An 82402-nucleotide genomic window follows, 5' to 3' on the forward strand; every position below is an offset into this window, starting at 1 on the left:
AATCTTTCAACGCAAAAATTAAAGCTTTTAGGGCACAGTTCAGAGGTGTGAGAAACGTAGATTTTTTCCTTTATAGGTTAACCACAGTATTTGCGTAAACACAACAATTGTTCTTGATCCGCTTTTAGGGCACAGTTCAGAGGTGTGAGAAACGTAGATTTTTTCCTTTATAGGTTAACCACAGTATTTGCGTAAACACAACAATTGTTCTTGATCCAGTATTTGCGTAAACACAACAATTGTTCTTGATCCCAAAGATTCGTATGCGGTACTGTATGCGGCTTGCAAGATATCAAAAAAATAACCCATTGACAAAGGTTTTAGATACCTGATTATCAATGGGTTTCTTTGTAGCGGGAACTGGACTCGAACCAGTGACCTTCGGGTTATGAGCCCGACGAGCTACCTACTGCTCTATCCCGCGATATAATTTTAAAATAATTTACTTAGCGATACTCAATCAAGTTGAGAACCTACTTTCGGTTCATAATGCCGACCAAATCATTTCGGACTGCAAATATACAATCCTTTTTAATTTCTACAATAAGAAAATTAGAAAATATTATTGCTCAATGTTAGTCACCTGAAATTCTGATAATTCTGAACTTGAAAATTTTAGTGTTACCTGAATTGGGTTACAGCACACTTCACAATCTTCAATATAAACTTGACTTGACACAGAATTATCTAGTAACATAGAAATTACTTCCCAACAATAGGGACATGTAAAGAAATGTTCGTACATATATAAATATAAAAAATAGGCACACAATTGTGTACCTATTTTACCATTAACTTTTATAAAAAAATTCTTCTTGATTATTCTTTTTCAATATCCATTGTGGCTGTCGCATTTTGTGTGCCTAAACGCATTAAAGCTGGTGGATTTTTACCTGAAACACTTATGTATTCTTTATTCAAATTGTTATCGCTTACCATAATAGTATTTAACTTTGATAAGTTTATAAATTCCATTGGCAAATCTCCAGTAAACTGGTTGCTTGATAATAATAATTCTTCCAAGTTTGTTAATTGTGCAATTTCAACAGGAATTTCCCCATCCATTTTATTATCCATTACACTTAATTTTTTAAGCTTAGATAGAGCATAAATTCCGTTTGGAATGCTACCTGTTAAATAGTTACTTCCAAGTAATAACTCTTCCAGATTGGTTAATCCCATTAATGAAGATGGAATATTACCTGATAATTTATTACTGTACAATTTTAATGATTTTAAGTTTTTTAGGCTCCCTAATACTACAGGTATCTCTCCTTCGAATTTATTCATAAACAATTCAAGGGATTCTAAGTTTGTTAAGCTACTAAGGGCTGTTGGAATTTCTCCTGTTAAACCATTGAAACCAAGGTTTAACTTTTTTAAGTTTAATAAATCACCTATTTGAACAGGTAATTCACCGTTTAGGTTATTAAAAGGCAAGTTAATCTCAGTAACTTGACCATGCTCTACTTTAACACCGTTCCAGGTATCAACTGGGGCTGTAGTATCCCATGTAGTATTCCATTGTGCACCGTTAGTGCTATTATACAAAGCTATTAAAGCATCCTTTTCACTATTAGAAACATTTGCGAAAGCAGATACTGCTACTAAAAAACTAAGAATTGTAAGTTTTATGGTTTTCATCTTTAGGTTGATTTAGGACTAATTACTGTACGAAAGTAGTAATGAAACAGACTAAAAACAATTTTTATCGATGAAATGCATAAAATTTTAACATATCACCAGACCTATAGCTCTATGTTTAGTATTTCGCTACTTAGCTGTTACAACTCTAACCCGGCTGGTATAGTTTAATTTCTAAATATTTGAAACTAGTTTCATCAAGAAAACAGCTAAGCACAGGCTGATTGAAGTTAAAAAACTTAAAGCAACAGATTACTTATTAAGACAACTCTTCTAATTGATATTGAATGTTCTCCCAATCTGTCATAAGTTGTTTCAATTCTTTCTTTTTGGCTTCATATTTACTAAAAAAGGCTTTATCAGCAACAGTCTTATCGTAATTTGAAGCCAATTCAACATCATCAGATTTAATACCTTTTTCAAGTTGACCTATTTTAGATTCAATATTACTCAACTTATTATTTAAAGATTTTAGCTTTTTTTGATCTTGATAAGAATGTTGATTTTTCTCTTTAGGCGTATTTTTTACGACTGTTCGCTTTTCAACTTCTCTTAAATTTTCAACTTGGCGTTGTTCTAAATAATAATCAATATCTCCTAAATATTCTTTTAGCTTATGATCTTTAAACTCATATACAATATTGGTTAAACCTTGTAAAAAATCACGATCGTGAGACACCAATATCAATGTACCTTCAAATCGTTTTAAAGCTTCCTTCAAAACATTCTTAGATTTTATATCTAAGTGATTTGTTGGCTCATCCATTATCAACACATTAAATGGCTGGAGCATCAACTTTGCCAAAGCTAAACGGTTACGCTCACCTCCGGATAATACCCTTACATACTTTTCTACCTCATCGCCTCTAAATAAAAACGAGCCTAAAATATCTCTTACCTTACTTCTGTTGGTTTCATTTGCAGCATCAATCATGGTATCTAAAACGGTTTTACTTCCGTCTAAATATTCTGCTTGATTTTGAGCGAAATAGCCAATTTGCACATTGTGCCCTAGTTTTAAATGCCCTTCATATTTAATATCCCCAACAAAAATTTTGGCCAGAGTAGATTTTCCTTGTCCGTTTTGCCCAACAAATGCTGTTTTACTATCGCGTTCAATTAATAGATCAACAGATTTTAAAACTTGATTATCTCCATAGTTTTTAGATACATTTTCCGCTTCAACAACTACTTTTCCTGGCGTAATAGAAACTGGGAAATTTAACGTCATTACGCTATTATCATCTTCATCTACTTCAATGCGGTCAATTTTATCTAATTTCTTGATAAGCGATTGCGCCATGGTTGCCTTAGATGCTTTGGCTCTAAACTTTTCAATCAGCTTTTCTGTTTGCTCTATCTGCTTCTGCTGATTTTTTTGAGACGCCAACTGCTGCTCTTTCAATTCATTACGCAGTACGAGATATTTGGTATAAGGTTTTGGATAATCGTAAATGCGCCCCAAAGAAATTTCTATAGTTCTGTTGGTCACATTATCCAAAAACATTTTATCGTGAGATACAATCGCAACTGCGCCTGTATAATTTTTCAGGAAATTCTCTAACCAAATGATAGATTCTATATCCAGGTGATTGGTTGGCTCATCTAAAAGTAAAATGTCGTTATCTTGAAGTAATAATTTAGCCAACTCTATTCGCATACGCCATCCTCCAGAAAATGTATCGGTTAAATTATCAAAATCTTCACGTTTAAATCCAAGACCTTGCAAGATCTTTTCGGTGTTACCCTGATAATTATAACCTCCTACGATTTCATACTGATGCTGTAAATCGTTAATATCAATCATTAACTGGTTGTACCCTTCACTTTCATAATCGGTTCGTTCAGCCATTTGGGTGTTAATCACTTCCATTTTAGCTTCTAAGTCTTTAATCTCAGTAAAAGCTTCATAGGCTTCCTCTAAAACAGTTCTCCCAAGTACGAAATCAATATCTTGTTTTAAAAAGCCAATTTTTAATTCTTTATCTCCAGCAATTTGTCCAGAATCTGGTTCCAATTCCTTAGATAAAATTTTGAGCATGGTAGATTTACCGGCTCCGTTTTTTCCAATTAATCCAACACGGTCGCCATTTCCAAGCTTAAACGTAATGTCTTCAAAAAGATATTCTCCTTGAAATGAAATTGATAAATTATGAATGTTAAGCATAGAAATGTGACTTATGTTACAGCCGTTTTAAATTAATACAACTATTTTTGTTTAGCTTTTTACGCGTGCAAAAATACATTAAAATATATGTTTAAAAAAGGAACAAAACTATATAGTATAATTACTGGAAGTTGCCCTAAGTGTCAGCAAGAATCTATGTACACTATAAAAAATCCATATAGACTTACGGACACCTTAAAAATAAATGAACGCTGTTCTAGTTGTAACACCAAATATAGAATTGAACCTTCGTTTTTTTATGGTGCTATGTACGTAAGTTATGCCGTTGGCATTGCTTTTGCGGTTGCCGCATTTGTTATTAGCAAGTTAATTCTTGATGCGGATTTAATAGTTACATTCATTGCTATTGTGGGCACTCTTATTGTCTTTATGCCTATTATCATGCGACTTTCCAGAAACATCTGGATAAATATGTTTCTGAGTTATGATGAAACATTGACTAAGAAATAAAACGTTTGACATTTATTTCGTCATCTAAAGCTCTCCCTTTTTCAATAAAATTATAAAGTTGCTTTGCTACATAGGGTCCAATCATAACGCCTCGTGTTCCTAAACCGTTCAATACATACATATTTTGATGTTCATGATGCTGCCCTACTAAAGGTCTTCTATCTTTTACCGTTGGTCTTATACCTGCGACTTGTTGAATGACTTCAAACGGACAGGATATTAGTGTTTCTAGCTTTTCTAAAAGTGATGTTTTGGCTTTTTCTGTGGTATCATATGTTAAATCCTGCCATTCGTAAGTAGCTCCTACTAGGTATAAATCGTTTCCGATTGGGATTAGGAAGACTGGGCCTTTTAAAACATACTCAATTTTTAAATTAGGAGCGTAAATGGTCAATAATTCACCTTTTGTAGGCACTAAAGGCAAATTCTTGAAAAACGGATTTTTAGTAATACCGAAGCCTTCAGCAAATACAATATGCTTCGCTTTTATATTTTTATAATTAACACCCCTTTCTGAAGTATTTAACGCATCATATTTAAATGGTTCTTCAAGAAAGGAATCATTGTGACCCAAAAAAGATTTATACGATTTTACCAGGGTATTTACGTCTATTCTTCCTGTATGCAATACTTCCCCGAAACCATGATTTGCTATTACCGAAGTGTTTTTATTCGGAATAATTTTATTGGATAGATATTTAGTCAACACTAGTTTATCTGAAGCCGTAAACCAATCGTTTTGCTCTTCAACAGATGCAAACTTTCTATAAACAGGAATTTTATAATCTAATGTAACTTTTAGAAGTTGCTCCAATTTATCATACACATCCAATGCTAAACCTAGTTGTTCTTCACTTTTCCAAACTGGTGTAAAACGTTTTAGAACTACTGGGTTGTACAAGCCTCCCGCTACTGTTGAAGATTTTCCGGAGCTATCATCAAAGACTATAAATGTTTTATGATTTGCTCTTAATTGTTCGCAGAAACTTATTCCTGCCAAACCAAGGCCTACAATGATGTAATCGTAATTTGCTTGCATATAGCGCGAAGATAATTAAAGAAAATTGTATGTTATAAAAAGGTTTTGCTTAAAATAATACTATTTCACCCCTCCTAATTTCAATGAATCGAAATTGTTGGCCCTTGAAAAAGGGGAGGAATTGATGTTTGTTTGTTTTTGAATTTTTGGTTTGATATTTAATATCTTATCGCAGCTTATAACCTGATAGAAAAGAAAAACGCCCACTTTACAAGCAGGCGTTTTAAAATATTATTGTGAGTTTAAATTAGTATGTCCACATATCTAATTCAAAATCTCTAATTTTTGTTTTTATACGTTCTGATTCTAAAAGCTGCATCAAAGAATTTTCAGAAATATATTCGTTGATTTTTCTATCGCCTTGCACATTTTCTTCTTTATAAATATAACCTTGAAAACGTCTCGCGTTAAGAATGTGATCAAACGAATGTGGTATGGCGCTATTGGCATTATTAAATGCTTTTGCTTCGTGCAATACATCTCTAGCATCTGGGAAGAACACCCAAAAAAGTTCTACCAAATCTGGATTGTCATCATCAATAAAATTAACATCAGGAGCTACTGGAGCAATGCCTAATAGTCTGTATTTCATTTCAGACTGACGCTTATCAAAATACCAAAGTCCTTTGATATGATACTCTTCAATCTCAGCTGCGGAAATATCCCTTCTAACAATGTATTCATCAGATAGTTCTTCACCAGCATTTAATTGCTCAATACCATACTCAGTAGTATCTACTTTTCTTAATGCGCCTTCAATATCTTTTAACGTACGTTTTGTAGTAAAATAAGAATCGTCATAAATGTTTTTAATCTTCCCATTTTTTATGTTTTTCATTAAAACATCATATAATGACCTCCTGTTATTACCAATATTATTGGTATCTACAGGGTAGTACAACGGAAAATTGGCACGCTCATCAAGCACAACTTTTTCCCAAACCATTTTTGCAAACAAAATATCCCTATCATCAATATACCCATATTCAAGGGGTTTATCGTTGTCAATAGCCTTTTGTTCTTCTGTTCTAACCCCAATTTCTTGAGGACTTTTAGCATTAAGGATATTTGCCTGTGCAAATGCGCTAGATACTGTTACAACAGCTGTAATGGTTAATAAAACACTTTTTAAATTCATCTTTTTACTTTTTTATAATTATTAGGCTAACGGTTAAGTTAGCCCAATATTTTAATTTGTAAGCTCAATAAATACAGGTGACACCTTTTTAAGTATGACACTTACGCCACTTGCTTTTGCTTCGATATCAAATATTTGAACACCAGAACCACGTTTCGCTTTACGTAAAGCACTTTTCGCTCTACTATCTAACTTATTTCCTCTAACATTTATTGTTGGTTGCCCTGGAACTTTAAATTTAAATCCTGAAACTCGTAAAGGCAATTCAAAATCAAAATCATCAAATTTAGCTCCGATGGTAGATTTTTCCAAACCTTGACGTTGCATTTTTACAGCGCCATCCTCTCCTCTAATTGTTCCTGTTGGTTTTGGTAAATCTTTAATTCTAAAGGTAGCTCTATCACTTACAGTTTGACCATTAATTTTACCCGTAACATTGATAGTCACTTCTCTACCCTTAATAGCCTGAGCATCCATAACATATTTACTACCAGATATCCTTGATAAACCTTGAGCACTAGCACTAACATTATTGTCGGCAATACCTGCAAAAGAAATAGTCATTGGGTTTTTAACACCTCTATAAACCACATTCATTTTATCAGCTGAAATAGTCGCTGAATTTGGTTTAGCTACAGTTGCAAAAGATTGATTCACATCTACTTCAACATCTTTCCCATCCTGCACGAAAATCAACTTTCCTTCAATTTTGTGTTCTCCTACACCTCCCGTATTGATGTTTAATTTCACTTTACCATCTTCAATGGTATATTGATCTTCAGAAAGTTTTCTTCCGTCTAATGTCAACTCTACCCTGTTAGGTCTTGTTGAATTGTCCTTACGTCCTAAAACGATATTCCCATCAAATTTCTCACCATTAAAATACGCCGATTTAGAAGTTTCTAAAAGTGTGGTATAGTTATCCATCGATGCTAATTGGGTCATTTGTCCTTCTAGCATTTTAGACAAAATTTCAGATTCAGTTGTTTTGATATCTGCCTGCATTTGAGTCATCTTAGTTAAAGAAGCCACTAAAGGAAATCCTTTAAAATGATAATCTAACCATTCTTGCGTTCCTGCATCTCTCTTTTTAGGTTCAGTTGCAAATTTCTCATTCACTTCCTCTATTATAGACTCCATTCCTTTTTCACCTTGAAGAATCTTAGTAACGCCTTCTCTAAATGTAACTATTTGATTTAAAAATTCTTGTCCTTCTGGTTTAATCTTATCTCCTTTAAAGAAATTTTCATCTAAATAATCACCCTTATCCATAACCTCATATTCTGTTGGATCATCAATTTTGGCAATCATTTTGCTTTTAAGATCTGTTAAGTAATTATCAAATGTAGTAGCTAAATCATCTATTTGATCTGCTTTAGCCTTTAAAGGCTTGTATTTTTCGGGTTCTCCCGCAGCTTTAATTTCCAAGCTTGCAATGAATTTATCATTACGCGCTTCTGCAGCTTCATTAGATTCCGTAAGCTTTTCATTCATTAATCCGAATGCTGATAATACTTCTTTTGACATATTTAAAGCTAGCATTGCTATAAATATTAAATACATCAAGTTTATCATTTTCTGTCTTGGTGATAAATTTCCTCCTGCCATAATTAATTAGGTTTTTTGGTTGTTAAAATTTGGGTAAAAACCCCTAATTATTTATTCATTGCAGACAACATTCCACCATATACGCCATTAAGTGACGATAAGTTTGAAGCTAAAGATTGCATTTGTTCTTTTAATTTAGCCGCATTTTCTACAGATTCTTCATTGATAGAAGTCTGTTTATTAACACTTTCTAATTGTACTTTGTACAAGCTATTTAATGATTCCATTTGAGCTGCTGCCAATGATAATTCCTCACCATATTTTTTAGTAGCTTGTATAGAATCTACGGTTGGCGTCATGCTTTTCGCCACACCTTCAAAATTCTTGATGCTATCGCCTAAGCTAGCCATAAGCTCTCCGTCTATTTTCGCTTCTTTTAATAATTCATCTAATTTTTTAGATAAAACACCTTTTGGGTTTTCATCTTTTTTAGAAGATGACGCTCCTCCTGCTAATTCAGGATATACTAGAGACCAATCTAAATCGTTATCTACTGGTTCAAATGCTGATATTGCGAAAATAATTGCTTCAGTTACCAGACCTATTGTTAACATTACGTTACCTGTTAAAGGTCCTATTTCGAAGTGAATAATTTTGAATAAAGCTCCGATAATTACAATTGATGCTCCTAATCCGTAGGCCATATTCATGAACCTTTTACTTGCTTTTGACTGTGCCATAATTTTTTGGTTTTAATTCTAAGTAGTCAAGCTACTTAGGTAGGTTAAATTAATATTTACTATAATTGATTTGAAATTATTATTTAGTGTTGTTCGTTACGTTTGTCCCCATGTAATCTTGAACTGTTCTAAAACCTATATAACTTCTTGCAGAATCTGCATATTCATAATCCCTTGAACTCACTTGTAAAAAGTAAGCTACATCTTTCCAAGACCCCCCACGCAAAACTTTACGTTTGTTATCTGCATCGTTAACACTTGGATTAATTGTTGATGAGTACTCGTATGACGCTGGATCATAGGATGCATTCACCCATTCTGAAACATTACCTGCCATATTGTACAGGTTATAATCGTTTGGCTCGTAAGACTTCGCTTCTACTGTATATAATGCTTGATCTGCCGCATAATCACCACGAACCGGTTTAAAGTTTGCCATAAAACAACCTCTATCACTTTTAGTATAAGGCCCTCCCCAAGGATAGGTTGCTGCTTGCAAACCACCTCTTGCGGCATATTCCCATTCTGCTTCTGATGGTAATCTAAACGTATTTACCATAGCCGCACCTTTTCTAGATTTTTGATAAGCATTCTTGTTGATAGTTCTCCACTCACAGAATGCCTTAGCTTGTTTCCAAGTTACACCTACAACTGGATAATCTCCATAAGCCGCATGCCAGAAATAATCATTATGCATTGGCTCATTATATGAATATTGGAAATCTCTAATCCAAACTGTTGTATCTGGATAAATCTCTAGCTCTTCTTTCTTAATTACTTTACTACGCTCAACTCCTCTGTTACGGGCGGCTTCTTGAATGTCCATGTAGCTATACTGGAATTTAAATTTCTTAACATCCCAGGTACGCTGTCCATTGTATGATGCTTCAAGAGGCAAATACATTGTATCCATAACCTCAGCATAAAATTCATCAGGATATTCTGCTGTGTCAAAAATTAAATCTACATCTTTATTTATTTTTCTTCCTTCGTAACCTGTTGGTCCTAAACCTGTATAATTTTCAAACATGTACTTCTCGTAAACAGACATGTTTGCTGTATCTGCATCTTTAAATGCAAACTCACCAATACCACCATCTTCAGGTGTTTTCCCAACCTCATCTGCAAGAACTGCTAACTTCATTCTTAAAATAGAATCTCTTACCCAATGTACAAATTGACGGTATTCGCTATTTGTTATTTCGGTAGCATCCATATAAAAAGCTCTAACTGTAACAGTTTTTCCTGGAGCATCGTTTACCCCAGCAAGATCTTCATCGGCTTTACCCATAATAAATGCTCCTCCTGGAACCAACTCCATACCATAAGGCTTCTCTGGGTGCCATTTTTTTCCTTGAACTCCTACCAGTTCACCTCTATCTTTAGAGCCACAACTGGCTAATAAAGTCAATACCGCGGTTAATAAAAAAAACTTCTTCATATACATAGAAAACTCGAGGTTAATTATTTAAGCTTCAATTTTGAGAGCGTAAACATATTTATATATTTTTTAATAAGCAACTATTTGTCTAAAAAAATAACATTTCATCGTAAAAAGATAGCATCTTGTCGATGATTTTTACCTTTTGACCATATTTTGTCCATTTATACTGAATTCTTTTGAAACGCCTTATACCAACGTTCTGGTATAATATCGTTGCAAGCGTCCAAATAATCTTGGTGCGTGCAAGGTAATAACGTATGTCTTTTTAATTTATTATTCACTTCATCCAAAAAAGGAATCTCGACCCACCAACGCCCTGTTTTGTTGCTTTTATAAAACACGAGTTCGTGCGACTCTACCATGGTGAAAAATTTTTGGTAATTTTTTTCATCTGAAAAATCATCGTCCTTTACACGACAATTTACACCTTCTATGAAATACCAAATAATTTGAGCTATAAGCATTGATGAAATTTCATCATCTTTTGAAGGCTTATATTCATAGATCCCGAATGAACTTACCTTATTACTTATTCCTGCGTATCTTGAAATGGCACAAATAGAAGTTCCATCTAATCCGTTTGGAGAATACTTTTGCTTTAAACTCACCTCAGCACCTTTTAGTGCTTTTAAATCTAAACTCACAATATTCGCATCTCGCAAAACAGGTTCTACTATTGTAATATCTTTATTTACTTTACCCAATCTATAAGACTCGAAATACAAGCGTTCCATTAAATCTATTTCTTCTTGCGAATTGAAATAGGTTTGATAACCAATATTTGAATAATTGAATAAATTATAAGGTTCGTCCAGAATAATTTTACCAACAAAGCTATTGTTTTTAATAGGTTTTGCGGAGTCTCCCAAATCGAACTTACAATCTACATTTACCAAATTAACCATTGGCATAATGGCGTCATAGGCGCGATAATTGGCATATGTCAAATCCTGACTCCCCCCTAATAGTACAGGAATAATATCTTTTTTAATGAGAATCTCAATGATCTCCTTTAAAGCGAAGTAGGTATCTTCTATACTTTCACCTGCATTGATATCTCCTAAATCTGCTATTGTAGTAGTCCAGCTACCTGGGAAAAGCGCATAAAGCGATTTTCTAATTTCATCTAATTGGAAAGTTTCGCCAATGTAATCAACATCATTTCTGTTTTCGATAATTCCTAAAATGACAATATTTACACCTTCTAAATCAGGAATACCTTGTTGATTGGAATGTATGAGCAGTCTTCTTCCAAGTGCTTGCATTGACAGGAGCTCGTTGTGAGCCAGAATAGTGTCTGATACAGGTGAGAGAAAATTAAAATTCATTAGCTATGACTTCTTTTTTGCTGGTGCTTTCTTCTTAGCTGGTGCCTTCTTTTTTGCGGCAGGTTTTCTTTTAGCTGCCTTTTTCTTTGGTGCTTTTGCTTCTATAATAGCTTTTGCTTCATCTAAGGTCATTTCAGAAACATCAACAGTTTTAGGCAATTCAACTTTTATTTTACCCTTTAATACATTGTGCCTTCCCCAACGTGCTTTTTCCACACGGATACCTTCATCTTCCCAATTATGGATCACTTTATCTATTTCCTTTTGAATTTTTGTCTCAATCAATTCAACAATTTCATCATCAGAAAGGTTATCCCAATCGTATTTTTTATTCACATTGATAAACATATTGTTCCATTTTATGAATGGCCCAAAACGCCCTTTGCCTTTTTGTACCGGCAAATCTTTATACATATATATTGGTGCATCTGCTTTTTGCTTTTCTTTGATAACATCGATAGCCTCATCCAGTTCTACACTTAATGGATCTGTTCCTCTTGGCAATGATACAAACGCATCGCCAAACTTAACATAGGGTCCAAAACGCCCATTATTCACTAAAATCTCTTGACCTTCGTACTCTCCTAAATTTTTAGGCAATTGAAATAAATCCATAGCCTCTTCATAAGTTATGGTATTCAATTGTTGATCTTGGCTTAAACTAGCAAACTGTGGTTTTTCCTCATCGTCAACAGTACCTATTTGTACCATTGGCCCAAATTTACCCAAACGCACACTTACTTGCTTTCCTGTTTTAGGGTCTTTTCCAAGAATACGTTCTCCAGACTCCCTATCGGCGTTTTCCTTTACATCTTCTACAACGGGGTGGAATTTTTTGTAAAATGACTTCATCATTTTTTTCCAGTCCTCTTTTCCTTCTGCTATTTCATCAAAATCTTCCTCAACTTTTGCGGTAAAATTATAATCCAAAATAGCTTCGAAATGATTTACTAAAAAGTCGGTTACAATCATTCCAATATCTGTTGGCACCAATTTTCCTTTATCAGAACCCACTTTTTCAGATAATTTTACATCCGTAACTTTTCCGTTTTGAAGTTTTAATTGTGTGTACTCTCGCTCTACGCCATCAACCGTTCCCTTTTCAACATAATTTCTATTTTGAATGGTTGAAATAGTTGGCGCATATGTTGACGGACGACCAATTCCTAATTCTTCTAACTTCTTAACTAGCGAGGCCTCTGTATATCTTGCCGGTGGGCGTGTATAACGTTCGGTTGCCGAAATAAAACTATTTAAAAGTGTTTCATTTACTTTTAACGCTGGTAACATGCCATCTTGTTCTGCATCTTCATCATCAGTACCTTCTAAATATACTTTTAGAAAACCATCAAATTTAATCACTTCTCCGTTTGCTGTAAAGGTTTCCTTATGTGTTGATGCTTCAATTTTAACATTGGTACGCTCTAATTGAGCATCACTCATTTGGGATGCAATGGCACGTTTCCAAATTAAATCATATAAACGCGCTTGGTCTCTATCTATATTTACGGAATGTGTTGCAAAGTTTGTTGGCCGAATAGCCTCATGCGCCTCTTGAGCACCTTTTGCTTTTCCTTTATAATTTCTTGGCTTGCTGTATTTTGAACCGTAGGCATCCTTAATTTCAGCCTCAGCGCCTTTTCGTGCTTCATCTGATAAATTCACACTATCCGTTCTCATATACGTAATCAAACCCGCTTCATACAGGCGTTGCGCCATCGTCATGGTTTTACTTACCGAAAAATAGAGCTTACGTGATGCTTCTTGCTGTAATGTCGAGGTTGTAAATGGTGCTGCGGGTGCTTTTTTTGCTGGTTTCTTTTGTAAATCCCCAACTTTAAAGGTTGCTGTCGCATTTTTTTCTAAGAATTTTTGTGCCTCTGCTTTCGTTGCAAAGTTCTTTAGCAATTTCGCTTTGAAACTTTGCCCGTCCTCGTTAGAGAACTCTGCATCAATTCTATAAGACGCTTCAGGTGTAAACCCTTGAATATCTCTTTCTTTTTCAACAATTAATCGTACTGAAACTGACTGCACACGACCTGCGGAAAGCCCTCCCTTTACTTTTCTCCAAAGTACCGGAGACAATTCGTAACCTACAATTCTATCTAAAACACGACGCGCTTGTTGTGCATCTACTAAATCGTAATCTATACCTCTTGGATTTTCTATAGCCTTTTGAATGGCTGACTTGGTAATCTCATGAAAAACAATACGTTTTGTCTTGTCTTTATCTAATTTTAAGGTTTCTGCCAAATGCCACGCTATGGCTTCACCCTCTCGATCCTCATCACTTGCCAACCAAACCATTTCAGCTTTTTTGGCGAGTGCTTTCAGTTTTTTAACAACTTCCTTTTTATCTTTGGAAACCTCGTATTTGGGGTTGAAATCACCTTCGACATCCACTCCCAACTCCTTTGAGGGGAGGTCGGCAATATGTCCGAAACTGGATTCTACTTTAAAATCTTTTCCTAGAAATTTTTCTATAGTTTTTGCCTTAGCAGGTGACTCAACTATCACTAAATTCTTCGCCATACATCATTTTTTGAAGCTACAAATGTATATCAAAAAAAGTTTATCTGCCTAATTTTACAGATTAACTGTGAATTAAAAAACCGAAAAAGCCCGATTTTATTTACTAAAAACGGGCTTTAAATTTATTTTTTCAGGATTCTATAGTTCTCCTGAACCAATGGTGTCTATTTCGCTTTTATGGCTAAAACCTACCATTTGTTTGTATACTTCATAAAATGGTAAAAGAACAAACTGTTGCGTAAAATATATTCCGATTAAACACATCAATAAACCTATTAAAGAAACAAACCAAGAAACTATAAGTAACAATAGAGTGAAAAACCATTTTTTATTACCTAATGCAAAACCTGCTTTTATAATTTCATTTGGAGTTAAATCTGGATTTACAGCATAAATTACTGGCATATATGCTAAAGGAATCATTACGTAAAAAACTGGCAGTATAAAAAGCAACAATGACAAGACAGTTATTCCAGCAATAGACAAACCTAAAATTATTGTTTTTTTGAAATATTTCTTCTTGAAAAAGAAAAAATAATCATCACTAGTTTTATCGTTAAAGTCCTTGTTTTTACAAATCCTATAAAAAGCTGACCTCATACCAATAGAAACTATAATAACTACCAGAAAAAACAAAGTTACTATTATAACCATAGCAATTATTAAAGCCACACTAGGCATTTCTCCGTTTTCTAAAGTTTCTGGACTGATTAATCCAATTGCCACTAAAGGTATATACATAATAAAATAAAAGGGAACGACTAATAACCCTGTTAGAATCATAGTTACAAACCCTTGCAACCAAACTTTTTTGAAGAGTTCAATATTATTATTAAAAATAGAACCAAAGTCTAACTCTTTAGCGCGTTCAATTTTTTCTAATATAGTTTCAATGGTATTCATTTTAATAATTAGTTAGCATTATATAATTGTGGTAAAAGTATTTGATTTTATAATTTGTGACAAGTATCATTTAAAATTTACTCAATCCCAATTTTTTCAATATCGCTGGTTGCATCAAATCCAAATACATCTTTATACACGAAATATGTTGGAAGATAAACAATAGAAATAGTAAATAACACACCGATAAAACAAGCTATAATGCCTAACATACCTATAATCATTGTAACAAATAAGAGCCCGAAAATGAGAAACCATTTTTTTGAGCCCAATCTAAAACTTAGCACAAAAAAATCGGAACTTTCTAACTGTGGATTAAACGCAAAAAACACCACAAACAAAGCACTATAAACACTAAAAATAACCGATATCCCAGCGTTTAAAAATGAGGCTGACAATTGGGGCAAAAACTTTTCTAAGGTAAAATTAACCAAAGCTAGTAATAAAGCGAATGCAGCTATGGCAAATATTTTTCCTAAATAGTGTTGCTTGAAGAAATAGAATAAATCTGAAAGACTATGCGTTTCGTCGTGGTCTATCTTTTTTACGATCCTGTAAAAACCAGCAACCAAGCCTGTACTTACAAAACTCATAACAAAAGTAAATCCTAATATCATATATCGAAATGAATCTGGCTGCGCCAGCATTAAACTACTAGCATCGTTTGGATCATAATCTCCAGATTGCACCTGTTCCATCACAGAATCAAACATTGGGATATAAATAGCCATAAAAAAAGGAATCATCACGACCATCATTATTAAGAGCAAAATAAAACCTCTTAACCATGTTTTTTTAAAAAGCTCTATTGTTCTACTTATGATATCTCCAAAATCTAATTGTTTTGCGGTGTCAATCTTGTCTAATAAAGTATTTATGGAATTCATTTTCAGCAGTTAGGTTAGCAATTATAAAGACATTTTAAGCCTCTAATTTTGATTATTTCGCTGCAATATTACATAAAAAAATCTGCCCGAAAGCAGATTTTCCCCAACAACGTTTAGTTTAGTTTAGTTGAGTGAATATGAGCTAATAAGCCCAACGTTGTTTTGCATATATCTATACTGATAGAGCGTATTACCACCTATCATTATTAAACTATTTTCCAAAGGAATAACATCTGTAGCTTGTATATTTTTTAAAGTCTTTACGAGTTTTAAATCTTCTGAAGTTTTACGCTCAAACAGTTTTAAGCCTGCAGTTCCATCGCACACATAAAGCATGTTGCCCTTAATTCCCAAACCATACGGGTTTTCTAAAGTATAGCGTTTTGCCAATGTTGGATTCGTTTTATCCTTAATATCAATCACTTCCAAAACACTTTCCAATTGTCCACAAGCATTTCCGCCTCTTAAAGTTAAATACGCGTAATCGCCATCAACCACCACAGGATCACAGCCTTCCCAATGTGTGAATTCTGAAACATATTCTGGAGATGAAGGTGTTTTTAAATCGTAGATATACATGCCGTTTGTGCTCCCCAAATATAAATAATTATCGGCAGCAAACATGGTTTCTATATTCCAACCTGCATTCATAGTAGTGGACAACACAGGGTTTGCTAAATCTTGAATATTAAAAATAGACATGCTATAAGAACCTACCGTATATAAAAAATTATTCACGATTTGAAAGCGCGCCAATGAACCTCCTACTCCAACTGTAGATTCTGCAAACGAAACAAGCGCATCATTTCGAACGCCCCAACCGATCAAAATAGTTTGATCAACATTTTCCCGTTGTTCTTGTTTTAAAGTCCAACCTACTACAATATCCGTTTCATAATTATAAGCGCCCCAATCTGCTGCTTCCGCTTCAATAGGGATTTGATAATTATAGACTTCAAAAACATCTTCTAAACGCTCTGTTTGTTTGATATTGTTAATATCTGAAATATCAAATACTACCAAATCGGTAGCACTATCGGCATATAAAAAGTTATCCTTAACCGAAATATCTTCATTCCCGGGAATTGCAATATACCTGATTGCTTTTGGCAAGTTAGGTTGAGAATTATCAATTACATGAACGCCTTTATTTACATCATTCACAAAAATATAATCGCCATACGCATAAATTTTTCCTGCCTGCTTTATAGGTTGTGGCGCATTAATAGCAACGGCCTTCCTAAAACTAGATTTACTCATCAGTTCTGGTGTAGCCACAGTTACGAGATCAAGATGTTCATCATCGTTATCACAGGAAAACAATGCCAAAAACATAAAAATGCCTAAAATAATTGAGGTTGATTTCATGGTTAATAGTTTTATAAGTTATAGTTTTTTTAATATGAATATGTTACACTCTCTTGCAACCCTTCTATATTGAGAATTATTTTAGTGCTTCCTTGAATTTGAAGCGGTCTCAAATCAAAAGAGATCGTTTTCTGAATAACAGCATCACAAAGCTCTTCGTTAACTAATTGAAACTTTAAATAGCGTTGTTCTGGCGATGATTCTGCGACTGCCCCAGAATCCACTAATTCGAATCCCCATGTGGCGCCATCACATCCCGAAGCACTTATTTTTATATTTAAGCAATCATCGGTTATGGCGACCTCAACAAACTGAAAATCATCTGAAACCAAATTATCATAAATGTCTTTATTTACAACAGTTACCTCATCACATATACTATCAATCACGTCGTCATCATCTTCACATTGTAAATTCATAAAACAAAACGCTATCACACTAAAGAATATTATATTTTTAAGTATTGACTTCATCATTTAAAATTTTAAAATTGGAAAACCGTTTTGACACTCAATTGACTTTGGTGGACTTACAACATCACAGGTAGAAAACACACTCCACTTGATATTATAATCACGTTCTGCTTTAGTATATTCTTCAACTTTTTTCAAGAATGCTACTGTATCTATACTTTTAGGATAGGCTAAAAACCATTGTGGACCTCCACAGGCTTTTGAGCCATAGGGTGTAAATGTCCAATCTTCTGCATTTTCACATGGAATCCCTTTTATAAAGGCTTCAATTTCATCATAAATAGCCATTAATTTCCTATAATCTATTTCGCGTTCCGTTAATTCTTTAGTAACCACTAATTCATTTTCAGTAAGCGAAACAATACGCCATGCATAATTATTCGGAAAATGATCTTGAGTAATTAAAACCACCGCATCATTAAGCTGCCATTTTCCATTGTAATCAAAAAACGACAAAGGCGGTGTACCGCACCAACCCGATGAACGTTCAACAAAATCGCCATTTTTCATAAATGAAATCCCATAACCATCAACAGGTAACTTACTCGCTCTTTCAAAAGTGATGTTAGTATCGTTATATTCTGGGTTTACCCAATTGCCGATTAGTAAATTATCGTTGTCTATAACTATGTCGTCACTAGGCTCACAACGCATGTTTACCATTAAAAATAATACTGTAATTGAAAAGAAAACTTTTTTTATGGATTTCATAGATTCGATTTGTGATTTAATATTAAGATGTAAATAGTCTCAAAAGGTTGCGTTAAACATAAACAAATTTTATCAAAAAGTTAACAGAAATTAAATCTGCCACTTTGTCACAAAAAACAATTTAATTGTATCTTTGCACCACCCCGCCATAGAGGTAGGTACGAAAATTGACCCTTAGTGGTCTCAGTACATTATGGAAAAGATAATAGACGAAAGCAAACAGGGAGAAGCTTTAATTCTCGACAAAAAAGACAGCAACAAACGTAAACTCTTTATAGAAAGTTACGGTTGCCAGATGAATTTTAGCGACAGCGAAATTGTAGCTTCAATTTTAACGGAGCAAGGTTACAACACCACTCAAAACCTAGAAGACGCAGATTTGGTTTTAGTAAACACCTGTTCAATTCGCGATAAGGCAGAACAAACTGTAAGAAAGCGTTTGGAAAAATATAATGCCGTAAAAAAAGAACTGAACCCTAAAATGAAAGTTGGTGTTTTAGGCTGTATGGCAGAACGCTTAAAAAGCAAATTTCTCGAAGAAGAGAAAATTGTGGATTTGGTTGTGGGACCAGATGCTTACAAAGATTTACCAAACCTTTTAGCCGAAGTTGAAGACGGTAGAGATGCCATTAACGTGATACTTTCCAAAGAAGAAACGTATGGCGATATTTCTCCCGTTCGATTAAACACGAATGGTGTTACCGCATTTGTTTCTATAACCCGCGGGTGTGATAATATGTGTACGTTTTGCGTAGTGCCTTTTACGAGAGGTCGCGAACGCAGTAGAGATACACAAAGTATCATAGAAGAAATCAACGAACTTTGGGATAAAGGCTATAAGGAAGTAACGTTGCTGGGTCAAAATGTAGATAGTTACCTATGGTATGGTGGCGGATTGAAAAAAGACTTCGAGAAAGCCAGCGATTTACAAAAAGCCACAGCAGTTAATTTTGCGAAATTGTTAGATTTATGTGCCAAGGCACAACCTAAAATGCGTTTTCGTTTTTCAACGTCCAACCCTCAAGATTTAACGCTTGATGTGATTGAAACCATGGCGAAGCATAGAAATATCTGTAACTATATTCACTTACCTGTCCAAAGTGGCAGCAACCGTATCCTAAAGGCAATGAACCGTTTACATACGCGTGAAGAATATTTTGAATTGATTGACAACATTAAACGATTAATTCCAGATTGTGCTATTAGTCAAGACATGATTACTGGTTTTCCAACAGAAACTGAAGAAGACCATCAAGACACATTGAGTTTAATGGAATATGTAAAATATGACTTTGGATTTATGTTTGCTTACTCTGAAAGACCGGGGACTTTAGCAGAGCGAAAAATGGAAGATGATATTCCTGCGGCTATAAAAAAACGTCGCCTTAACGAAATAATCGCTTTACAACAAAAACATAGTTTATTGCGCACCAAAGAACATGTTGGTAAAGTTGAAGAGGTTTTAATTGAAAAGTCTTCAAAACGTTCCGATGCACATTGGTCTGGGAGAAACACCCAAAATACGGTGGTTGTTTTTCCGAAGGAACATTATAAAGTTGGGGATTTTGTAAATGTAAAGATTACGGATTGTACGAGTGCGACATTGATTGGAATCCCCCTAGCCCCCGAAGAGGGAACTCTCACTCAGGCGTAAAAAAGAGGGGCTTTTAATTAAACAACAAAAAGTTAGATAAAAACAATGAAGACTCAAAATAATATTAACCAAAGTTTTTTAGTTCCCTCTATGGGGGCTAGGGGGCTTTTTTAGGGGCTTTCCTATGGAATCAGTACAAGCAATAAAACAACGTTTTGGGATTATTGGTAATACATTAGCACTTAATCGTGCCATAGAAAAAGCCATTCGTGTAGCTCCTACCGATATTTCGGTTTTGGTAACTGGCGAAAGTGGTGTTGGTAAGGAAAGTATTCCGAAAATTATCCATCAATTGTCACATAGAAAACACAATAAATACATCGCTGTAAACTGTGGCGCCATTCCAGAAGGCACCATTGATAGTGAATTGTTCGGACACGAAAAAGGTGCTTTTACAGGAGCTACGGCAACCCGAAGCGGTTATTTTGAAGTTGCTGATGGCGGCACTATTTTTTTAGATGAAGTTGGAGAATTGCCATTGACCACCCAAGTGCGTTTGTTACGTATTTTAGAAAATGGGGAGTTTTTGAAAGTAGGCTCCAGTAAAGTGCAAAAAACCGATGTTCGAATTGTTGCTGCCACCAACGCCAATATGTTTGAAGCCATTGAAAAAGAGAAATTCAGGGAAGATTTATATTACAGGTTAAGTACCGTTGATATTCATTTACCACCACTTCGCGAACGTCAGGAAGACATCCATTTGTTATTCAGAAAATTTGCCAGTGATTTTGCATTAAAGTATAAAATGCCGACGGTAAAACTTACGGATGATGCCATCCAATTACTTGTGAAACATAGATGGAGCGGTAATATTCGGCAATTACGTAATATTGCCGAACAAATATCGGTATTGGAGCAAAATAGAACGATTTCTGCGGAAGCTTTAAAAAGTTATTTACCATCATCGGCTTCCACAAATTTACCTGCTGTTATTAAGACTTCAAAAAGCGAAAGCGATTTTAGTAGCGAACGTGAGATTCTTTACAAAGTCCTTTTCGACATGAAAAGTGATTTAAATGACTTGAAGAAACTCACTATGGAACTCATGAAGAACGGCAATACAAAGGATGTTGAAAAAGACAATGAGCATCTCATTCAAAAAATTTATGGCGACGATAGCGAAGATAAAGACGACATTGCTTTTGAAGAAGACGTTGAAGATTCGCCTGAATATTTATCGATTCCGGAGCATGTTAATGAACCATCTACTGTAGATAAATATCATTTTGCCGAAGAGATTGAAGAAGAGGAAACCTTATCGCTACATGATAAAGAATTAGAATTGATAAAAAAATCGTTGGAACGCCATCATGGAAAACGTAAATTAGCGGCTGCCGAATTGGGCATTAGCGAACGTACGCTTTACAGGAAAATTAAACAATACGATCTATAAATTTTCGTTACTGAACAAAAAAGATTCCCACCTTCGTGGGAATGACAAAGAATTATAAATGAAACACATAAAACACATAACCTTAATTATAGTCGCCATTTCAGTTCTGGGCTGTGGTGCCTACTCTTTTACAGGGGCATCCATTTCTGCGGATACTAAAACATTTCAGGTGAATCGTTTCGAAAATAATTCGCTTTTAGTGGAGCCTGGTTTAGAGTTAACTTTTAGAAATTCAATGATTCAAATTCTAGAAAATCAAACAAATTTGAATAATGTGAATTCTAACGGAGATATTGTGTACGAAGGTGAAATTACAGAATACCGTATCTCCCCTACTACAGCTACCTCACAAAATACAGCGGCCCAAAACAGATTAACAATTACGATTAAAGTTCACTTTTACGACAAAAATGATCCTGAAGCCGAATTTGAAAGACCTTTTACATTCTTTCATGACTATCCGGGTAGAGAACAATTAACTGGAGCACAAAAAGACACCGCTATCGAAGATATTTTTGAACGCATCACACAAGATATTTTTAATGCCTCTTTGGCAAAATGGTAAAACAGACTATTTCGGTGCTAGTCCCGAAATAGTAATCCCGATAGCTATCGGGAAAAAAAAATCAAAAACAATTGAATAGTCACGATTTCACATCTTTATTACAAAATCCTAAAGAGATCAACCCCCTTAAAACCGAGGCGTTGCAATCTGTTATTCAAGACTATCCCTATTTTCAATCTGCCAAAGCTTTATATTTAAAAGGGCTAAAAAGTCAAGAAAGCACCGATTATAATCAAGCTCTAAAAATCACAGCAGCTTACACCACCGACAGAAGTATCTTATTCGATTTTATAACTTCGGATGTATTCGTTCAGAATGAAATTTCAAAAATCATCAAGAAAAACACGATTTATCTCAATGATATGAATGTGAGTGCTGATGATATTTCAGTCAATAAAAGTTTAACAATTGATGATGCTTTAAAACAACAAATCAATGAGACCTCGGGAGTTTTAGACCCAGAATTATTTCAGCCTAAAGACCCTTCTCAAAAAAAGACCGTTCTTTTTAAACTGGATGAATCTGAAACTATAGAAAACGCCACGGCCGACACAAAAACCCAAGACGCAACCGCTGAGGATATTTTAAGTTTAGGCAAACCGCTTCAATTTGATAAAAGAGAAGCACATTCATTTAATGAGTGGTTGAAATTAACACGCTTCAAACCTATTAAAAGAACTGAGGAACCTGTCGATAAAAAGCCTGATGCGTTAGACACCAAAGCACCTGAAAAACCAGAGACGGCAAAAAAACACGAATTAATAGATAAGTTTATATCACAAAATCCTAAAATTAATCCGACCAAACCTGTATCAAATAAGGGTAATCTTGCCAAAGCCCAAATGATACAACCAGAGGCGTTAATGACAGAGACTTTAGCACGCATTTATGTGGAACAAAAAAACTATAAAAAAGCAATTCAATCGTATAAAATTTTAAGTTTGAAATATCCAGAAAAAAGTAGTTTCTTTGCAAACCAAATTAAGGCAGTAGAACAATTACAAGAACAAAATAATATAGAATAATGAGCACGTTTACAATATTTTTAGCGCTTATAGTAGTTGTAGCATTTTTGCTAGTAGTAGTAATTATGGTGCAAAACCCTAAAGGCGGTGGGTTATCCTCATCTTTCGGTGGCGGTGGCACACAACAATTAGGTGGTGTAAAAAAGACCACAGATTTTTTAGACAAAAGCACATGGACATTAGCAACATTGCTTTTGGTACTAATTTTAGTATCTAATGTTGCAATAAATAGAGGAGAAACTGCGGTAGATTCTAAAGCATTAGATCTTGATGCACCAACTGCGCAACCATTACCTGCGCTTCCGGATACACCAGCACCACTTCCTGCAACAGATAATTCAGGAACAACTACTACTGATCCAGAAGGAGACAACTAGTTTTTATAAAAAATTATACAAAATGCCAACTTTACAAGTTGGCATTTTTTTGTTACTGCAAGTTTGTCAGTTTACAAGCCATGGCACATTTTTAGTACAACGCTTAAGCGTTAATCAATAACTTAATTAATTAAAATATAAAACAAAATGGGATTAAACATTAAACCATTAGCAGATAGAGTTCTTGTAGAACCTGCTGAAGCCGAAACTAAAACAGCATCTGGAATTATTATTCCTGATAACGCTAAGGAAAAACCACAAAAAGGAAAAGTTGTAGCTGCCGGACCCGGCACAAAAGACGAACCTATTACTGTTAAAGTTGGCGACACCGTTTTATATGGAAAATACGCTGGAACAGATTTAAAACTTGAGGGTAATGATTACTTAATCATGCGTGAGAGTGATATATTGGCAATTGTATAAAAGCTTTTTTCATTTCCGCGAAGGCGGAAATCTCATCAAACAAAGTAATATAATAACATTAAACAGTTTCCCGCCTTCGCGGGAATGACAAAAAATAATTATAAAATGGCAAAAGACATAAAATTTGATATTGACGCACGCGACGGATTAAAACGCGGTGTAGATGCATTAGCAAACGCAGTAAAAGTAACTTTAGGTCCTAAAGGACGTAATGTAATTATCAGTAAAAGTTTCGGAGCACCACAAGTAACTAAAGATGGTGTTACTGTAGCTAAAGAAATAGAATTGGACGATGCACACGAAAACATGGGTGCGCAGATGGTAAAAGAAGTGGCTTCTAAAACCAACGATTTGGCTGGTGATGGCACAACAACTGCTACCGTTTTAGCACAAGCCATCGTAAAAGAAGGTTTAAAAAACGTAGCTTCTGGTGCAAACCCGATGGATTTAAAACGTGGTATTGACAAAGCTGTTGAAGCAATTACTGAAGATCTTGAAAAACAAACTCAAAAGGTTGGAAATTCTTCTGAAAAAATAAAACAAGTTGCTGCTATTTCAGCAAATAATGATGATACCATCGGTGATTTAATCGCTACAGCTTTCGGAAAAGTTGGTAAAGAAGGTGTCATTACTGTTGAAGAAGCAAAAGGTATGGAAACATACGTTGATGTTGTTGAAGGTATGCAGTTCGATCGCGGTTATTTATCGCCTTACTTTGTTACTGATGCAGATAAAATGATTGCCGATTTAGAAAATCCATACATTTTATTGTTCGATAAAAAGATTTCTAACTTACAGGAAATTCTTCCAATATTAGAGCCAGTAGCTCAAAATGGTCGCCCATTATTAATCATTGCCGAAGATGTTGATGGACAAGCCTTAGCTACTTTGGTGGTAAACAAATTACGTGGCGGATTAAAAATTGCCGCTGTTAAAGCACCTGGTTTTGGAGACAGACGTAAAGCAATGTTAGAGGATATCGCAATTTTAACTGGTGGAACTGTAATTTCTGAAGAAAGAGGATTCACTTTAGAAAATGCTGATTTATCAATGTTGGGTTCTGCTGAAACAGTAACGGTTGACAAAGACAATACAACTATTGTAAATGGTGCTGGTGATGCCGATGCTATTAAAGCAAGAGTAAACCAAATCAAATCCCAAATTGAAACCACAACTTCAGATTACGATAAGGAAAAACTACAAGAGCGCTTAGCTAAATTGGCTGGCGGTGTTGCTGTACTTTATGTTGGTGCTGCAAGTGAAGTTGAAATGAAAGAAAAGAAAGATCGTGTTGACGATGCTTTACATGCAACTCGTGCTGCCGTGGAAGAAGGTATTGTTGCCGGTGGTGGTGTCGCACTAGTGAGAGCAAAAGCTGTTTTAGCAAAAATCACTACCGATAATTTAGATGAAACTACTGGTGTTCAAATCGTAAATAAAGCGATTGAATCTCCATTGAGAACTATTGTTGAAAATGCAGGCGGAGAAGGTTCTGTAGTTATCAATAAAGTTTTAGAAGGGAAAAAAGACTTTGGTTACGATGCTAAATCTGAACAATATGTTGACATGCTTAAAGCAGGAATTATAGATCCTAAGAAAGTAACACGAATCGCTCTAGAAAATGCCGCATCTGTAGCTGGAATGATTCTTACAACTGAATGTGCTTTAATAGATATTAAAGAAGCTGATGCTGGTCATCCTCCAATGGGTGGCGGTATGCCAGGAATGATGTAGGTCGAGAGCCTCGACACGCAAATTATAACAAGAACGCTTCAATTAATTTTGGAGCGTTTTTTATCTTTTAAAACCAACGCTGTAGTTAATAATGAATTGAACGATGTCATTACTCAAGATTACTCCTTCAACCTGTCTTTTGAAAATTCAAATAAAAGTAAATTTGATGTAAAGACTGTAGCTTCTTACAGCATCAATAACACCACATTTTCTCTAGTTTAAGATTTGGACAGAACGTTTACTGAACAAAACTATTTCGCTTCCTTTGATTTTGAAGCTTCCAAAGCATTAAACCTCAACACCCAACTAGATTATATTATTTTTTCGGATAATAAGTTTACCAATAATCAAGAATTACCCATTTGGAATGCAGCCATTTCTTATGCCTTTTCTGGAAATAAAAAGAATATTTTAAAATTGGTACTGATTGATATTCTGGATAAAAACGTTGATATTTTTAGACGCAGTACCGTAAATTATTTTGAAGAAACTACAACTGCGAGTTTAGGGCGTTATGTTATTTTGAGTTATACTTATAAATTGAATGGAGGGAAGCGGAGGAAACCGAAAAAGGGGAAGAATGGATAATTAAAAAAATTAATCTGTTGGTTTTTGTTGTTACTACGAAGTTACAAACTTCGCAGAGCAGGTTTATCTTTTGTTTGCTTAGTTCTTATTTTTTCACAATATTCAGCTCTCCGAAATCAACATCAAGCAAATTTTCTTGGTCGATGGAGAATCCTAATATTTCTCTTTTTGAATTAAAGTTGAAAGTTAAAAACCCATTGGGAACCCGAATGTCATTCCAGTCTATTTTAAACGTATCAAAATGCCAATGTTCCAATTTTCCTTTGAATACTTGTGAATGAGAAAATGTAATTTCTAACCCACCACTCTTGATGTTATTTATTAAAATATCTCCATACATTTTGTCGTTGTATTTGCCTACGTATTTTTCAAGTTCTAATGAAGGTTTTGTATTTATGGTTTTTGAAATTTGACTTGGGGATTCTTTTCTCCTTTTTAAACTCTTATTCCTATAATCCAATACCCGTGCATAAATGTTATATGACTCATCATTAAACAGCTGTTCTAATATCTTAGCTGTCAATAAAAAGGTTGCAGGCTCTTCAGCTTCATTGGTAAGTATTACAAACCCTAAATTCATGTCCTTTATCATAACTAGATTAGCAGACATACCATCAATCCCTCCACTATGTTCAATGATTTTATGACCATTTTTTGGTGTAAGCCACCAACCAAATCCATAAGATGTGAATTCATTGTAAAAAGGGGCACCACCTATAGGATAAATAATTTGAGGTTTAAAAATTTCATTAATTATTTTTGGACTGACTATAGTGTCGTTACCAATGACTCCATTATTCAGCAAAAGCCTCATATAATTTGACATTTCACTTGACGAAGAATAAATAAAGCCCCCTGGTGCTAGATTATCTCCTATTTCTTGTTTTATTGCAACCTTTTCGTAATCCTCATTCCAAATATGTGGTTGTGCCAGATTGCTACTAGATTCTCTTTCAGCTGAAAGTGATGTGGTGTTATTCATTTTAAGTTTATCAAACACCTTCGTTTTAACGAAATTGTCCCACGACATTCCTGAAACTTCTTTCACTATTTCTGAAGCAACTACATACATTACATTTTGATATGCTGGCTTTTCACGAAAGCCAGATACGGGTTCCAAATATTTAAGACGTTTTATTATTTCTTCTCTTGAATAGTCTGAGTGGTACCAAAGTGTTCCGCCACTAACATCCTTAAGACCACTTCTATGGGTAAGTAAATCTCTAATTGTAAAATTATCCGTTACATAAGGGGTGTACAATTCAAAATAGGGCAGATATGCTTTAACTTTATCATCCCAATCAACTTTCCCCTCATCAACTAATATTCCCAATGTTAAAGCGGTAAATGACTTCGAGATTGAGCCTATCCCAAAAATTGTATTTTCATCAATTTTTCCTTCTTTATGAATTTCCAAGTTTCCATAACCTTTAGAAAATATTATAGAATCATTCCGAATTACACCAATAGAAAGACCTGGTATTTCAAAGTCCTTTATAAGTTGATGAATTTGTGAATCAAGAGAATCTAATTGTATTTGTTGGGCGAATAAATTGGAGAATAAAATTAACCCTGTTACAGTAGAGAAGAATATTTTCATTTTTTTATTAAGTATAATGTTCCTTACGGATATAATTTGTATTGATATTGTTTATATCCAACAACCAACGAAGTTAGCGAAAATTTCTACAAAGCCAAGTGCGTAAACAAAAAAACCGAAGCTTCTAAACCTCGGTTTTATACTTTATTTTTTAATGCTGATGCTCTTCGCCCTCTTTATGCTCATGTTCATGCTCCTCTTTAACCCCTTCATCTCTATACTTACAACACGCATGCACTTGGGCATAAGCCTCATCCGTAGCTTTAACTTCTGCCACATCATGTCCAGCAGCTAAAACCTGCTTTTCTATGGTTTTTACATCTGTTTTGCGTTCGTCGTAAATCAATTTTAATTCGTGGGTCTCTATACTCCATGTGGCAAATTTTACACCTTTGGTATTTAAACATGCTTTTTCTATCCGTGCTTTACACATGCCACAAATACCATCTACTTCCATAGTGGCTTTGGCGTTTTTGTTTTGGGCGAAGGTTGTTGTTCCTATGAGTAATAGTGTTATGATTATTAATTTTTTCATGGTTTTATGTTTTATTTTTTTGTTATGCGAGGAGATACGATGTGCCAATCTAGGATTTGGCTTTTTGTTGTTTAAGATTACTTCGTCCTACGTCCTCGTAATGACGCTTTAATTATTATTCTATTTTATAACGCAATCCCGCATAATACATACTTCCAAAAATTGGACCATACACAAAGGTACTATCAAAATTCGCTCCAAATGGGTCGTCTGCTCCTAAAATTGGGGTGGGCTGTCTCACATTTGTGATGTTTTCGCCTCCTAAATATACTTCAAATTTTTGAGAAAACACTTTGGTGATTTGAGCGTTAAGTGTTGAAACTGTTGGTGTTCGTTCGGGCAATTGATATTGTGTTGGATTACTAGCTGTATTTGCATAGCGTTGATCACTCAACCAATTGAATGTTGTATCAAACTTCCAACGCGCACCGTTCTCCTTTAATTGCGTTTCATAGCCAAGATTGGCAAACAATCGGTGCTTAGGCGTTAAAGGTCTTTCAAATCTTCCTGAATTATAATCGGTTTTTACTTCGTAAAACTTATATGCAGTTCTTAAATCAAAACCTTCAAAAGCATTGTAATTTAATTCTGCTTGAAAACTATTCGCAAAACTTTTTCCTTCTAGGTTGTAAAAACTAATTTCAGTTGGGTTTTCCCAATCTACTACCACTTGGTTTTTAAAATCGGTTTTGTAATAATCTAAAGTAATATCTGCTTTCCTTCCAAAGAGGTTAAATCCTTGCAGGTATGAAACCCCATAATTCCATGCAATTTCTGGATCTAACCCATAGATATTCCCACCAGAATTTATAATATTAATTGCTCTTGATGTTGCGAACAATTGCTGATTTTCAGTAAAAATATTAGCACTTCGTTTGCCTCTTCCAAAAGACGCCCTAAAAGCCGATTTACTCCAAGGCGAATATCTTGCATGAACTCGTGGCGATACAAATGTTCCCAATAAATTATGACGATCTATGCGAACGCCTGCCGTAATATTCAACAGTTCCAGATTATCAAAACTATACTCAAAAAATCCACCTACTGAATTTTCTGTGCGTTCGTAATCTGTGGTGTTTACAAATTCGTCATAATGGTCATAGGTATAACTTATTCCTGTTTTAATTTTATGTCTGGAATCGCTTATAATTGAATTATAAATGGCATTTGCGTACAAGCTATTATGTTTGATGTCATAGGTATTCAAACCAAAATACGACTCTTGTTTATGACTACTATAAGCCGTTTGCACACCCAAACTTTGCCAAGGTATTTCTGGATTAACATAGCCGAATTTGACAGCCAATTCATAACGTTTGGTGTCAATTTCACTGCCCCAGCTATTGGTAGTTAACTTATCGGTTTCAGGATTAAAATCCAATTCACCTGTTTGCTTTTCATCATTTAAAAACTTCAAATTAATAAAACTTACAAAGCCTTTTTGGGTGTCGGTATATTGCCAGCGGTTCATCAAATTAATCTGATTGAACAATGGCATATCCATAAATCCGTCATTATTTACATCGTGCTTTTTGTTGTGGGTATTTCCGTGGATATACAATCCTGTGTGCCACCTATCGCTAACTTTGGTGTTAATATGCGTGTTGAGTTCCAAACGTTCACTAGTTGCACCATATAAATTCACGAACAGCTTATCATCGGTTGAGGGTTTTACCAATTCGGTATTAATCTGGCCCGCAATACTTTCAAAACCATTGACCACACTTCCCGCGCCTTTGGTAATTTGAATACTTTCTACCCAAGTACCGGGGATAAAACTCAATCCATACGCTTGTGATGCTCCTCGAATGGATGGAATATTTTCAGTAGCAATTAAAATATACGGACTTGTCAATCCCAGCATTTTTATTTGACGTGTTCCCGAGATGGCATCGGCGAAATTAACATCGATAGACGGATTGGTCTCAAAACTTTCGGAGAGATTACAACAGGCGGCCTTTAACAACTCATCACTACTTACATTGATGATATTTTGTGCTTGCAAGAAGGATTTGGCCGTGGCTTGTTTTCTGGACGTTACCGTTACGGCATCCAAATCGTCCGTTGGCCGCAACCAATGATGTATCATTTTAGGTTTCGAAACCGCAATTGTATCTGTTTTAAAACCAACGTAACTGATTATTAGCTTTTTGTATTCGGTTTTATATGGAATTGTAAATTTTCCATCAATATTGGTAACCGTTCCTACTTCGGTATTGAGCCAATAGACATTTGCACCAGCTAACCCAATAGGTTTATTTTCGCTATTTGCCTCCATTACCATACCACTAATTTTATCTTGAGACATAGCAAAAACAGGCAGTAGTAATAGTATATATATTATTTTGTTCATTTTTAATATTATTTATCTAAGTGGATTCCCGCCTTACTGAAACAAGTTCAGCACAGGTTGCGGGAATGACAAAACTATTTTATTAACATCACAATCGCCATAACAATCATAATGCTGTTTTCAACAAATGTAGCTTTGGTCATTGGGAGTTTTAACGCTGTTCCTAAACATGCACATTGAATTGATTTCTTATCCAATAATGTTTTTGTGACGCCAATTGTAGTTATTCCTAAAACAATTAAAGTGATTATTAAAGCTATCGGAATTTCAAAACGCATTAAGAACATCAGTCCAAGTGCCACTTCAATAAACGGGTAAATCCAGCCATAAATGGGAACCACTTTAGCTATTGGATCATACATTTTGAATGATTCTGGAAAACCTTTTAAGTCCAGCAATTTGAAAAAACTGAAAACGATGTAAAACAGCCCCATAAAATCGAGCATAAACCCATTGGTATCCCAAGAATTATTATTGAGTAAAACTGAAGCTATGATGATATAACCAAATATTAAAAACAATGGGAATAGCTGTTTTAATTCTGATGTTTCTTCGGTTTGAATTTCTGAAGATGATTTAAATACATTGCGTTCTTTCTTTTCTGAAATAGAATATTTATCAGATAGTGCGCTTTGTAATTTTTCTGTTGAAATGTGTTGAGACATTTCGATGGTAGCTTCGGAAGTTTCTAAATTTACCAAAGCATTTTTTACTTCTGGAAGTGCATTTAGTTTGTCTTCTACAGAAGTTCTGCAGCCGTCACAGGTCATGCCTGTAACATTATATGTATGTTTCATTTTGATTTAAGATTTGATTTAATAATCAGATTGTCATTCCCTTGAAGAAGGGAATCTAAATTATTCCCACCATAAAAAAAATGATGAGATTCCCTTCTTCAAGGGAATGAAAAAAGAACCTATTTATCAAATGATAAAAACTTGGTCTAAAACCTGAATATCGGCGACCAAATTGGGTGGAGAATAATCATTATGGGGAATGGTTTCTTTTGGTAAACTTTCAAAACCAGTAATATAAGAATAAACAAATGCTGTTAAAAATTGCTGCTGCTCAAAATCTAAATCCTCAAATGAAGCTGTTTTTAATTCATCTTGACCTTCAACAACATTTATTTCATCTTTGCAGCAGGTTTTCTTCTGAAGTATTTCAAGTGCTTCCATGGCACATTTTTCACTATCGGTAAAAATAGCAACGTCCACCAAAGTATCTCCGCAAAAGTGTTTTTCAATAGTAAAAGATACTGTTGAAAACAAAACAATTAATGCAAGACTTACTGAAAACGTTTTATGTAACATGGTTTTTATCACGAGACAAAATTACAAAAAATGGAATTAAGCCCTTCTATTTTATTAAATGATTAACACTTATTTTTTAATCTTATGATAATAAAAAGCGGGCAACAATACTATCAAAATTAATGGCTGAATTAAAAACCTTCTAATATTAAAAAACAAATAATAATCCTCTTGTTTTGGGTTTATTACAAAATAGAGGTAGCACATCATTAAGACTACAAATGCTATCACATAAATTAAACCAGAAAATTTAATGATGCTTTTATCTTTAAAAACCAGGAATAAAATGGCCAAGGAAATCAGCGTATTTAAAACAAAGCGCAAGGTTGTAAAACCAACTAATTTTGCGACTTCCCGTCTGGGACTATCAACATATAAATAATCATTTTCAAAGAATGTCAAGTAGGGGTCGTAAAATAAACTGTCCTCAAAAAACCGAATTAGAACCAGCAATCCGACTAATATAAAAATGGCTATATACTTTATAGGTCTAGACATCTTTCTTGTTCAATTTAGAAAATCGATTGACCCAAAATATCCATAATAAAAACACCATGCCATAAATAATTGCAGGAAAAACAACCGAATGCAATACTTCGCCATATTCGGGGTAATGATATAAACCTATACAAAGCAATACAATTCGAATTAAGTTAGCTACATAAATTAAAACACTTCCCGAAAGGATATAGAAAAATGTGGTTTTTAGTGTGCCCGAAAACGCAATAACGAATGAAACAAATAAAACAATCACACTAATAGAATTACAGCCTTCAATGACACGACCTAAATATTTTCCCCTTAATAATAATTTCATGGAAGGTTCAGTTGGATGCGGTAAAATTTCTGTCTGATATCCCAGTGAATTTAAAAGCGTTTCACATTGTACAGCAACTAAATGTGTAAAATAATCTGGATAAAATTTTGAACCATCAGAGAATTGCAAGTAGAATTTGTACGCCACCGACAACACCCCATACACCAACAAAAACGTAAGGATGAATTTTATAACCGACTTGTATTTTATAAAAAGTGCTTTCAAGGATATGAATTGCTAATTTTGTCATTCCCGCGACCTGTGCTGAACTTGTTTCAGTAAGGAGGGAATCTATTAAAACGAACATCGAAATTAAGCCTTTTTAAATACTTTTGCCAAAACTTTTGAAACTATGATTTTTGAACAACTAAAACCACAAGTTGAGACCATCATTTTAAATACTGAAAAAACAGTTAACGAGCGTCTTTTAGAAATCTGTGAATTGCTCGAAAAACATATCGAGCATTACAATTGGGTGGGGTTTTATTTTAGAAATGGTACTAAGGAAGAATTACTTTTAGGCCCTTATGTTGGTGCGCCAACAGACCATACCGTGATTCCGTTTGGAAAAGGCATTTGCGGACAAGTAGCTGTAAGCAATCAAAATTTTGTAGTACCAGATGTTACTACCCAAGATAATTATATCGCGTGTAGCATTACCGTGAAAGCTGAAATTGTGGTTCCTGTTTTTGTGAATGGTAAAAATATTGGTCAGATTGATATAGATTCTAATACACCTGACCCATTTAGTGAGGCTGACGAACGGTTTTTGGAGTTTGTTTGTGAGAAGGTGGCAACAATACTTTAATCTGAAAGTCTGATGCTAAATAAGACCCTTCAGGTTTTAAAAACCTGAAGGGTCTGAAAATCTTAAAAACACTTTTGGTCAGATTGATATTGATTCTAATACGGCCAACCCATTTACTGAGGTTGACGAACGGTTTTTGGAGTTTGTAAACAAGAAAGTTTCTGAAATACTTTCTTGAAAGTTCTAATTTTTAAAATCACAAACCCCAAAAATTCCATAAACTTCAATTTTGGAATTTGGAATCTATTTTTGTTTGGAATTTGGCGCTCTGTTAACAACTTGTCATTTTCGTTAAAAAATCATATCTTTTTTAAGGTTTCTCCAGTTTACTTTTTAAAGGAAATAACTACTTTTGCAAATATTTAAAAACCTAAGCGAGAAACACTTAAATTTCTTTAAAGCAAACAACACAATGAGCAACGAAAAAACAATTAAATCTGCACTAATTTCGGTATTTAGTAAAGACGGTTTAGAGCCAATAGTCAAAGAATTGGACAAGCAAGGTGTAACCATTTATTCTACTGGTGGTACCGAGAAATTTATTAACGATTTAGGCGTAAATGTTGTTCCTGTTGAAGATGTAACCTCGTATCCCTCTATTTTAGGTGGTCGCGTAAAAACATTACACCCTAAAGTATTTGGTGGTATTTTAAACAGACAAAACCACGATGGCGATGTTGCTGAATTGGCAGAATTTGAAATCCCTCAAATTGATGTGGTCATCGTTGATTTATATCCGTTTGAAAAAACTGTTGCTTCGGGTGCAAGCAATCAAGATATTATTGAAAAAATAGATATAGGTGGTATTTCTTTAATTCGTGCGGCAGCTAAAAATTATGCCGATGTAATTTGTGTGTCTTCTGTTGATGATTATGCGGAGTTTTTAGATTTGATTTCTGCTAACAACGGTTCTATTTCAGAAGAAGATAGAAAACGTTTTGCCGGAAAAGCATTCAATGTATCCTCTCATTATGATACTGCTATTTTCAATTATTTCAATAAAGACCATAACGAAGCAGTTTTAAAAATAAGCAAAACTAACGGAAAGGTGTTGCGCTACGGCGAAAACCCACACCAAAAAGGATTTTTCTTTGGAGATTTTGATGAGTTATTCACAAAATTGCACGGAAAAGAATTGAGCTACAACAACCTTTTAGATGTTGATGCGGCCGTAAATTTAATGTTGGAATTTAAAAACGACGCACCAACCTTTGCTGTCCTAAAACATAACAATGCATGTGGTTTAGCACAACGCGACACATTACACCAAGCTTATATCGACGCTTTAGCTGGCGATCCTGTTTCGGCTTTTGGCGGTGTTTTAATCAGTAACAAAGAAATTGACAAAGCTACTGCCGAGGAAATTCACAAACTGTTCTGTGAAGTAGTTATTGCACCTTCTTTTTCTGCGAAAGCGTTAGAAATTCTGAAAGGGAAAAAGAACCGCATTTTATTAGTCATTCACGATATTGAAATGCCTAACACAAACGTAAGAAGTTGTTTAAATGGTGTCTTGGTTCAAGATAGAAATAACATCACTGATACTGCTGAAGGTTTGAAAAACGTAACCAATACGGCACCTACTCCATCTCAAATTGATGATTTAATTTTTGCGTCTAAAATTTGCAAGCACACAAAATCTAATACTATTGTTTTAGCTAAAAACAAACAATTATGTGCTAGCGGAACAGGACAAACCAGTCGTGTTGACGCTTTGGAACAAGCCATACATAAAGCAGGTACATTTAAGTTCGATTTAAACGGAGCGGTTATGGCAAGTGATGCATTTTTCCCGTTTCCAGATTGTGTGGAAATTGCTAAAAACGCAGGAATTGCGGCAGTAATTCAACCAGGTGGTTCTATAAAAGATCAATTGAGTATTGATTATTGTAATGAAAATGGGGTTGCAATGGTCATGACCGGCACGCGTCATTTTAAGCATTAACAGCTAATTCAGTCGTTTAAACACCTAGGCTAAAAGTCTAAAAACCGACGAAAGACGTATAAAGTTCAGTTACATTTGTTTAAATCATTTTTTGAAGCCCTTAATAACTCATATATTTATGAAGTTTTATTACATTTACGGGATTCGTTTTAAACCACTAAAAAATTTTAATAGCCCATGGGATTTTTTGACTTCCTAACCGAGGATATAGCCATAGATTTAGGTACTGCAAATACATTGATTATCCATAACGACAAGGTTGTTGTTGATGCACCGTCCATAGTGGCTCGCGATAGAGTTTCGGGCAAAATTATTGCTGTTGGTCAGGAAGCCAGTTTAATGCAAGGAAAAACCCATGAGAATATCAAAACAATTCGCCCTCTAAAAGATGGTGTAATTGCAGATTTTGATGCGTCTGAGCAAATGATAAGTATGTTTATTAAAAACATACCGGCTTTAAAAAAGAAGTTTTTTACCCCAGCATTACGCATGGTAATTTGTATTCCTTCTGGAATTACAGAAGTAGAAATGCGTGCAGTAAAAGAAAGTGCAGAACGAGTTAATGGTAAAGAAGTGTACTTGATTCACGAACCAATGGCTGCAGCTATTGGTATTGGCGTTGACATTATGCAACCAAAAGGAAACATGGTTGTGGATATAGGTGGTGGTACTACCGAAATTGCGGTAATTGCCCTTGGCGGCATTGTTTGTGACAAATCTGTAAAAATTGCAGGTGATGTATTTACCAATGATATTGTGTATTACATGCGCACACAACACAACCTTTATGTTGGAGAGCGTACTGCGGAAAAAATAAAAATACAGATTGGTGCTGCTACCGAAGATTTAGAATTACCTCCAGAAGATATGAGCGTTCAAGGGCGTGATTTATTGACAGGAAAACCAAAGCAGGTGTCTATCTCCTATCGCGAAATAGCAAAAGCTTTAGATAAATCTATTTTACGTATTGAAGATGCGGTTATGGAAACATTATCCCAAACACCGCCAGAATTGGCTGCCGATATTTATAATACGGGTATTTATTTAGCAGGTGGTGGATCTATGCTGCGTGGTCTAGATAAACGCTTGTCCCTAAAAACAGACTTACCTGTTTATATTGCTGAAGACCCTTTACGTGCTGTAGTTAGAGGTACAGGAATTACACTTAAAAATTTACCTAAATACAAAAGTGTATTGATTAAGTAAAGTACAAATAGGGCTACTTATACCAATTAAACCTCAAAATAATGCATATAAATCGTTTCTTTTTTGCTTATTCTTCGTTTAAAAATGTAATCGTAACTAATGCTATGATTAAATTTTTCGCCTTGACTAATCAAAAAATAATTCAATTTATTTATACATCATTTTAAAATTCAATTGGTATAACCCATGCAACAGATTATTAATTTCATAATAAGGAACAAAAACTTTTTGTTGTTCTTGTTGCTCTTTTGTATTTCGATCTTATTTACAATTCAGTCTCATTCTTATCATAAAAGTAAATTTGTAAACTCTGCTAATTTTTTAAGTGGTGGTGTTTATAATTCGGTGAACAATATCAGTTCCTATTTCAATTTAAAATCTCAAAATCAATTACTTGCTGAAGAGAATAATCGACTCAACGAATTATTACTTAACTATGAAATTGATTCAGATTCGGCATTTAAAGATAGTGTGAACTTCAAGCAACAATATAAGTTTACATCAGCAAATGTGATCAGAAACAGTTATGCTGCAACTAATAATTATTTATTGGTTAACAAAGGCAGAAATGACAGTATTAAAGAAGATCTTGGCGTAAGGTCTCAACGCGGTTTAGTGGGGATTATAGATAAGACTTCAGCCAATTACGCTACTGTTATTTCAATTTTAAACACGAGTAGCAAAATAAGTGCACTATTAAAAAGAACCAATCATTTTGGAACACTAAAATGGGATGGGAATTCGCCTCAAATTGTGCAACTGACAGATGTTGAAAAAATAGCAGGTGTCATGCAAGGAGACACCATTATTACTTCAGGGCGTTCGTCAATTTTTCCTAAGGGCATTCAAATTGGTATCGTTGAAGATTTTAAACTGGATGCTGCCGAAAATTTCTATGACATAAATGTGAGATTGTTTAACGATATGACGAATTTAGAACATGTCTATATCATCGAAAACACCGATAAAGAAGAGATTGAATCCTTACTAGAAAGCACCAATGAATAGTTTAGCAACAGGACATATTTTTCGGTTTATTGCCCTTGTATTCTTTCAGGTGATACTATTCAACCATATCAACTTTTTGGGTAATATCAATCCTTATGTCTATATTTTATTCATCTTGTTTTATCCGGTAAAAAACGATCGGATAGTATTCATTTTCATAAGTTTTATTTTAGGTTTAACTGTAGATATGTTTTCAGATTCTGGAGGGATACATGCTGCGGCATCAGTATTAATAGCCTATATAAGACCTGTATTTTTAAAGTTTGCTTTTGGCACCATGTACGAGCACAATCACGTAAAATTTGATAACACCGATTTTGGAGCAAAATTAGTGTACGTAGCGTTATTAACCTTCATTCATCATTTCATTCTGTTTTCTTTAGAAATTTTTAATATTTCTGGAATACTATCTATACTCCAAAAAACGTTATTCTCAGGAATATTTACTATCTTAATGATAACGTTACTATCAATTATTTTTAGTCGGAAAACTAAATGAGACAATTTCTTCTTTTCCTAATAGTTATCCTATGCGGTTTCACTTTTATAGGCAGGCTGTTTTACCTTCAAATCTATAAAGGAAGCTCAGATAATTTATACGAAGATAATGCACTTCGAAAAGTATTCGATTTACCAAAAAGAGGTTTTATTTACGACAGAAACGGACAACTTTTAGTATCCAATCAGCCTTCTTATGATGTGATGATAATTCCCCGTGAAGTAGAACCCCTAGACACTTTGGAGTTTTGCAATCTTCTAAAAATAGATAAAGAAGATTTCATAAAAAAATATGAAAGAGCCAGACATTATTCCCCACGTTTAGAGTCGGTTTTCGTTTCACATTTATCCAAAGAGGATTATGCAGTTTTGCAAGAAAAAATGCGAAAATTTAAGGGGTTTTACATCCAGAAACGCTCTTTACGAAATTATAATACGACTATTGGCGCTAATGTTTTAGGTGATATTGGAGAAGTAAACAACAGAATTATACAGAGAAACCCATCCTACAGAATGGGTGATTTAATTGGAAATCAAGGTGTTGAAGCTTCCTATGAAAAAACCTTGCGCGGTGTAAAAGGCATAAAGTTTATCCAGAAAGATAGGTTCAATCGAGATATTGGTCCTTACAAGGGTGGCATTTTCGATACCATACCAGAGCAAGGAAAGGATATTACAATTACTATAGATGCGCAACTTCAGGCATATGGCGAATTATTGATGAAAAATAAACGTGGTGGTATCATCGCTATTGAACCTAGTACTGGAGAAATATTAACTATGGTTTCCGCCCCTTCATACAATCCTAATTTACTGGTTGGGAGAGCGCGGTCTAGAAATTTCACAAAACTATATTACGACACGATTGCAAAACCTCTTTTTGACCGGGGTTTAAAAGCGCAATACCCTCCTGGATCTCCTTTTAAAGTTTTGAATGCACTAATTGGTCTGCAAGAAAATGTAGTGACCACCGAAGAGAAATTTGGGTGTAGAATGGGCTATTACCTTGGTAGCAGGAGATTAACAGGGTGTCACCATCACAGAACACCATTAAACATGAACGATGGGATTGCGCAGTCCTGTAACGCTTATTTTGCCAATGTTTACAGACGCATTATTGAAAAATATGACACCCCACATGAAGGCATGGACGTTTGGAGCGACCACGTAAAGAGTTTTGGATTGGGAAATTATTTGGGCTACGATTTAAAAATAGGCAATAAAGGACGTATTCCTGATGGCGATTTTTACGATAAGTGGTATGGCAAAAATAGATGGGCAGCAACTTATAATATCTCAAATGCCATTGGACAAGGCGAAGTTGAAGCAACACCAATTCAATTGGCTAACATGGTAGCCGCCATCGCAAACAGGGGGCATTATTATACCCCACACATTATTAAAGCTATAGAAGGCGATACTATTGATTCAAATTACACAACCCGAAAATATACCACAATAGATAAAGCCCATTTTGAACCTGCTATTCAAGGTATGTTTGATGTTTTTAACAAAGGAACAGCAGCATCGCTTAAAGTAAAAGGCATCGATATTTGCGGTAAAACAGGAACTGCCGAAAACTTTATAAAAATTGATAGCGTAAAAACACAATTGACAGACCATTCTATTTTTGTGGCATTTGCCCCAAAAGACAATCCTAAAATTGCCTTAGCTATATTTGTTGAAAATGGGTATTGGGGAAGCAGGTTTGCCGGTAAAATGGCAAGTTTAATGATTGAAAAATATATTAGAGGCAGTATTACCAGAACCGATTTAGAAGATTGGATTTTAAGGCACAGTTTAGAAAACGAATATGCAAAACCATACTCTGGAGAATCATTTAGAATTAATGGCGAAACGCAACTACAAGTTGTAGATGAACAGGAATACCACCGTCTTAAAGAACGTGCAAAAAAACTTAACAGACCAATAAACATAGAGTGAGAGAAACGAATAGATATTTTAAATTTGATTGGATAACCATTATCCTTTTTCTACTATTGACGGGATTTGGATGGCTTAATATTTTATCTGCTTCTCATATTGGCACCGATATCAATTACCTTGATTTCTCACAACCTTACGGAAAACAGTTGGCTTTTATTTTTCTCTCTTTTGTTTTAATAGTCCTGCTTTTGTCTATAGATGCTAAGTTTTACGAACGTTTTTCAAGTGTTATTTATATAGTGTCCATGCTGTCTTTGGTAGGATTATTTATCTTCGGAAAAAACGTAAATGGGGCCACCTCTTGGTATGCTATTGGAGGAATGACACTCCAACCCAGCGAGTTTGCCAAAGCCGCTACTGCCCTAGCCGTTGCCAAATATGTGAGCGACCTTAATACTGATATTAATAATCTGGGAGATCAACTGCGCACATTTACCTTAATTGTTATTCCTGCACTTCTTGTATTGCTACAAAATGACACGGGAAGCACCGTAGTTTATGGGGCGTTCTTTTTTGTATTGTACAGAGAAGGCCTGCCTAAAATCTATCTTTATATTGGACTGTCTCTAATTCTAATAGCTGTTTTTTCGTTAAAATTCGGCGCACCTATAATAGCATCCATTGTTGGTGTTATTTGCCTGATCGTATATTTCTTCAATAGGAAGAAAATGCGCCTGCTTCAAATCTTGTTTATTATTGGTATAAGCACAGCACTTTCTTTTGGCGTGAAATTCTTTTATGAAAGCATTTTAAAACCGCACCAACAAGACCGTATCAGTTTATGGTTGAGATTGGAAAAAGACCCACAAAAATTAGAGCAAATGAAACGCACATTTGCCTACAACCTCAATGAATCCGAAAAAGCTATCAGCTCTGGAGGGTTTACCGGAAGAGGCTTTTTACAAGGCACCAGAACAACAGGGAAATTTGTACCAGAACAACATACCGATTATATTTTTAGTACCGTAGGCGAAGAATGGGGCTTTTTGGGAAGCACGTTCGTTGTTGTTTTATTTGTATTGCTTATCATCAGAGTGCTGCATTTGGCAGAATTACAAAAATCGCAGTTTAGTCGGGTATATGGTTATGGCGTCGCAGCTATTATCTTTATGCACTTTTTTATAAATATAGGTATGGTTATGGGCTTAATTCCAACCATTGGTATTCCGCTACCCATGTTTAGTTACGGTGGTTCAGGTCTTTGGGCATTCACGATTTTACTGTTTATTTTCATCAAATTAGATTCCAACAGAATCAACGAATGGTAGGCCTTAATCCTCTTTTGTTGTGGAATTGGTTTTTAATTTCTGACTAATCCATGTCAAACCTAACACCAATTGATATATTATTTTGATCTACAAGTTGATCTTTAAAAATAGGCGACAAATCATATTTAACGTACAAAGCTGTATCACCAAATGCTAAATAAGTACTTAGACCATACACTAAATTACTGGTATTAAAACCGCGCTTCTGTTTATCCTTTATGCGTTCTCCATCTAAATCATACTTTAATTTTTGACGTGTCCCTATATTAAAACCGCCATAACCACCTATTCCGAATTTAAATTTATTTTTAGTTGAATATCTAAAATAAGTGTCTTTTTCTATTTTCTTTGAGGGTCCAAATTCAAAATGCACAGGAAACACAAGATTGGTAATGGATAATTTTGACTTTCTCAAATTTTCAGGAAACTCTTCTAATAGGGTTTGATTACCGCTCTTAACAAAATATTGATTGTCGTCTGGCTTTAGTCCGTTAATATGCAATGAAACACCATGTTTAAATCTCACAAAATTTGAGTTTTTAAATACACGTGTTTTCCAAGCCCAACCCATTTCAAAAAAGCGGGAACCCCCAATTTTATATGGAGAATCATCTAAACTTTGACCTTCTATAACGGCATTGTTTAAGCCAAATGCTAATACAAAATCACTTTTTGTACGTCTATCGTATTTTCTGTGCTTTGGTCTGTCATCCTCTTGTTTTCCAAAATAAACAAAGCTAGTTTCTCCGCCTTCACTTCCTCCAATTCTAAATACCATTTCATTTTCATCAGATGAAGACATCTCTGGATTTCTACCTAATAAGGAAATTTTATTTTCTAAAATAGCAACACGGTTCTCTATATTTAATGCCCGCTTTTTAGCCATAGCCAATTTAAGTTTTTTGGCTTCTTCCAACGTGATTTCCCCCTTATTTAGCCTTAAATCAATAGCTTCTACTTCCGCTTTTAAATGTGCTTTTTCTTCGGCTTCAATTTTAGAAATCGCTATTTTTAATTCTTCTATTTCGCTTTCATTGACCTGTTTTGGGATGCTATCCTGTGCAGCGATCAAGTGCGCATTTAAGCTTAAAATTAATAGCACTAAGTACTTTGTGATTGTTTGCATGACTGTTCGTTTTTTGATTGAAATATGATTGATGATTGCTTTATTTATTTTTATTCGTTACGCTGTGCAATTGCGGTTTTAACAGTACCATAGCTGTCTTTTAAAACTTTAAATACTTTATCTCTAAAAGACGCGTCCAGTTCAAATTCCACTTCTTGCAACAACAAAGCAGCATCTGCCAAAACTTGGTCTTCGCCTTTCATTCTGTGTAACAAAATGTCTCTTTGGGCTTGTTTTAAAAGTGAATCGATGGTAGCATCAGATACGCCCTTTTGATTTTCATTAATTGTGTTGATGATGCTTGCCACTTCTTGAGCTTTTTCTGTTTCAAAAGTTAATTCGACTGTTTTTTTATCCTGTAAAACTTCAATATCTTTTTTAAACTTTGGAAGTACCTTTTCTTCTGCCAATTGAACTGGAGTTTCTTTTAAAAGCGTCTTGGGCTTATTCATATTTGAAGTTGTATTTTTATCAGTCTCAATTTCTTCAAGAGCCACTGTTGTTTCATTGTCTTGTAGTTCTTTCTGATTGATAATTGATTTTTCTTCCGAAGTTTCAACGTTTTCTGGCGCATCAACAACAATTGGCGCATCAGTTAGAGTCTCATTGTTCATAAATTGAGATACAACAAAGAATGCACCTATAATACTGGCGGCAATACCTATCCACCAAAACCTATTAGTGTTCCTGCTATCGTCCACACTATCCAAGCGTTCTGATAATTTTTCCCAAGCTTCGTTTGATGGTGCTATGGTGCGTTTATCTAACTTTTCTTTAAAATCGTCTTCAAATTTAATGGGTGCCATAACTCGTTTTGTTTATTTTTTTTAATTGCTCTTGAAGCATTTTGCGTGCTTTGAAAAGTTGCGACTTTGATGTGCCTTCGCTAACATCTAAAAGTGCTGCAATTTCGCTGTGCCTATAGCCTTCTATGGCATACATGACGAATACCATTCTGTAACCTTCGGGCAAATTGTCAATCAGTTTTTGAATGTCGTTAACTTCTAAATCCGTTTGAATAGTATTAGTATAATCCTTCGAAATACAATCGTCTTCATATAAAAAGTCAACACTTTTTTTTTGCCTTAAGTATGAAATCGATTCCCTAATCATGATGCGCCTTATCCATCCTTCAAAACTCCCTTCACTTTTAAAACTTTTCAAATTTGAAAACACTTTAAAAAAACCGTTCAACATGGCTTCTTCTGCTTGCTGCACATCTTTTATATAATACCTACAAACACTCAACATTTTTGGCGCATGCGTTTCAAACAAGACATGTTGTGCTTCACGATTATTTTTAATCGCTTTTTTTATCAATACTGTTTCGTTTTTATGCAGTTGAACAACTTTCAAAAATGGGTTCATTTTGGCTTCTATCTATAAAGACGCAAATTTTATGCAAATGGTTGTCTGGAATTTATTTTTTTTATAAATTTAGACATACACTAGTTATAAATAAATTATTTACCTCGTACCAAAAGCTTTTTAAAATTTAGTTCCACTCAAAAAATCTGAGTGATTTTTATCAAATTTTGATAAATATTGAATTTTATTCACTTAAATACTTAAACAGCTAAATATCTTTCATCAAATGACTATATTTGGTGATATACTTGTATTTTATGAACAACAATAACTTATTTTCCTCATATGATAAACTTCCCAAAACCTGGGATGAAATGTATAACGATAGTGCAGACTTTAGATCTCAATACCAAGGGTTTATAAAATATTTAGAAAATACATCGCCCGATAAATTGACTAAAAAAGAAGACCTCTCTAAACAATTGTTTATGAGTCAGGGTGTGACTTTTACCGTTTATAGTGATAATGAGGGGATTGAAAAAATATTTCCTTTTGATATTGTTCCAAGAATAATAACTGCCAAGGAATGGGATAAAATTGAAAAAGGTATAAAGCAACGACTTAAAGCGCTCAATCTATTTATTAAAGACATTTATAATGAGCAATTTGTTATAAAAGACGGCATTATTCCGGGCGAATTAATTTACTCCTGCCCTAATTTTTTACGTGAGATGAAAGGCGTAAAAGTACCCCATGATGTTTATGTCCACATTTCTGGAGTAGATTTAATTAGAAACAACGATGGCGAATTTTATGTGCTTGAAGATAATTTAAGAACACCTTCTGGCGTCAGCTATATGCTTGAAAACAGGGAAATTTCCAAGCGCTTATTTCCTGGTATTCTGCCACAGAACAATGTGCGTTCGGTATCCGATTATCCTAATATGCTCCATAAGAAATTAAAAGGGCTATCAGATAAAGCAAACCCAAATATAGTATTGTTAACCCCTGGGATTTACAACTCTGCATATTACGAGCATACAACCCTAGCAAGATTAATGGGTATTGAATTGGTTGAAGGCAGCGATTTGGTTGTTAAAGACCATTTTGTGTTCATGAAAACAACTAACGGCCTAAAACAAGTAGATGTGATTTACAGACGTGTTGATGACGATTTTTTAGATCCGTTGGAATTTAATGCCAAAAGTACTTTAGGTGTTGGAGGCATTATGGCAGCTTACAGAAAAGGCAATGTTAATATTGTAAATGCACCAGGTACTGGAATTGCTGATGATAAGGCCATTTATATTTATGTGCCAGATATGATAAAATATTATTTAGATGAAGAGCCTATTTTAAAAAATATTGAAACTTACCAATTAGGAAGACCGGACGAACTTGATTATGTGACCAAGAACATAAAGGATATGGTCATTAAAAAAACCGATGGTAGTGGTGGCTATGGTATGCTAATGGGGCATGAAGCTTCAGATGAAGACATCAAAGATTATCTTGCTAATGTTAAGAAAAAGCCCGAAAACTTCATAGCCCAACCTATTTTAAGACTCTCAACGGCACCGTGTTATATTGATGGTAAATTATCGCCTAGGTGTATCGATTTAAGACCCTTTGCGCTTTCTGGACGAGATGGCATTGACATCTGCCCAGGCGGATTAACAAGAGTGGCGCTTAAAAAAGGGTCGTTGGTGGTAAACAGTTCGCAAGGCGGTGGGAGTAAAGACACCTGGGTTCTAGAATAAATCTAATAAAACAGTAAATGTATGTTAAGTAGAGTAGCAAATAACCTGATTTGGTTAGATAGATATATGGAACGTGGTAATGGCATTTTGAGTTTACTAAAAGTAAATTTTTATGCCAACCAAGATTCTCCAGAGCTATTTTCATGGTCGCCAATTATAAAAAACTTCACGGCTTATGATAATGAGTTCTATACTGAAGATGCTATAGAATGTATTGAATATATGGTGTTTAGTGACGATAATTCCAATTCTATTTTAAACTTGGTCACAAAGGCAAGGGAAAATGCCCGAAGTGTGCAAGAACATATTTCTAGAGAACTTTGGCTATGTATTAATAATTATTATCTGTACCTTTCAGACAAAGATTTACCAAAAAAACTTAAAGAGGAAGATCCCGTTCAGTTTTTAGAAGACCTCAGAAAGCACCATTTGATATATTATGGTACTGAGGATATTACACAAGAACGAGGCGCTTCATACTATTTTATGAACGTGGGGAAATTTTTAGAACGGGTTATTCTTATTTCTGATTTTACAGCGTTAAAACTCATTGAAATAGATAATACTACTGATAATTTAGAAAAAAGTTTTTATTGGAAAAATCTGTTGCTGTCCGTAGGTGGTTATCAATTGTATTTAAAAACGCATAAATCCACTTTTATTGAAGAGCATGTTATCAGAATGGTTTTTCAAGATGAATTATTTCCGCGTTCAGTTTATTATTGTATCAATAAATTAAGCCGACATATTAACCAATTGATTGAAAGTAATGAGTTAGAATCAAATAATATTAATTTCTTGTTAGGAAAACTCGAAAGCACTATAAAATACACCACTATTGAAAACATAAAGGCACAGGGCTTAAATAATTTTATATATGATATTAAAGAAGATATTAGGAATATCTCTTTAAATATTAATGCAGTTTACTTTTCACAAAACAATTGATACCAAGCTTTATGGCTACTTTTTTTATTAAACATATCACTAAATACACTTACAGCAACCCTGTAATAGACGGTGCCACCTTAACTAGGCTGCACCCCATAAATGATGACCATCAAAAAGTGATTTCACATTTAATATCGATTACAAAAAATCCTTTTTTAGAAACGTTTATCGATTTTTATGGCAATAGGGTGGGTACGTTTATGGTCACAGAACCACATGAAGAATTGATTATTACGTCTGAAATTGAAGTGATTACTAAAGACAAACTATTTCCAGATGATAGTGTTAGTAACGCTGACCAATGGAGCGAATTGAAACGCATAAAAAACACGATTGATTTTATAGATTTTACCAGACATAGACCTTTTAGTGGTAGCGAAGATATTTCTGATTTCATTCTAGACCAGAAGCTTAAAACAAAATCGCCTTATAAAGCTGTGCTTGAACTCTGTGAATATGTGTATAACAATTTTGAATATAAAGCTGGTATTACAGATGTATATACCCCATTGGAAGAGGCTTGGAAACTGAAAGCAGGTGTTTGCCAAGATTTTACAAATGTGTTATTACAGATGGTAAAAATGCTCGGGATTCCAGCGCGATATGTAAGTGGTTATATTTGTCCGAATAATGATATAACACGTGGCGAAGGTGCAACCCATGCTTGGATTGAGGCTTATATTCCGTTTTATGGCTGGCTGGGTATTGACCCAACAAACAATGCCATAGCAAACGAAAACCATGTACGATTGGCAATTGGTAGAAATTACGACGATTGCTCTCCCGTAAAAGGTATTTTTAAAGGTACTGTTGAAGCTGAAATGCAAATTATAGTTTCAGTTAAAACCAGCAAGACCAATAAAGCAATTACATTAGAAACAAACAAAACAACTACAGATGCCAGTAATAGCTACAAGCGTAATATACAAATGATGCAGCAACAGCAGTAATGGTGACTCTATTCATCTAAATTTGTTTAGCTCAGGTTCTGTAAATTAAAATGATTTTTATTAGGGAATTATTAGCTGTAATTTTCGTTAAAAACGTTCTCTATTTTTTTCAAACTATCATTCTCATCAAACTTCAAATGGTTAATTTCATTAACAAAAAACTTTTCGATAAAAAGCTTTATGATATGCATAACTTCAGATCTATTGTTGCTATTTGTTAAAAGCTCCTTAAGTAAATAATTACTTAATTTTAATTTTTGATTTTTATATTGATTTAACATTAAAACCGAATCTGAATTACGATGCAAGTCTATCATTTTATCAACCTTACTGATTTCTTCAATTAGGTCTAAAATACTATATAACTTATTATCTTTCATATAATCAAATTAATATTTAATTTCTAAAAAACCTTTTGCCAATCTATTTCCACGAATTCTTCTTGTCTTAGTAAATCTATCTACCCAATAAGCCCTATCGCTTACATATCTATATCTGAATTCATGGTTTTCTGGATATACCTCTATGACATATGCATCAACACCATAAATCATTTCTGAATTGGGAAATTTAAAATCATCTAATTTTGAACCCAGTTGCTCAATAGTTTTATAATCTAAAAATGTTACCAAATTAATATCGCCTGGATTATCTTTTTTTGTAACATAAGAACCATTAACCCATTGATGTAATTCCTCTAAGTTACAAAGTTTTTAAAATCTTTATTATATTTAACATATGAATCAAAAATTCCTTTCCTTCTAACCGTTGGTATATTTGATACAAATTCGTTTTCTAACTCTTGTATCGTTGAATTGATTTTATTATCGGGAACCAATAATCCAGAACGATTAAATGTTAACATAAATACAAACTTTCAAATTTAAGATTAAATGTACAAAAACTACAGTTAACTCATAGCTGTGCTGAGCTAAAAAAACCTCCAAAAACCACAGATTTACTTCTTTCTCTCAATCACATAATTCACCATAAGTTCTAGTGAATTTTTATATTTAGAATCTGGATACGTTTGCAGTAATTGTAAGGCTTCAGCTTGAAATTGTTTCATTTTACCAATGGCATAATCCAAACCGCCATTATCTTTTACAAAAGCAATCACTTCCTTAACGCGTTTGCTATCCTTATTATGATTTTTAATAGAGTTGATGAGCCATTTCTTTTCCTTTTTATCGGCGTTATTTAAGACATGGATTAAAGGCAAGGTCATCTTTTGTTCTTTAATGTCGATACCTGTTGGTTTACCGATTTTTGTTTCGCCATAATCAAATAAATCATCTTTTATTTGAAATGCCATTCCAATTAATTCACCAAACTTTCGCATGGTGTCCACATGTTGAGATTCTGGTTTTACAGAAGCAGCACCTAGACTACAACAGGCTGCAATTAGTGTTGCTGTTTTTTGACGGATAATTTCGTAATAAACAGCTTCGGTAATGTCCAATTTACGGGCTTTTTCTATTTGAAGTAATTCGCCCTCACTCATTTCGCGTACTGCGATTGAAATGATTTTCAATAAATCAAAATCGTTATTATCAATAGACAACAATAGGCCTTTCGACAACAAATAATCACCAATTAAAACCGCAATTTTATTTTTCCAAAGTGCGTTTACCGAAAAGAATCCTCTACGGCGGTTACTATCATCAACCACATCATCATGAACTAGTGTAGCGGTGTGAATCAATTCTATAACTGATGCGCCTCTATAAGTACGTTCACTCACTTCGCCTTCAGATACCATTTTAGCAACCAAAAACACAAACATTGGCCGCATTTGTTTTCCTTTTCGGTTTACGATGTAATGCGTAATTCTGTTTAACAAAGCCACTTTACTAGACATGGAAAGCAGGAACTTTTGCTCAAAAAGTTCCATTTCATAAGCTATTGGATGCTTTATTTGTTCTACTACTTTCATTCAGAAATTGATAAAATATTTTTACTAGTATTTCACAAAACTACAATCAATATTGGGGATTTCAACATAAATAAGCTCAAAAGAAATTTAAGTTGTTGCTCTGAAAAATATTTGGGATAAGACTTAGCGCATTATTAAAATTTAAAAAAACCATTTTCAGATGAAAATGGTTTTTTTAAATTACAGTATTGTGCTATTAATTTTTTATTAATTTCTGAATATGATAGCTCAATCCGTCAGTAATTTTTAGGATATAAACACCTGTATTAAGATCGGAAATATTATAAGAGTTTTGAACTTTAAATTGTTTCACTAATCTTCCATTAATATCTGATAGTGTAATATCAATGCTTCTTACATCAGCCAAAGAACCAAAATTAATTTGAAATTCATTACTCGTAGGATTTGGCGAAATAGATGTGATAACTTTATTAAAATCTATTAAGCTTAACGATGAAGTTACATTAATTACATCGATAAATGCAGAATTCCCAACAGTAGCCGTAGCTAAAAAAGAAGATTTATCATGTATCCCGAAATAATAATTGCCATTTGTTGTTGGCGCGAAAGTTGCTTGCCTAAGCTGGTAAGCAATATTATCTAAATCATCTAGCGTAAGGATTATATTATCAGTTGTATTATCAGGTGTGGTAGCAACTGACACCTCTAAATCTTTGTTAGGTCTTGTAGAGGAAGAAACACCTAGGTTTCTTTGCTGAAATGTGAAGGTATATTCTTGGCCATTTGATAAATTAAAAGGACCTATATATAACCAAGCATCGGCGTCTGTTGTAGTTGTTGTATTATTTGAAAAAAAGTACCTTAAGCCATCAGATGCAAAATCGTTTGTAGTATCTCCATCTGTTGTATCATCTACTCCATAATTCCAGGCTCCAGTTCCGGCAAAGTTAATACCAAAATTTAAAAGTAAAGCTTGGTTTGCATCTGGCTCAAAACTTTCGTTATATGGAAAGGACGATATGGGAGATGGACTTGTACCTATTATAACTTCTCCCCATGGACCAAAATCACCACCACCGCAATTTTTTCTAACGAACACATTATAAGAAGTCCCACCACTTAAACCTGTTACTGAATAAGAACTACCACCCGTAACTGTTGCTGTACTACCACCGCCTCCTTGAGTGTATGGAAATTCGCCATATTCAATTTCAAAATCCCCTGTATTACCCCATGAGATATTTGCTGATGTATCGTTGAAAGCATCAAAACTTAATCCTGCAACAATAGAGCAACCTTGTGTGACAGTAATATCATCAACACTAAGCAAATTACCATCATTAAAATTATTTACCCAAGCCAGATGAATAGTTTGACCTGCATAAGCACTTAAATCTACAACAGTAGTGGTAACATTAGCAATAATATCATTAGGTGCATTTGCTACTGTTAACAAATCGGTTGACAAGTTTGCTTTGGTAGCTCCCGTAGTTGAAAGCTTGAGTGTGTAACCATCAGCAAAGGCAGCATCATCATGAGATCTTATTTTAAAAGTTAAAGTGGCATCTGCCCCAGATGGAATAGTTATGGCAGGAGTTACCAACCAACGGTCTGCTACACCAGCAGGATTGAACCAAGAAGTGGTAGAAGCAGTAGTATTACCATTTTCTTCAGCCCAACCAAAAATAGCCCATGCATCAGTAAAAATTGTGGCATAAGTACCATTAGGTGTGTTGGAATCGTTATGTAGTGTCCATCCTTCAGTAGGCAAATCTGTTATAGTTTCAAAATCTTCACTAAAAAGGGTTTGTCCGAAAGATAATAGAGGCAAAAACGCTAAAAATAGAAGTAGTTTTTTTTTCATAAGGTTGATTTTTAAATTAACTAATCATTTAAATATAAGAATAATATAATTATTCGAGTGGAAGTGATTTAAAAATCTAAAAAAAATGACGTCTCAACAACTCATCCCAAAATATTTCTAAGAGAAATTTAACTTTTATTTGCCAATTGCCCACAAGCCGCATCTATATCCTTACCTCTACTTCGGCGAATAGTTACAGTTATGTTGTTGGCTTCCAGAACTTTTTGATACATGTCTATGGCTTCAGATTTTGCTTGCTGAAACTCGCCATCGTCTATAGGATTATATTCTATAAGATTGACTTTACTTGGGGCAAATTTGCAAAACTGCACTAAGGCATCCACATCTTTTCGTTGATCGTTTATCCCCTCCCAAACTACATACTCGTAAGTAATTGTGTTTTTTGTTTTGGCGTACCAATATTCCAATGCCTCTCTTAAATCTGCTAAGGGAAAGGTTTCGTTAAACGGCATAATGGAAGTCCGCACCTCATCTATTGCGGAATGTAAGGATACTGCCAGTTTAAATCTTACATTGTCATCTGCCATTTTCTTTATCATTTTTGGCACTCCTGATGTCGAGACTACAATGCGTTTAGGGGACATCCCTAAGCCTTCGGGCGATGTTATTTTGTCTATGGCCTTTAGTACGTTGTTGTAGTTCATTAACGGTTCTCCCATGCCCATAAACACAATATTACTTAATGGGCGATTATGATATAACTTGCTTTCGCTATCTATGGCAACTACTTGATCGTAAATTTCATCTGGATTAAGATTTCGCATACGCTTTAAACGCGCCGTTGCACAAAACCTACAATCTAAACTACAGCCTACTTGACTGGACACACATGCTGTAGTTCGGGATGCCGTTGGGATTAAAACAGATTCCACGATTAGACCATCATGCAGGCGTACTGCGTTTTTAATGGTGCCGTCGTTACTGCGTTGCATGGTATCTACACGAATGTGATTGATCACAAAATTAGCTTCCAGCATTTGTCGGGTTTCTTTTGAGATGTTTGTCATCGCCTCAAAAGTATGCGCTCCTTTTTGCCAGAGCCACTCATAAACTTGATTGCCACGAAAGGCTTTATCTCCCTGACTTTCAAAGAAATCCCTTAACTGTTCTTTAGTTAATGCTCGTATGTCTTTTTTAATAGTATTCATTTGCGATTGCAAAAATAGTGAATCGATTTACGAATTATGCTTTTTGAATTACGAATTATGATTAAATAGACGAAGCCCGCGTTAAGGATTGTCCCGAAATTTCGGGAGCATTCTTTTTTAAACAAATTATAATACATTTAGTTTTCGCCTATAATTTCAAAGATTACCACGTCGCCCACTCCTCGTAATGACGCTTTTAAAAAGAACAGCCTGCAGGCAAGTATAGCGGAAAGCCTGACCCTTTTGGATAACGCCCTAAATACTGAAATAAATTCAGCACAAAAAAAACCTCTTATAAAAGAGGCTTAATTTTAATATTTAGTGCCAATTATTGGCTTATATAATTAACATGGCGTCGCCATAGCTGTAGAATTTGTATTTCTCTTTTATGGCTACTTGATAGGCTTCCATCATAAAATCGTGACCTGCAAAAGCTGAAGCCATCATCATTAAAGTAGATTTTGGCGTGTGGAAATTGGTAATCATACAATTTGCGATACTAAACTCGTATGGAGGGAATATGAATTTATTGGTCCAACCGTCTCTTTCGTTTAATAAACCGCTTGAAGACACCGCACTTTCTATGGTACGCATAGCAGTTGTACCCACTGCACATACGCGCTTTTTTCTTTTGATACCTTCGTTGATGATCTTAACTGCTTCTGCTTCAATTGCAATTTCTTCGCTATCCATTTTGTGTTTGGACAAATCTTCTACCTCGACAGGGTTGAAGGTCCCTAAACCAACGTGAAGTGTAACTTCTGCGAAGTTTACACCTTTAATTTCAAGGCGTTTTAACAAATGTTTTGAAAAGTGCAACCCTGCCGTTGGAGCGGCAACAGCGCCTTCATTTTTGGCAAAAATGGTTTGGTATCTGTGCTCATCTTCGGGCTCTACATCCCTCTTGATGTACTTTGGCAACGGTGTTTGTCCTAATTCATTCAATTTTATTCTGAATTCTTGATAAGAACCATCATATAAAAAACGTAAGGTACGTCCTCTAGAGGTTGTGTTATCAATAACCTCAGCAACTAAATTTTCGTCTTCCCCAAAATAGAGTTTATTACCTATTCTTATCTTTCTTGCTGGATCTACCAACACGTCCCAAAGGCGTTGTTCTGCGTTTAATTCCCTTAACAAAAACACTTCTATTCTTGCGCCTGTTTTCTCTTTGTTACCATACAATCTTGCAGGAAATACCTTGGTGTTATTTAGTATCATAACATCGTCTTCCTCAAAATAATTGATAATATCCTTGAACTGCTTGTGTTCTATGGTTTTGTCTTTTCTATTTAAAACCATTAAGCGAGATTCATCTCTATTTTCTGAAGGATATTCTGCTAACAATTCATCTGGTAACTCAAAACCAAAGTGCGATAATTTCATTTATAAAAGTTTAAAGGTTTATATGTTTAGAGTTTAAAATCACTCTTTCATATTATAAAGGATACAAATATACAATCTGAAGATAGGGGTTGTCAAGTAAATGGGTAATTATTATTGTAATAACTCAATAAACTTTAAAATAATGGATGCTAAATTCAAATTATATTAAGAAGTAATTTTAAAACCAATTGATTTTAAATCTTCCCAAAAAGTTGGATAAGATTTTGAAACGACCATGGCATCTTCTACAACCATTGAAGTTTTTAATGCTAAAGGAGCGAATGCCATAGCCATTCTATGGTCGTGGTAAGTCGCAACAGAAACAGCTTCCCCTAACCCCTCGATGGGAGGGGAACTCTTACGTGAATCAGATTCAAAAAGTGTATTTGATTTTAGGTGTAACGATTTATCTGTAATATCAACTTTACCACCAAATTTTTCGATTTCGGTTTTTAGGGCTACAAGTCTGTCGGTTTCTTTTATTTTTAGGGTGTGAAGCCCTGTTAAATCACATGGAATTCCTAAAGCGAAACAGGTTACTGCTATGGTTTGTGCGATATCTGGTGCGTTTTTTAAATCTAGCGTCAATGGTTTTAATTCTGAAGCTTCTTTTTTTAGTGTGATGCTATTCTGCTTGAATGTTGAAGTTACACCAAAATGCTTATAGATGTCAACTAAACAGGAATCGCCTTGTAACGAGTTTTCTTTATAGGAAGACAATGTGATTTCTGTACCAACTTCGCTAATGGCAGCAATACTGAAATAATAGGATGCTGAAGACCAATCGGACTCTACAGTTAATGTTTTAGGTTTTAGTTTTTCGTTTGAAGGGTACACAGTAATCACGTTATTTTCAAAAGATGTTTTAATACCTATTTCATTTAACAAGCTCAATGTCATGTTGATGTATGGTACAGATGTGATATCGCCTTCTAAAGTTAATTCTATTCCATTTTCTAATTTTGAAGCAATTAATAATAATGCAGAGATATACTGGCTACTTACATTTGCTTTTAAGGACACTTTATTTTTGGTAAGTTTCTTTCCTTTTAATCTTATTGGTGGAAATCCGTTGTTCTCGACATAACTTATTTCTGCACCTAGTTCTCTCAAGGCATCTACTAAAATTTTTATTGGGCGTTCTTTCATGCGTTTAGAACCTGTGAGCATAGTTTCTCGTCCTTCCTGTACCGAAAAATAGGCTGTTAAGAAACGCATTGCCGTTCCTGCATGATAAATATCTACAAGTTCATCATTTGAAGCTAAGGCCTTTGCCATTAACTTACTATCATCTGAATTTGAGACATTTTTTAAATCAAATTCTGGAAATAATGCCTGCAACAATAATAACCTATTCGACTCACTCTTAGAGCCTGTTATTTTAATTTCAGATTTACGATTTACGATTTTTGATTTGTGAAGTGTGATATTCATTGTAAAATTGTCTTGCTCCTTAAAGCTTGCAAATTTACTTTAATTTTTGATTATTGTGGTGTCTATCGTGGTCTCGTTTGGCTTTTTTATCCATGCGTTTATCAAAAGCCTGTTGTAAATCAACTCCTGTTTGGTTTGCAAGACACAATACTACGAACAAAACATCGGCTAGTTCTTCGCCAAGGTCCTTATCTTTATCGCTTTCCTTTTCACTTTGTTCTCCATAACGGCGGGCAATAATTCTGGCAACTTCACCTACTTCTTCTGTAAGCTGTGCCATGTTGGTCAACTCGTTGAAATAACGTACACCATGTTCGTTAATCCAATCGTCAACTATTTTTTGAGCGTTTTTTATATCCATTATTTTCTGGTTAACACTATTTGTTCGTTTTCTGCTTCTATTAAGTCGCTAAAATAAGATTTTAAAGCGTCATAATATATTGGAGATACAATTGGTACATTTATTTTAGAATCTACTACAAGTTGCACGGTATTTCCTATTGCCTTAATTTGATACGAAAAAGACCCCAAATTATCAGGAAGCTTTAGCATTTTACTTTGTGGGGCAGATGCTATTTTATAGCCTTCAGGAAGTGTTATATTAAATCTATAAATATCATCTGAAGGATAGCCAAAATCTACTGGAAACTCTCTGGATTCTAATTTAAAAGGGCTTTCATTCGTCCTGAAGAAAAACAACGGCGAGAAATAGATCTTATCGTTTATGATATCTGCCTGACTTTCCATGGTAAACTTACAATTTTCCATTACGGGCTTATCAAGTTCGGTATTATTTTTCACGCTAAATTCAGCAACCTCAATACCATCATATTTATTTTCTAAATTTTCTATAAATTTATCTTCATCTTCATTGTTATATGAATTGCGATACGTTCTCGCTTTATGACCAGTTTTTACGGCGCGCATTTGCCCTTCAATTGTTCCTGTTTCATCTAATTTAGCAAATAACGATACTGTATTTTTAGATATGTTTTTAGGATACAAATCTATTAAAGCAGAACTACCATGATCTGTAATAATTCTACCTTGCCAATTTAAGGCTCTAAATGGTAATACATTTGGCATACTGTATTTACTTGTGGCATCTAGCAACAAGACTGTATCGGCATATTTCACATAAGTTATGACATAATTATAACCTTCTCTGGTTGGAAATAAGGGAACGCCATTTCGCCTCGTACTTACTAAAACCGGGTATGCTTTTATACCAGCATAACGTAACATTGAGGTCAGCATTAAATTTATTTCGGCAACGTTACCTACCTGCTCTTTATACGCTGTTTTTACGCCATCACTAGTGTAATAACCATAATAACCGTTCCATTTAATTTTTGACTTTACATATTCAAAAATTAGAGCCACTCTTTTTTCTGGATTTGAAACTGTACTTATAAGTGCATCAATATCATCTTCATAGTAGCCTTCTTTATCTAATTCACCACCAAAATTGGAGCTCTCATAAATATTTTTTACAACGTCCTCCCAAGTGGTAGAATAATATTTAACCGGAGATTGCGGAAAATTGGTGTAAGACAGTTCATAACTTATTGCCGACCTATAATTATTTATACTGTTAACATGGGGCTCTTCTTTTAGCGCTGGTATATTAGTTAAGTTATATTCATAACACTCTTTAGTGAAATCAATTTTAGTACTGCCAATCATAAAACGATCATTTCTATTTTCTTTTTTTGGGGTAATTGGTAAAAAGCCTCTTGCGTTTAACTTAAATTTAAAATACTCTGGGGCTTCAAACTTGGCATTTAATTTTTTGATAGGAATATCGTTTTGGAACACAAAATCGTCAATATTTGAGTAAAAAGGGGAATATACTTTATACTTATATTCTATAACTGAGCCCTCTTTAATATTGGGCATAGTGAATTTTGTCTCATCTCTATATTTAGATTTTTCTGTTCTAAATATGTCTTTTTTATCAAGTTTTGTATCTTCTACTTTTCCATCAATTAAATTGTAAGTATAAGCTTTTATATTGTGCGCCTCTTCTTTGCTGCTGCGGCTCTTATACAATCTTATGGGTTTTGTTGCATACTTAAATCCATCTTGATGGTATATTTTTACACGCTCATGGATTTCAGTAATCAACTCAAACCCTTCTTGTTCTGAATACTCGAAATATGTGCGTCTGTATTTATACAAATATGCTGCGTTTGCCGACGAATCTAAAGGATTGAACTTCTCTTCTAATTCTTCTTTGGATACTTTACCAAAATCATAATTTTGAGCAAAGGCAGATAATGAAAAACTTAGGCATAATAAAACTGCTACTACTTTCATTTAATTTACTTTTTAATCAATGCGATTTTTGCATTATCCATTTTTGAAACTTCTTTATAAAAGGCTCTAAACTTTGTGTAATCTTCTTTTGGATATTCGCCATCTTTTACGATAAATTCTCTTTTGTAATTCAATGTGTTATCGCCCTGAACTGTAATTTTGGTTTTATAACTACCAAATTTATTTTCTATGGTCTTGTTTTTTGGCAGCGATTCTATTTTATAACCTTCGGGCAATGTTATTGTTACATTATCCTTATCCACAAATCCTCGCTTTACTTTTACTGGTAATGTTCTTTTTCTATAACGATCTGGGACGTGTCTATTTCTGTTTAAAGCGTTGATGGAAAAAAGCATCCTAGTGCCTGCATTTTTGGTGTAATTTTTTGCTGTAAAACTTAAGGTTTCAGTAAATTGTATGCTATCCTTATCGTTTTCAAGAACTATAGCATCAAAACTGATGTTGTTGATATAACGCCATCGTTTTTTATAAGCCATATCCCTATCTCTGTCATCATAATTTTCAATATTGAACTTATCATCATACTGAATACCTTTTGAAGATACTTGTACATGCGCAGTTATATCGCCTTCATTTGAAATAGAATAGTTCCCTTTTAAAATCTGAGTGTTTTCTTCGGTGGTATATTTTTTTGTGTGCTTAATTTTTCCGCCTTCGGGTGTTATTACCAGTACGTCCCTGTCGTCGGTAAAATCGCCTATAAACCCGAAAGGGCTTTTTTGACTTGTACATTCTAGCCAGATGGTTTCGTTAGCTGTTGGGATCGATAAACACACATGATTTCCTTGTATAGAAGTGAAATCTTTATCAATATTCATTTGAGAATCTCCAGCGTATAAAACGGTGTAGTTTGACTCAATTCCCACCGCTTTAAGCAGAGACATTGTATAATTTGTCAAAGCTTTACAATCACCATACCCCAACCTATCCACATATGATGCACTATAGGGTTTCCAACCACCAATACCTACTTGAACGCTAATATATCTCGTTTTATCCTGAACGTATTGGTAGATTTTTTTTGCTTTTTCTATATCATCTTTTTCATTTTTAACCAAGTCCTTAATTTTTTCGATAGTGCTAACTGGCAAATCATAGGCATCTTTAATCAAATCTTTATACATCCATTTTCCAAAATCGTCCCAAGTCTCCACTTCAGCATTTACACCTTCTAAGGAAAATTGTTTTGAAGCAAAAAACACATTGGGAACCACCCCGCTAAACGAAGGACTATAAGACTCAGGTTCAAATGCTTCCATGTTTTTTATTTGATAGGATATTAGCCCTTCCGATTCCTTAAAAGTAACATCGACCCCCTCAAGATTATTCTCTTTTTTTCTTAAAGTGATTTGTTCGGGATATTCTATACCGTAAGAACTACTTTCTACACTAACATATGAATTTTGAAGAGGGAAAAATCTCGGTATAAAAGCTGTGTTATTAGTTTCTATTTCCGAAATAAATTCAATAGTATAAGGATATGAAACCGGTGTATAATCCAAATACTTTAATCTAGAGTCAGAATACAACGTACCTCCGCTAACAGCACTTACATCTCTAAAATCATTCTTCCTTATCTTTTTTATTTGGACACCGAAAGAATTAAAAACCAAAGCTTGTAATGTTCTTATTTTAATGCCATCGTCATAACGTACTCTGGCACGAACACTGTTTTTGCCTTTACCGTTTAAAACTGTTATTACTCGCTTTTTGGTTATGACCATTTCATCGATGGACTTAATGACGACATTAACTTCGTCGGAGCGAATAACCGCATTGGCATTTTTTTTTAGATTTTCAGGAATGGTTAAACTGGTGTAATTAAGGTCTTGCGAATGAGACACATAACAAACGAACAAGACTAAAATACCAATACTATTTTTTAAATTCATGTTGGAGCATCAAAATTAAATCCCAAAATTATGGATAGAAAAACTACAATTTCATGAGAAATATCATGTTACGTAAGTTTCACTTTAAACAAATTAACTAAAAATCGCACAGTTAACACCATAAAACACGGTAAAAAAATGTATTTAATTTCACTCCAAATAACTTGCATGCCCCATTCTGTAAAAAAGCTTCCAATACTTAATGGAGAAACTTTTATAACGCGCCATGGAAAGAAATATCGAGAATTCTCAAACGGAATAAAAAAACCGACACCCTCGCCTCCTGTAGTTAAAGCGTCTAGTAATCCATGAGACAGGGTTGACAAAAAAATCACTAAAAACCAGATTACCTTATGTTTTCTTCCAATAGTAAACATTAGTAATAAGCTCCATAAAAGCGCAAATAAGATTGAATGTGAAAACCCACGATGTCCTAAAGGAGATTCGTATGGAACGTCCATTCTAAAACCAATCACATCAAAGTCTGGAAGAATTGTTGAAAAAATAGCGGCTAGAATCAACCATTTCAGGTTTTTATTATCAATGACCTTATAAAGCGTGTATCCTACAATACTATGACCAAATATAGATGCCATTACTCTTTGTTTTTGGAATCTATGATAATGGTTACAGGGCCGTCATTGATTAATTCAACTTGCATGTTTGCACCAAATTGTCCCGCTTGTACTGGTTTATTTAAAATACTTTCTAATGTTTTTACAAATGTTTCGTAAAGCGGAATTGCAACATCTGGTTTTGCTGCTTTTATATAGCTTGGTCTATTTCCCTTTTTTGTGGCAGCATATAATGTAAACTGGCTTACGGCTATAATTTCTCCATCCACATCAATAACAGAGTTATTCATGACGCCATTTTCGTCTCCAAATATCCTGAGGTTTGCTATTTTGTTACATAACCAATCGATGTCTTCTTGTGTATCTTCATTTATGATGCCTAGTAAAACTAAAAGTCCGTTTTCTATGGAAGCTACTTTTTGTTCTTCAATTGTTACACTTGCTTTGGATACTCTTTGGATGACTACTTTCATAAATCCCAAGGGAATTTTATTTGTTGTTAAAAATGTTTCACAGAGATACTCTAAGATGCACAGAGTTTCCCATAGAATTTCTCGCAAACCTACCGGCAGGTAGGGGCGCGAAGGCACAAAGAATGAAGTGACTTAATGTCAACCAAGACTGTTTACTGCGACTGCATACTGCTAACTGAATACTGAGACTATAAACTGCCAACTGCATACTGCCAACTGCATACTGCTGACTAAATACTGCCAACTGCCTTACTGCTCCTCCCAATTATCAGTTCTGTAATGTTCATCTTCGCCTTCTAAAATTTGTACATAACTTCTATAGCGTGAATACTCAATGTCGTTATTCTCTAAAGCATTTTTTACGGCGCATTTAGGTTCTTTTAAATGCAGGCAGTTATTAAACTTACAATCTTGTTTTAGGACAAAAAGTTCAGGGAAATAATCGCCTACTTCCTCCTTATCCATGTCAACAACACCAAAACCCTTAATGCCCGGTGTGTCTATAATTCTTCCTCCAAAAGTGGTATCGAACATTTCTGCAAAAGTGGTGGTGTGTTGTCCCTGCATGTGCGAATTGGAAATCTCCTTGGTTTTTAAATTCAGTTCTGGTTCTATGGCATTTACCAAAGTAGATTTACCAACACCAGAATGACCTGCAAACATGCTCGTTTTATCTTTCATCAGCCCTTTTACCTTTTCTACATTCTTACCTGTTATTGCCGAAATACCAATACATTCGTAACCTATTTTTCTATAGACATGTGCTAAATACCTAACTTCATTTAGCGTGTCTTCATCATAGGTATCAATTTTATTGAACAATAAAACAGTTTTTATGGAATATGCCTCCGCGGTTACTAAAAACCGATCTATAAAACTGGTCAAAGTAGGAGGATTGTTAATGGTAATCATCAAAAATACCTGATCTATATTTGCTGAAATAATATGCGTTTGCTTAGAAAGGTTTACCGATTTCCTTACAATGTAATTGGTTCTATCATGAATTTTATGGATAATTCCAGAAACAGTATCACTATTCGTCTCCAATTCAAAATCAACTACATCTCCCACCGCAATAGGGTTGGTGCTTTTAATATCCTTTAAGCGAAACTTCCCTTTTATTCTGCATTGGTATGTCTCTCCCAATTGGGTTTTAACTGTGTACCAGCTTCCAGTAGATTTATAAACGTGTCCTGTCATTCATTAAATTAGTGTAAAACAAAATAACAATTTTTAAATTGATTTAGGTTACTCAATAATTGCTTTTTTGGGTGTTAATAGCTTTCCATCGGCAATTATACTTAGAATATAAAACCTTTTAAACATTCTACATGCAACCTTTCAATAAGCGAACTGTCTATAATAAAAAAGAAAGCTCTTTCAATACTTTAAATTAAAAGAACAATTTAACCTAAGGGTATTCTATATTAGCTTTTTAATCTTATAATTTCAAAATTTAACAACATGAAAAAATTAGTATTGGCATTCACAATTGCAGTTTTCAGTTTTATTGAAACTAGCGCGCAGGTAGAGTTTAAAGTAGTAACAAGTGTAGAATCTATTGTACCGAGTGGTTTAGGACGTTCTAGAATTATATCTTCAGTTGAAGAGAGAGACTACAAAGACTTTACTTCTGAACAAACAGAAGAAGATAACACCAGAAACAAATCCAAAAGAAAAGATATACGTGTTAAGGATTTTGAAGAAACAAAACTTTTAAACTTTTACAATATAGCTGGAATACGTTTTCAGAATATTGCCGCCAATGATGCGTTAATAGGCTCTAAACTTAGCAGTATGGTTGAAGAAGGTTGGGAACTAGCCTTTGTAACTAGTGCCGTAGAAAGCGATGCCGGTAAAGATGATAACCAAGGTATTTTTATTACTCGATATATTTTTAAAAGAACTAAAAAATAAATCAAAAACAACTTTGTCAGAACCTGAAACAAGTTCAGGTTTACAGAGCATTAACAAAAAAATGCCTCACTTTCGTGAGGCATTTTTTATATCATAACAAAACGAAAATTATCCGTTTATAATCTTCTCTTGATGATTAATGGATTCTTGATGAACCGCCTTAAACATTCTTAAGATAAACTCTTCGCTTAAACCATGTTGCTCTCCTTCAAGAACCATTTTCCCTAAAATCTCGTTCCAACGTTTAGACTGTAAAACAGCAACGTTTTTACTTTTCTTAAGTGCTCCAATACCATCGGCAGCTTGCATGCGCTTACCCAATAACTCTAAAATCTGGTTGTCAACAACATCTATCTGTGCTCTTAAATTATTCAACGTTTTAGTGTAATCTTCCTCAGTATTACTTTCTTTTCTAATTTTCAAATCTTTCATAATTTGAACCAATGTAGCTGGTGTAACCTGTTGTGCAGCATCGCTCCATGCATTATCTGGATCGTAATGCGTTTCAATCATCAAGCCATCAAAATTCAAATCTAAAGCCTCCTGAGATACTTCCTGAATCATATCTCTCTTTCCTGTGATATGCGACGGATCGTTAATTAAAGGAATATCGGGATATTTATTTTGAAACTCGATAGCCAATTGCCATTCTGGAGTATTTCTGTATTTTGTTTTTGCATACGTAGAAAAACCTCTGTGAATCGCTCCAATATTTTTAACACCAGAACTGTAAATCCTTTCAATACCACCTAACCATAACGCTAAATCTGGATTTACCGGATTTTTAATTAAAACTGGCTTATCAGTTCCTTTTAAAGCATCTGCAATCTCTTGCATGATAAAAGGGGACACCGTAGAACGTGCTCCAATCCATAATAAATCAATATCATGCTCCAAAGCCAATTTCACATGCGCAGCGTTCGCTACTTCAGTACAGGTTTTCATTCCTGTTTCAGCCTTGACTTTCTGTAACCATTTTAGACCCAATGCTCCAACACCTTCAAAATTACCTGGACGTGTTCTTGGTTTCCAAATTCCAGCTCTAAAATAACTTACATCAGTATCTTTCAACTCATGTGCAATTTTTAAAACTTGCTCTTCTGTTTCTGCGCTACAAGGCCCTGCAATTACTAACGGATGATCTAAATTTAAATCATCTAACCAGGTTCTCATTTTTTTTGTGTTTTCCATCTTTACTTAATATTTAGCCGCTTAAGCTATTCCGTTATTATTTATTTCACTAAGCCTCCCCTAGCCCCTTCCAAAGGAGGAGAATGCTTACTCAAACTTAAAAAAACTAAAGTTTCACATGAGTGAGCGTTCCTCCCCTATGGGAAAGCTAGGAGGGGCTTATAATTTCTTTTATTCGATTGGTATTTTTCATCTCATCAAAAATCGCTTCAAAGTTATCAGCTACCATCAGCTCTTTAAAATGATTCAGGTTATTTATATATTCTTCTAATGTTTCAATCACATTAGCTTTATTCTGTTTAAAAATTGGCGTCCACATTTCTGGCGAACTTTTTGCCAAACGTACCGTAGAAGCAAATCCACTTCCAGCCATGTCAAAAATATCACGTTCGTTACGTTCTTTATCAATTACCGTTTTTCCCAACATAAACGAACTGATATGCGACAAATGAGACATATAAGCTATGTGCTTATCATGATCTACAGGATTCATATATCTTATTCGCATCCCAATATCTGTAAACAACTTCAAAGCCTTTTCTTGCAATTTAAATGTCGTTTTTTCAACCTCACAAACAATGTTTGTTTTGCCTTTAAACAAACCTTCAATGGCAGCCGTCGGTCCAGAATGTTCTGTTCCAGCAATAGGATGCATTGCTAAAAAATTTCTTCGCTTTGGATGGTTTTCAACCACCTTACAAATTGCTTCTTTCGTTGAACCAGCATCAACCACCAACCCCGTATCCGATATTTTATCTAAAATAGTTGGCAATAGTTTTACGGTTGCATCAACAGGAATAGATATGATCACTAAATCTGCATTAGAGATATCGTCAAGAGTCGCTTTTTTGTCAATCAAATTTAACTCTAAGGCGGTATCCAAAGTCGCCTCTGTTCTACTGATACCGTGAATAATAACCTCTGGATTATTTTTCTTAATATCAATAGCAAGACTCCCTCCTATTAAACCAACTCCTATTGCGTATATATTTTTCATAACTAAGCCCCCTAACCCCCAAAAGGGGGAACTCTTACTCAAATGAGTTAAGAGTATATATGGTTATTTTTACTTTTTTATTACCTAGACTGCTAACTGAATACTGCTAACTGCCAACTTTTTTCTATTCACAACAACTGTAAACTGCTTACTGAATACTGCCAACTTATTTCACTCTCGCAATAGCTTCTTCCAAAACCTCCTCTGATGCACACAATGAAAAACGAATATACCCTTCGCCCTGCGTTCCAAAAATGGTGCCTGGCGTAATGAATATATGGTTGTCCTTCAACACTAAATCTATAAATTCCTCAGATTTCAAGTATGGTGGTAATTTTGCCCACACAAATAGTCCTGTTGCATTCTTATCATAGGTACAATTCAATGCATCGGCTAATTTCCAAACTAAATTCCGACGTTTCCTATACACACTATTCAGCGTTACAAACCACATTTCCGAACATTTTAAGGCTTCAATTGCGCCTTTCTGAATGCCGTAAAACATCCCGGAATCCATGTTGCTCTTCACTTTTAAAATATTACTGATATGTTCGCTATTTCCTAAAACCATCCCAACACGCCATCCTGCCATATTAAAGGTTTTGCTCAGTGAGTTTAATTCTAAACATACATCTTTAGCCCCTTCAATACTTAAAATACTGGTTGGGTTATCATTTAAAACAAAACTATACGGATTGTCGTTTACAATTAAAATATTATGTCGTCTTGCAAAAGCAACCAGTTCTTCAAAAACGGTTTCAGTTGGTTTTGCACCTGTTGGCATATGCGGATAATTGACCCACATTAACTTCACTTTGCTTAAATCCTCTTGCTCTAAAGCTTCAATATTTGGCATCCAATTATTGGTAGCGTCCAAATCATACAAAACCCCTTTTGCGCCCACCAATTTAGTAACCGATTGGTAGGTTGGATAGCCTGGATTTGGAATCAATACTTCATCCCCTTCATTCAAATAAGCCAAAGAAATATGCATGATGCCTTCCTTACTTCCCATTAATGGGAGTATCTCGTTTGTAGCATTTATCTTCACAGAAAAATGCGTACTATAAAATGAAGCAATTGCTTCTCTTAACTCAGGTAATCCTTGATACCCTTGATATTTATGCGCTGTTGCATCAAACAAACTATTGGAAATTGCATCAATCACCTTCTGTGGTGGTTGCAAATCTGGACTTCCAATCCCTAAGTTAATAATGGGTTTACCACTAGCAATAAGTAGTCCAACCTCTCTTAACTTTTTAGAGAAATAGTATTCTTCAACTGTATGTAATCGCTTTGCTACCTCAATCATAACTTGGCATTTTTATATTCGCCCAACACTTTAAATCCTTGTGCCATAATTTCTATTATAGACTTCGCTTTTGCAAAATCTTCGTAAGCTTCAAACGTAATGTCCACAAAAAAGGCATACTTCCAAGGTGTTTTTATAATTGGTAAGGACTGTATTTTGGTTAAATTCAATTTACAGTCGCTCATCACATTTAAAACAGTTGCTAAACTACCCCGTTTATGGTCTGCTTCAAACTTAATCGATGCTTTATTAATGTCACTTTCTGGCACTTCAGAATTTGTGCGTTTCACTATTGCAAAACGTGTTTCATTGTGCTTTATGGTTTGAATACTGTGCGCCAAAACATCCAATTCAAAAATTTCGGCAGCCATCACACTTGCAATCGCACCAATGTTTTTAAGCTGTTTTTTTTGAATGCGTTCTGCAACCTCAGCAGTATCTTTATCTTCTACCAACTTTATGTGTGGGTAGTGTTTAAAAAACGCTTTGCATTGCAACAAAGCCATTGGGTGCGAATACACTTCTGTAATTGCTTCAATACTTTGATTTGGCAATGCCATTAAATTATGCTGAATATCTAAATAATGTTCGCCTACAATATGAAGCTTATTATCATCAATCAACGCATAATTCGGGATTATAGACCCTGCAATAGAATTCTCCAAAGCCATAATTGCCGCATCACATTCTTTTGTGATGAGTGCATCAACAACGCGATCAAACGTCATACACTCAATAATAGCTACAGGGTTAGTAAAAAACTCCTGAGATACTATATGGTGGAAGGACCCTCTTGCTCCTTGTATGGCTACAGTTTTAATCATATAAAAAAAGTCTCGATTTTCATCGAGACTTGCATTTAAAATATATTTTTATAAATTATACACACAACGTCTCGATTTCTTTGCTAAAAAAGAAATAAAAAAAGTTAAAATATGTATAATAGGTTGTTGTTCTCATAATTACGGTGGCTAAAGTAGTTAATATTTTAAGAAATCAAAATACAATAAATCTTTTTTTTTGGGTTTATTAAAAGTTTTAAAGATTTTATATCAAAATTTAGATTACGTTACATAATCACTATTTTTGACAAAACAATTTCACAATATGTCTATTGAAGTTCACAACGTTTCTAAATTCTACGGAAACCAAAAAGCACTTAACAACGTTTCGTTTAAAGTAAAGCAACCTGAAATTGTTGGTTTTTTAGGGCCAAACGGTGCTGGCAAGTCAACTATGATGAAGATTTTAACCACTTACATTAAGCCGTCTTCAGGAGAAACTAAGGTTAATGGTTATAGTTCAGAGCAACTTCAAGACATACAAAAGAGCGTGGGATACCTGCCCGAACACAATCCTTTGTATTTAGACATGTACATTAAGGAATACTTAAGCTTTAATGCCGATATTTACAAGGTTAATAAATCTAGAATTAATGAAGTAATTGCATTAACTGGATTAACTCCAGAAATTCATAAAAAAATCGGTCAACTTTCTAAAGGATATCGCCAGCGTGTTGGTTTAGCTACTGCTTTATTGCACGATCCTGAAGTTTTGATTTTAGATGAACCGACTACTGGATTAGATCCAAATCAATTGATTGAAATTCGGAATCTCATAAAATCTATTGGAAAAACCAAGACTGTTTTTTTGTCAACTCATATCATGCAAGAAGTTGAAGCCATGTGCGATCGCGTCATCATTATCAATAAAGGCGAAATTGTTGCCGATAAAACGCTAAAAGATTTAAGGGACGAAAAAGAACAAGTGGTTATTGTAGAGTTTGATTATCGCGTGGAAGATGCTTTTTTATTAAAACTTCCTAAAGCGTCAAAAGTGATAAACACTTACGATTTTGTTTATGAAATCACTTTTAAGACTTCTGAAGATATGCGCTCTTATGTGTTTGATTTTGCACATGATAATCAATTGAAGATTTTGCAACTGAATCAAAAGAATGCAAGTTTGGAGAGTTTGTTTAGGGAGTTGACTTCGAATTAGATGAAAATAAAAATATACATTTCTATCCTTGTTTTATTCATTATTTATGTCTCATTTTATCTAAATTTCAGAAACAATAAAGAAATTATTCATTTCTCAAATACTATCGGACATCGTGTAGAGGCTGTACTTCCAGACGGTACAAAAGTTTTTGCTTTAGCTATTTTAAACAAACCAGAAAATATAGATTTAAATGACTATTTGATCGAAACTGGAAATAAACTAGAAAAAAGAAAAAACAAACTTAATCTCTTTTTTTATCCCTTAATAAAATGTGAAACCTATTACTGGATCGTTTTTGTAGAAAAATTTAAACCAAAAAAGCCAGAATCATAAATAACATTTCTTTCTTGGGAATAAAATACTGTTATAGTTTATTCCATAAAAACTAGCTCAACAACATGTTCATACATAAAACTAATTTCATATTTGAATATTGAAACTTACAAGATAAAAGTGTCATTTTAGTCGCAAACCAACTAACACACAAGACTTTAAAACATGAATTCAAAAAAAATGTTTATCATAAGAATAGCATCAATTGTGGCTCTTGGTGGTTTTTTGCTTGGGTTTGATGCATCGGTTATTTCTGGTGTTGTAAAATTTATAGAACCCGAATTCAATCTTACCAAATTACAATTGGGTTGGGCGGTAAGCTCTATAACCATAACCGCAGCCGTCGGGATGATGATTGCTGGCCCAATGAGTGATAAATATGGCCGAAGAAACATATTAAAATATGCTGCAATTTTATTTGCTATTTCCGCCGTTGGCTCTGCTCTAGCGAGCACTTTCTTATGGTTGATAATCTTTAGAATGATTGGCGGTTTGGCAGTTGGAGCGGCATTGATTATTGCCCCCATGTACATTGCGGAAATTGCGCCCGCAGACAAAAGAGGACAATTGGTTTCATTCAATCAATTAAATATCGTGATAGGTATTTCTGTTGCATTTTTCACAAATTACTTAATTCTTCAATGGGGAAATTCAGATGCAGAATGGACCAAAACCATGGGTTTTGGAAAATGGAATTGGCGATGGATGCTTGGATTAGAAGCAATTCCAGCTATTCTTTACTTTTTGGGACTTTTTATAGTCCCTCGAAGTCCAAGATGGTTGATGAGCAAAAACAAAAAAGAAGAAGCTTTAAAAGTAATGAAGTTAGTCCTCCCGGAAAAGAAAGCCAAATCACGAATTGAAGAAGTAGCACAAAGTATTTTAGAAGACACTAAAAAGAAAAAGTCTGGATATGGAGATCTATTCAAGAAATCCATGAGAAAAGTTTTAGTTATAGGTATTATAGTTGGAGTATTTCAACAATTGGTTGGTATCAATGCGGTGTTGTTTTATGCACCAATGATTTTTGAACAAACAGGTATTGGCACAGACGCTTCTTTTATTCAGGCTGCTTTAGTTGGTCTTACAAATTTAGGGTTTACTGTTATAGCCATTTTAACCATCGATAAATTTGGCAGAAAACCATTGCTAATAATTGGAATGCTAGGTATTGCGTTTTGCTTATTCCTGTTAAGTTATGGATTTAACGATGCAACTTACGCCCTTAGTCAAGAAGCCATTGCCAATTTGCCTACCGAAATAAAAAAAGATCAAATTTCTTTACTTCAAGACAAAGTATTTGACAACGACCTGGATTTCAAAACCGCAATAACAAATACCCTAGGAGAAGAGTCCGCTGCTAAACATGAAACTACATTGGTAACGGCATCTGCTAAAATGAATACCATTTTAATTTTGATTGGCATTATCGGTTTTGTTGGAGCATTTGCTATGTCTATTGGCCCCGTAATGTGGGTGTTGTTTTCGGAACTATTTCCTAACAAAATTAGAGCCTTAGCCATCTCTTTTGTAGGTTTAATAAATCTTTTGATCTCTTTTTTAATACAATTACTTTTCCCATGGCAATTATCCGTTCTAGGAAATGCGTTGACTTTTCTACTCTTTGGTATATTCGCTGTAATAGGCTTTGTGCTTATATGGAAAATGGTACCCGAAACAAAAGGCAAATCATTGGAAGAGCTAGAAGAATTGTTAATTGATTAGGTATATTTATATAAATCGCTGTTTAGAATAGTCATTCTCAACAGAGGTTTTATTTCCAAAAGATGAATTCCCCTCAAAATCATTGCTAATTTACATGATAAAAATCATCTTTTAACAGCTATTCATCCACTACTTTTGTATTCGTTTTATAACGGACTATTGCATATGATTTGCCGCAGATAATAGTATATTTGCCATAAACAAAACCAAATGAGTAAAGGAATTTACGTAGCAACCATAGAACCCAACAGCGGTAAATCGGTTGTTGTTCTAGGCTTAATGCGAATGCTACTGGGTAAAACTGCCAAAGTAGGATACTTTAGACCCATTATTGAAGATACCAAAGCGGGTGAAATGGATAACCATATTAATACTGTGGTGTCGCATTTTGAAATTGATATCAATTATAAAAAAACCTTTGCTTATACCAGAAATGAGGTTCTTGATTTATACAATAAAGGAAAATCTGGAGATGTTATTGATGAAATTATCAAAAAATACAAATATCTTGAAGAGCGTTTTGATTTTGTTTTAGTTGAAGGTACCGATTTCTCGCATGAAAATTCCAGCTTAGAATTAGACATCAATCTATTAATTTCTAAAAACTTAGGCCTACCCGCCATTATTGTTTCTCAAGGCGATGGAAAATCATTATCTGAAGTGGTTGATAATGTTCAGTTATCCTATGATACATTTAAAGAGGAGGTTGATGTATTGTCTATAATGACCAACAAAATCGACGCTAAAGATGTTGAACCATTAAAAACACTATTAAAATTTAGAATTAATAGTGGCACAGACATTACCGTAATTCCAAAAATAAAAAGTTTAGCAAGCCCCACTATAAAAGAAATTATAAAAAAGTTAGATGGAAACATTCTGTTTGGGGAAGACATGATTAACAACCAATCTGAAAACTTTAGTGTAGGCGCAATGCAATTGCGCAACTATATAACCCATCTTAAAGAAAATGCGTTAGTAATAACCCCAGGAGATAGGGCCGATATTATTTTGGGTGCTTTACAAGCTAATGTTTCAAAAAATTACCCTAAAATTTCGGGAGTTGTTTTAACTGGTGGATTAATTCCTGAAGACTCCATTTTAAAATTAATAGAAGGACTTTCAAGCGTTGTTCCTATTATAAGTGTAAAAGGCGGCACATTCTCGGTTACTAATGCTATAGGCAATATTAAGTCAAGAATTTACGCAGAGAATATTGAGAAAATCGAAACTTCCATCGCTACTTTCGAAAAGCATGTAGATACAGATAAATTATCTGAAGATTTAATCACATTTCAATCTGGCATATTCACACCTAGAATGTTTCAATACAATTTGTTGCAACGTGCCTTGAAGGACAAAAAACATATTGTACTTCCGGAAGGTTATGACGAACGTGTTTTAAGAGCTGCCGCACGATTAATTGACGCCCATGTAGTTGATTTAACACTTATTGGTGAAGAAGAAAAAATAAGAGAACGCCTCATAAAGTATGATATTCCATTAAATTTAGAAGATGTAAACGTTGTTTTCCCAATTGAATCTCCGCATTTTGATGATTATGCAAACACCTTTTATGAGCTTAGAAAACATAAAGATGTAAATTTAGATATGGCAAAAGACGCCATGTCTGATGTGTCCTATTTCGCAACCATGATGATTTATAAAGGCCATGCAGATGGCATGGTTTCAGGAGCACTCCACACAACAGCACACACCTTACGTCCAGCACTTCAATTTATAAAAACCAAACCCGGAGTAAACATTGTATCCTCTGTGTTCTTTATGTGCTTAGAAGATCGCGTTTCCATTTTCGGAGATTGCGCCATAAACCCAAACCCGAATGCTGAACAATTAGCAGAAATAGCGATTTCATCAGCAAAAACCGCGGAAGATTTTGGTGTTGAAGCCAAAGTAGCAATGTTATCGTATTCTTCTGGAGCCTCAGGAAAAGGTGCCGATGTAGAGCGCGTAAGAGAAGCTACGGAAATAGTTAAAAAACAAGCACCTCATATTAAAATTGAAGGTCCTATTCAGTATGATGCTGCAGTAGATATGCGCATTGGGCAAAGTAAATTGCCAAATTCTGAAGTTGCAGGACAAGCAAGTGTTTTAATATTCCCTGATTTAAACACGGGAAATAACACCTATAAAGCGGTGCAACGCGAAACAGGCGCATTAGCAATCGGTCCCATGCTACAAGGTTTAAACAAACCCGTAAACGATTTAAGTAGAGGCTGTACTGCTGATGATATTTACAGCACAGTAATTATAACCGCTATACAAGCTCAAGACATTTAGAACATGCAAGTACTCATTTTAAATTCGGGAAGTTCCTCTCTAAAATTCCAATTAATTTCTATGCCAGAAGAAACTATTTTATGTTCTGGCTTAATTGAACGCATTGGGTTTGATGACGCAAAATTTAAATTCAAAACCGATAAAGATACAATTGAGATTGTTGAAGCTATACCAAACCATAAGGTTGGATTAGAATTAGTATCACAACAATTATTAGATAAAGATACAGGTATTATCAAATCTGCGGATGCTATTGATGTTGTGGGCCATCGCGTTGTTCACGGCGGAAAACATTTTAGTAAAACTACTGAAATAACTCAAGCTACAAAAGAAAAAATTAAAGCCTTATCCTCATTAGCACCTTTGCATAATCCTGCTAATTTAGAAGGTATTGAGGTTGCAGAAGCTATTTTCCCCAAAGCAAAACAAGTTGCTGTTTTTGACACAGCATTTCATCATTCTATCCCAGAATATGCTTATAAATATGCTATTCCCAATGAATATTTAGAAGAACATCATATTCGTTTATATGGATTTCATGGTACAAGCCATAAGTATGTTTCCGAAAAAGCAATTGAGTATCTAGGGAAAGAAAATTCAAAAATCATTACTGTTCATTTAGGAAACGGATGTAGTATGACAGCTATTAAAGATGGAAAAAGCATTGACCACACACTTGGTTTTTCTCCTGTTGGGGGACTCATAATGGGCACACGCTCTGGCGATATAGACCCTTCTATTATTTTTCACATGGCAAAACGTTTTAATTTTAGCTTAGATGAAATAAATACTATTCTACAAAAAAAGAGTGGGATGTTAGGACTAACGGGACACAGCGATTTGCGCGAAATAGAAGCCAAAGCGCAAAACGGAGATAAAAACTCCCAATTGGCTTTATATATGAACGCATACCGTATTAAGAAATATATTGGAGGTTACGCTGCTGTATTAAATGGATTGGACGCCATTGTTTTTACTGCTGGTATTGGAGAAAACTCGCCTTCGATGCGAGAACGTATTTGTGAAGATTTAGATTATTTAGGCATATCTTTAGATGTTGAAAAAAACCAGGTAAGACCAGATAAACTAACAGTTGTAAGTACTGATGCTTCAAAAGTAAAAGTATTAGTAATTCCAACTAATGAAGAGTTAGAGATTGCAAAACAGTCGGTAGAGTTATTCAAAAATTAAGCGTCCTTTATAAACTTCTTCAACATCAATTATTGGAGGTGTGTTTACTAAAATCACATTTCCTGTACTCATTATTTTACCGGTAATTTGCTGTTGTGGATTAACAATAATATCATTTGAGCTCCTGCTTGAAACCCCAACATTTTGAGCCACGAGATCGCGCCCTTCAAAACGTGAAGCACCTGCTGCAAATAGCACATTCAATGTATTCGTTTTACCAGAAATAAAACAATTAGAGATCCCATTAAACACTACTTTAAAAACATTATTATCAATATTCAAATTGAAATTACCAATATTAAAAGTATCTGGAACATTAAAATTTTCAGATAAAATTGATAAGCTTGGATAAGTCAAAACACCATCGGAACTTATATCATACTGCGTAGAACTTCGTATTTCGGTAATATTTGGAGCACTAACATATATTTTTGTAGCACTATAATCACGTACAAAGTTACATGTATTATCATCTCTTAAAACTAATTTTCCGTTTTCAACAGAAACCCTAACCTCATTCAATAAATTTTTCCCGGTCTCTATAACAACTTTCTGAAGAGGTGCTTCTTTTATAATCAATTCAACATCCCGATGCACTAAAATTTTATCAAAACTTGCAACTGAAATTTCCTGTTGAATTAATGCTCCTGAGGTTTGAAAACAATCGTTGGCATTTTCACTATCGCAAGCAGCGCATAAAAATACTATAAGAATATAACTTAGTCTTTTCATAATCTCATTCCAATTCCAAATTCAACGCCTTCTGCTCTAAAACCATGAGATTTTAAAGTTAATGCAGCAAACCATTTTTTTGTAAAATAGCGTTTTAGTCCAGCCCTAATATAAACACGCCCTTCAAATTCAAAAGGATAATATGCATAATATCCCAATTGACTAACCAAACTCGTTTTATTTAGAAACAACTCATGTCCTACAAAAATGCCTATACGCTTATGATCCTCGTTTCCAGAGCCACCTTCCTCTGGAAAGGCCACGCTTCTGTAATATATCAATTCTTTTAAAAAATTTGAAAAGAAAACATCCGTACCTAATTGAATGGCACTTTTTCTATTGATACGCTTATCGGCATACCCAGAAAAAATATAAAATGGAAACTGACCGCTTCCTATTAAATCACTTTCATTAACGCCTGTTCTAAAAGCAACATTATATTTTATGGGCTGGGTAAACTTTCTATCATTCTCCCCAAGAGTATATTGATATTCTGGCTGTTCGTCATCTAAATTATAAGTGATACCCAAATTAAACGTTGTAGAGTTTGTACTTCCATTTGGTGCTTTTACATTCGCATTAGAGTAATGGATTAAAGAAAACCCTGCCTGTAAACCAAATCTATCAATAATCCGTTCTTTTTTATAATTGAGCACTACGTAAGTACTACTCATTAACTGCGTACCATAAGCTATATTCCTGAAGTTGTTTTCCTTATCATACGGATTAGTAGTATAGGCTAAACCTTGGCCTATCCGCATCATCAAATTACGGTTAAAAAAATAAAAATTATAGTGTGCATATAGCGAATAATTTTTCCCTAAAACCTCGTTTTTTAGGTTTTGATATACAAAAGACACGCCATAATCTGGATAATTGTAACGTTGCTCCCATTCCTCAAATCCGAATGTTTTTTTATTCCAACCCAAAATCACACCCTCTGGATGCCCTTTTATTAAATGAAGAATTTCATCATTATGAAGCGTTATGTTACCCTTAAAATAATTAACGTCATAATAAGAAGTATGCGTTTTATCTTGTGCATACGTAAACGCACAGATAAAACATAGTACGTAGGAATAAAATAACTTCATGTTAGGGTTTCTAACGCAAATGTAACGGTTTATTTAGAATAACGCCTCTGCAATTGCCTTAACATTATCACTTTTTCCCATAGAGTAATAATGTAACACAGGAACACCCGCAGCTTTTAATTCTTTAGATTGCTGAATAGCAAACTCAATCCCTACCTGTCTTACCGCTTTATTATCCTTACAGTTTTCAACGGCATCAATCAAATCTTGTGGTAAATCTATTTTAAAAACCTGAGGTAATAGTTGTAAATGTCGTTTTACAGCAATAGGTTTAATACCTGGAATAATTGGGACATTAATCCCAATTTCCTTCGCCTTTTTAACAAACTCAAAATACTTCTGGTTATCAAAGAACATCTGCGTTACCACATAATCTGCACCAGCATCTACCTTCGCTTTTAAACGTTTTAAATCGGTAATTAAAGATGGTGCTTCCATATGTTTTTCCGGATAGCCTGCCACACCAATACAGAAATCAGAATTATGTTCTACTTTAACGTCATCATGTAAATATTTACCTCTATTTAAGGTTGCAATTTGCGCCACCAATTCGCTAGCAAAAGCATGTCCGCCTTCACAAGGTTTAAAATAAGCCTCTTCTTTCATGGAATCGCCGCGCAACGCCATAACGTTATCAAGCCCTAAATAATGGCAGTCCACCAACACATATTCTGTCTCCTCTTTGGTAAAACCACCGCACAATAAATGTGGAATAGCATCTACATTATATTTATGCATAATAGACGCACAAATACCCACCGTACCTGGGCGCATACGGGTGATACGCTTATCTAAAAGCCCATTACCTTTATCAATATACACATACTCCTCGCGTGAGGTTGTGACATCAATAAACGGTGGGTTAAACTCCATTAACGGGTCTATATTATTGTATAAATCCTGAATGTTTTTTCCCTTTTTAGGCGGGATTACCTCAAAAGAAAATAATGTTTTTCCTTTGGCGTTTTTTATGTGATCTGTTACTTTCATCAGTTATCTTTTGTCATTCCCGCGAAGGCGGAAATCTCATCAATATTATTTTTATTTTTTCTTAGCCCCGAATTCACGAATGATTTCTTTTAAACTCTTTTTTTGGGCGTTATCACAAGGGTCGGGCTTTCACTACTTGCTCCCTCCTAAAAAGTCGGGGAGCTCAAACATGCCGTTCAATCCCTAACGCATCACTCAAACGCTGGCCTCCCCTAGCCCCTCCAAAGGAGGGGAACGCTTACTCAACTCTTTTTTCCAGACCTCACAGGTTTTGGCTTCGACTTCGCTCAGTCACCAAAAAAGTGTGAGGTCTCTCTTATCTAAAACGAACCACTCCGTAGCACGTTCCTCCCCTTTCGGGGAGGCTAGGAGGGGCTTAAAGTAGGATGCAACCACTTTCTAGCCTTTTCTTTTGTAATGCCTTTTCTCATTGCATAATCCGTAACCTGATCGTCCGTAATTTTACCCAAACCAAAATATTTAGCTTCTGAATTACCAAAATAATAACCCGAAACTGCTGCTGCTGGCCACATGGCTAGACTTTCGGTAAGGGTTACACCAATTAGTTTTTCAACATCCAACAATTCCCAAATCGTTTCCTTTTCTAAATGGTCAGGACACGCAGGATATCCCGGTGCTGGACGAATGCCTTTATAAGTTTCTTTAATTAAATCCTGATTCGTTAAATCTTCATTTGCAGCGTAACCCCAATGTTTGGTTCGCACTTGCTTATGTAAATATTCAGCAAATGCTTCCGCAAATCTATCTGCAATGGCTTGAGCCATAATCGCATTATAATCATCTTCTTTTTCTCTGTAACTATCGGCTAATTCTTGTGCTCCAAAAATCCCGACACAAAATGCGCCCATATAATCCGTTTTACCAGTTGCTTTTGGTGCAATAAAATCTGCTAATGCATGATTTGGAATGCCTTCACGTTTTTTCAATTGCTGACGTAAGGTTCTAAAAACAGCAATCTCTTTCCCCTTTTTCTGAACTGAAATATCATCGTCGTTTATAGAATTTGCTTCAAACAAACCGAAAACAGCCTTAGGCTTCAACAATTGTTTTGCAATAATCTCTTGAATCATTTCCTGGGCTTCCTCATACATAATTGTGGCTTGTTCTCCAACAACCTTATCTGTTAAAATATCTGGAAATTTTCCATGTAAATCCCAACTTCTAAAAAACGGACTCCAATCTATAAACGGCACTAATTCTTTTAAACTTAATTGCTTTAAAATCTGAACGCCTAGTTCCTTCGGCTTTACAATTTCAGAAGTGTCCCAATCAATTTTATATTTTCTGTTTCTAGCCTCTTCGATTGAAATATACGATTTCTCCTTACCTCGTTTTAAAAACTTGGTTCTGAATTCATCATAATCGGTCTTCAACTTAGCAACGTATTCATTTGATGTTTTCTTATTCAATAAATCGCCAACAACGGTTACTGCTCTTGAAGCATCATTTACATGAACTACCGCATTTGTATATTGTGTATCAATTTTAACTGCAGTATGTGCTTTGGACGTTGTAGCACCTCCAATTAATAACGGCAATTCAAAATTATGACGCTGCATTTCCTTTGCTAGATACACCATTTCATCAAGTGATGGTGTGATTAAACCAGATAATCCAATAGCATCTACACGCTCCTTAATAGCTGTTTCAATGATTTTTTCTGGCGGCACCATAACACCTAAATCTACAATTTCGTAGTTGTTACACGCCAAGACCACGCTCACAATATTTTTACCAATATCGTGCACATCGCCTTTTACGGTTGCCATTAATATTTTGCCAACAGGCTCTTGTTTATCGCCTTTTTCTGCTTCAATAAACGGGTTTAAATAACCTACCGCCTTTTTCATCACACGAGCAGATTTTACTACTTGTGGTAAAAACATTTTTCCTGCGCCAAACAAATCGCCAACTACATTCATTCCAATCATCAAATGACCCTCAATAACTTCAATGGGTTTATCTGCTTCTTGTCTGGCTTGCTCGATATCTTCAATAATAAAAGCATCAATACCTTTTACTAAAGCGTGTGTAATTCTATCTTGTAATGGGTTTTCTCGCCATGATAAATCCAATCCTTTTTCAACTTTCGAGCCTTTTACGGTTTCTGCAAAATCTAATAATCGTTCAGTAGCATCATCTCTTCTGTCTAAAATAACATCTTCAACATGTTCCAACAAATCTTTAGGAATATCATCATAAATCTCCAAAAGTGCAGGATTTACAATCCCCATATTCATTCCCGCTTGAATCGCATGAAATAAAAACACAGAATGCATCGCTTCACGAACGCCATCATTTCCTCTAAATGAAAAAGACACATTACTTACGCCGCCACTTACACTTACATTCTCTAAATTTTGACGCACCCAGCGTGTTGCTTCAATGAAATCGATGGCATTTCTGCGGTGTTCTTCCATTCCTGTTGCCACAGGAAATATATTTAAATCGAAAATAATGTCTTCGGAAGGAAAACCGACTTTATTCACTAAAATATCATAAGAACGTTTTGCAATTTCTATACGCCTGTCGTAATTATCGGCTTGTCCTTCTTCATCAAAAGCCATTACTATAACAGCTGCTCCGTAACGCTTTATTTGTTTTGCTTCCCAAATAAATTTTTCTTCGCCTTCCTTAAGTGAAATAGAATTTACAACACACTTCCCTTGAACCACTTGAAGCCCAGCCTCTATAATGTCCCATTTTGAACTATCAATCATGATGGGCACACGACAAATATCTGGTTCGGCAGCAATTAAATTCAAAAAACGAACCATGGCTTCTTTACCATCAATCAATCCATCATCAAAGTTAATATCGATAATTTGCGCACCACCATCCACTTGATGTCGTGCAATATCTAAAGCTTCATCAAATTTCTCCTCTTTTACTAAGCGAAGAAATTTTCTTGATCCTGCCACATTAGTGCGCTCTCCTACATTTATAAAATTGCTGTTTTCGTTTAGAACCAAAGGTTCTAAACCAGACAATTTCATGTATTTCGTTTGTTTTATTTTCATAAGCCTCCCCAACCCCTCCAAAGGAGGGGCTATTCAATTTGATGTTTTATTTATAATGTTCGACTACTGGAAACGGTTCGTAAAAATGATGCAATAATGCTTTCCATTCTTGGTATTCGTTAGATTTTCTGAAACCAATTTCATGATCTTCCAATGTTTCCCAGTTTACTAGTAAAATGTATTTATCGGCTTCTTCGATACACTTTTTCAGTTGATGATTTATATAACCTTTCATTGACGAAATGATACCTTCTGCCTTTTTAAAATTTGATTCAAATTCAGCAGAAAGTCCGCTTTTCACATTTAATATGGCTACTTCTAAAATCATACTTGTTTATTTTCAGACCTAACTATTTTCTTTTATTATTCCTAAATATTTTTTAACTAAATCAGAAGGGTCAGATTTTGGATTAGTCCAATCAGCTCTACTAGGATGAGTTGCGACTATAACAAAATGCCCGTTACTATTTTTATAGACTTTTGACTTCCATTTTCTATTATTTCTTTCTTCAAATTCATCAATAAGCGTATTTGCTTTTAATTTTTTACAAACAAATTTTCCTGAAGAATTCCCAAAGCAAAGAATTACTTTAATTCCCAACCTTTCTATTACTTTTTGATGAAAACCCCAACATAAATGATTATAATAACTCAATTTATCCGATATTTTCTTCTCAACTGTTGATCGAACAAAGCATACATTACTAGCTGGAACTTCATAGGGAGATAGATTAATTTTATCTAATAAATGTAGTATTCTTGGCTGTAATCCATATTTACCAGCTTCTCCTCTCCAAATTTCATCTTTATATTCAGACCATTCATCTTTATTAAGGTTCAATGTTTTTTCTGTATGGCGTAAAATAGTATCTTCTTTTTTCAAAATTTCAGAACCTCCAGGGTTTAATCCGATAATGTATAAATCTTTATTCCCATTAAAAGCTTTTCTTCCAGAATAAAATACAGAGCCAGATAAATTTTGTAATTCTTTCGGAATTAATTCAGCAAATTCTTCCATAGGTCAATTAAAATACTATTTGTTTTGTTATTGTACTAAAATATCTTGATCAATACACTTTTTTAATTGATGCGAGATGTAACCTTTCATTGATGAAATTATCGTTTCTGCTTTTTGAAAATTGGTTTCAAAAGCTTCAGATAATCCTTCTTTTATATTTAGTGTGGCTACTTCTAGAATCATATTTTTCTGCTTTTAACCAGACCCTTCAGGTTTTAAAAACCTGAAGGGTCTTACTCATTTTACCGCGATGTAGCCGAAACTAATTCAGCATGACGACGTGGTTTATATTTTGCAGCAATATTTGCAATTACACGAATATGCTCTGGACTCGTACCACAACAACCACCAATAATATTAATTAAATTCTTTTTTAAATACTCTTCAATTTGCTCGCCCATTTCTTCTGGTGTTTCATCATATTCTCCGAATGCGTTTGGTAAACCTGCATTGGGATGCGCTGAAATTCCGAAATCTGTTTTATTAGCAATTGCTTCTAAATGTGGCTGTAACAAGTTTGCTCCTAAGGCACAGTTAAATCCTATGGTTAATAATGGGATGTGCGATACTGAAATTAAAAATGCTTCGGCTGTTTGTCCCGATAATGTTCTTCCAGAAGCATCGGTAATTGTTCCACTTAACATGATTGGAATATCTATACCTCGCTCATCTTTAACTTCTTCAATAGCAAATAACGCTGCTTTCGCATTCAAGGTATCAAAAACAGTTTCGACTAATAATACATCTACGCCGCCATCAACCAATGCTTCCACTTGTTGTTTGTAAGCAATTCGTAATTCATCAAAAGTAACCGCTCTATAACCCGGGTCATTTACGTCTGGAGACATGCTTGCTGTTCTATTTGTTGGTCCTATTGAGCCGGCTACAAAACGTGGTTTGTGCGGTTCTTTCGCCGTGAATTCATCAGCCACTTCTTTAGCTATTTTAGCCGATTGAAAATTCAATTCATACACTAAATCTTCCATTTGGTAATCTGCCATAGCAATGGTAGTTCCTGAAAACGTATTGGTTTCAACAATATCTGCGCCAACTTCAAAATATTTCGCATGAATGGTTTTAATCGCTTCTGGTTGCGTAATAGATAACAAGTCGTTATTACCCTGTAATGGCGTTGGATACTCTTTAAAACGCTCGCCCCTAAAATCTTGTTCCGTGAATTTATAAGCTTGTAGCATGGTACCCATAGCACCATCCAATACTAAAATTCGTTCTTTTAATGCTTTATGTATGTTTGACATTCGATATTATTTTAAGTCTATAATATCATCAAGAAAAGTAAAAAAATACTATTCGTTATCTGTCTGATTGACATCTGAAACAAATTCAGGACAAGCAGTAGAACGTAGCACCTTCCCCGAAAATTCGGGAGGTTGCTAAGGCTTCAACGGGTCTAATCCCTATACCTTTCTTGATAACACTAATACGTTAATGAACTAAGACGCAAAAATAAGAACTATATTTTTGTTATCCCTATCCTACGAGGTGTTTTTTCGAACTTGTAGACTTAATTATTAAAAACCAAAAAAAATCAATATTAACAATTCATTCTTTTAATTTCTTTTCAAAAATCAAAATTCTTTCCATCCTCAAAAAAACAAAATTTTTCATGTTCATTTTGCCTTGATGCAAAACGAACCAAAAAATCAAAACGATTTATAGGAAATTGCTAAAGCACCATTCGCTGATTCATTTGCAGTTATAGCTCTCAAAAACATCTATGCTTTCAATCCTAAATCCTGACTTTCAACTAACTTTACTGCTCATTATTTCGAAAATCGTTGATTCCGACGCTGTCGGAACTTCAAGTAAAATCAATCTTTTTCAGTTTTTAGAATGATTGTAACTATTCAGCCTATCATAAAAAACTCATGGTTATTAACAAATTGAGTTTTGTTTTTTAGAAAAACAGCTGTGTTGTTAACATTTGTTGGTTATTCACTAACAACTATGTGCTTGGTTT

76 protein-coding genes, 1 tRNA gene, 1 pseudogene and 1 riboswitch are annotated in these 82402 nt (G+C 34.6%); of the genes and pseudogenes, 27 read left to right on the forward strand and 51 right to left on the reverse strand.

The annotated features are described in order from the left end of the window. Positions 1 to 351: 351 nt before the first annotated feature. The 4 genes from ABXQ82_RS16150 to ABXQ82_RS16165 form a co-directional block, all read right to left on the reverse strand. Positions 352 to 424 (reverse strand) — tRNA-Met (locus ABXQ82_RS16150). A gap of 138 nt (positions 425 to 562) precedes the next feature. Beyond that, complete coding sequence (locus tag ABXQ82_RS16155; protein WP_367062128.1) at positions 563 to 745, reverse strand: CPXCG motif-containing cysteine-rich protein; 183 nt, start codon at positions 743 to 745, stop codon at positions 563 to 565. Positions 746 to 819: 74 nt separating this feature from the next. After that, the gene (locus tag ABXQ82_RS16160; RefSeq protein WP_367062130.1) at positions 820 to 1644 is read right to left on the reverse strand and encodes a Two component regulator three Y domain protein; all 825 of its coding nucleotides are present in this window, start codon (positions 1642 to 1644) and stop codon (positions 820 to 822) included. Positions 1645 to 1903: 259 nt separating this feature from the next. Continuing rightward, entirely contained in the window at positions 1904 to 3811 is a 1908-nt protein-coding gene (locus ABXQ82_RS16165) for an ATP-binding cassette domain-containing protein (RefSeq protein WP_367062132.1), read from the reverse strand. An 87-nt stretch (positions 3812 to 3898) separates the two neighbouring features. Here ABXQ82_RS16165 and ABXQ82_RS16170 point away from each other — a divergent pair, with 87 nt between their 5' ends. Then, on the forward strand, positions 3899 to 4282 hold the full coding sequence (locus tag ABXQ82_RS16170; protein ID WP_367062134.1) for a DUF983 domain-containing protein: 384 nt from the start codon (positions 3899 to 3901) through the stop codon (positions 4280 to 4282). Here ABXQ82_RS16170 and ABXQ82_RS16175 read toward each other — a convergent pair. The 12 genes from ABXQ82_RS16175 to ABXQ82_RS16230 form a co-directional block, all read right to left on the reverse strand. Then, positions 4272 to 5321, reverse strand: a complete 1050-nt coding sequence (locus ABXQ82_RS16175; protein WP_367062136.1) for an FAD-dependent oxidoreductase — start codon at positions 5319 to 5321, stop codon at positions 4272 to 4274. The two genes, ABXQ82_RS16170 and ABXQ82_RS16175, sit on opposite strands and share 11 nt — an antisense overlap. Before the next feature lie 247 nt (positions 5322 to 5568). Further along, positions 5569 to 6459, reverse strand: a complete 891-nt coding sequence (gene gldN / locus ABXQ82_RS16180) for a gliding motility protein GldN (RefSeq protein ID WP_367062139.1) — start codon at positions 6457 to 6459, stop codon at positions 5569 to 5571. Between the two features lie 51 nt (positions 6460 to 6510). Beyond that, complete coding sequence (gldM, locus tag ABXQ82_RS16185; RefSeq protein ID WP_367062142.1) at positions 6511 to 8067, reverse strand: gliding motility protein GldM; 1557 nt, start codon at positions 8065 to 8067, stop codon at positions 6511 to 6513. 47 nt (positions 8068 to 8114) lie between these two features. Continuing rightward, positions 8115 to 8747, reverse strand: a complete 633-nt coding sequence (gene gldL / locus ABXQ82_RS16190; protein ID WP_367062144.1) for a gliding motility protein GldL — start codon at positions 8745 to 8747, stop codon at positions 8115 to 8117. A gap of 79 nt (positions 8748 to 8826) precedes the next feature. Continuing rightward, a complete protein-coding gene (gldK, locus tag ABXQ82_RS16195; RefSeq protein WP_367062147.1) occupies positions 8827 to 10188 on the reverse strand; it encodes a gliding motility lipoprotein GldK in 1362 nt (453 codons plus the stop codon). A gap of 164 nt (positions 10189 to 10352) precedes the next feature. Next, the gene (locus ABXQ82_RS16200; RefSeq protein ID WP_367062149.1) at positions 10353 to 11519 is read right to left on the reverse strand and encodes a formimidoylglutamase; all 1167 of its coding nucleotides are present in this window, start codon (positions 11517 to 11519) and stop codon (positions 10353 to 10355) included. 3 nt (positions 11520 to 11522) lie between these two features. Continuing rightward, on the reverse strand, positions 11523 to 14051 hold the full coding sequence (topA, locus tag ABXQ82_RS16205; RefSeq protein WP_367062152.1) for a type I DNA topoisomerase: 2529 nt from the start codon (positions 14049 to 14051) through the stop codon (positions 11523 to 11525). Between the two features lie 138 nt (positions 14052 to 14189). Continuing rightward, positions 14190 to 14954 (reverse strand): hypothetical protein, encoded by a 765-nt coding sequence (locus tag ABXQ82_RS16210; protein WP_367062154.1) that lies wholly within the window; start codon positions 14952 to 14954, stop codon positions 14190 to 14192. A 77-nt stretch (positions 14955 to 15031) separates the two neighbouring features. Next, positions 15032 to 15841 (reverse strand): hypothetical protein, encoded by an 810-nt coding sequence (locus tag ABXQ82_RS16215; protein WP_367062157.1) that lies wholly within the window; start codon positions 15839 to 15841, stop codon positions 15032 to 15034. A gap of 123 nt (positions 15842 to 15964) precedes the next feature. Next, positions 15965 to 17209 (reverse strand): hypothetical protein, encoded by a 1245-nt coding sequence (locus ABXQ82_RS16220; protein WP_367062159.1) that lies wholly within the window; start codon positions 17207 to 17209, stop codon positions 15965 to 15967. 29 nt (positions 17210 to 17238) lie between these two features. Continuing rightward, positions 17239 to 17685 carry a hypothetical protein gene (locus tag ABXQ82_RS16225; protein WP_367062162.1) on the reverse strand — a complete coding sequence of 149 codons (447 nt, stop codon included), beginning with the start codon at positions 17683 to 17685 and terminating at the stop codon, positions 17239 to 17241. Then, entirely contained in the window at positions 17686 to 18393 is a 708-nt protein-coding gene (locus ABXQ82_RS16230; protein WP_367062165.1) for a hypothetical protein, read from the reverse strand. It abuts the gene before it with no gap. Between the two features lie 193 nt (positions 18394 to 18586). On the opposite strand from ABXQ82_RS16230, the gene miaB reads away from it, so the two are divergent. The 9 genes from miaB to ABXQ82_RS16275 all read left to right on the forward strand — a co-directional run bounded on the left by miaB (position 18587) and on the right by ABXQ82_RS16275 (position 26152). Continuing rightward, on the forward strand, positions 18587 to 20047 hold the full coding sequence (gene miaB / locus ABXQ82_RS16235; RefSeq protein WP_367062167.1) for a tRNA (N6-isopentenyl adenosine(37)-C2)-methylthiotransferase MiaB: 1461 nt from the start codon (positions 18587 to 18589) through the stop codon (positions 20045 to 20047). A 124-nt stretch (positions 20048 to 20171) separates the two neighbouring features. After that, positions 20172 to 21440 (forward strand): sigma-54 dependent transcriptional regulator, encoded by a 1269-nt coding sequence (locus ABXQ82_RS16240; RefSeq protein WP_367062170.1) that lies wholly within the window; start codon positions 20172 to 20174, stop codon positions 21438 to 21440. A gap of 58 nt (positions 21441 to 21498) precedes the next feature. Next, complete coding sequence (locus ABXQ82_RS16245; protein ID WP_367062173.1) at positions 21499 to 22005, forward strand: LptE family protein; 507 nt, start codon at positions 21499 to 21501, stop codon at positions 22003 to 22005. A 71-nt stretch (positions 22006 to 22076) separates the two neighbouring features. Continuing rightward, entirely contained in the window at positions 22077 to 23030 is a 954-nt protein-coding gene (locus tag ABXQ82_RS16250; protein ID WP_367062176.1) for a hypothetical protein, read from the forward strand. Then, positions 23030 to 23407 (forward strand): preprotein translocase subunit SecG, encoded by a 378-nt coding sequence (secG, locus tag ABXQ82_RS16255; protein ID WP_367062178.1) that lies wholly within the window; start codon positions 23030 to 23032, stop codon positions 23405 to 23407. The genes ABXQ82_RS16250 and secG overlap by 1 nt, the downstream gene beginning before the upstream one ends. A 147-nt stretch (positions 23408 to 23554) precedes the next feature. Next, positions 23555 to 23830, forward strand: a complete 276-nt coding sequence (locus ABXQ82_RS16260; protein WP_367062181.1) for a co-chaperone GroES — start codon at positions 23555 to 23557, stop codon at positions 23828 to 23830. A gap of 105 nt (positions 23831 to 23935) precedes the next feature. Continuing rightward, the gene (gene groL, locus ABXQ82_RS16265; RefSeq protein ID WP_367062184.1) at positions 23936 to 25564 is read left to right on the forward strand and encodes a chaperonin GroEL; all 1629 of its coding nucleotides are present in this window, start codon (positions 23936 to 23938) and stop codon (positions 25562 to 25564) included. 48 nt (positions 25565 to 25612) lie between these two features. Then, positions 25613 to 25786: a hypothetical protein gene (locus ABXQ82_RS16270; RefSeq protein ID WP_367062187.1), complete on the forward strand. Its 174-nt coding sequence runs from the start codon at positions 25613 to 25615 to the stop codon at positions 25784 to 25786. A 3-nt stretch (positions 25787 to 25789) separates the two neighbouring features. Then, on the forward strand, positions 25790 to 26152 hold the full coding sequence (locus ABXQ82_RS16275) for a hypothetical protein (RefSeq protein ID WP_367062190.1): 363 nt from the start codon (positions 25790 to 25792) through the stop codon (positions 26150 to 26152). Positions 26153 to 26237: 85 nt separating this feature from the next. Here ABXQ82_RS16275 and ABXQ82_RS16280 read toward each other — a convergent pair whose 3' ends face one another. The 7 genes from ABXQ82_RS16280 to xrtF all read right to left on the reverse strand — a co-directional run bounded on the left by ABXQ82_RS16280 (position 26238) and on the right by xrtF (position 32995). Further along, positions 26238 to 27752 carry a serine hydrolase gene (locus tag ABXQ82_RS16280; RefSeq protein ID WP_367062193.1) on the reverse strand — a complete coding sequence of 505 codons (1515 nt, stop codon included), beginning with the start codon at positions 27750 to 27752 and terminating at the stop codon, positions 26238 to 26240. A 151-nt stretch (positions 27753 to 27903) separates the two neighbouring features. Then, a complete protein-coding gene (locus tag ABXQ82_RS16285; RefSeq protein WP_367062196.1) occupies positions 27904 to 28287 on the reverse strand; it encodes a heavy-metal-associated domain-containing protein in 384 nt (127 codons plus the stop codon). A 115-nt stretch (positions 28288 to 28402) separates the two neighbouring features. Further along, complete coding sequence (locus ABXQ82_RS16290) at positions 28403 to 30640, reverse strand: TonB-dependent receptor (protein WP_367062199.1); 2238 nt, start codon at positions 30638 to 30640, stop codon at positions 28403 to 28405. 74 nt (positions 30641 to 30714) lie between these two features. Further along, positions 30715 to 31437: a MauE/DoxX family redox-associated membrane protein gene (locus tag ABXQ82_RS16295; RefSeq protein ID WP_367062202.1), complete on the reverse strand. Its 723-nt coding sequence runs from the start codon at positions 31435 to 31437 to the stop codon at positions 30715 to 30717. Between the two features lie 126 nt (positions 31438 to 31563). Next, the gene (locus ABXQ82_RS16300) at positions 31564 to 31953 is read right to left on the reverse strand and encodes a hypothetical protein (RefSeq protein ID WP_367062205.1); all 390 of its coding nucleotides are present in this window, start codon (positions 31951 to 31953) and stop codon (positions 31564 to 31566) included. A gap of 69 nt (positions 31954 to 32022) precedes the next feature. Next, positions 32023 to 32451, reverse strand: a complete 429-nt coding sequence (locus tag ABXQ82_RS16305; RefSeq protein ID WP_367062208.1) for an exosortase F system-associated protein — start codon at positions 32449 to 32451, stop codon at positions 32023 to 32025. Further along, complete coding sequence (gene xrtF / locus ABXQ82_RS16310; RefSeq protein ID WP_367062211.1) at positions 32444 to 32995, reverse strand: exosortase family protein XrtF; 552 nt, start codon at positions 32993 to 32995, stop codon at positions 32444 to 32446. Before xrtF ends, ABXQ82_RS16305 begins: the two co-directional genes overlap by 8 nt. A gap of 127 nt (positions 32996 to 33122) precedes the next feature. Here xrtF and ABXQ82_RS16315 point away from each other — a divergent pair, with 127 nt between their 5' ends. The 8 genes and pseudogenes from ABXQ82_RS16315 to rodA all read left to right on the forward strand — a co-directional run bounded on the left by ABXQ82_RS16315 (position 33123) and on the right by rodA (position 41450). Further along, positions 33123 to 33578 carry a GAF domain-containing protein gene (locus ABXQ82_RS16315; RefSeq protein WP_367062214.1) on the forward strand — a complete coding sequence of 152 codons (456 nt, stop codon included), beginning with the start codon at positions 33123 to 33125 and terminating at the stop codon, positions 33576 to 33578. Between the two features lie 76 nt (positions 33579 to 33654). Next, positions 33655 to 33756: pseudogene (locus ABXQ82_RS16320) on the forward strand (GAF domain-containing protein); the annotation flags it as partial. 234 nt (positions 33757 to 33990) lie between these two features. Then, on the forward strand, positions 33991 to 35523 hold the full coding sequence (gene purH / locus ABXQ82_RS16325) for a bifunctional phosphoribosylaminoimidazolecarboxamide formyltransferase/IMP cyclohydrolase (protein ID WP_367062217.1): 1533 nt from the start codon (positions 33991 to 33993) through the stop codon (positions 35521 to 35523). A 177-nt stretch (positions 35524 to 35700) separates the two neighbouring features. Next, positions 35701 to 36729, forward strand: a complete 1029-nt coding sequence (locus ABXQ82_RS16330; RefSeq protein ID WP_367062220.1) for a rod shape-determining protein — start codon at positions 35701 to 35703, stop codon at positions 36727 to 36729. Positions 36730 to 36915: 186 nt separating this feature from the next. Beyond that, positions 36916 to 37737, forward strand: a complete 822-nt coding sequence (mreC, locus tag ABXQ82_RS16335; protein ID WP_367062223.1) for a rod shape-determining protein MreC — start codon at positions 36916 to 36918, stop codon at positions 37735 to 37737. Beyond that, positions 37730 to 38236: a rod shape-determining protein MreD gene (gene mreD / locus ABXQ82_RS16340; RefSeq protein WP_367062226.1), complete on the forward strand. Its 507-nt coding sequence runs from the start codon at positions 37730 to 37732 to the stop codon at positions 38234 to 38236. Before mreC ends, mreD begins: the two co-directional genes overlap by 8 nt. Then, a complete protein-coding gene (gene mrdA, locus ABXQ82_RS16345) occupies positions 38233 to 40179 on the forward strand; it encodes a penicillin-binding protein 2 (protein WP_367062229.1) in 1947 nt (648 codons plus the stop codon). The genes mreD and mrdA overlap by 4 nt, the downstream gene beginning before the upstream one ends. Then, positions 40176 to 41450, forward strand: a complete 1275-nt coding sequence (rodA, locus tag ABXQ82_RS16350) for a rod shape-determining protein RodA (RefSeq protein ID WP_367062232.1) — start codon at positions 40176 to 40178, stop codon at positions 41448 to 41450. The genes mrdA and rodA overlap by 4 nt, the downstream gene beginning before the upstream one ends. Positions 41451 to 41493: 43 nt before the next feature. Here rodA and ABXQ82_RS16355 read toward each other — a convergent pair whose 3' ends face one another. From ABXQ82_RS16355 to ABXQ82_RS16365, 3 genes are read right to left on the reverse strand one after another with little or no spacing between them, the layout of a single operon-like run. Further along, the gene (locus ABXQ82_RS16355) at positions 41494 to 42576 is read right to left on the reverse strand and encodes a hypothetical protein (RefSeq protein WP_367062235.1); all 1083 of its coding nucleotides are present in this window, start codon (positions 42574 to 42576) and stop codon (positions 41494 to 41496) included. A gap of 50 nt (positions 42577 to 42626) precedes the next feature. Next, a complete protein-coding gene (locus ABXQ82_RS16360; protein ID WP_367062238.1) occupies positions 42627 to 43382 on the reverse strand; it encodes a hypothetical protein in 756 nt (251 codons plus the stop codon). Then, entirely contained in the window at positions 43369 to 43944 is a 576-nt protein-coding gene (locus ABXQ82_RS16365) for an RNA polymerase sigma factor (RefSeq protein WP_367062241.1), read from the reverse strand. The genes ABXQ82_RS16360 and ABXQ82_RS16365 overlap by 14 nt, the downstream gene beginning before the upstream one ends. 257 nt (positions 43945 to 44201) lie before the next feature. Here ABXQ82_RS16365 and ABXQ82_RS16370 point away from each other — a divergent pair, with 257 nt between their 5' ends. From ABXQ82_RS16370 to ABXQ82_RS16380, 3 genes are read left to right on the forward strand one after another with little or no spacing between them, the layout of a single operon-like run. Next, positions 44202 to 45644 carry a circularly permuted type 2 ATP-grasp protein gene (locus tag ABXQ82_RS16370; protein WP_367062244.1) on the forward strand — a complete coding sequence of 481 codons (1443 nt, stop codon included), beginning with the start codon at positions 44202 to 44204 and terminating at the stop codon, positions 45642 to 45644. 21 nt (positions 45645 to 45665) lie between these two features. Beyond that, positions 45666 to 46592, forward strand: coding sequence for an alpha-E domain-containing protein (locus ABXQ82_RS16375; protein WP_367062247.1), 927 nt, complete (start codon positions 45666 to 45668; stop codon positions 46590 to 46592). Positions 46593 to 46603: 11 nt separating this feature from the next. Continuing rightward, positions 46604 to 47545: a transglutaminase family protein gene (locus ABXQ82_RS16380; RefSeq protein WP_367062250.1), complete on the forward strand. Its 942-nt coding sequence runs from the start codon at positions 46604 to 46606 to the stop codon at positions 47543 to 47545. A gap of 71 nt (positions 47546 to 47616) precedes the next feature. Here ABXQ82_RS16380 and ABXQ82_RS16385 read toward each other — a convergent pair whose 3' ends face one another. The 13 genes from ABXQ82_RS16385 to rsgA all read right to left on the reverse strand — a co-directional run bounded on the left by ABXQ82_RS16385 (position 47617) and on the right by rsgA (position 61775). Then, complete coding sequence (locus ABXQ82_RS16385) at positions 47617 to 47925, reverse strand: hypothetical protein (protein WP_367062253.1); 309 nt, start codon at positions 47923 to 47925, stop codon at positions 47617 to 47619. Positions 47926 to 47934: 9 nt separating this feature from the next. Beyond that, on the reverse strand, positions 47935 to 48177 hold the full coding sequence (locus tag ABXQ82_RS16390; RefSeq protein ID WP_367062256.1) for a hypothetical protein: 243 nt from the start codon (positions 48175 to 48177) through the stop codon (positions 47935 to 47937). Between the two features lie 326 nt (positions 48178 to 48503). After that, a complete protein-coding gene (locus tag ABXQ82_RS16395) occupies positions 48504 to 49481 on the reverse strand; it encodes a polyprenyl synthetase family protein (RefSeq protein WP_367062259.1) in 978 nt (325 codons plus the stop codon). Between the two features lie 196 nt (positions 49482 to 49677). Further along, entirely contained in the window at positions 49678 to 51306 is a 1629-nt protein-coding gene (locus ABXQ82_RS16400; RefSeq protein ID WP_367062261.1) for a choice-of-anchor J domain-containing protein, read from the reverse strand. A gap of 128 nt (positions 51307 to 51434) precedes the next feature. Beyond that, positions 51435 to 52475: a 23S rRNA (adenine(2503)-C(2))-methyltransferase RlmN gene (gene rlmN, locus ABXQ82_RS16405; RefSeq protein WP_367062264.1), complete on the reverse strand. Its 1041-nt coding sequence runs from the start codon at positions 52473 to 52475 to the stop codon at positions 51435 to 51437. Between the two features lie 336 nt (positions 52476 to 52811). Then, a complete protein-coding gene (queA, locus tag ABXQ82_RS16410) occupies positions 52812 to 53861 on the reverse strand; it encodes a tRNA preQ1(34) S-adenosylmethionine ribosyltransferase-isomerase QueA (RefSeq protein WP_367062267.1) in 1050 nt (349 codons plus the stop codon). Between the two features lie 165 nt (positions 53862 to 54026). Next, positions 54027 to 55295: a 3-phosphoshikimate 1-carboxyvinyltransferase gene (locus ABXQ82_RS16415; RefSeq protein WP_367062270.1), complete on the reverse strand. Its 1269-nt coding sequence runs from the start codon at positions 55293 to 55295 to the stop codon at positions 54027 to 54029. Positions 55296 to 55329: 34 nt separating this feature from the next. Continuing rightward, the gene (locus tag ABXQ82_RS16420; RefSeq protein WP_367062272.1) at positions 55330 to 55656 is read right to left on the reverse strand and encodes a nucleotide pyrophosphohydrolase; all 327 of its coding nucleotides are present in this window, start codon (positions 55654 to 55656) and stop codon (positions 55330 to 55332) included. Next, positions 55656 to 57614: a DUF3857 domain-containing protein gene (locus tag ABXQ82_RS16425; protein ID WP_367062275.1), complete on the reverse strand. Its 1959-nt coding sequence runs from the start codon at positions 57612 to 57614 to the stop codon at positions 55656 to 55658. Before ABXQ82_RS16425 ends, ABXQ82_RS16420 begins: the two co-directional genes overlap by 1 nt. Before the next feature lie 5 nt (positions 57615 to 57619). Beyond that, positions 57620 to 59527 (reverse strand): DUF3857 domain-containing protein, encoded by a 1908-nt coding sequence (locus ABXQ82_RS16430; protein ID WP_367062278.1) that lies wholly within the window; start codon positions 59525 to 59527, stop codon positions 57620 to 57622. Positions 59528 to 59595: 68 nt separating this feature from the next. Further along, positions 59596 to 60123 (reverse strand): metal-dependent hydrolase, encoded by a 528-nt coding sequence (locus tag ABXQ82_RS16435; protein WP_367062281.1) that lies wholly within the window; start codon positions 60121 to 60123, stop codon positions 59596 to 59598. Beyond that, entirely contained in the window at positions 60123 to 60575 is a 453-nt protein-coding gene (gene dtd / locus ABXQ82_RS16440) for a D-aminoacyl-tRNA deacylase (protein WP_367062284.1), read from the reverse strand. The genes ABXQ82_RS16435 and dtd overlap by 1 nt, the downstream gene beginning before the upstream one ends. A 249-nt stretch (positions 60576 to 60824) precedes the next feature. Further along, positions 60825 to 61775 (reverse strand): ribosome small subunit-dependent GTPase A, encoded by a 951-nt coding sequence (gene rsgA, locus ABXQ82_RS16445; protein WP_367062287.1) that lies wholly within the window; start codon positions 61773 to 61775, stop codon positions 60825 to 60827. A gap of 264 nt (positions 61776 to 62039) precedes the next feature. On the opposite strand from rsgA, the gene ABXQ82_RS16450 reads away from it, so the two are divergent. Next, positions 62040 to 62492 (forward strand): hypothetical protein, encoded by a 453-nt coding sequence (locus tag ABXQ82_RS16450; protein WP_367062290.1) that lies wholly within the window; start codon positions 62040 to 62042, stop codon positions 62490 to 62492. Positions 62493 to 62600: 108 nt separating this feature from the next. Here ABXQ82_RS16450 and ABXQ82_RS16455 read toward each other — a convergent pair whose 3' ends face one another. The 4 genes from ABXQ82_RS16455 to ABXQ82_RS16470 all read right to left on the reverse strand — a co-directional run bounded on the left by ABXQ82_RS16455 (position 62601) and on the right by ABXQ82_RS16470 (position 66816). Further along, positions 62601 to 63683, reverse strand: coding sequence for a bifunctional 3-deoxy-7-phosphoheptulonate synthase/chorismate mutase type II (locus ABXQ82_RS16455; RefSeq protein ID WP_367062293.1), 1083 nt, complete (start codon positions 63681 to 63683; stop codon positions 62601 to 62603). A 148-nt stretch (positions 63684 to 63831) separates the two neighbouring features. Next, complete coding sequence (locus ABXQ82_RS16460; RefSeq protein ID WP_367062296.1) at positions 63832 to 64680, reverse strand: prephenate dehydrogenase; 849 nt, start codon at positions 64678 to 64680, stop codon at positions 63832 to 63834. A gap of 166 nt (positions 64681 to 64846) precedes the next feature. Further along, the gene (locus ABXQ82_RS16465; RefSeq protein WP_367062299.1) at positions 64847 to 65992 is read right to left on the reverse strand and encodes an aminotransferase class I/II-fold pyridoxal phosphate-dependent enzyme; all 1146 of its coding nucleotides are present in this window, start codon (positions 65990 to 65992) and stop codon (positions 64847 to 64849) included. Then, a complete protein-coding gene (locus tag ABXQ82_RS16470; RefSeq protein ID WP_367062302.1) occupies positions 65989 to 66816 on the reverse strand; it encodes a prephenate dehydratase in 828 nt (275 codons plus the stop codon). Before ABXQ82_RS16470 ends, ABXQ82_RS16465 begins: the two co-directional genes overlap by 4 nt. Before the next feature lie 283 nt (positions 66817 to 67099). Between ABXQ82_RS16470 and gldA the strand changes: the two genes are divergently transcribed. From gldA to ABXQ82_RS16495, 5 genes are all read left to right on the forward strand, one after another. After that, positions 67100 to 67993, forward strand: coding sequence for a gliding motility-associated ABC transporter ATP-binding subunit GldA (gene gldA / locus ABXQ82_RS16475; RefSeq protein ID WP_367062305.1), 894 nt, complete (start codon positions 67100 to 67102; stop codon positions 67991 to 67993). Further along, positions 67994 to 68329: a hypothetical protein gene (locus tag ABXQ82_RS16480; protein WP_367062308.1), complete on the forward strand. Its 336-nt coding sequence runs from the start codon at positions 67994 to 67996 to the stop codon at positions 68327 to 68329. It abuts the gene before it with no gap. A 165-nt stretch (positions 68330 to 68494) separates the two neighbouring features. Beyond that, positions 68495 to 70054, forward strand: coding sequence for a sugar porter family MFS transporter (locus tag ABXQ82_RS16485; protein WP_367062311.1), 1560 nt, complete (start codon positions 68495 to 68497; stop codon positions 70052 to 70054). 210 nt (positions 70055 to 70264) lie between these two features. Next, positions 70265 to 72355 carry a phosphate acetyltransferase gene (gene pta, locus ABXQ82_RS16490; protein ID WP_367062314.1) on the forward strand — a complete coding sequence of 697 codons (2091 nt, stop codon included), beginning with the start codon at positions 70265 to 70267 and terminating at the stop codon, positions 72353 to 72355. A 3-nt stretch (positions 72356 to 72358) separates the two neighbouring features. Further along, a complete protein-coding gene (locus tag ABXQ82_RS16495) occupies positions 72359 to 73546 on the forward strand; it encodes an acetate kinase (protein WP_367062317.1) in 1188 nt (395 codons plus the stop codon). Here ABXQ82_RS16495 and ABXQ82_RS16500 read toward each other — a convergent pair. The 8 genes from ABXQ82_RS16500 to ABXQ82_RS16535 all read right to left on the reverse strand — a co-directional run bounded on the left by ABXQ82_RS16500 (position 73532) and on the right by ABXQ82_RS16535 (position 81680). Then, positions 73532 to 74278, reverse strand: coding sequence for a head GIN domain-containing protein (locus ABXQ82_RS16500; RefSeq protein ID WP_367062320.1), 747 nt, complete (start codon positions 74276 to 74278; stop codon positions 73532 to 73534). The genes ABXQ82_RS16495 and ABXQ82_RS16500 overlap by 15 nt on opposite strands. Beyond that, entirely contained in the window at positions 74275 to 75372 is a 1098-nt protein-coding gene (locus ABXQ82_RS16505) for an acyloxyacyl hydrolase (protein WP_367062323.1), read from the reverse strand. Before ABXQ82_RS16505 ends, ABXQ82_RS16500 begins: the two co-directional genes overlap by 4 nt. Positions 75373 to 75405: 33 nt before the next feature. Further along, positions 75406 to 76362: a methylenetetrahydrofolate reductase [NAD(P)H] gene (gene metF / locus ABXQ82_RS16510; RefSeq protein WP_367062326.1), complete on the reverse strand. Its 957-nt coding sequence runs from the start codon at positions 76360 to 76362 to the stop codon at positions 75406 to 75408. A gap of 365 nt (positions 76363 to 76727) precedes the next feature. Further along, positions 76728 to 79403, reverse strand: a complete 2676-nt coding sequence (gene metH / locus ABXQ82_RS16515; protein WP_367062329.1) for a methionine synthase — start codon at positions 79401 to 79403, stop codon at positions 76728 to 76730. A 46-nt stretch (positions 79404 to 79449) separates the two neighbouring features. Then, complete coding sequence (locus ABXQ82_RS16520; RefSeq protein WP_367062332.1) at positions 79450 to 79731, reverse strand: antibiotic biosynthesis monooxygenase; 282 nt, start codon at positions 79729 to 79731, stop codon at positions 79450 to 79452. Positions 79732 to 79749: 18 nt separating this feature from the next. Next, positions 79750 to 80421 (reverse strand): hypothetical protein, encoded by a 672-nt coding sequence (locus ABXQ82_RS16525; protein ID WP_367062335.1) that lies wholly within the window; start codon positions 80419 to 80421, stop codon positions 79750 to 79752. Between the two features lie 27 nt (positions 80422 to 80448). Continuing rightward, positions 80449 to 80604: an antibiotic biosynthesis monooxygenase gene (locus tag ABXQ82_RS16530; RefSeq protein ID WP_367062338.1), complete on the reverse strand. Its 156-nt coding sequence runs from the start codon at positions 80602 to 80604 to the stop codon at positions 80449 to 80451. A 59-nt stretch (positions 80605 to 80663) separates the two neighbouring features. Next, complete coding sequence (locus ABXQ82_RS16535) at positions 80664 to 81680, reverse strand: homocysteine S-methyltransferase family protein (protein WP_367062341.1); 1017 nt, start codon at positions 81678 to 81680, stop codon at positions 80664 to 80666. A gap of 52 nt (positions 81681 to 81732) precedes the next feature. Continuing rightward, positions 81733 to 81860, reverse strand: a riboswitch (SAM riboswitch). Positions 81861 to 82402: the final 542 nt, after the last annotated feature.

The organism is Algibacter sp. 2305UL17-15, from assembly GCF_040720935.1.
Classification (GTDB): Bacteria; Bacteroidota; Bacteroidia; order Flavobacteriales; family Flavobacteriaceae; genus Jejuia.

Bases quoted from the DNA above. Each gene is read 5' to 3' on its own strand.
- ABXQ82_RS16155 (WP_367062128.1), bottom strand. From the start codon at position 745: ATGTACGAACATTTCTTTACATGTCCCTATTGTTGGGAAGTAATTTCT.
- ABXQ82_RS16160 (WP_367062130.1), bottom strand. From the start codon at position 1,644: ATGAAAACCATAAAACTTACAATTCTTAGTTTTTTAGTAGCAGTATCT.
- ABXQ82_RS16165 (WP_367062132.1), bottom strand. From the start codon at position 3,811: ATGCTTAACATTCATAATTTATCAATTTCATTTCAAGGAGAATATCTT.
- ABXQ82_RS16170 (WP_367062134.1), top strand. From the start codon at position 3,899: ATGTTTAAAAAAGGAACAAAACTATATAGTATAATTACTGGAAGTTGC.
- ABXQ82_RS16175 (WP_367062136.1), bottom strand. From the start codon at position 5,321: ATGCAAGCAAATTACGATTACATCATTGTAGGCCTTGGTTTGGCAGGA.
- gldN (WP_367062139.1), bottom strand. From the start codon at position 6,459: ATGAATTTAAAAAGTGTTTTATTAACCATTACAGCTGTTGTAACAGTA.
- gldM (WP_367062142.1), bottom strand. From the start codon at position 8,067: ATGGCAGGAGGAAATTTATCACCAAGACAGAAAATGATAAACTTGATG.
- gldL (WP_367062144.1), bottom strand. From the start codon at position 8,747: ATGGCACAGTCAAAAGCAAGTAAAAGGTTCATGAATATGGCCTACGGA.
- gldK (WP_367062147.1), bottom strand. From the start codon at position 10,188: ATGAAGAAGTTTTTTTTATTAACCGCGGTATTGACTTTATTAGCCAGT.
- ABXQ82_RS16200 (WP_367062149.1), bottom strand. From the start codon at position 11,519: ATGAATTTTAATTTTCTCTCACCTGTATCAGACACTATTCTGGCTCAC.
- topA (WP_367062152.1), bottom strand. From the start codon at position 14,051: ATGGCGAAGAATTTAGTGATAGTTGAGTCACCTGCTAAGGCAAAAACT.
- ABXQ82_RS16210 (WP_367062154.1), bottom strand. From the start codon at position 14,954: ATGAATACCATTGAAACTATATTAGAAAAAATTGAACGCGCTAAAGAG.
- ABXQ82_RS16215 (WP_367062157.1), bottom strand. From the start codon at position 15,841: ATGAATTCCATAAATACTTTATTAGACAAGATTGACACCGCAAAACAA.
- ABXQ82_RS16220 (WP_367062159.1), bottom strand. From the start codon at position 17,209: ATGAAATCAACCTCAATTATTTTAGGCATTTTTATGTTTTTGGCATTG.
- ABXQ82_RS16225 (WP_367062162.1), bottom strand. From the start codon at position 17,685: ATGATGAAGTCAATACTTAAAAATATAATATTCTTTAGTGTGATAGCG.
- ABXQ82_RS16230 (WP_367062165.1), bottom strand. From the start codon at position 18,393: ATGAAATCCATAAAAAAAGTTTTCTTTTCAATTACAGTATTATTTTTA.
- miaB (WP_367062167.1), top strand. From the start codon at position 18,587: ATGGAAAAGATAATAGACGAAAGCAAACAGGGAGAAGCTTTAATTCTC.
- ABXQ82_RS16240 (WP_367062170.1), top strand. From the start codon at position 20,172: ATGGAATCAGTACAAGCAATAAAACAACGTTTTGGGATTATTGGTAAT.
- ABXQ82_RS16245 (WP_367062173.1), top strand. From the start codon at position 21,499: ATGAAACACATAAAACACATAACCTTAATTATAGTCGCCATTTCAGTT.
- secG (WP_367062178.1), top strand. From the start codon at position 23,030: ATGAGCACGTTTACAATATTTTTAGCGCTTATAGTAGTTGTAGCATTT.
- ABXQ82_RS16260 (WP_367062181.1), top strand. From the start codon at position 23,555: ATGGGATTAAACATTAAACCATTAGCAGATAGAGTTCTTGTAGAACCT.
- groL (WP_367062184.1), top strand. From the start codon at position 23,936: ATGGCAAAAGACATAAAATTTGATATTGACGCACGCGACGGATTAAAA.
- ABXQ82_RS16280 (WP_367062193.1), bottom strand. From the start codon at position 27,752: ATGAAAATATTCTTCTCTACTGTAACAGGGTTAATTTTATTCTCCAAT.
- ABXQ82_RS16285 (WP_367062196.1), bottom strand. From the start codon at position 28,287: ATGAAAAAATTAATAATCATAACACTATTACTCATAGGAACAACAACC.
- ABXQ82_RS16290 (WP_367062199.1), bottom strand. From the start codon at position 30,640: ATGAACAAAATAATATATATACTATTACTACTGCCTGTTTTTGCTATG.
- ABXQ82_RS16295 (WP_367062202.1), bottom strand. From the start codon at position 31,437: ATGAAACATACATATAATGTTACAGGCATGACCTGTGACGGCTGCAGA.
- ABXQ82_RS16300 (WP_367062205.1), bottom strand. From the start codon at position 31,953: ATGTTACATAAAACGTTTTCAGTAAGTCTTGCATTAATTGTTTTGTTT.
- ABXQ82_RS16305 (WP_367062208.1), bottom strand. From the start codon at position 32,451: ATGTCTAGACCTATAAAGTATATAGCCATTTTTATATTAGTCGGATTG.
- ABXQ82_RS16315 (WP_367062214.1), top strand. From the start codon at position 33,123: ATGATTTTTGAACAACTAAAACCACAAGTTGAGACCATCATTTTAAAT.
- purH (WP_367062217.1), top strand. From the start codon at position 33,991: ATGAGCAACGAAAAAACAATTAAATCTGCACTAATTTCGGTATTTAGT.
- ABXQ82_RS16330 (WP_367062220.1), top strand. From the start codon at position 35,701: ATGGGATTTTTTGACTTCCTAACCGAGGATATAGCCATAGATTTAGGT.
- mreC (WP_367062223.1), top strand. From the start codon at position 36,916: ATGCAACAGATTATTAATTTCATAATAAGGAACAAAAACTTTTTGTTG.
- mreD (WP_367062226.1), top strand. From the start codon at position 37,730: ATGAATAGTTTAGCAACAGGACATATTTTTCGGTTTATTGCCCTTGTA.
- mrdA (WP_367062229.1), top strand. From the start codon at position 38,233: ATGAGACAATTTCTTCTTTTCCTAATAGTTATCCTATGCGGTTTCACT.
- ABXQ82_RS16355 (WP_367062235.1), bottom strand. From the start codon at position 42,576: ATGCAAACAATCACAAAGTACTTAGTGCTATTAATTTTAAGCTTAAAT.
- ABXQ82_RS16360 (WP_367062238.1), bottom strand. From the start codon at position 43,382: ATGGCACCCATTAAATTTGAAGACGATTTTAAAGAAAAGTTAGATAAA.
- ABXQ82_RS16365 (WP_367062241.1), bottom strand. From the start codon at position 43,944: ATGAACCCATTTTTGAAAGTTGTTCAACTGCATAAAAACGAAACAGTA.
- ABXQ82_RS16370 (WP_367062244.1), top strand. From the start codon at position 44,202: ATGAACAACAATAACTTATTTTCCTCATATGATAAACTTCCCAAAACC.
- ABXQ82_RS16375 (WP_367062247.1), top strand. From the start codon at position 45,666: ATGTTAAGTAGAGTAGCAAATAACCTGATTTGGTTAGATAGATATATG.
- ABXQ82_RS16380 (WP_367062250.1), top strand. From the start codon at position 46,604: ATGGCTACTTTTTTTATTAAACATATCACTAAATACACTTACAGCAAC.
- ABXQ82_RS16385 (WP_367062253.1), bottom strand. From the start codon at position 47,925: ATGAAAGATAATAAGTTATATAGTATTTTAGACCTAATTGAAGAAATC.
- ABXQ82_RS16395 (WP_367062259.1), bottom strand. From the start codon at position 49,481: ATGAAAGTAGTAGAACAAATAAAGCATCCAATAGCTTATGAAATGGAA.
- ABXQ82_RS16400 (WP_367062261.1), bottom strand. From the start codon at position 51,306: ATGAAAAAAAAACTACTTCTATTTTTAGCGTTTTTGCCTCTATTATCT.
- rlmN (WP_367062264.1), bottom strand. From the start codon at position 52,475: ATGAATACTATTAAAAAAGACATACGAGCATTAACTAAAGAACAGTTA.
- queA (WP_367062267.1), bottom strand. From the start codon at position 53,861: ATGAAATTATCGCACTTTGGTTTTGAGTTACCAGATGAATTGTTAGCA.
- ABXQ82_RS16415 (WP_367062270.1), bottom strand. From the start codon at position 55,295: ATGAATATCACACTTCACAAATCAAAAATCGTAAATCGTAAATCTGAA.
- ABXQ82_RS16420 (WP_367062272.1), bottom strand. From the start codon at position 55,656: ATGGATATAAAAAACGCTCAAAAAATAGTTGACGATTGGATTAACGAA.
- ABXQ82_RS16425 (WP_367062275.1), bottom strand. From the start codon at position 57,614: ATGAAAGTAGTAGCAGTTTTATTATGCCTAAGTTTTTCATTATCTGCC.
- ABXQ82_RS16430 (WP_367062278.1), bottom strand. From the start codon at position 59,527: ATGAATTTAAAAAATAGTATTGGTATTTTAGTCTTGTTCGTTTGTTAT.
- ABXQ82_RS16435 (WP_367062281.1), bottom strand. From the start codon at position 60,123: ATGGCATCTATATTTGGTCATAGTATTGTAGGATACACGCTTTATAAG.
- dtd (WP_367062284.1), bottom strand. From the start codon at position 60,575: ATGAAAGTAGTCATCCAAAGAGTATCCAAAGCAAGTGTAACAATTGAA.
- rsgA (WP_367062287.1), bottom strand. From the start codon at position 61,775: ATGACAGGACACGTTTATAAATCTACTGGAAGCTGGTACACAGTTAAA.
- ABXQ82_RS16450 (WP_367062290.1), top strand. From the start codon at position 62,040: ATGAAAAAATTAGTATTGGCATTCACAATTGCAGTTTTCAGTTTTATT.
- ABXQ82_RS16455 (WP_367062293.1), bottom strand. From the start codon at position 63,683: ATGGAAAACACAAAAAAAATGAGAACCTGGTTAGATGATTTAAATTTA.
- ABXQ82_RS16460 (WP_367062296.1), bottom strand. From the start codon at position 64,680: ATGAAAAATATATACGCAATAGGAGTTGGTTTAATAGGAGGGAGTCTT.
- ABXQ82_RS16465 (WP_367062299.1), bottom strand. From the start codon at position 65,992: ATGATTGAGGTAGCAAAGCGATTACATACAGTTGAAGAATACTATTTC.
- ABXQ82_RS16470 (WP_367062302.1), bottom strand. From the start codon at position 66,816: ATGATTAAAACTGTAGCCATACAAGGAGCAAGAGGGTCCTTCCACCAT.
- gldA (WP_367062305.1), top strand. From the start codon at position 67,100: ATGTCTATTGAAGTTCACAACGTTTCTAAATTCTACGGAAACCAAAAA.
- ABXQ82_RS16480 (WP_367062308.1), top strand. From the start codon at position 67,994: ATGAAAATAAAAATATACATTTCTATCCTTGTTTTATTCATTATTTAT.
- ABXQ82_RS16485 (WP_367062311.1), top strand. From the start codon at position 68,495: ATGAATTCAAAAAAAATGTTTATCATAAGAATAGCATCAATTGTGGCT.
- pta (WP_367062314.1), top strand. From the start codon at position 70,265: ATGAGTAAAGGAATTTACGTAGCAACCATAGAACCCAACAGCGGTAAA.
- ABXQ82_RS16495 (WP_367062317.1), top strand. From the start codon at position 72,359: ATGCAAGTACTCATTTTAAATTCGGGAAGTTCCTCTCTAAAATTCCAA.
- ABXQ82_RS16500 (WP_367062320.1), bottom strand. From the start codon at position 74,278: ATGAAAAGACTAAGTTATATTCTTATAGTATTTTTATGCGCTGCTTGC.
- ABXQ82_RS16505 (WP_367062323.1), bottom strand. From the start codon at position 75,372: ATGAAGTTATTTTATTCCTACGTACTATGTTTTATCTGTGCGTTTACG.
- metF (WP_367062326.1), bottom strand. From the start codon at position 76,362: ATGAAAGTAACAGATCACATAAAAAACGCCAAAGGAAAAACATTATTT.
- metH (WP_367062329.1), bottom strand. From the start codon at position 79,403: ATGAAAATAAAACAAACGAAATACATGAAATTGTCTGGTTTAGAACCT.
- ABXQ82_RS16520 (WP_367062332.1), bottom strand. From the start codon at position 79,731: ATGATTTTAGAAGTAGCCATATTAAATGTGAAAAGCGGACTTTCTGCT.
- ABXQ82_RS16525 (WP_367062335.1), bottom strand. From the start codon at position 80,421: ATGGAAGAATTTGCTGAATTAATTCCGAAAGAATTACAAAATTTATCT.
- ABXQ82_RS16530 (WP_367062338.1), bottom strand. From the start codon at position 80,604: ATGATTCTAGAAGTAGCCACACTAAATATAAAAGAAGGATTATCTGAA.
- ABXQ82_RS16535 (WP_367062341.1), bottom strand. From the start codon at position 81,680: ATGTCAAACATACATAAAGCATTAAAAGAACGAATTTTAGTATTGGAT.